This window comes from Mesorhizobium subarcticum, from assembly GCF_055456085.1.
In genome coordinates this window covers 2332501-2447843 of sequence record NZ_CM144237.1, presented here as the reverse complement: position 1 = coordinate 2447843, position 115343 = coordinate 2332501, and the positions used below count along the sequence as shown (strand labels likewise).

General features: G+C 62.9%; 100 protein-coding genes, 1 tRNA gene, 2 rRNA genes and 6 pseudogenes (2 of these 109 only partly in view). 57 read left to right on the top strand and 52 right to left on the bottom strand.

Annotation, left to right across the window (positions count from 1 at the left end):
* The 7 genes from ACZYHG_RS11945 to ACZYHG_RS11915 all read right to left on the bottom strand — a co-directional run.
* Positions 1-2002 carry the 5' portion of a transglycosylase domain-containing protein gene (locus ACZYHG_RS11945; RefSeq protein ID WP_464613950.1) on the bottom strand. 284 nt of this gene lie to the left of the window's left edge, so the window shows 2002 of its 2286 coding nt (coding positions 1-2002); the start codon lies at positions 2000-2002; its stop codon lies off the left edge, out of view.
* Between the two features lie 60 nt (positions 2003-2062).
* Entirely contained in the window at positions 2063-3067 is a 1005-nt protein-coding gene (locus ACZYHG_RS11940; protein ID WP_464613949.1) for a hypothetical protein, read from the bottom strand.
* A 233-nt stretch (positions 3068-3300) separates the two neighbouring features.
* Positions 3301-3447, bottom strand: coding sequence for a hypothetical protein (locus ACZYHG_RS11935; RefSeq protein ID WP_027031097.1), 147 nt, complete (start codon positions 3445-3447; stop codon positions 3301-3303).
* 82 nt (positions 3448-3529) lie between these two features.
* Positions 3530-3784 carry a GlsB/YeaQ/YmgE family stress response membrane protein gene (locus tag ACZYHG_RS11930; protein WP_027031098.1) on the bottom strand — a complete coding sequence of 85 codons (255 nt, stop codon included), beginning with the start codon at positions 3782-3784 and terminating at the stop codon, positions 3530-3532.
* A gap of 110 nt (positions 3785-3894) precedes the next feature.
* A complete protein-coding gene (locus ACZYHG_RS11925; protein WP_464613948.1) occupies positions 3895-4098 on the bottom strand; it encodes a hypothetical protein in 204 nt (67 codons plus the stop codon).
* A 92-nt stretch (positions 4099-4190) separates the two neighbouring features.
* On the bottom strand, positions 4191-4811 hold the full coding sequence (locus ACZYHG_RS11920) for a ribonuclease D (RefSeq protein ID WP_464613947.1): 621 nt from the start codon (positions 4809-4811) through the stop codon (positions 4191-4193).
* 78 nt (positions 4812-4889) lie between these two features.
* Entirely contained in the window at positions 4890-6275 is a 1386-nt protein-coding gene (locus tag ACZYHG_RS11915; protein ID WP_464613946.1) for a M20/M25/M40 family metallo-hydrolase, read from the bottom strand.
* Positions 6276-6798: 523 nt separating this feature from the next.
* Here ACZYHG_RS11915 and polA point away from each other — a divergent pair.
* Complete coding sequence (gene polA, locus ACZYHG_RS11910) at positions 6799-9750, top strand: DNA polymerase I (RefSeq protein WP_464613945.1); 2952 nt, start codon at positions 6799-6801, stop codon at positions 9748-9750.
* A 79-nt stretch (positions 9751-9829) separates the two neighbouring features.
* Here polA and ACZYHG_RS11905 read toward each other — a convergent pair whose 3' ends face one another.
* Positions 9830-10234, bottom strand: coding sequence for a Fur family transcriptional regulator (locus ACZYHG_RS11905; RefSeq protein WP_027031103.1), 405 nt, complete (start codon positions 10232-10234; stop codon positions 9830-9832).
* Between the two features lie 244 nt (positions 10235-10478).
* Between ACZYHG_RS11905 and ACZYHG_RS11900 the strand changes: the two genes are divergently transcribed.
* From ACZYHG_RS11900 to amrB, 5 genes are all read left to right on the top strand, one after another.
* Entirely contained in the window at positions 10479-12680 is a 2202-nt protein-coding gene (locus ACZYHG_RS11900) for a caspase family protein (RefSeq protein ID WP_464613944.1), read from the top strand.
* Between the two features lie 114 nt (positions 12681-12794).
* Positions 12795-13178, top strand: coding sequence for a hypothetical protein (locus ACZYHG_RS11895; protein WP_464613943.1), 384 nt, complete (start codon positions 12795-12797; stop codon positions 13176-13178).
* Positions 13175-13882 (top strand): DUF4760 domain-containing protein, encoded by a 708-nt coding sequence (locus ACZYHG_RS11890; RefSeq protein ID WP_464613942.1) that lies wholly within the window; start codon positions 13175-13177, stop codon positions 13880-13882. The genes ACZYHG_RS11895 and ACZYHG_RS11890 overlap by 4 nt, the downstream gene beginning before the upstream one ends.
* A gap of 56 nt (positions 13883-13938) precedes the next feature.
* Complete coding sequence (locus tag ACZYHG_RS11885; RefSeq protein WP_464613941.1) at positions 13939-16917, top strand: caspase family protein; 2979 nt, start codon at positions 13939-13941, stop codon at positions 16915-16917.
* Between the two features lie 155 nt (positions 16918-17072).
* Positions 17073-18788 carry an AmmeMemoRadiSam system protein B gene (amrB, locus tag ACZYHG_RS11880; RefSeq protein ID WP_464613940.1) on the top strand — a complete coding sequence of 572 codons (1716 nt, stop codon included), beginning with the start codon at positions 17073-17075 and terminating at the stop codon, positions 18786-18788.
* Here the strand turns inward: amrB and ACZYHG_RS11875 are convergent, their stop codons facing one another.
* Positions 18789-20561, bottom strand: a complete 1773-nt coding sequence (locus ACZYHG_RS11875) for an MORN repeat-containing protein (protein ID WP_464613939.1) — start codon at positions 20559-20561, stop codon at positions 18789-18791. It abuts the gene before it with no gap.
* Between the two features lie 334 nt (positions 20562-20895).
* Positions 20896-21984 carry a trypsin-like serine peptidase gene (locus tag ACZYHG_RS11870; protein ID WP_464613938.1) on the bottom strand — a complete coding sequence of 363 codons (1089 nt, stop codon included), beginning with the start codon at positions 21982-21984 and terminating at the stop codon, positions 20896-20898.
* A 397-nt stretch (positions 21985-22381) separates the two neighbouring features.
* Between ACZYHG_RS11870 and ACZYHG_RS11865 the strand changes: the two genes are divergently transcribed.
* The gene (locus ACZYHG_RS11865; RefSeq protein WP_464613937.1) at positions 22382-23479 is read left to right on the top strand and encodes a S1 family serine peptidase; all 1098 of its coding nucleotides are present in this window, start codon (positions 22382-22384) and stop codon (positions 23477-23479) included.
* 77 nt (positions 23480-23556) lie between these two features.
* Here the strand turns inward: ACZYHG_RS11865 and mgrA are convergent, their stop codons facing one another.
* From mgrA to ACZYHG_RS11830, 7 genes are all read right to left on the bottom strand, one after another.
* Positions 23557-24603, bottom strand: a complete 1047-nt coding sequence (mgrA, locus tag ACZYHG_RS11860) for an L-glyceraldehyde 3-phosphate reductase (RefSeq protein WP_464613936.1) — start codon at positions 24601-24603, stop codon at positions 23557-23559.
* 136 nt (positions 24604-24739) lie between these two features.
* On the bottom strand, positions 24740-25897 hold the full coding sequence (locus ACZYHG_RS11855) for a Gfo/Idh/MocA family protein (protein ID WP_464613935.1): 1158 nt from the start codon (positions 25895-25897) through the stop codon (positions 24740-24742).
* Positions 25898-25908: 11 nt separating this feature from the next.
* Positions 25909-26655 (bottom strand): sugar phosphate isomerase/epimerase family protein, encoded by a 747-nt coding sequence (locus ACZYHG_RS11850; protein WP_464613934.1) that lies wholly within the window; start codon positions 26653-26655, stop codon positions 25909-25911.
* Positions 26656-26728: 73 nt separating this feature from the next.
* A complete protein-coding gene (locus ACZYHG_RS11845; protein WP_464613933.1) occupies positions 26729-27829 on the bottom strand; it encodes an ABC transporter ATP-binding protein in 1101 nt (366 codons plus the stop codon).
* Positions 27829-28752 carry a carbohydrate ABC transporter permease gene (locus tag ACZYHG_RS11840; RefSeq protein WP_464613932.1) on the bottom strand — a complete coding sequence of 308 codons (924 nt, stop codon included), beginning with the start codon at positions 28750-28752 and terminating at the stop codon, positions 27829-27831. Before ACZYHG_RS11840 ends, ACZYHG_RS11845 begins: the two co-directional genes overlap by 1 nt.
* The gene (locus ACZYHG_RS11835; protein ID WP_464613931.1) at positions 28749-29645 is read right to left on the bottom strand and encodes a carbohydrate ABC transporter permease; all 897 of its coding nucleotides are present in this window, start codon (positions 29643-29645) and stop codon (positions 28749-28751) included. Before ACZYHG_RS11835 ends, ACZYHG_RS11840 begins: the two co-directional genes overlap by 4 nt.
* Positions 29646-29837: 192 nt before the next feature.
* Complete coding sequence (locus ACZYHG_RS11830; protein WP_464613930.1) at positions 29838-31094, bottom strand: ABC transporter substrate-binding protein; 1257 nt, start codon at positions 31092-31094, stop codon at positions 29838-29840.
* Between the two features lie 404 nt (positions 31095-31498).
* On the opposite strand from ACZYHG_RS11830, the gene ACZYHG_RS11825 reads away from it, so the two are divergent.
* Positions 31499-32542, top strand: a complete 1044-nt coding sequence (locus ACZYHG_RS11825; protein WP_464613929.1) for a LacI family transcriptional regulator — start codon at positions 31499-31501, stop codon at positions 32540-32542.
* Positions 32543-32709: 167 nt separating this feature from the next.
* Here ACZYHG_RS11825 and gndA read toward each other — a convergent pair whose 3' ends face one another.
* The 6 genes from gndA to ACZYHG_RS11795 all read right to left on the bottom strand — a co-directional run bounded on the left by gndA (position 32710) and on the right by ACZYHG_RS11795 (position 38662).
* Positions 32710-34137 carry an NADP-dependent phosphogluconate dehydrogenase gene (gndA, locus tag ACZYHG_RS11820; protein WP_464613928.1) on the bottom strand — a complete coding sequence of 476 codons (1428 nt, stop codon included), beginning with the start codon at positions 34135-34137 and terminating at the stop codon, positions 32710-32712.
* A 153-nt stretch (positions 34138-34290) separates the two neighbouring features.
* Entirely contained in the window at positions 34291-35928 is a 1638-nt protein-coding gene (locus ACZYHG_RS11815) for a copper resistance CopC/CopD family protein (RefSeq protein ID WP_464613927.1), read from the bottom strand.
* Positions 35929-35982: 54 nt separating this feature from the next.
* Positions 35983-36501, bottom strand: a complete 519-nt coding sequence (locus ACZYHG_RS11810) for a YcnI family copper-binding membrane protein (RefSeq protein WP_464613926.1) — start codon at positions 36499-36501, stop codon at positions 35983-35985.
* A gap of 40 nt (positions 36502-36541) precedes the next feature.
* Entirely contained in the window at positions 36542-37087 is a 546-nt protein-coding gene (locus ACZYHG_RS11805) for a copper chaperone PCu(A)C (RefSeq protein WP_464613925.1), read from the bottom strand.
* 99 nt (positions 37088-37186) lie between these two features.
* Complete coding sequence (locus ACZYHG_RS11800; RefSeq protein ID WP_464613924.1) at positions 37187-37543, bottom strand: DUF2946 family protein; 357 nt, start codon at positions 37541-37543, stop codon at positions 37187-37189.
* Between the two features lie 216 nt (positions 37544-37759).
* On the bottom strand, positions 37760-38662 hold the full coding sequence (locus tag ACZYHG_RS11795) for a GntR family transcriptional regulator (RefSeq protein WP_464613923.1): 903 nt from the start codon (positions 38660-38662) through the stop codon (positions 37760-37762).
* A gap of 62 nt (positions 38663-38724) precedes the next feature.
* Here ACZYHG_RS11795 and ACZYHG_RS11790 point away from each other — a divergent pair, with 62 nt between their 5' ends.
* From ACZYHG_RS11790 to ACZYHG_RS11760, 7 genes and pseudogenes are all read left to right on the top strand, one after another.
* Entirely contained in the window at positions 38725-38916 is a 192-nt protein-coding gene (locus ACZYHG_RS11790) for a hypothetical protein (RefSeq protein WP_464613922.1), read from the top strand.
* The gene (locus ACZYHG_RS11785; RefSeq protein ID WP_464613921.1) at positions 38913-40418 is read left to right on the top strand and encodes a UxaA family hydrolase; all 1506 of its coding nucleotides are present in this window, start codon (positions 38913-38915) and stop codon (positions 40416-40418) included. Before ACZYHG_RS11790 ends, ACZYHG_RS11785 begins: the two co-directional genes overlap by 4 nt.
* Positions 40419-40481: 63 nt before the next feature.
* Positions 40482-41480 carry an aldo/keto reductase gene (locus ACZYHG_RS11780; protein ID WP_464613920.1) on the top strand — a complete coding sequence of 333 codons (999 nt, stop codon included), beginning with the start codon at positions 40482-40484 and terminating at the stop codon, positions 41478-41480.
* A gap of 345 nt (positions 41481-41825) precedes the next feature.
* Complete coding sequence (locus ACZYHG_RS11775) at positions 41826-42821, top strand: substrate-binding domain-containing protein (RefSeq protein ID WP_464613919.1); 996 nt, start codon at positions 41826-41828, stop codon at positions 42819-42821.
* A 156-nt stretch (positions 42822-42977) separates the two neighbouring features.
* Positions 42978-44531, top strand: coding sequence for a sugar ABC transporter ATP-binding protein (locus tag ACZYHG_RS11770; protein ID WP_464613918.1), 1554 nt, complete (start codon positions 42978-42980; stop codon positions 44529-44531).
* Positions 44528-45496: an ABC transporter permease gene (locus ACZYHG_RS11765; protein ID WP_464613917.1), complete on the top strand. Its 969-nt coding sequence runs from the start codon at positions 44528-44530 to the stop codon at positions 45494-45496. Before ACZYHG_RS11770 ends, ACZYHG_RS11765 begins: the two co-directional genes overlap by 4 nt.
* A 68-nt stretch (positions 45497-45564) precedes the next feature.
* Positions 45565-46582: pseudogene (locus ACZYHG_RS11760) on the top strand (zinc-binding alcohol dehydrogenase family protein).
* A 14-nt stretch (positions 46583-46596) separates the two neighbouring features.
* Here ACZYHG_RS11760 and phnF read toward each other — a convergent pair.
* Positions 46597-47347, bottom strand: a pseudogene (phnF, locus tag ACZYHG_RS11755) (phosphonate metabolism transcriptional regulator PhnF).
* A 112-nt stretch (positions 47348-47459) separates the two neighbouring features.
* Between phnF and phnG the strand changes: the two are divergent.
* The 13 genes from phnG (at position 47460) to phnE (ACZYHG_RS11690) (ending at position 58443) form a co-directional block, all read left to right on the top strand.
* Positions 47460-47921: a phosphonate C-P lyase system protein PhnG gene (phnG, locus tag ACZYHG_RS11750; RefSeq protein WP_464613916.1), complete on the top strand. Its 462-nt coding sequence runs from the start codon at positions 47460-47462 to the stop codon at positions 47919-47921.
* Positions 47921-48532: a phosphonate C-P lyase system protein PhnH gene (phnH, locus tag ACZYHG_RS11745; protein WP_464613915.1), complete on the top strand. Its 612-nt coding sequence runs from the start codon at positions 47921-47923 to the stop codon at positions 48530-48532. Before phnG ends, phnH begins: the two co-directional genes overlap by 1 nt.
* 1 nt (position 48533) lies before the next feature.
* Complete coding sequence (locus tag ACZYHG_RS11740; RefSeq protein WP_464613914.1) at positions 48534-49646, top strand: carbon-phosphorus lyase complex subunit; 1113 nt, start codon at positions 48534-48536, stop codon at positions 49644-49646.
* The gene (fosX, locus tag ACZYHG_RS11735; protein WP_464613913.1) at positions 49643-50062 is read left to right on the top strand and encodes a FosX/FosE/FosI family fosfomycin resistance hydrolase; all 420 of its coding nucleotides are present in this window, start codon (positions 49643-49645) and stop codon (positions 50060-50062) included. Before ACZYHG_RS11740 ends, fosX begins: the two co-directional genes overlap by 4 nt.
* Positions 50059-50955, top strand: a complete 897-nt coding sequence (locus ACZYHG_RS11730; RefSeq protein ID WP_464613912.1) for an alpha-D-ribose 1-methylphosphonate 5-phosphate C-P-lyase PhnJ — start codon at positions 50059-50061, stop codon at positions 50953-50955. The genes fosX and ACZYHG_RS11730 overlap by 4 nt, the downstream gene beginning before the upstream one ends.
* The gene (gene phnK / locus ACZYHG_RS11725) at positions 50952-51728 is read left to right on the top strand and encodes a phosphonate C-P lyase system protein PhnK (protein WP_015315654.1); all 777 of its coding nucleotides are present in this window, start codon (positions 50952-50954) and stop codon (positions 51726-51728) included. Before ACZYHG_RS11730 ends, phnK begins: the two co-directional genes overlap by 4 nt.
* A gap of 211 nt (positions 51729-51939) precedes the next feature.
* On the top strand, positions 51940-52647 hold the full coding sequence (gene phnL / locus ACZYHG_RS11720) for a phosphonate C-P lyase system protein PhnL (RefSeq protein ID WP_464613911.1): 708 nt from the start codon (positions 51940-51942) through the stop codon (positions 52645-52647).
* A complete protein-coding gene (locus ACZYHG_RS11715) occupies positions 52644-53261 on the top strand; it encodes a DapH/DapD/GlmU-related protein (RefSeq protein WP_464613910.1) in 618 nt (205 codons plus the stop codon). Before phnL ends, ACZYHG_RS11715 begins: the two co-directional genes overlap by 4 nt.
* A gap of 86 nt (positions 53262-53347) precedes the next feature.
* Positions 53348-54058: a DUF1868 domain-containing protein gene (locus ACZYHG_RS11710; protein WP_464613909.1), complete on the top strand. Its 711-nt coding sequence runs from the start codon at positions 53348-53350 to the stop codon at positions 54056-54058.
* 132 nt (positions 54059-54190) lie between these two features.
* Positions 54191-55048, top strand: coding sequence for a phosphonate ABC transporter ATP-binding protein (gene phnC, locus ACZYHG_RS11705; RefSeq protein WP_464613908.1), 858 nt, complete (start codon positions 54191-54193; stop codon positions 55046-55048).
* An 89-nt stretch (positions 55049-55137) separates the two neighbouring features.
* Positions 55138-56046 carry a phosphonate ABC transporter substrate-binding protein gene (phnD, locus tag ACZYHG_RS11700; protein WP_464613907.1) on the top strand — a complete coding sequence of 303 codons (909 nt, stop codon included), beginning with the start codon at positions 55138-55140 and terminating at the stop codon, positions 56044-56046.
* A gap of 113 nt (positions 56047-56159) precedes the next feature.
* Positions 56160-57074 (top strand): phosphonate ABC transporter, permease protein PhnE, encoded by a 915-nt coding sequence (gene phnE / locus ACZYHG_RS11695; RefSeq protein ID WP_464614665.1) that lies wholly within the window; start codon positions 56160-56162, stop codon positions 57072-57074.
* 1 nt (position 57075) lies between these two features.
* Entirely contained in the window at positions 57076-58443 is a 1368-nt protein-coding gene (gene phnE / locus ACZYHG_RS11690; protein ID WP_464613906.1) for a phosphonate ABC transporter, permease protein PhnE, read from the top strand.
* A gap of 130 nt (positions 58444-58573) precedes the next feature.
* On the opposite strand, the gene ACZYHG_RS11685 is transcribed toward phnE (ACZYHG_RS11690), so the two are convergent.
* The 3 genes from ACZYHG_RS11685 to ACZYHG_RS11675 are packed head-to-tail and all read right to left on the bottom strand — an operon-like array spanning position 58574 to position 61761.
* Positions 58574-59425 (bottom strand): sugar phosphate isomerase/epimerase family protein, encoded by an 852-nt coding sequence (locus ACZYHG_RS11685; RefSeq protein ID WP_464613905.1) that lies wholly within the window; start codon positions 59423-59425, stop codon positions 58574-58576.
* 31 nt (positions 59426-59456) lie between these two features.
* Positions 59457-60650, bottom strand: coding sequence for a Gfo/Idh/MocA family protein (locus tag ACZYHG_RS11680; protein WP_464613904.1), 1194 nt, complete (start codon positions 60648-60650; stop codon positions 59457-59459).
* A gap of 55 nt (positions 60651-60705) precedes the next feature.
* A complete protein-coding gene (locus tag ACZYHG_RS11675; protein WP_464613903.1) occupies positions 60706-61761 on the bottom strand; it encodes a sugar phosphate isomerase/epimerase family protein in 1056 nt (351 codons plus the stop codon).
* Positions 61762-62162: 401 nt separating this feature from the next.
* Between ACZYHG_RS11675 and ACZYHG_RS11670 the strand changes: the two genes are divergently transcribed.
* The 5 genes from ACZYHG_RS11670 (at position 62163) to ACZYHG_RS11650 (ending at position 66411) form a co-directional block, all read left to right on the top strand.
* Positions 62163-63050, top strand: a complete 888-nt coding sequence (locus tag ACZYHG_RS11670) for a sugar phosphate isomerase/epimerase family protein (protein ID WP_027060286.1) — start codon at positions 62163-62165, stop codon at positions 63048-63050.
* Between the two features lie 60 nt (positions 63051-63110).
* Positions 63111-64280 (top strand): mandelate racemase/muconate lactonizing enzyme family protein, encoded by a 1170-nt coding sequence (locus ACZYHG_RS11665; protein WP_464613902.1) that lies wholly within the window; start codon positions 63111-63113, stop codon positions 64278-64280.
* 2 nt (positions 64281-64282) lie between these two features.
* On the top strand, positions 64283-65002 hold the full coding sequence (locus ACZYHG_RS11660) for a FadR/GntR family transcriptional regulator (protein ID WP_464613901.1): 720 nt from the start codon (positions 64283-64285) through the stop codon (positions 65000-65002).
* Between the two features lie 2 nt (positions 65003-65004).
* A complete protein-coding gene (locus tag ACZYHG_RS11655) occupies positions 65005-65991 on the top strand; it encodes a hydroxyacid dehydrogenase (protein WP_464613900.1) in 987 nt (328 codons plus the stop codon).
* Positions 65992-66087: 96 nt separating this feature from the next.
* Positions 66088-66411, top strand: coding sequence for a hypothetical protein (locus ACZYHG_RS11650; protein WP_464613899.1), 324 nt, complete (start codon positions 66088-66090; stop codon positions 66409-66411).
* Positions 66412-66436: 25 nt separating this feature from the next.
* Here the strand turns inward: ACZYHG_RS11650 and ACZYHG_RS11645 are convergent, their stop codons facing one another.
* The gene (locus ACZYHG_RS11645; protein ID WP_464613898.1) at positions 66437-67729 is read right to left on the bottom strand and encodes an amidase; all 1293 of its coding nucleotides are present in this window, start codon (positions 67727-67729) and stop codon (positions 66437-66439) included.
* A 116-nt stretch (positions 67730-67845) separates the two neighbouring features.
* Between ACZYHG_RS11645 and ACZYHG_RS11640 the strand changes: the two genes are divergently transcribed.
* A complete protein-coding gene (locus ACZYHG_RS11640; protein WP_464613897.1) occupies positions 67846-68193 on the top strand; it encodes a GFA family protein in 348 nt (115 codons plus the stop codon).
* A gap of 12 nt (positions 68194-68205) precedes the next feature.
* Here the strand turns inward: ACZYHG_RS11640 and ACZYHG_RS11635 are convergent, their stop codons facing one another.
* Positions 68206-69114 carry an SDR family oxidoreductase gene (locus ACZYHG_RS11635; protein ID WP_464613896.1) on the bottom strand — a complete coding sequence of 303 codons (909 nt, stop codon included), beginning with the start codon at positions 69112-69114 and terminating at the stop codon, positions 68206-68208.
* A 97-nt stretch (positions 69115-69211) separates the two neighbouring features.
* On the opposite strand from ACZYHG_RS11635, the gene ACZYHG_RS11630 reads away from it, so the two are divergent.
* Positions 69212-69790 carry a TetR/AcrR family transcriptional regulator gene (locus ACZYHG_RS11630; RefSeq protein ID WP_464613895.1) on the top strand — a complete coding sequence of 193 codons (579 nt, stop codon included), beginning with the start codon at positions 69212-69214 and terminating at the stop codon, positions 69788-69790.
* Between the two features lie 38 nt (positions 69791-69828).
* Here ACZYHG_RS11630 and ACZYHG_RS11625 read toward each other — a convergent pair whose 3' ends face one another.
* Positions 69829-71043, bottom strand: coding sequence for an MFS transporter (locus ACZYHG_RS11625; RefSeq protein WP_464613894.1), 1215 nt, complete (start codon positions 71041-71043; stop codon positions 69829-69831).
* 183 nt (positions 71044-71226) lie between these two features.
* Here ACZYHG_RS11625 and ACZYHG_RS11620 point away from each other — a divergent pair, with 183 nt between their 5' ends.
* Both ACZYHG_RS11620 and ACZYHG_RS11615 read left to right on the top strand, forming a co-directional pair.
* Positions 71227-72198, top strand: coding sequence for an AraC family transcriptional regulator (locus ACZYHG_RS11620; protein ID WP_464613893.1), 972 nt, complete (start codon positions 71227-71229; stop codon positions 72196-72198).
* Between the two features lie 121 nt (positions 72199-72319).
* A pseudogene (locus ACZYHG_RS11615) lies at positions 72320-72750 on the top strand (DUF4437 domain-containing protein).
* Positions 72751-72763: 13 nt separating this feature from the next.
* Here ACZYHG_RS11615 and ACZYHG_RS11610 read toward each other — a convergent pair.
* The 7 genes from ACZYHG_RS11610 to ACZYHG_RS11580 all read right to left on the bottom strand — a co-directional run bounded on the left by ACZYHG_RS11610 (position 72764) and on the right by ACZYHG_RS11580 (position 79464).
* On the bottom strand, positions 72764-73849 hold the full coding sequence (locus ACZYHG_RS11610; RefSeq protein WP_464613892.1) for an ABC transporter ATP-binding protein: 1086 nt from the start codon (positions 73847-73849) through the stop codon (positions 72764-72766).
* Positions 73849-74952, bottom strand: a complete 1104-nt coding sequence (locus ACZYHG_RS11605) for an ABC transporter ATP-binding protein (RefSeq protein ID WP_464613891.1) — start codon at positions 74950-74952, stop codon at positions 73849-73851. Before ACZYHG_RS11605 ends, ACZYHG_RS11610 begins: the two co-directional genes overlap by 1 nt.
* Entirely contained in the window at positions 74949-75173 is a 225-nt protein-coding gene (locus ACZYHG_RS11600; RefSeq protein WP_027043349.1) for a hypothetical protein, read from the bottom strand. Before ACZYHG_RS11600 ends, ACZYHG_RS11605 begins: the two co-directional genes overlap by 4 nt.
* Entirely contained in the window at positions 75170-76129 is a 960-nt protein-coding gene (locus ACZYHG_RS11595) for a carbohydrate ABC transporter permease (protein ID WP_464613890.1), read from the bottom strand. The genes ACZYHG_RS11600 and ACZYHG_RS11595 overlap by 4 nt, the downstream gene beginning before the upstream one ends.
* Before the next feature lies 1 nt (position 76130).
* Positions 76131-77036: a carbohydrate ABC transporter permease gene (locus ACZYHG_RS11590; protein ID WP_027031165.1), complete on the bottom strand. Its 906-nt coding sequence runs from the start codon at positions 77034-77036 to the stop codon at positions 76131-76133.
* A gap of 69 nt (positions 77037-77105) precedes the next feature.
* Complete coding sequence (locus tag ACZYHG_RS11585; RefSeq protein WP_464613889.1) at positions 77106-78422, bottom strand: ABC transporter substrate-binding protein; 1317 nt, start codon at positions 78420-78422, stop codon at positions 77106-77108.
* A 358-nt stretch (positions 78423-78780) separates the two neighbouring features.
* Positions 78781-79464, bottom strand: coding sequence for a TetR/AcrR family transcriptional regulator (locus ACZYHG_RS11580; RefSeq protein ID WP_464613888.1), 684 nt, complete (start codon positions 79462-79464; stop codon positions 78781-78783).
* A 51-nt stretch (positions 79465-79515) separates the two neighbouring features.
* Here ACZYHG_RS11580 and ACZYHG_RS11575 point away from each other — a divergent pair, with 51 nt between their 5' ends.
* Genes ACZYHG_RS11575 through ACZYHG_RS11565 form a run of 3 tightly spaced genes read left to right on the top strand, consistent with a single transcriptional unit; the run spans position 79516 to position 81998 of the window.
* A complete protein-coding gene (locus ACZYHG_RS11575; RefSeq protein WP_464613887.1) occupies positions 79516-80712 on the top strand; it encodes a Tm-1-like ATP-binding domain-containing protein in 1197 nt (398 codons plus the stop codon).
* Positions 80713-80722: 10 nt separating this feature from the next.
* Positions 80723-81574 carry a phosphoenolpyruvate hydrolase family protein gene (locus ACZYHG_RS11570; RefSeq protein ID WP_464613886.1) on the top strand — a complete coding sequence of 284 codons (852 nt, stop codon included), beginning with the start codon at positions 80723-80725 and terminating at the stop codon, positions 81572-81574.
* A gap of 4 nt (positions 81575-81578) precedes the next feature.
* On the top strand, positions 81579-81998 hold the full coding sequence (locus ACZYHG_RS11565; protein WP_464613885.1) for a cupin domain-containing protein: 420 nt from the start codon (positions 81579-81581) through the stop codon (positions 81996-81998).
* Positions 81999-82000: 2 nt separating this feature from the next.
* Here ACZYHG_RS11565 and ACZYHG_RS11560 read toward each other — a convergent pair whose 3' ends face one another.
* Together ACZYHG_RS11560 and ACZYHG_RS11555 are read right to left on the bottom strand one after the other, a co-directional pair.
* A complete protein-coding gene (locus tag ACZYHG_RS11560) occupies positions 82001-82678 on the bottom strand; it encodes a DUF4304 domain-containing protein (protein ID WP_464613884.1) in 678 nt (225 codons plus the stop codon).
* A gap of 35 nt (positions 82679-82713) precedes the next feature.
* Positions 82714-83901, bottom strand: a complete 1188-nt coding sequence (locus ACZYHG_RS11555) for a M24 family metallopeptidase (RefSeq protein WP_464613883.1) — start codon at positions 83899-83901, stop codon at positions 82714-82716.
* A gap of 365 nt (positions 83902-84266) precedes the next feature.
* Here ACZYHG_RS11555 and ACZYHG_RS11550 point away from each other — a divergent pair, with 365 nt between their 5' ends.
* From ACZYHG_RS11550 to ACZYHG_RS11530, 5 genes and pseudogenes are all read left to right on the top strand, one after another.
* A complete protein-coding gene (locus ACZYHG_RS11550; protein WP_464613882.1) occupies positions 84267-85877 on the top strand; it encodes an ABC transporter substrate-binding protein in 1611 nt (536 codons plus the stop codon).
* A gap of 258 nt (positions 85878-86135) precedes the next feature.
* Positions 86136-87118 (top strand): annotated as a pseudogene (locus tag ACZYHG_RS11545) (ABC transporter permease).
* On the top strand, positions 87115-87945 hold the full coding sequence (locus ACZYHG_RS11540) for an ABC transporter permease (protein WP_464613881.1): 831 nt from the start codon (positions 87115-87117) through the stop codon (positions 87943-87945). The pseudogene ACZYHG_RS11545 and the gene ACZYHG_RS11540 overlap by 4 nt, the downstream one beginning before the upstream one ends.
* The gene (locus tag ACZYHG_RS11535) at positions 87942-88808 is read left to right on the top strand and encodes an ABC transporter ATP-binding protein (protein WP_464613880.1); all 867 of its coding nucleotides are present in this window, start codon (positions 87942-87944) and stop codon (positions 88806-88808) included. The genes ACZYHG_RS11540 and ACZYHG_RS11535 overlap by 4 nt, the downstream gene beginning before the upstream one ends.
* Positions 88805-89581: an ABC transporter ATP-binding protein gene (locus ACZYHG_RS11530; RefSeq protein ID WP_464613879.1), complete on the top strand. Its 777-nt coding sequence runs from the start codon at positions 88805-88807 to the stop codon at positions 89579-89581. Before ACZYHG_RS11535 ends, ACZYHG_RS11530 begins: the two co-directional genes overlap by 4 nt.
* A 13-nt stretch (positions 89582-89594) precedes the next feature.
* On the opposite strand, the gene ACZYHG_RS11525 is transcribed toward ACZYHG_RS11530, so the two are convergent.
* From ACZYHG_RS11525 to ACZYHG_RS11510, 4 genes are all read right to left on the bottom strand, one after another.
* Entirely contained in the window at positions 89595-90350 is a 756-nt protein-coding gene (locus ACZYHG_RS11525; protein WP_027043364.1) for an ATP-binding cassette domain-containing protein, read from the bottom strand.
* Positions 90343-91404, bottom strand: a complete 1062-nt coding sequence (locus ACZYHG_RS11520; RefSeq protein WP_464613878.1) for an ABC transporter permease subunit — start codon at positions 91402-91404, stop codon at positions 90343-90345. The genes ACZYHG_RS11525 and ACZYHG_RS11520 overlap by 8 nt, the downstream gene beginning before the upstream one ends.
* Before the next feature lie 102 nt (positions 91405-91506).
* Positions 91507-92484, bottom strand: coding sequence for an ABC transporter substrate-binding protein (locus tag ACZYHG_RS11515; protein ID WP_027031179.1), 978 nt, complete (start codon positions 92482-92484; stop codon positions 91507-91509).
* Positions 92485-92927: 443 nt separating this feature from the next.
* Complete coding sequence (locus ACZYHG_RS11510) at positions 92928-93827, bottom strand: sugar-binding transcriptional regulator (protein WP_464613877.1); 900 nt, start codon at positions 93825-93827, stop codon at positions 92928-92930.
* A gap of 285 nt (positions 93828-94112) precedes the next feature.
* Between ACZYHG_RS11510 and ACZYHG_RS11505 the strand changes: the two genes are divergently transcribed.
* Positions 94113-95021 (top strand): tagatose-bisphosphate aldolase, encoded by a 909-nt coding sequence (locus tag ACZYHG_RS11505; protein WP_464613876.1) that lies wholly within the window; start codon positions 94113-94115, stop codon positions 95019-95021.
* Positions 95022-95107: 86 nt separating this feature from the next.
* On the top strand, positions 95108-96529 hold the full coding sequence (locus ACZYHG_RS11500) for an ROK family protein (protein ID WP_464613875.1): 1422 nt from the start codon (positions 95108-95110) through the stop codon (positions 96527-96529).
* Between the two features lie 6 nt (positions 96530-96535).
* Here ACZYHG_RS11500 and ACZYHG_RS11495 read toward each other — a convergent pair whose 3' ends face one another.
* The gene (locus ACZYHG_RS11495; protein WP_027043370.1) at positions 96536-97210 is read right to left on the bottom strand and encodes a GntR family transcriptional regulator; all 675 of its coding nucleotides are present in this window, start codon (positions 97208-97210) and stop codon (positions 96536-96538) included.
* A gap of 138 nt (positions 97211-97348) precedes the next feature.
* On the opposite strand from ACZYHG_RS11495, the pseudogene ACZYHG_RS11490 reads away from it, so the two are divergent.
* From ACZYHG_RS11490 to ACZYHG_RS11455, 8 genes and pseudogenes are all read left to right on the top strand, one after another.
* Positions 97349-97935 (top strand): annotated as a pseudogene (locus ACZYHG_RS11490) (amino acid synthesis family protein).
* Entirely contained in the window at positions 97928-99727 is a 1800-nt protein-coding gene (locus tag ACZYHG_RS11485; RefSeq protein ID WP_464613874.1) for an alpha/beta fold hydrolase, read from the top strand. The pseudogene ACZYHG_RS11490 and the gene ACZYHG_RS11485 overlap by 8 nt, the downstream one beginning before the upstream one ends.
* Positions 99724-100761, top strand: coding sequence for an LLM class flavin-dependent oxidoreductase (locus tag ACZYHG_RS11480; protein WP_464613873.1), 1038 nt, complete (start codon positions 99724-99726; stop codon positions 100759-100761). Before ACZYHG_RS11485 ends, ACZYHG_RS11480 begins: the two co-directional genes overlap by 4 nt.
* A gap of 10 nt (positions 100762-100771) precedes the next feature.
* Positions 100772-102241 (top strand): aldehyde dehydrogenase, encoded by a 1470-nt coding sequence (locus tag ACZYHG_RS11475; RefSeq protein ID WP_464613872.1) that lies wholly within the window; start codon positions 100772-100774, stop codon positions 102239-102241.
* Positions 102242-102301: 60 nt separating this feature from the next.
* A complete protein-coding gene (locus ACZYHG_RS11470; protein ID WP_464613871.1) occupies positions 102302-103306 on the top strand; it encodes an ABC transporter substrate-binding protein in 1005 nt (334 codons plus the stop codon).
* Between the two features lie 60 nt (positions 103307-103366).
* On the top strand, positions 103367-104227 hold the full coding sequence (locus ACZYHG_RS11465) for an ABC transporter permease (protein ID WP_464613870.1): 861 nt from the start codon (positions 103367-103369) through the stop codon (positions 104225-104227).
* 2 nt (positions 104228-104229) lie between these two features.
* The gene (locus tag ACZYHG_RS11460; protein WP_464613869.1) at positions 104230-105030 is read left to right on the top strand and encodes an ABC transporter permease; all 801 of its coding nucleotides are present in this window, start codon (positions 104230-104232) and stop codon (positions 105028-105030) included.
* A complete protein-coding gene (locus ACZYHG_RS11455) occupies positions 105027-106103 on the top strand; it encodes an ABC transporter ATP-binding protein (protein ID WP_464613868.1) in 1077 nt (358 codons plus the stop codon). The genes ACZYHG_RS11460 and ACZYHG_RS11455 overlap by 4 nt, the downstream gene beginning before the upstream one ends.
* A 56-nt stretch (positions 106104-106159) precedes the next feature.
* Here ACZYHG_RS11455 and ACZYHG_RS11450 read toward each other — a convergent pair whose 3' ends face one another.
* A complete protein-coding gene (locus tag ACZYHG_RS11450) occupies positions 106160-106942 on the bottom strand; it encodes a DeoR/GlpR family DNA-binding transcription regulator (protein WP_464613867.1) in 783 nt (260 codons plus the stop codon).
* A 171-nt stretch (positions 106943-107113) separates the two neighbouring features.
* On the opposite strand from ACZYHG_RS11450, the gene ACZYHG_RS11445 reads away from it, so the two are divergent.
* A complete protein-coding gene (locus tag ACZYHG_RS11445) occupies positions 107114-107917 on the top strand; it encodes a hypothetical protein (RefSeq protein ID WP_464613866.1) in 804 nt (267 codons plus the stop codon).
* On the opposite strand, the gene ACZYHG_RS11440 is transcribed toward ACZYHG_RS11445, so the two are convergent.
* Positions 107918-108529, bottom strand: a complete 612-nt coding sequence (locus tag ACZYHG_RS11440; protein WP_464613865.1) for an NAD(P)-dependent oxidoreductase — start codon at positions 108527-108529, stop codon at positions 107918-107920.
* A gap of 37 nt (positions 108530-108566) precedes the next feature.
* Entirely contained in the window at positions 108567-109205 is a 639-nt protein-coding gene (locus ACZYHG_RS11435; protein WP_464613864.1) for a DsbA family protein, read from the bottom strand.
* A gap of 138 nt (positions 109206-109343) precedes the next feature.
* Between ACZYHG_RS11435 and ACZYHG_RS11430 the strand changes: the two genes are divergently transcribed.
* On the top strand, positions 109344-110261 hold the full coding sequence (locus ACZYHG_RS11430) for a LysR family transcriptional regulator (RefSeq protein WP_464613863.1): 918 nt from the start codon (positions 109344-109346) through the stop codon (positions 110259-110261).
* 5 nt (positions 110262-110266) lie between these two features.
* Here the strand turns inward: ACZYHG_RS11430 and ACZYHG_RS11425 are convergent, their stop codons facing one another.
* The 5 genes and pseudogenes from ACZYHG_RS11425 to ACZYHG_RS11405 all read right to left on the bottom strand — a co-directional run.
* A complete protein-coding gene (locus ACZYHG_RS11425) occupies positions 110267-111916 on the bottom strand; it encodes a GMC family oxidoreductase (RefSeq protein ID WP_464613862.1) in 1650 nt (549 codons plus the stop codon).
* Positions 111880-112326, bottom strand: a pseudogene (locus ACZYHG_RS11420) (FGGY-family carbohydrate kinase); the annotation flags it as partial. The pseudogene ACZYHG_RS11420 and the gene ACZYHG_RS11425, both read right to left, overlap by 37 nt.
* A gap of 196 nt (positions 112327-112522) precedes the next feature.
* Positions 112523-112599: transfer RNA gene (locus ACZYHG_RS11415), tRNA-Met, on the bottom strand.
* 224 nt (positions 112600-112823) lie between these two features.
* Positions 112824-112938, bottom strand: a 5S ribosomal RNA gene (gene rrf, locus ACZYHG_RS11410).
* Positions 112939-113138: 200 nt separating this feature from the next.
* Positions 113139-115343, bottom strand: a 23S ribosomal RNA gene (locus ACZYHG_RS11405); it runs 617 nt beyond the window's last position.

The following is a 115343-nucleotide window of genomic DNA, read 5'->3' as shown; positions in this document are numbered from 1 at the left end:
CGGGCACGATCGTGTCGGCCGGCGTCGATTTCCAGGTGCCGGGCAGCGGCCGCACCGGTACGCCCTCATGTGCGGCGACCATGAATTCATGCCAGGCCTGCGCCGGCAGCGCGCCGCCGGTGACCTTCTTCATCGCGGTGCCGTCATCATTGCCGAACCAGACGCCCGTGGTGAGATTGGCGGTGTAGCCGACAAACCAGGCATCGCGCGAATTCTGGCTGGTGCCGGTCTTGCCGGCCGACGGCCAGGCGAAAGCCGCCTTCTTTGCCGAGCCGAACTCGACCGTGCCCATCATCATCGAGTTCATCATACCGACGATCTCGGGCTTGACCACGCGCGGCGCATTGCCGCCACCGCTGTCGTACAGCACCTTGCCGTCGGCTGATGTAATGCGGCGGATGAAATGGATATCCGGCTTGTAGCCGCCATTGGCGAAAGGCACATAGGCCGAGGTCAGCTCCAGCGGCGTCACTTCCGAAGTGCCGAGCGCGATCGAGGTGTTGGCCTGCAGGTCAGACTGGATGCCCATGCGGTGGGCTGCCTCGACCACGGCATTCGGCCCGACCTCCATGGTCAGCTGCGCGGCAACCGAGTTCAGGGATTTGGCCAGCGCCGTCGCCAGCGTGACCTTGCCAAAATACTTGCCGCCGTAATTGTCAGGCGTCCAGTTGCCGATCCTGATCGGCGCATCGTTGCGCGTGCTGTCGGGCGTGCGGCCTGCTTCGAGTGCCGCCATATAGACAAACGGCTTGAACGCCGAGCCGGGCTGCCGGCGCGCTTCCGAGGCGCGATCGAACTGGCTGGTCGAATAGTCGTAGCCGCCGACCATGGCGCGCACCGCGCCGGAATCGTCGATCGACACCAGCGCACCCTGGGTGACGTTGAGCTTCTTGCCGCTGTCGTCGATCAGCTTGCGGATCGACTGTTCGGCGAGCTTTTGCAAATTCAGGTCGACGGTAGAGTCGATGACGATGTCGCCGCGCACGTCCCCGATCAGGTCGGGCAGTTCTTCCATGATGGTGTCGGCGACATAATTTTCCGAGCCGGTCCAGTAGGACGGCGAGCGCGTTGCCGGCGCGCTGAGTGCGCTCTTGAGTTCCTTGTCGCTGATCTTGCCTTCGTCGCGCATGGCGGCGAGCACCAGTTGCGAACGGTCTTCGGCGGCTTTGGGATCGCGCGCCGGCGACAATTTCGATGGCGCCTTCAACAGGCCGGCAAGCAGGGCTGCTTCCGAGAGCGTGACATCGCGAGCGCTCTTGCCGAAATAGCGCCGCGAGGCCGCCTCGACACCATAGGCTCCGGAGCCGAAATAGACCCGGTTGAGGTACATTTCGAGGATCTGGTCCTTGGTGTGCTTGTGCTCCAGCCACAACGCCAGCAGCACTTCCTGCACCTTTCGTTCCAACGTACGGTCAGGCTTCAGGAACAGGTTTTTCGCCAATTGCTGGGTCAGCGTCGAGCCGCCTTGCGAGAAATGCCCGCCGAGCAGGTTGGTCACCATGGCACGCGACAGACCGATCGGGTCGACGCCGAAATGCGAATAGAACCGGCGGTCCTCGATGGCGATGACGGCTTCCGGAATATAGGGCGACATTTCGTGCAGGCCGACGGCCTCGCCGCCGCTCATGCCCCTGTTGGCGAGCAACTGGCCATCAACCGAGACGATCTTGATGTTGGGGGCGCGGTCAGGGATCGACCAGGTGGTAGCCGCCGGCATCTTGGCGCCGTAATAGATGACGACGCCCGCCACCGCGATGCCGCCCCAGATGGCGAGCACGAAACACCAGTAGAACAGCCGGCCAAGCACGCCGAACAGGCCGCGCCGGCTTCTGCCACGCCCGCCACGCGAGGATTTCGCCTTCGACGATTTGCGTTTTGCGGAGGCTTTGCGGTTGCTTGGCACGACGCGATCCTCCTCGCTGACCGAAAGACCCGTCGAGGAGCGCGCCTGCGGCGGTCCCTCGAAACTGGGTTCGATGCGGCTGTCTCTGCGGTTCGCCATGCGCTGCGCTTGCTATCCCCGGTGCCAATGGCGCTCCGGTTGCAGAGTAGATGCGGCGATTTAAGGGCGGGTTAAGTCGTATTGAGGCTGCGAGGTTGACCGGCCCGTGATCGACTGAAGCGAGAAGAAGCTGAGAATCTTCTCTTCGCAGGTAACCGCGACGATGCTGTTGGATCGATCGATGTCGAGACCTTTGGGCCCGCCTTCCTCAGGATTGGCCCTGCCGCGCAGGAAAGTCGCGTCGTCGAGCACGGCGATGGAACGCGGCGCGTGATATCCGTCCCAACCGGTTCCGCGATCATAGACATGCAGCATTGGACTGCCTGCGTCGGCAACCAGGATGTGCTGATCGTCGGCGGTGAAGCGCAGGCCGTGGGGATAATTGGCATGCTGCAGGACGCCGGCGGGTTCTGTGTCCGGGCCGAGCGATGCCGACATCCTGTAGATCTTCACATCCCTGGTACCGTGGCTGCTGACCGCGATCCACTCGCCGTCATGGCTGAGTGCAACGCCGTCCGGTATATCGAGGCCATGCTTCAGCAGCGGCTGATTTCTGACCGTACGGTAGCCCAGCCACCGGCTGGCAACATGCCGCGTAACCACATGGGTGTAGTTGTTGCAGACAAGCAGACTGACCCGCCCCCAAGAATCATGGCTGACCGTGACCGACCCGGGCGATCTCAGCTTGCAACGCCTTGCTCCCTTGATCCGGCGAAGAGGTACGATCTCGCGACTTTGGCCAGCCGGATCTTCCGGAGGCAGGCCAAATACCACAACCAGCCCATCTCGATTCGCGACCACAAAGGTCCGATCATCGATGAAGTCGATGCCATGAACCTCGCCCATGCTTTCCGAAGCCAGTTCCATGAAATTCGGGATGGTGATGCGCGCGCCATCGGGTCCCCGCTCGATCTCGATGCGCAGGATCAAACAGCGCCTGCGTCCGTATCCCGCGATCGCCAGCAGTCGATTGTCCGGCGAAAACCGCAAATCCTCGGTACGACCGACCGCCGCGAGCGCCGTCTGCACCGCGTCGCTGGCTTCGAAATCGATCTGACGCAACATCAGAGTTTCCGACCAAAGCCACGCGTTGTGAAATCAACTCGAAGGTGCAATCCGCCCCCAGCCCCGATTGATGCCCGTCTCACTCCTAGAACTTCGTGACAGACTAGGCCCGATCAACAGCTTGACGGTCAAGCACTGTATCGCCGACATGACAGTATATCTGCCTGGCAAGGTTTCAAAGACCCGCTGCTTCGCCGGATAGGGCTCCTGCGCCAGCATCGCGGTCATATGGCTCAATTCTGCTGGATCGAAATGCCCTTGTCGTCGATCTTTAGTTCGACGCCTTTCGGCTTCGTCTGCTCGCGGTAGACATAGGCGCCAAGCGCGATGACCACGACGACGAGCGCGCCAATGAGGAGATAGAGTGTGTTCTGCTTCATGGCGCGCTCCTTTGGAGCAATTCCAGGAAAAGTGTGAAGCGGTTTTTCCGTCCGGAATTGCGTTAGTTGAAAAGCTCGAGCCTCACGCTCGCTTCAGGACCTTGACCAGGACCAAAAGGATGATGGCGCCGATCGTGGCGTTGATAATGGCGGCGAGAATGCCGCCGCCGATGGCGAAGCCGAGCCGCGGAAACAGCCAGCCGGCGATGAAGGCGCCGATAATGCCGACGATGATGTTGCCGATCAGGCCGAAGCCGAAGCCGGAAACGATGAGGCCGGCAAGCCAGCCGGCGATGGCACCAATGATGATGAAGACGAGCAGGCTTTCGACACCCATGACGATATCCTCCGAGCAAGAGGGCGAGCGCGGAGCGGAAGGCTCCGAATCGGCCTCGATATCAACAACTTCAGGCTATTCGAAAGCGGCAGGCGTCGCCAGCGGTGCGCTTACTGGTCGTCATCGTCGGCCGAGGCTGGCCGCCAGCTGGTCGGTTCGACCTTTTTCTGGGTGTCGCTGTCGGTGTAGACCCACCACCCGCCATCGCGATATTGCGCGATGGATTGGCTGACGACGCCGTCACTGTCCTTCCACATGACAGAGACCTTGGAGCCATCGGTTGGCGCTGTCGATATTGGCTTGCGCTCGGCCATCCTATCCCCCATTGAGCCTTGAACTGCGCCGACAAAACGCGGCGGCCAGCATCTGGTTCCAGCCGGCCACCAGCCGGCAGGCTCTCGAGCCGTCAGCTGTGAGCGAAGATATCCTCTTCGTCCCAACCCATCAGATCGAGTTTGGCACGCGTCGGCAGGAAGCGGAAGCAGGCATCGGCCTCCTTGGTCCGCCCGTCGCGAGCCAGCCGCCCGGCGAGCACATCGCGCAGCCGGTGCAGATAGAGCACGTCGGACGCGGCATATTCGAGCTGTTCGGGCGACAGCGTCTCGGCGGCCCAGTCGGACGATTGCTGTGCTTTGGACAGGCCGACGCCGAGCAGCTCGAAGCAGATGTCCTTCAGCCCGTGCCGGTCGGTATAGGTGCGGGTCAGCCGCGAGGCGATCTTGGTGCAGAACACCGGTTCGGGCATCACCCCGAAGGCATTGTAGAGCACGGCGAGATCGAAGCGTCCGTAGTGGAACAGCTTGGTTATGGTGCGGTTCCTCAGCAGGCTGACCAGGTTTGGCGCCTTCTTCTGGCCCGCAGCGATCTGGATGACATCGGCACTGCCGTCGCCGGGCGATATCTGCACCACGCAGAGCCGGTCGCGATGCGGGTTCAGCCCTAGCGTCTCGGTGTCGATGGCCACCGCCCCGACATTGTAGTGCATGAGGTCAGGCAGATCATGCTTGTGGAAACGGATATCGGCCATTGTCTTCTCCGGTCGCGGCGTACCCCGTCCTCGCCGCGATCCGGTGAAAAATCAACAAGAAAACGACTTTTCCGCCACTCAGCGCGTCAGCGCCTCCAGAATGCGCGCCCAGGAGCGCTGACCCTTGTGGAAGGATGAGAGCTCGTATTTCTCGTTGGGCGAATGGATGCGGTCGTCGTCGAGGCCGAAGCCGACCAGCAGCGATTCCATGCCGAGATAGGTCTGGAAATCGCCGACCACGGGAATGGAGCCGCCACTGCCGGTCGTGACCGCCGGCTTCGGCCATTCGTCCGACAGCGCTATCTTGGCCTTGGCCAGGAACGGCGAGTCGTAGGAAAGCTGGATCGCCGGCGATCCGCCATGCGAATGGAATTCGACCGAACAGTCGGCCGGAATGCGCTCCTCGACGAATTTCTGGAATGCGTCTCGGATCTTCGACGGATCCTGCTTGTGGACGAGGCGGAAGGACACTTTCGCCGAAGCCTCCGCGGCGATCACCGTCTTGAAGCCCTTGCCGGTATAGCCGCCAATGATGCCGTTGAACTCGGCCGTCGGTCGCGCCCAGGTCAGTTCCAGCACCGAGCGCCCTTTTTCGCCCGACGGGATCGACAGGCCGACAGGCCCAAGGAAGGTCTCGGCCGTCTCACCAAGCGTCTCCCACGATTTCAGCACCTGCGACGGCGTTTCCTCAACGCCGTCATAGAAGCCGGGAATAGTGATATGGCCGTCCTTGTCGTGGATGTCCGCCAAAACCTTGGCCAGGATGCGGATTGGATTGGCGGCGGCGCCGCCATAGAGACCCGAATGCAGGTCGCGATCGGCGGCCTTCACCGTGATCTCCTCGCCGACCAGCCCACGCAGTGCCACGCAGATCGACGGCGTGTCGCGGTCCCACATGCCGGTATCGCAGACCAGCGCGAAGTCGGCCTTGAGCTCTTCGGCATTGGCCTCGAGGAACGGCTTCAGCGATGGCGAGCCGGACTCCTCCTCGCCCTCGAACAGGATGGTGATCCGGCACGGCAGATTGCCATGCACCTGCTTCCAGGCACGGCAAGCCTCGACAAAGGTCATCAACTGGCCCTTGTCGTCAGCCGAGCCGCGCCCCGTGATCACCTTGTGGTCAGGCCCGACCTCCTTGATGGCAGGCGCGAACGGATCGTTTTCCCACAATTCGATCGGGTCGACCGGCTGCACGTCATAGTGACCATAGAACAGCACATGCGGCGCGCCCGCCGGCCCGTCATGATGCGCAACCACCATCGGGTGGCCTGGCGTGTCGCGCACACTGGCATCGAAGCCGATCAGCTTGAGCTCCGCCACCAGCCATTCCGCCGCCTTGCGGCAGTCGGCGGCATAGGCGGGATCGGTGGAGATCGACTTGATCCTGAGCAGGCCGAACAGCCGTTCGAGGCTCAGGTCGAGATTCTTGTCGAGGCGGTCGAGGACGGGGGAAACTGCGGACATTTGCAAAGCCTTTCGATTCAGTGCCTGAACCGTAAAGGCAGAGCGGCGAAACGAAAAGCCCGGGATCATTGGACCACGGCGCGAGTCCGCTGCCGCTACTGCATGTCGCCCAAAAGTGGCCCCGGTTTTGGGAGAACGACATGCATAAAAACAATGACCTAAAGCGCATCGCCTGAATCCGATGAAACGCGATGCGCTTTAGGCAAAAAAAGACCGCCGTGGTGGAGGGGAAACCACGGCGGTCCTGTACTCGAAACGATGCGGCAGCCCGGAGAGGGGGGATAGGCTGCCGCAATTTTCCGGGATAGGCGGGGGACGGGCCTTGCTCCGGACTCGGCGAAAACTGCCGATGACGTGTATTTGTGTCTTTGAACGTGGCGTTTCAAGGGCACGAAAATTACACTTTTGTAACGTGGGCGTGATCAGCGAGATCGGCTTCGTTCTGTCAGGGTGTTGCCGGAACCGGTGGGTCCAGTTGCCTTTGGCATGGACCGAGCCGCCGTGCCGCGCTATCCCTGCCGGCATGAAAAAAGGCGATCATCTCTTCCTTGTCGACGGTTCCGGCTACATCTTCCGGGCCTACCACGCCCTGCCGCCGCTGACCCGCAAGTCCGACGGCCTGCCGGTCGGTGCCGTGTCCGGTTTCTGCAACATGCTGTGGAAGTTGATGCAGGACGCCCGCAACACCGATGTAGGCATTGTGCCGACCCATTTCGCGGTCATCTTCGACTATTCCTCGAAAACGTTCCGCAATGATCTCTATCCAGAATACAAGGCCAACCGCTCGGCACCACCCGAGGACCTGATCCCGCAATTCGGCCTGATCCGCCAGGCGACCCGGGCCTTCAACCTGCCCTGCATCGAGATCGAAGGCTACGAGGCCGACGACCTGATCGCCACTTATGCCAGGCTGGCCTGCGAGGCAGGCGGCGACACCACCATCATCTCCTCCGACAAGGATCTGATGCAGTTGGTCGGCGACACGGTCGGCATGTACGACCCGATGAAGGATCGCCAGATCGGCATTCCCGAGGTCATCGAGAAATGGGGCGTACCGCCGGAAAAGATGGTCGACCTGCAGGCGCTGACCGGCGACTCGGTTGACAACGTGCCCGGCGTGCCCGGCATCGGCCCGAAGACGGCGGCGCAACTGCTGGAGCAGTTCGGCGACCTTGACGGGCTGCTGGCCCGCGCCACCGAGATCAAGCAGGACAAGCGGCGCGAATCGATCATCGCCAACACCGACAAGGCGCTGATCTCGCGCCAGCTGGTGACCTTGAAGAACGACGTGCCGGTGACCGATGGGCTGGACGATTTCGTCCTGCACGCGCCAGACGGGCCGAAGCTGATCGGCTTCTTGAAAACAATGGAATTCACCTCGCTGACCCGCCGTGTGGCCGAAGCGACCAGCACCGAGGCCGGCGACGTCCAGGCCGTCGCCGTGACCGTCGAACGCGCCGACAACGCGCATGGCCCCGATGTGGGCGCCGGAGCGCCAGCTGTGGCCCGCAGCAGTGCCGAACCGGGCCAGGCCGACGGAGCGGCAACGACGGACACCGCGAAGCAAGGTGACACCCCTTCCCTGCTCTCGGCCTTGCGGCTGGAGCGTGCGGCAACCAGCAAGATCGACACGTCAGCCTATCAATGCATTCGTGATATCGCGACGCTGAAAGCTTGGGTGGCTGAAGCGCGGGGGGCCGGTATCACCGCCTTCGACGTCAGGGCGACGTCTGCCGACCCGATGCAGGCCGAACTGATCGGCATGGCAATAGCCACGGCGCCCGGCCGTGCCGGCTACATTCCGATTGCCCACAAGAGCGGCAATGGTGACCTGCTCGGCGGCGGTACGCTCGAGAACCAGATTCCGCTTCGCGAGGCGCTGGCGGTGCTGAAACCGCTCTTAGAGGACAAATCGGTCCTCAAGATCGCGCAGAACCTGAAATATGATCTCGTCATCATGAGTCGCTACGGCATCGATGTCGCGCCGTTCGACGACACTATGCTGATCTCCTACGTGCTCGATGCCGGCACCCCGCATGGTCACGGCATGGACGCGCTGGCCGAGAAATGGCTGGGGCACACGCCCCTCCAGCTCAAGAACGTGACCGGCTCCGGCAAGAGCTCGGTCGGTTTCGACCAGGTTGATATCGACAAGGCGACCGCGCACGCCGCCGAGGACGCCGATGTGACGCTGCGGCTCTGGCTGGTGCTGAAGCCACGGCTGGCCGCCAAGGGCCTGGTTTCGGTATATGAGCGGCTGGAGCGGCCGCTGGTGCCTGTGCTGGCGCGCATGGAACAGCGCGGCATCTCGGTCGATCGCCAGATCCTGTCGCGGCTGTCGGGCGAACTGGCGCAGGGCGCCGCACGACTGGAAGAGGAAATCTACCAGCTCATCGGCGAGCGCATCAACATCGGCTCGCCCAAGCAGCTCGGCGACATCCTGTTTGGCCGCATGGGCCTGCCCGGCGGTTCAAAAACCAAGACCGGCCAATGGTCGACCTCGGCGCAGCTTCTGGAAGACCTTGCCGCCGAGGGCCACGAACTGCCGCGCAAGATCGTCGACTGGCGCCAGTTGACCAAGCTGAAATCGACCTACACCGATGCCTTGCCCGGCTTCATTCATCCCGACACCGAACGCGTCCACACCTCCTATGCGCTGGCGGCGACAACGACGGGGCGGCTGTCCTCCTCCGACCCGAACCTGCAGAACATCCCGGTACGCACCGCCGAAGGCCGCAAGATCAGGACCGCCTTCATTACCGACAAGAGCCACCGGCTGGTCTCGGCTGATTACAGCCAGATCGAACTGCGTGTGCTCGCCCATGTCGCCGAAATCCCGCAGCTGCGGCAGGCCTTCGCCGATGGCGCCGACATCCACGCCATCACCGCTTCGGAAATGTTCAACGTGCCCGTGGAGGGCATGCCTTCGGAGGTCCGCCGCCGCGCCAAGGCGATCAATTTCGGCATCATCTACGGCATCTCCGCCTTCGGCCTCGCCAACCAGCTGTCGATCCCGCGCGAGGAGGCGAGCAACTACATCAAGAAGTACTTCGAGCGCTTCCCCGGCATTCGCGATTACATCGAGGAGACCAAGGCCTATGCGCGCGAGCACGGTTTCGTCGAAACCATTTTCGGGCGCCGCATCCACTATCCCGATATAAGATCGTCCAATCCCTCGCTGCGCGCCTTCAACGAGCGCGCCTCGATCAACGCCCGCCTGCAAGGCACCGCCGCCGACATCATCCGCCGCGCCATGATCCGCATGGAGGAAGCGCTGGACAAAGCGAAGCTGTCGGCCCGCATGCTCTTGCAGGTGCATGACGAACTGATCTTCGAAACGGTCGAGGCGGAGGTCGAGGCGACCATCCCGGTCGTGCGCCATGTCATGGAAAACGCGGCAATGCCAGCCGTATCGATGTCGGTGCCGCTGCATGTCGATGCGCGAGCGGCGAACAATTGGGACGAGGCGCATTGAGGCACCGCCGCTTCGTCATCCTAGGCGAAGCAAGGACCAAGCGACGCGGCGCGGACCCTAGGATGACGAAGAAAAGAGCTTAGGCCGCTTCGGCCCGGCATTTGGCGCACACACCCCGAAACTCGATCACCGCCTTCTTGGCGGCGAAGCCGGTCGAGCGCACCCATTCGTCGAGCTGGTGGCCGACATCATGGTCGGACATTTCGGTCACTTGCCCGCATGTGTCGCAGATGGCGAAGGCCGTCATCGAATGGCTGTGGTCATGCGGTTCGGCGCAGGCGACGAAGGAGTTGATGCTTTCCAGCCTGTGGACGAAGCCGGACTTCACGAGCGTGTCGAGGGCGCGATAGACCTGCAGCGGCGCGCGGAAGCCGCGCTCACGCAACTGGTCAAGCAAGGTGTAGGCGCTGAGCGGCCCGCTGGCGGCCTCGAGTTTCTCGAGCACGCACACCTGGTTTTTCGTCAGCACATCCCTTGCAGCCATGTTATGTTCCAACTTGTCCTGGGCCATCCGCAGGCGATTTGCGCGTGCAAACGGCCTGATACCGTTCAGATAGCGACGAATCGTCCTCTTTGCCACTCCTCTGTTGTGGCGCCAGACCAATCCATGTCGTGACGGCACAATAGCGATTGTGGGTTGATCACCGGCGCAACATTCAAAATACTGACAAAATTCATCGACAAGGGTGCCATCTCTTGGGAAATTCGATCGGGCTTGGGGAAGCAACATGATCAAATTGACACGTCGGACGCTGCTCGTCGGTACGTCCGCGCTGATGGCCGCCGGTACGATTTCGTTCCGCGCGCTGGCCGCGTCGCGCACTTACCATGCACTTTTGGTCGGCTGCACCGAATATCCGAACCTGCCACAGAGGAACTGGCTGGTCGGCCCGAAGAACGATGCCGGCCTGGTCCACGAGTATCTGCTGAAGAATGTGCCGGACCCGGTGCGGTTCGCGCCCGAGAACGTCACGCTGCTCGCCAAGGATGTGCCCGGCGCGAAGGGTTTGCCGACCCATGCCGCGATCAAGGCAGCACTGGCGGACCTCGCCGCCAAGGTTCAGCGCGACGATTTCGTCTATCTGCATTTGTCCGGCCACGGCGCACAGCAGCCAGAAATGATCAAGGGCGACGAGACCGACGGGCTCGACGAGATTTTCCTGCCTGTCGACATCGACAAATGGATCAACCGCGACGCCGGCGTTCCGAACGCGCTGGTCGACAATGAGATCGGCGACGCGCTCGACGCGATCCGCAACAAGGGCGCCTTCGTCTGGGCTGTCTTCGACTGCTGCCATTCCGGCACCGCGACGCGCGCCGTCGAAGTCGATGACGAGCTCGAGCGCAAGGTCGAATTCGCCGATCTGGTCGGCGGCGATGAGGCCGCCAGGGCGGCAGCCATCAAGACCTATGAAGACACGGTCGCAAGCGCATCGCGTGACCTCGACGACAACGCTCCGCGCAAGCCCGCCTTCAACCTGACGCCGACCGGCGGCGAACCGATCACCAAGGGCAAGCTGGTCGCCTTCTATGCCGCCCAGACGGTGGAGACCACGCCGGAAATGCCGTTGCCCAAGGGCACGACGGATGCGCCGCGCTTTGGCCTGTTCACCTTCACCATCCTGTCGAAGCTCGCCGAAAATCCCAACGTCACCTATCGCCAGCTTGGCCAGGCCGTGCTGCAGCAATATTCGGCCGACAGCCGCACCCGGCCGACGCCGCTGTTCGAGGGCGAACTCGACGCGCGCGTCTTCGGCACCGACAAGACCGACGCGGTCATGCAGTGGCCCATCGTCATCAAGGATGGCGAGGCGACGATCGGCGCTGGCCTGCTGCATCGCCTCACCCCCGGCAGCAAGCTCGCAATCCTGCCCTCGGCGCTGTCGTCGCTGTCGGATGCGGTCGGCTATCTCGAAGTGGAGTCGGCCAAGAACCTGGAGAGTCGCATCAAGCCGGTCGAGTTCGACAGGAAGCCGGCGCTGGAGATCGCCGCCATCCCCGCCAACGCCTATGCGCGAGTGGCGGAGATCGCCGTCGACTACAAGCTCACTGTCGCACGGCCGGCAGCGATCAAGGGACTGGAGAAGGAAACGGCTCTCGCCAATTCGGTTCTCGACGAACTGGCCACTGCCAAGGAGACCGGCTTCAACATCGAGCTGGTCGACCCCGGCAAGAGCGCCGAGCTGCGCTTTGCGGTGATGCGCGAGAACGCCATTGCCGGCGCAGCCAAGGACGCCACCGACAAGCCGGCGCTGTGGTTCCTGCCCGCATCGGGCGACGTGACCCTGAAGGACGGCAGCAAGCCGCCTCTGGTCATCATCCATCCCGATGACCGCCAGAAGCTGGTCGACGCAACGACCAGAAATCTGCGCACCATCTTCCGGGCGACCGGCCTGTCGCGACTTGCGGCGGCCTCCGATTACAAACCCGAGGACGTCGACGTCCAGTTCCAGATCAAACGCCGCGACAAGGATGGGCTCGAACCGTTGCAGGCTTCGGTGGTCCCTCGCGCCTCGCCGGGCGACGAAGTGCATGTGCTGGCCAAGAATAGCTCTGACCAGCTGGTCGACATCAACGTGCTCTATGTCGGCAGCGACTATTCGATCACCCATATCGTTGCCGAGCGCCTGGCCCCCCAGGCAACGCTCGAGGAAGGGCTGCTCGCCTTCACTGACACCAGCTTCGGCATGGAACGGATGATCGCGGTGCTGACGGAAGCCCCGCCGGAGAGCGAGAAGGAAGATCTGAGCTTCCTGGCGCAGGATGGCGTCGCCTCCAAGACACGTGGCGTGGGGGCTCCGAGCTTCTCCGACATGCTCACCGATATCGGCATGGCGCCGGCGACCCGCTCGGTGATGCGGCTTGCCGACAAGAGCGGCCCGAAGGGCGCGGTGATGATCTTCCCGGTGGAGACCGTGCCGCGCGCCTGAGCTCCGGCGCCGAAAGCCTCGGCGCGGACCCTCTTGCGCGGTTCGCGCGATATGAGAACATTCCCGGCCGCGGCATTGGCGCATGACGACCGGATGAAGTGGATAGGATCGACCTTGAAGAATAAAGCCTTTTCCTGGCGCGCAGCGATTGCCGGCCTTGCCGGGGGCCTGCTTTTGGCCGCCAATGCTTCAGCCCAGGACACCTGTGGACTCTGCGTCAAACAGGTCGTCATCAATTCCGAGCTGGCGACCTGCTTTCTCGACCAGTACGACCAGATCGCCGCCAAGAGCAACAGCGGTGCGGTGGTCGTCGATCTGTCGAACTGCGCCTCGCGCGGCATAGTCGAGGCGTTGCCGTCACCCAACAAGACAGCAGTGGAGCCGGACGTGCAATTCATGGTTTCGCGACCACAGCTTGTATGCCTGAAGAAGCAGCTGGAGGCTCCGGGCATCGTGCTTGACCCCTCCGCCACCATCGAACTGGACAGCTGCAAATGAAGAAGCCGGGGGGCACGACAGGACAGACAGCGCAAACAGCGCCAGCAAAGGCAGCCGAAAAGAAAACGGCACTACCGGAAACCACCGAAGGTTTTCCGTGGCCAAGCAGCCACGAGATCAAGAAGGAAAGCAATCCTTTCACGGATCGCGACTGGCGCATGCTGATATATGCATGGTCGGGCATGGCGGTGCGTTTCGCCATCATCTTCACCTTGATGTTCTCGGTCTACCAGTTCCTCGCCAATCAGGAACAGAAGCGCGTCGAACAGACGATGTCTTTAGTCGAGCTTTGGGAAAACAAGGACTACCAGCAGGCGCAGCGGGCGCTCAAAGATCGCCTGACGGCGCTCAACGCCAAATACGACAATCTGCTCAGCGCCAACCCCTCGCCGACCGAGGAACAGGTGTTCCGGACGCGCATCGGCATCGAGGCAATGACAGCCACGGGCGGTGACATGCCGCTCGCCGACTTCAACGAGAATTTCGACCGCATAGTCTACTTCCTCAATCGCCTGTCCTTCTGCGTCGACGGCGATCTGTGCTCGCGCAAGGTGACCGACGCCTATTTCCGCGACTATGCCACCTCGTTCTGGAGTTATTTTGCCGGCTATGTCGACAAGCAGCGCAAGGCGGGTTCGCCCACTTTTGCGACGGCAATCGAGGCCTATGTGCGCAGTGGATCGCCGACGACCGAAGCCAAATAACGATGGGAAAAGCGGGGATCAGCGTCCGCCTCATGCGTGCCTGCCGCTGGCTGGCCATGACAGGGGGCCTGATCACGGCCTCGGTCGCGAATGCCGAGGATGCTCGGGATTTCCATCTGGATCTCGACACCGGAGGCCATACCGCCCGGATTGCAGACCTCGCCTTCACACCCGACGGCGAGGATCTCGTTTCGGCATCCGATGACAAGACCATCCGCATCTGGGACTGGCAGAGCGGCGTGACGCTGCGCACCATTCGCGGCTATCTCGGCAATGGCAATGATGGCAAGATCTTCACGGTCGCGGTCTCGCCGGACGGCAAGACGATCGCCGCCGGCGGCTATTTCGGCGCCAGCCTCGGTGACAAGCCGCCCTATGGAGACATCAGGCTGTTCGACTTCGCCACCGGCAAGATGAAAGCCGTGCTCAAGGCCGCCGACTACGCGACCTATGACCTCGTTTTTTCACCCGATGGAAAGGCGCTTGCCGCCGGCGGTGCCGATGGCGTCGTCTATCTCTGGAAACGGGACGACAAGACCACGTCAGGCTGGACGCTGGACAAGAAGCTCGACGCCGATTCCTGGCACATCGACAAGCTGGCCTTCGCCGCCGCGGGAACCCGGCTGGCGGCGACCACCACCGACAATGGCATCCGCCTCTGGGACGTCGCCAAGGGCGAAGAGATCGCCTTGCCTGCTGAAGCCGAGCCGTTGCGCGACATCAGTGTCATGGCGCTGGCCATCTCTCAGGATGGCACCCTGTTTGGCACCGGCAGCAAGGACGGCCAGGTCCAGCTCTGGCGCGCGGCCGACGGCACGCTGGTGCGCGCCATGCCGAAGCAGGATTTCCTCATCGGTTCGCTGACTTTTGCCAAGGGATCAAGGCTGGTCGCATCCTGCGGCTATCGCTGCGCCGACAAGCATCGTTCCATCGTCTGGAATACTGACACAGGCGAGAAGCTGCTCGACTATGCCGGTCACGACGGCACGGTCTATGCCAGCGCCGCCAATGCCGACGGCTCGCTGGTCGCGACCGCCGGTGGCACCCGCAATGCCATCCAGGTCTGGGACCCGGCGACGGGTGAACGCAAGGCCCTGCTGCAGGGAGTGGGCGAGCCGGTGACATCAGTCGGCATCGATGCGGCCAGCGGCATCATCGCCTGGGGCAATGCCAACCCCTGCCCCGAGCGCGTGGCTTGCCCCGAGCAGCTTGGTGCGTTGGACAAGAGGTTGGAACTGCCGACCACGGAGCGGTTCTTCGTGGATCCGCAGCCGCTGACGGAGCCGGGCTCGTTTGCCCGCGCCGCGCTGACCGACGGCCAGTGGTCGCTGCACGCCACCCAAGGCGGCAAGGATGCCCTGGATAACGCGGTGCTGGAGATCGCCAATGGCGGCAAGCTGGTGCGCTCGATCGAGAACGATGCCACCAACGGCTTTGTCCATTCCGCCTTCACGCTGATCGACAACGGGCTTGGCCTGATCACTGGCGGCAATGACGGCACGCTGCTGGAATACAAGGCGGCCACCGCCAGGGTTTCCGGCGAATTCACCGGCCATACCGGCGAAATCAACGCCATGGTTGCCTCGGAGAAATCAGGCCTTCTTGTCACCGGCAGCGCCGACCAGACAGTGAGGCTGTGGAACCTGAAGACCCACGAGCTGATCGTGTCGATGTTCTTTGCCGGCTCGCAGTGGATCGCCTGGATGCCGCAGGGCTACTACTATTCCTCCGACGAGGGCGACAAGCTGATCGGCTGGCAGGTCAATCAGGGCCGCGACCATGAGGGCCGTTTCATCCGTGCCGGCCAATTGAAAAAGTATCTCTGGAGCCCGGAAATGGTGCGCCGCGCCATCATCCTGCGCAGCGCCAAACAGGCGGTCAAGGAGATGCGACCGGGCGTCGACAACGAGTTGCAGAAGCTGTTGCAGCGCAAGCCGCCGGAATTCGGCATTCGCCTCGCCGAAGACCAGAGCAAGGTCCGCGACGGCTACGTCGCCGTCGAGATAACAGGCGCCAGGGAGGCTGGAACCGATGTTTCCGGCTTCTCGATCCTGTCGAACAGCCGCAATGTCGGCGACATTGCCACGCGCTCAGTGGATGGCGACAAGACCATCGTCGAGGTGCCTGTCGAAGACGGCCAAAACACCATCCGCGTCACCGGCACCAATGAATATGGCTACCTCACCGAGCGCAGTGTGGAGGCGCTGGCGAGGAAGACAGAGAAGGCCGAAGCCAAGGGCAAGCTCTATGTCGCGGTCATCGGCGTCGACAAATATCCGTTCCTGACCAACGCCTGTTCAGGCCACGCCTGCGATTTGCGCTATCCCGTCGACGACGCCACCGAATTCCTCAAGGTGATCGCGCAGAAATCGGCGCCCTTGTTCTCCTCGATGGAGACGCTGGTTCTCGTCAATCGTGAGGCGCTCGACGAAAGCCCGGACAAGGCCCAGCAGACCTACACGGTCGCCAGCGCCGATAACATCATGGAGCCGGATTCGCACACGATCGACGATCAGCTGGCCGATTTCCTCGACAAGCCTGGCGAGCACGACACCACAATCATCTTCGTTGCCGGCCACGGCATCAACATCGACGAGGATTACTATTTCATCCCGACCGATGGCCGCAAACAGGATGCCGATCGCTGGAAGCGATCCTCGCTTGTCGATTGGGGCGATATCCAGAAATCGGTCGAGCGGGCCAAGGGCATGCGCTTCATGCTGCTCGACACCTGCCATGCCGCCAACGCCTTCAACCCGCGCCTCGAAAAGGACGCGCAGGACGCGCGCATCGTCGTCTTCTCCGCAACCGCCGCCAACAACACCGCCGCTGAACTGCCGGAACTCGGCCACGGCGTCTTCACCTATTCGGTCCTCGAAGGCCTGCGCGGCAAGGCGAGGACATCAGATGGCGGCGTTACGCTGTTCGGCCTCGCCGATTTCATTTCCCGCGAAGTGGTGCGGCTGACGTCGTCGAAGCAGAAGCCGTTCTACTATGTCGGGGGCGTGGAGAATATTGTGTTGGCTGAGCCGTGAAGGGGCGGGGTCTGCGCCCAGGCACCCCCCTCTGTCCTGCCGGACATCTCCCCCTCAAGGGGGGAGATTGGCAGTTTCGGCCTCGTGGCCCTTTTTGCCGCGTTGAAAATTTGCGAAAGCAGGAGTCGCAGCCAATCTCCCCCCTTGAGGGGGAGATGTCCGGCAGGACAGAGAGGGGGGCCTGGGCGCAGATCATCCTGATTTTTACACTCATGCTTCTCAGCTTCCTCCCTCTCCCCGCCTTCGCCGCCCCTGTCGTCTGCCCACCCGGCGCCGAAAACTTCCCACCCTTCTACGACGACGCCACACTCTTCAAGAACGCCATCGCCAACGTCGCCAACGTCCAGCCATCCAACCAGCGGCTGACCGGCATCACGGTGCCGCATCATCTCCTGGCCGCCAACCTCGTGGCACTCGGCTTCAGGGCCGCGTCCGGCTTCCGCTACAAGCGCATCGTCATCCTGTCGCCGGATCATTTCCACAAGACGCACAAGCTCTACGCCACCACGGTGCGTGGCTTCGACACCGTGCTTGGGCCGGTCGCAGCCGACACCGATGCGGTGCGCCTTCTGGAGAAGAATGGCGACATGGTCGAGGACTCCTGCCTGTTCGACAAGGAGCATGGCGTGCGTGCCATGCTGCCGTTCCTGCACCATTATTTCCCCCAGGCGAAAATTGTGCCGATAGCGATGTCGGTGAAGGCGAAGCGCGGCGACTGGGACAGGCTGGCGGACGCGCTTAAGGTAATCGTCGACCAGGACACGCTGATCGTCGAATCCACCGACTTTTCGCACTATCTGCCGCAGCATGATTCCCGGCGTTTCGACCAGCAGACCCTGAACATGCTGGCCGCCGGCTCGCTTGACGGTATTGCAGCGCTGCGCCAGCCCGATCATGCCGATTCCGTCGGCGCGCTCTACATCCAGACCAGACTGCAGCGCGAATTGTTCGGCGCCCAGCCGCTGGTTGTCGCCAACGAGAACTCGCAGGAGCACACATCAGACTATGTCGAACGCACTACCAGCTACGTGGTGGCGCTGTTCGGCGCTTTCGGCCCCGGCTTCAACAATCCGGGGCGGCCAAAGGACAGGATCTACTATCTCGCCGGCGACGTGAATTTCGGCCGCGCCATGAAGAAGATCCTGGTCCGTGACGGCATTGCCGACAGGATCGTCGACAGCATCCTGTCGCTGACCGGATCGCGGCCGCTGATCGTCAATCTCGAAGGCGTCATCCTGCCCAACGTGCCGGAAGCGATCGACGACATGACGTTGGCGATGCCCGAGGACCTCGCTGCCAGCATGCTGAAGCGGCTGCACGTCGCCGGCGTCAGCCTCGCCAACAATCACGCTTACGACCTCGGTCCGTCAGGCTATGCCGAGACGCTGCGCGCGCTGGATGCGGCCGGCATCCCGCATTTCGGCCAGGGCGAAACGCTGGCGCTTGCCGACCTCGACCTTGTCGGCCTGACCGATATCGACACCAACGGATCGAAGAACACCGACCTGTTGACCCCCGCCCTGCTCGACCACCTGCTGCATGAAAACGCGCAGCGGCCGGTTGTCGCATTCGTCCATTGGGGCCGCGAGTACAAGACCGAACCCTCGGCGCGCGAAGAGATGCTTGCCGATGAGATGCGGCTGCGTGGCGTCTCGGCTATTGTCGGCGGCCATCCGCATGTGTCGAGCGAGGCGATCGTGCAGCTTGCCGGCGGCGATGTGGCGGAGGTCTATTCGCTCGGCAATTTCCTGTTCGACCAGAGCGCGGAGCGCTCTTCAGGATCGATGCTGGAACTGCGCGTTTTCCCCCAGGGCACGATCTTCACCAGGCTCATTCCGCTGCCCAACTATTTCGAGATGGGCAGGAAATAACTACCCGCAGCCAGCCATCTGGCGCGGCAGATAGCAGGCAGCTGGTTCGGTCTTGGTTTCGAACAGCGATTGCTTCGGCCGGAAGTAGAAGAAGGTCACGGGCTTGCTCTCGCGCACGCTGCCGTCGGCGAAGTGTGCAGCGATGCTGAAACTGTGGATCGACGACATCGACGACCACATCTTCAGCCGTGCCGTATAGGCGCTGACGTTCTTGTTGCCGCGCACCGGCATGGGAAAAGTGTAGTCGTGCTTGCCGATCGGGAACTCGATGTTCTGGTAGCGCATCGCTTCCGGGCTGCCGCCACCGCCATCGCCGCATTCGGCCATCGATTCGGGAACCTCGAAGACGGCCATGGTCATCTGGGCGCGAAACGGCTCGCTCTGCTGGTAGACATGGCCCTGATCGTCAGCCCATGAATAGTCGAACTTGCCGATCGCGTTCAGCGTCATCGCCTGGTTGAAGTTGCCGAGATAATCGCCGACCTCTCCGAAATTGATCTTGTTGGTGAGCTGGCTGCGGCAGACATTGAGACTGTCGACCGAGGGACAGGGAAAGCGCCCCGTCTCCAGGCTCGCCGTATCGACGCCGGCTTCGTCGAGCACGCTCTTGATCGACACATCGACGCCCTCGCCGAAATCGCCGATATCCTTGGTGAACATGCGGCTTGCCTGGCCCGTTGGCTTGCCGTCCTCGTCAACCGTGGTGAACTGGATCGACATCTTCATGTCCTTGGCGTCGCCCCAGCCATTGTTGATGATCGTGAAATCCGGCCGGAAGCCGATGCAACCGAAATGCTCGGAGATGGACAGCATCGGCTTGCGGTAGGCATCGCTGGCGGCAACCTTCATTTCCAGGCTGTCGAGCTTGACCTTGGACTCGTCCGTCGTCTTCAGGTCGACCTCGGCAAAGGCCGGGGTGTTCTCCCAGTCCTGGCCTTCATAGACATTGGTGGTGTTGACCTGCCCGGTGCCGTTCCAGGCATCGTTGTAGAGGTTGTCCTCGGGATAGATCGCAACGTCCTCGTCGCGCACCAGGTGCTGGTATTTCAAGTCAGTCTGCTGCGTCATCCGCTGGTCCACGATAACGCCGATCTCGACCTTGTCCGCGTCGCCGCCGCCGGCCTGCGCCTTGAGCAGGCCGCCGACCCTGGCATCGGCCAACACGTCCGGGCGCGAGCCGCCGACTTCCTCGCCCATCACCCATTGCGATTGATAGACCGTGCCGCCTGCAAGCCGGGTTTGGCCCTTGCCGTTCTTCAGCCCATCGACAAAAGAGCCGGCAAAGATCTCACCGGTTTTCGACAGCAACCTGCCTTCGCCATTCGGGATGCCGGCGACGAACTGGCCTTCATAGCGGTTGCCGTCGGCATCGATATGGATGCCCTTGCCGTTGAACTCTCCGGCCAGCCACTTGCCGTCGAACACCTCGCCCGAGCGTAGCTCGAGCCGGCCTTGCCCGTCGGGGCGGCCGTTCCTGACATTGCCAAAGTAGCTGGAGTAGACGGTCTTCGGGTCATAGCTCGCCGAGCCGCGTACCCGCCATACCAGCCTGCCCTTGCCGTTGATGGTACCGTCCTCGGCGATGGTCTTGTCGGGCGACTGGCCCGCCGCCGGCTCCCAGACGAAATCCAGGTTCCTCTCCGGATGAAAATCCCAGACCCGCACGGTTCTGCGCAGCACGGAGCGTGTGTCCGCCTGGTAGAGAATCTGCACGCGCTCGGCCCAGGCGCCGGCGGGCGGCGTGGACGGGTCAGCGAAAGCTGGCGAAAGCATCAACGCACCTAGCATCGATACCGCCGCGATCCCCAGAATTGCCCTTGCCCGCGCCATCCCAAAAACCCCTTTGGATGCCTCAACCCCTTGGCAAGTCGAGCCTAGAGCAATTCCAGGAAAAGTGTGAGCGGTTTTCCCAGGGACGAGCGCGTAGCGCTTTCCCTTGAGAATTGCGTCAAAACAAGGAGATAGAGCATTCGCCGTTTCCGTGAAACAGCGAATGCTTGAGCGGCGAGCCGGCCTCGTGCAAGGGAAGCCGCGCGGGAAACGTAGGCATGAAAAAGGCGGCGGGATTGACCCGCCGCCTTTGCATTCTCTGCCAACCCCAGCCTGCTTATTTATAGAGGCTGTTGATCCACTGGATGTTGGCAGCGTTCAGGCGCACAGCGGTATTCGCTTCGGGGCTTTCCGCCACGTTGACACCGGTAATGATGCGCTGCTTGGAGTTGTTGTCGTAGGCGTAGACCGCGCTGCCGCTCGACCCCGGGAACGTATCGCAGTCATACTGGAAATATTCCGGGGCGATGTTTTCGGCTTTCACTTCGCAGCTTGCCTTCCACATCGTGCCCATCGGCTTGTCGCCGGGATAGCCGACGAGGTTGGCGGTGAAGTCGCCAAGATCGTCATAGTTGGCATAGCCCAGCCAGCCAAGGTTGGTGCCGACATCCTGCTTCAGCGTGATGATGCCGAGATCCCACGGGATCACGGAGCCATAATAACCCTGGTAGTTGTCGATGAAGCCCTGCAGCACATAGGCGCTTTCATACTCGAAAGCCCCGAACGGCGCGTCGTCCTTGGTGCTGCCATTGAGGCCTGGCACAAACAGATAGTCCGACAACCAGTCCTTGTCCTCATGGCTGTAGAGGCAGTGTGCAGCGGTGAGCACAGTGCGCGGGCCGATCAGCGTTGCCGAGCAGCTACCATAGCCGGTCTTCGACTTGGCTTCGAGATAGCCGATTGCCGAGAACGGATAGGTCTTGGTGTTCTTGACCTGCTCGCGATCATCGGTGCCGAAAACCTGACGGCCGGCTTCGCCTTCGCCAAGCCCCGGATCCTCGGTCTTGCGCGGGCCGCCTTCAGTTCCATTGGCCGGCGCGTTCAGTTCCTTGATGATGATCTCGCGCAGAGCTTCGCTCGGCTCGATCTTGATCACCTTGCCATCGGCGGACCGTCCGACGATGCCATAGGATTTTACAGCCGTCTTCTCGTCGGTGAGCGGCGCGGCGCGGCTGTCTTCGTCAGTCAGCTTCGGTGTCGTGATCGGTTTTGCCCGCCCGGCCTTGAAGTCGCCTGAAGATACGTCCCGCATGCTTTCGCCATTGCCGCCATTGGCGGAGCCAGGATCGGCGGCGAAAGCCGGAACAACCCACATTGCGGTGGAAAGCAATGCGGACGCTATGATGGTGTTAGTCAGTTTTGTCATGGTGAGACTCTCCCAAAAGTCAGCAAGGACTGGATCCAAATACAGAAATATTGTCGAGATCGTGGTGATGCGAAAAAATCAGTTTGCTTACCGGCATTCCTTCGACCGTTGATCTGGGCGCTGATTTTCAAGGCCCCCGCCAAAAAAGTTCCGCAACGGTATACTGCCTAAAATAATCCAACATTGGCAATGACAAATCGCTTCCACGTAGCCCGTGGGGGGCTATAGGATTTTGTGCGGGTTCTGCTCGCGGGCACGGTTAGCAAAAGTGGGATTCGGTTTTGTGACCGGTCGCGCGTCGTTTCGGTACGGCACGCGTCTGGGTCGCTGGACCGGCAACTCCTCCTTGCCAATGCCTGGAGTCGATCCGCGCGGGAGAATTCTCAGGAGGTTTCAGGTGCACATCACAAGTCGGTTCGGGCCAATGGTTGCCGCTTCGCTGCTTGGCGTCGCCGCTGTCATCACATCGATCAATACGAGCCAGGCGGATGAAAGCACCGTCAGGCCGGAAGCGGCGATCTCGCCGATGCAGCGGGTCAATGATGCTCGGGCAAAGGCAGCGGCGGAGAACCCCGACGGTGCCGACCGTGTCTATGGCGGCAACCAGGCCGAAAAGGGCGCCTATCCGTTCCAGGTCGCTTTGCTTACCACCAGCAGGCTGGATCAGAACCCGGCCTCGCAGGCCAACGCGCAGTTTTGCGGCGGCAGCCTGATCGCGCCGAACTGGGTGCTGACTGCGGCGCACTGCCTTAACGACAAGGGCAAGCCGATCTCACCGGATGCTGTCACCGTGTTGACCGGCGCCACTGAACTCAGCGAAGGCAAGCGCCACAAGGTGTTGCAGGTGATCGTCAACGAGGGCTACAGCGAGCAGACGCTCGACAATGACCTCGGCCTGCTCAGGCTCGAAGACTCGGCCGATGCGCCGACCATCAAGCTTACCCATGAGGCGACCCCCGACACCGGCAAGACCACCGTCACGGGCTGGGGCAAGATGCAGGACGGAACGTTCCCAACCACGCTGATGGTTGCCGACCTCGACCTGGAGCCAAACAAGGCCTGCAACACCGGCATCAAGGCCATCTATGCGCACGATTTGAAGGCAGCGCTCGGCGATTTGTCCCACCGCATGCGCTACTCCGAAAAGGGCATCGATGCCGCTGCCAACGCAATCGCGGCCGACATGAACGACCCGCTGACCAACAACATGATCTGCGCCGGCACCACCAGCGGCGCGCGCGATGCCTGCAATGGCGACAGCGGCGGCCCGCTGTTCATGACCGGAGCCAACGGCCCGGTCCAGGTCGGCATCGTCAGCTGGGGCGAAGGCCCGGCGGACGGCACCGCGGCCTGCGGCCACAAGGACGCCTACGGCATCTACACGCGGCTGGCCAACTACACTGGCTGGGTGGAGGCGAAGATGAAGACCCCTGCGCCAGCGCCGGAAAAGCCCAAGGTCGGACTCGGCACGGCCCAGAAGCCAAAGACGCCCTGAGGCTGAACGATTGGTTTGCCATGAAAACGGCGGGAGAGAATCCCGCCGTTTTTGTTTGCCGGCTTGTCCGCGAAATTTTACTTCCTCGGCGGGCCTTTGCGCTCGGCCGAAGCCGCCCACAGATTGATATCGGACTCGCGCGCGTAAGTATCGATTTCCGCCAATTCGGCATCACTGAAATCAAGAACCTTCAGCGCGCCGACGCAATCCTCGACCTGCTCCGGCCGGCTGGCGCCGATCAGCGCCGAAGTCACTCGCCCCTTGCGCAGCACCCAGGCCAGCGCCATCTGCGCCAGCGTCTGGCCGCGCTTGCCGGCGATCGCGTTCAGCGCCTGGATGTTGGCCACGGTGTTGTCATTGATGAAGGCCGGGCGCAGCGACTTGCCTTGCGAGGCACGGCTGCCTTCGGGGATGCCGCCGAGATATTTGTCGGTCAGCATGCCTTGCGCCAGCGGCGAGAACACGATCGAGCCGACGCCCAACCCTTCCAGCGTGTCGAGCAGGCCATCTTCCTCGACCCAGCGGTTCAGCATCGAATAGCTCGGCTGATGGATGATGCAGGGCGTCCCGAGCTGCTTCAATATGTCGGCCGCCTCGCGGGTGCGCTGCGAATTGTAGGACGAGATGCCGGCATAGAGCGCCTTGCCCGAGCGCACCGCATGGTCGAGCGCGCCCATGGTTTCTTCGAGCGGCGTGTCGGGGTCGAAGCGGTGTGAATAGAAGATGTCGAGATAGTCGAGGCCCATCCGCTTCAGGCTCTGATCGAGGCTGGCCAGCACGTATTTGCGGCTGCCCCATTCGCCGTAGGGGCCGGCCCACATCTCATAGCCGGCCTTGCTCGAGATGATCAGCTCGTCACGATAGGCGGCGAAATCAGTGCGCAGGATTTCGCCGAAAGCCGTCTCGGCCGAACCGGGCGGCGGACCGTAATTGTTGGCGAGGTCGAAATGCGTGATGCCGAGATCGAAAGCCTTGCGCACGATCGCCTGCTTGGTCTTGTGCGGCGTGTCATTGCCGAAATTGTGCCACAGCCCGAGCGAGATCGCCGGCAATTTGAGGCCGGACCGCCCACAACGGTTGTAGATCATTCTTTCATAGCGATTTTCGGCGGCGACATAGGGCATGGGAAAAATCCTCGAAATCTGAACAGACCGCCAGCTCCATTGCAACAGCGGAAAGCCGGCCAGCGCCCTACCCTTTACCCTCTCCCCGCGAGAACGGGGAGAGGGACAAATCAAAATTATCGATAATCCTGGCGACCTACTTTTTCTTGGCCAGCAGCTCCTTGGCAGCCTTGAGGCCAAGCGCCGCAGGGCGCTCGCAAGTGGTCTGCATGGCAACGAACTTACCGGTCTCGCCAGAACGCAGGATGCCGGTCATGACATCGACGGCATGCAGCGCCAGTTCCATCGAACAGCGGTGCGGCCGCCCCTCGACAATCGCCAGCGCCATATCGGCAAGGCCTGAGGTGCGGTAATTGGCCATCATGCCCTGACCGTGCATTTCGTTCGGCACCCCAAGCGGATGTTTCCATTTCGGCAGCTTCTTGACCGGCTTGCCCTCTTCGGTGACGCGCACCTCGCCGCCGAAGAAATTGGGATCCGGCACGAACACCGTGCCGGCCTCGCCATAGAGTTCCATCGGCGCATGGCCGTGAGCCCAGACATCCCAGCTGGTGTTCAGCGTCACCACGGCCCCATTCTCGAATTCCAGAACGGCATGAATGGTGGTCGGCGTGTTGACCGGAATCTTTTCACCCGCGCGCGGCTTCGATGAAATCGTCCGCTCCTTGGCCGGCGTTGTCGTAAAGGCCGCCACCTGCTTCACGGGTCCGATCAGCTGGATCAGGTTGGTGATGTAGTACGGCCCGATGTCGAGCACCGGCCCGGCGCCCGGCTGGAAGAAGAAATCCGGATTGGGGTGCCAGTGTTCCATGCCGTGACCCATGACATGGCAGGTACCGCTGGTGATCTTGCCGAGCTTTCCCTCATCGATCAGTTCACGCACCAGTTGGTGCGCGCCGCCGAGGAAGGTGTCGGGTGCCGAGCCGATGCGCAGCCCCTTCTTCTCCGCTCGTGCCTTGAGGTCCTGGCCCTCCTTGAGCGAGAGCACGAACGGCTTTTCCGAATAGACGTGCTTGCCCGCGTCGAGCACCTGCTTCGACACCTCGTAGTGCACCGCCGGTATCGTCAGGTTGACGATGATGTCGATGTCGGCGGCCTTGAGCAGGTCCTCGACGGTCTCGGCACGCAGCTTGAATTCCTTCGCCCGTGCTTTCGCCGCGTCCATGTTGATGTCGGCGCAGGCTCGCATCTCGATACCGCGAAACAGCGGCGCCAGCGAAAAATATGCCTTCGAGATGTTGCCGCAGCCGATGACGCCAATACCCAGTTTCCCAGTACCCAGCTTCTTTGCCATGGTGATCGTTCCTAGTAGCTCTTGACTGATGCGATCGAGCGGCGGGCGAAGCGCTCGATGTCGTTGGGATTGTCCTGTTCCATGACAAAGTATTTTGTCGCGCTCTTGGCCCGCAACAGCTTGATCAATCCGGCCCAGTCGATGGTGCCGTGGCCGACATCCGACCAGCCATCCTCGTCCAGTCCTTCACCTGGCTTGGCGATGTCCTTGACATGCACCGCGACGATGCGCTTGCCATGCTTTTCAATCCAGGGCAGCGGGTCGGCGCCGCCGCGCACCACCCAGGCGAGGTCCATCTCCCAGCCGATGCCGGGGGCGGAAGACAGGATGTGATCCTGCGGCACCGAACCGTCGGCGAGCGCCTTGAACTCGAAATCGTGGTTGTGCCAGGCAAAGCCGTAGCCGGCCTTTGCGGCCACCTCACCGACCTTGGCCAGACGCTCGCCGAAGCCACGCCAGCCGGCCGCGTCGGACGGCCTTTGCTCCGCCAACAGATAGGGGCAAATCAAGAGCTTGATATCGAGCGCTTCGGCGATCCTGCGAACGCCGTCGAAATCCTTCTCCAGCGCATCGATGGAGAAATGCCCGGTCGGCATGGCAAGGCCGTTCTTGTCGAGTTCGGCGCGGAAGGCCTTGGGGTCATCATAGACGCCGCCAAAGCCTTCGACTTGCGTATAGCCGAGCTTGCCGAGTGTCGCGAGCACGCCCGTCCAGGGCAGGAAATTGCGGGCACTGTAAAGTTGGAATGACCAGTTCATCGTCTCTGTCCGTTCTGCTTTGGGGTGGACTTCTTGGGGGATGGATCTCTTGGGGGATGAATCTCTGGGGAAGTTAAAGGCGGCTGCCGGTTTGGGCATCGAAGAGCGAGGCCCGCATCGGGTCGAAGCCGATGCTCACCGCGTCCGCATTCCTGGGCGTGCGCTCGGACGTCACCCGGACGGTGAAATTCTGCTTGCCGAGCTTCAGCCAGACCAGCGTATCGGAGCCCATCGGCTCGACGACTTCGACAGTTGCATCAGCCGTAAAAGGCAAGCCGGTGCCGCTGTTGAAGGCGACGTGCTCGGGGCGGATGCCGAACACGGCCGGCCCCGGTACCGGTTCCTTCTCGAAGGCGTATGTGCCAAGCGGGATGCGCACATCCTCGACAGTGAAGTGCCAGTCGCCCTTGTCCTTCTCCAGCCTGCCGTCGATGAAATTCATCGCCGGCGAGCCAAGGAAGCCGGCGACGAAGCGGTTGACCGGGCGGTTGTAGATGGTCTGCGGCGCGTCGAGCTGCTGGATGACGCCGCCCTTCATCACCGCGATGCGATCGGCGAGCGTCATGGCCTCGATCTGGTCGTGGGTGACGTAGATCATGGTGTTCTGCAGCTTGCGGTGCAGCAGCTTGATCTCGACGCGCAGTTCCGAGCGCAATTTGGCGTCGAGATTGGACAGCGGCTCGTCGAACAGGAAAACGTCGACATCGCGCACCAGGGCACGCCCGATCGCCACGCGCTGCCGCTGGCCTCCGGAAAGGGCGGCCGGCTTGCGCTGCAGCAGCGGTTCGATCTGCAATATCTCCGAAGCGCGCGCGATCCGTTTGGCGATTTCGTCCTTGGGCAACCCGGCGACACGCAAGCCGAAGGACAGGTTTTTCTCAACCGTCATCTGCGGATAGAGCGCGTAGGACTGGAACACCATGCCGATGCCGCGGTCCTTCGGCTCTTCCCAGGTGACGTTCTTGCCTTTGATGAAGATGCGGCCCTCGGAGATATCGAGCAGGCCGGCGACACAGTTGAGCAAGGTCGACTTGCCGCAGCCGGAGGGACCTAAAAGCACGATGAATTCGCCTTCGGCGACATCGAGATTGAGCGTCTTCAGCACCGACACCGCACCGAAGTTCAGCGACAGATCCTGGATCGATACGCTGGTACCATTCTCAGCCATATCCATCAGCCTTTCACCGCGCCGGCGGCGATGCCGCGCACGAACCATCGTCCAGAGACGAAGTAGATGATCAGAGGCACCGCCGCCGTCAGAATGGTAGCCGCCATGTTGACATTGTACTCCCTGACACCAGTCGTGGTGTTGACGATGTTATTGAGCTGCACCGTCATCGGCCAGTTGGACCGCCCCGCAAAGACGATGCCGAACAGGAAGTCGTTCCAGATGCCGGTGACTTGCAGGATGATCGCGACGACGGTGATCGGCACCGACATCGGCAGCATGATGGAGAAAAAGATGCGCCAGAAGCCCGCACCATCGACACGCGCCGCCTTGAACAGCTCGACCGGAAGTGCCGCGTAGAAATTGCGAAACAGCAGCGTCAGGATCGGCATGCCAAAGATCGTGTGCACGATGATGATGCCCGGAAGCGTCGCAAACAGCCCGACCGAGCTCAGCCCGATGATCAGGGGATAGATCACGACCTGGTACGGCACGAAGGCGCCGAACACGAGCAAGCCGAAGAGCAGGTTGGCGCCCTTGTAGGGCCAGAAGGTCAGCGCGTAACCATTGATCGAGGCGCAAATGATCGAGATGATCACGCTCGGCACCGTGATCTTCACCGAATTGTAGAATCCCGGGCTGAGGCCGTTGCAGTCGCGACCGGTACAGGCATGGAGCCAGGCGTCAACCCAGGGCTGAAAGGTCGGCTCGACCGGAAAGTTGAAAAGATGTCCCAGCCTGATCTCCGGCATCCCTTTCAGCGACGTCACGATCATGATGTAGACCGGGATCAAGAAGAAGAGAGCCGCAACGATCAGGAACGCGTAGATGCCGATACGGCCGGCCGATGTCCCGCGCGGTTTCGGCCCGAAGGGCACAACGCCGGCCTGATCCGACGGGTCCCGGACAGTGATCTGGGCGGCGGTCATGTGGCTGCCTCCTGTCGACGCTTTCGCCGCCACAGCACAAGTCCGCTGAACGCCAGCACGACCAGCACCGGCAGAAGCATCATGGTTGCCGCGGCCATGCCCTGGCCGACATTCTGGCGCACCGTGATGAGCTGGATGACGTAGACGGCCGGCATGGAGGTGGCGATGCCGGGACCACCGCCCGTCATGGCGATGACCAGGTCATAGACGCGCACCACGCCGACACATTGGAGAACGAAGGCGGTGGCGAAGGCACCCTTCATCATTGGCGCCACGATGGAAACATGGGTACGCCACGTCGGGATACCGTCGACCCTCGCCGCTTTCCAGATCTCTTCGTCAACGCCGCGCAGGCCCGCAAGCAGGATCGCCATCGTCACGCCCGAGCCTTGCCAGATGCCAGCCACGACCAGCGCGTAGATCGCGGTGTTGGCGTCAACCAGGGGCGCGAAGCTGAAGCTCGACCAGCCCAGATTGCGCATTGCCGCCTGCAGGCCGAGATTGGGGTCGAGCACCCATTGCCACACAAGGCCGGTGACGATCAGCGACATGGCGAAGGGATAGAGGAAGATCGAACGGAACAGGTCTTCCTGGCGGATGCGCTGGTCCATGAAAACGGCAAGCAGATAGCCGAACACCATGTTGCAGGCGATGGACATCAGGCCGAAGAACCAGATGTTGTTGACCGAGACGAGCCAGCGATTGTCGGCCCAAAGCCGCCTGTACTGCGCGAGGCCGACGAAATCATAGCTAGGGAAGAGCTTGGAACTGGTGAAGGACCAGAGCACCGAGAAGCCGATACCGATCACGAAGACACCGACAGCGACGAGGATCATCGGTATCGTGCCGATGACGGCGGGCAGGTGAAATCTGTGTCTCCAGCTCCTCTGCATCGTCCGTCTTTCTCCACTTCTACCGATACGCCGGGATCGTCTGGCGACGCGAAAGTCAGCCTCCGCCAGATACACAACCGCTGCGGCTTCCGATCCTGCGATTGTCAGCCCGCCGGCAAAGCTTTCTGCTTGGCGAGCTGAGGTGGACCGAGGCGCCGCTGCATGAGCGGCGCCTCGGGTGCTGATCGGCTCCTAGTCGGAGTTTCCGATGATGGTGGCGAACTTCGCGGTGGCGTCGTCAGCCGTCATGGAGTCATCGGCGAAGAATTGCGCAACGAGCTCGTTGAGCTGCTGGTTGGTGTTCTCGGTAATGAACCGGTTCGTCGCGGTGACGATGTTGGCCGGGTCTTCCACCGCCTTCAGCGACTTCTGCATGCACGGGTCGGCCGTCGACATGTCGACATCGCCGCGCACGGGCATGGAACCCTTGGCGTTGTTGAAAGCGACCTGGACCTCAGGGCTGATCAGCAGGGCTGCGAGACGCTTCTGCGCTGCCTCGATATCCGGATTGTTCTGCTTGAAGAAGACGATGATGTCGCCGTCGGTGCTGACCACCGGCTTGGCCTCGTTGAGGCCGATCATGCAGCCGAAATCCTTGACACCGGTCATGCCGGCGGCCGCGAATTCGCCACGCGCCCAGTCGCCCATCACCTGCAGTCCGGCCTTGCCGGTGATCACCAGATTGGTGGTGTCGTTCCAGTTGCGGTTGGCGTAGCCATTGTCGGTGAACTGCTTCAGGGTCCGCAACTGCGTGAAAACGCCTTTCATCTCGGGGCCGCCGGCAATTTCAGCGCTCTTCTTGGTATACATCTCGTCGCGCTTGGCGACACCGAGAGCCTCGGTGACCATGTCCTGGAACAGCAACTGGATCTGCCAGCCATTGCCGTCGCCGCCGATGGCGAAGGGAATGAGGCCGGCCTCCTTGATCTTCGGCGCGGCCGCGATGAAATCGGCCAGGTTCTTCGGCTCCGGCACCCCGGCTTTCGCGAACACCGGCTTGGAATACCAGGCCCAGTAATTCGAATGAATGTTGACCGGAACGCACCACCAGTGGCCGTCAACGAGGCAGGCGCTGCCGATCGCCTTCGGGCGGATGACCTGATCCCATTTGCCGGCGGTAGCAATATCCGTGAGGTCGAGCAGTTTGCCGCCCGAAATCAGCTCCTCATACTGCCGTCCGGGATTGAACTGAGCCGCGGCGGGAGGATCACCGCCGAGCACACGCTGCATGACGGTCGAGCGCGCGGTTTCGCCAAGGGCAATCGCGCTGTCCACCCACTTGTCGCCATGGCCATCATTGTCGAGGGCCTTGGCGAACTGCGAGACCGCCGCCGACTCGCCCTTCGACGTCCACCAGTGAATCACTTCCAGGTCCGCGGCAATGGCCGGGCCGGCAAACTGCAGCGCGACCGTCGCAGTCAGCGCAGCGGCCAAAACTCTGTATCGCATTTCGGTTCCTCCCAGAATCTGAAACGTTACAGATTTTCGATACGGCAATTGAACGGAAGGCGCAACCCTGGGCATGCGAGCCGCTCGATATTTTTTCGAGACGCGAAAAAAAAGCGTCGGCAGGGACGCCGTTGTGCGTCGCAATATGAGCTATCGCAGCGCAAAACAGGCAAACTGCTCGTAGAAGCCGGCAAAAGGGTGGTGCCTGCGACGTTTCGCCTTGGATTCTCAAGGGAATTCACGATCTCGTGTCTGCTGCTTTATTCACCGATCGATCCATGAGATGGCAATCTGTAACGTTTCAGGTTATTGACGCCTCGCCGGGCCTGAAATCATGCCACGCCGCAGATCGCGGCGATTGCCGACCCGGCCTGCGGCTGCTATGCGCCTGACGGGCGGGACGAATGGACAGACGGCGTAAGGACGAGAACGACGAGACGTCGGCGCAAAGGCAGCCGACATTGAAGACGCTCGCCTTCATGACCGGGCTCGGCGTCACCACCGTATCGCGCGCCCTGAAGGATGCTCCCGAGATCGGCGCCGAGACCAGGCGTCGCGTCCAGCTCGTCGCCAAGCAGATCGGCTACCGGCCCAACCGCGCCGGTGTGCGCCTGCGCACTGGCAAGACCAATGTCATCTCGCTGGTCTTGAACACCGAGCATGAGCTGATGAGCTTCGTCTCGGACATCATCTACGGCGTCACCTCGGTGATCGCCGACACGCCCTACCATCTGATCGTCACGCCCTATTCGCGCTCGCAGGATCCCATGGACCCCGTGCGCTATCTGGTGGAAACGGGTTCGGCCGACGGCATCATCATCTCGCGCACACAGCCCGACGACGCCCGCGCCCGTTACCTGTTGGAACGCGGCATTCCCTTTGCCACACATGGCCGCACCGATATGGGGCTGGTGCATCCCTATCATGACTTCGACAACTACGCCTTCGCCAACGAGGCCGTGCGCTATCTAGCCGGCATGGGCCGGCGGCGGCTTGCCTTGCTGGCGCCGCCCGTCGGACTGACCTATCACGGTCACACGGTGAACGGCTTTGCCGATGCGCTCAGCGAGGTTGGTGTCAGTGAGGTGCCGTTCAACACCGTCACCATCGACCAGTCGATCGAGCAGATCAGGACGCGCACCGCGCAGCTGATGCGGCGCAACGACCGCCCGGACGGCATCGTCAGCAGCGCCGCCGCTTCGACGCTCGCCATCGTCGCCGGCATCGAGGATGCCGGGCTGGAGCTTGGCCGCGACGTCGACGTGGTGTCGAAACAGTCGTCGGAATTTCTGCATCTGTTCCGGCGCGAACTGTTCGTCGTCAATGAGAGCTTCCGCCTCGCCGGTTCCGAACTCGCCCGCGCGGTGCTCGGCTGGATCGGCGGCGCCGAGCCCGGCTCGCTGCAGTCGCTGAGCAAACCAGGCGAGGTTCAGGCTTATCGGCGATAGCTGACACGACTTGAGAATCGGGTCAGGCCGAGTCGAAAATGGTGGCTTCCGAGAACTGGAGCGGAGCGTACTTTTCGTACGTGAGCTCAGTTCTGCTGCGACGCAGTAGAACTGGGAAGCGCAGGAAGCCGCCATTTGCAGGCCGGTCTCACCTGACTCCATCTAGTCTAGCCAGCCGCTCCGCTGCCCCAGGGCCCGTGGAACGCACCCTGCTCGCCGATGCGTTCGAAGCCATGCGCGCCGAAGAAGTCGCGCTGTGCCTGGATCAGGTTCGAGGTGCCGCGGCCCTGGCGATAGCTGTCGAAATAGGCAAGTGCGGAAGACAGCGCCGGCACCGGCGCGCCGGCTTCCGATGCCTTGGCCACGACGCGCCGCAGCGACGGATGCGCCTCCTGCATCATGGTGATGAAGGCAGGCGCCATCAAAAGGTTGGTGGCAGCGCCGCCGGAACCGAAGGCTTCCGCCATCGTGTCGAGCATCTGCGAACGGATGATGCAGCCGGCCCGCCAGATCTTGGCAATGGTCGGCATCGGCAGGTTCCAGTTGAACTCCTTCGAGGCGGCGCTCATCACCGCGAAACCTTGGGCATAGGCGGCGATCTTGCCGGCGAGCAGCGCCAGCTCCAGGTCTTTCAGAAGTGCCGCCTTGTCACCGGAGATCTTGGTTACGCCAATATTGCCATAGGCTTTTTCGGCCGCTTGGCGCTCGTCCTTGATCGAGGACAGCACGCGTGCAGCAACCGCAGCCTCGATCGCTGTCGCCGGAATGCCCAGCTGCTGAGCCTCGATGACAGACCATTTGCCGGTGCCCTTCTGGCCGGCGCGGTCGAGGATGATATCGACCACGGGCTTGCCGGTCTTCGGATCGTCGGCGGCGAGAACCTTGGCGGTGATCTCGATCAGATACGAATCGAGCCGGCCCTTGTTCCAATCTTCAAAGACCTTGCCGATGTCCTTCGGCCCCATGCCCAGGCCATCGCGCAGGATGCCGTAGATCTCGGCGATCATCTGCATGTCGGCATATTCGATGCCATTGTGGATGGTTTTCACGAAATGGCCGGCGCCGTCGGTGCCGAGCCAAGCGGCGCAAGGCTCGTCCTTGAATTTGGCGGAGATGGCGGTCAGCACCTTCTCGACCCGCTTCCAGCTATCTTCCGTGCCGCCGACCATGATCGACGGCCCGTGACGCGCGCCCTCCTCGCCGCCGGATACGCCCATGCCAATGAAGGTGAGGTTCGAATCGGACAGCTCGGAGAAACGACGCATCGTGTCGCGGAAATTGGCATTGCCGGCATCGATGATGATGTCATTGGCCGACAACACGCCACGCAAGGCTTCGATCTGCTCATCGACCGGCTTGCCGGCCAGCACCATGATGATGACCGGACGCGGCGGTTTGATCGCGGCGGCGAGTTCTTCCAGGCTGTAGCAAGGCACCACCATGTCTTTCAGCGCGCCGGCATTCTCGACGAAAGCATCGGTACGCGCCTTTGTGCGGTTGAAGACGGCGATGCGATGCCCGTGCTCAGCAATGTTCAGCGCCAGGTTGGAACCCATCGTGCCAAGGCCGATCAGGCCGATTTCGGCTTTTTCCATCGTTTCTTCCCTGCTTTCGGATCTTGTTGATTGGAGCCCGCGATTTGGCGGGGATGATTGACGGGCCTTTCGCGCCGCGTCAACCGCCTCGCCGAATTGTGTTGCCGCAAGTCGCAAATGCAGCCGGTTCGACAGCGGTATCACATCCCCGGGTTACGGCCTGATGTCGACAGGCGCTTCGATCTTCACCATCTCGAAGTCCGAAACCAGAATGTCGATGCGCACCGTCCAGCGGCCGGGCACCGGGATGACGAGATTGTCGACACGCCAGCTGCCGTCGCCGGGCTTGGTCGCCGCGCGCTTCAGCGGCTCGATGCCGGAATCGGGCTTCGACAGCACCAGCGTCACTTCCTTGGCGTCGAGCGGTCCGAAATCGCCGGTCATGATGATCATCGAGGCGGCGACGGGCCCGGCATGGCCGGGCGTGATGCTGAGATCGGCCATCGCCTGCAAAGCGTGGATATGGACCGAGACCGGTTGCGCCGCAGCGATCGCCAAAGCCCGAGGCGGCGGCGTGAAGCGCCAGCCGGCGGCAATACCGAAAATCGCCAGCACGATCAGCATTTCGACGCCGATCGAGCGGGTGAGCCTGCGTTGCACCTCAGTCGATCCCGCCTCCGCCGAGGCGGTGAGTTTCCAGCGGTTGACCGCGGCCAGAGTGAACAGGAAGACCAGCAGCGCGAGCTTGACCAGCAGCAGCCGGCCATAGGCGGTGCCGACCAGCGCCGAGGGCGTCTGCACCTGGATGACAGCCAGCACGATGCCGGCCGTGGCAAGCACGGCCACGACAGGCAGGATAGCTGAGGAGAAGCGGCGCAGGAAAGCGACGGCGTCGGCCGTTTGGCGCTTCAGCGCGAGACCGAGCGGCACCAGTGCGCCGGTCCAGAAGGCGATACCGACGCCATGCACGAACACCATGGGCCGCGTCAGCCATTGCGGCTCGGCCGCGCTGGCATGGCCGCTGGCGGCAAGCGCGACGCCGATACCGGCCAGGCCAGCAAGCGCCAATGGCCTGGCAGCTATGCGTGGCCCGGCCAGCGACAGCAGGCCGAGCCCCAGCGCGATCAGGGCGGCCAACACTGTCCAACCGAAGCTGGTGCCGAGCCCGGTCCGCCAGATCACCGGCTGCACCAGATGGGAGAGCGGCGCCCCGAGCGCATCGAGGCCCTGAAAACCCAGCGACAACGGAGCCGTGACCAGCCCGCACAGGATCGCCGCCGTGACAAATCGTTGACCGGCGCGTCCCTCGCCGCCCAGCCAGGCAAGGGCGAAGGCGCCGCCAGCGCCGAGGAAAAGGCCCGTGTAGAGAAAGACCTTGCCGATCCAGATCGCCGACCGCAGCGGCCAGTCGACGGCCTCGGACACGGCGGGCGGTTCGCTTGGCGCGCCGATCGAAAACAGCAGCGAACCGCCGACCGGATGGCCATCGGCGGAAATGACGCGCCAGCTGAGCACATGCGTGCCGGATTTGAGCGCTTGCGGATTGTCGATCTCAACCGTCTGGTCGCTGAGGCGGAAGGATGTCAGCGCGACCGGCGTACCGTCGGGCTTCACCAGCGTCAGCACCAGCGGCGAAACCGGCTCGCTGAAGGTCAGCAAGAACTGCGCCGGCGCTTGCGCCAGCACCGCACCGTCAGCCGGATCGGTCTTGATCAGCGCGGCATGGGCAAAGGCCTGATTTGCCGAGGCCATGACGATGAGCGCCATGATCAAGGCCAGCAGCCCACAGGCAATGCGGCCGAGGGGCTTGCCGGTCGTGGCGACCATATACAGGGAAGATAGTGCGCTCATGTCATGCCTTGGGACGCGGCGCGCTCTAGCGAGCAGAGCGCGCCGCGAGAAAAATTACTTCTTCGGCAACAGCTTGATGCCGGGCGCCGGGTTCTCCAGCGCGTCCTCATCCTGGCCTGCCGCCGGGATCTCGATCCAGCGATCGGCAGCGCCATCGCATTCCTGCACCACCGGGAAATAGAGTTTTTGGCCGGCCGGCAGGTCCGCCGTCAGCGTCGCGCGGAAGACGAACTCGTCGTAGAATTCATCCGGCAGATTACCGCCGCTCCAGTCGACTTCCTTGACGCCGTCGGTCACCGCCTGACCGTAGAGCTGGTAGGACTTGTCGTATTTGCCCTTCTTGGTCTGCAGCGTCCAGCCGGGCTTGGGCATCGGCTTCACCGCGATCACCCCTTCCGGAATCTGCACGCGCACGGCGGTCGTCGCCTTGCCGTCGCAACCATGTGGCACACGCAGCACTGCCTTGTAGGTCGAGCCGACCGCCGCTTCCTGGGTCTCGAGCGTGATGTGCGCGAAGGCGGCATTCGTCCCCAGCACGAGAAACGCGCCGGCTGCCAAAAGATACTTGTTCATGATGGGTCCCTCAGATTTCAAAATTTGCGGATCGGCGCGATCAATTGTCGTGGTCCATGTCCATGCCGCCCATCTCGCCCATGCCTTCGACGGCGAACTCGATATTGACCGTGCCGGCCTTCTCGAAGGTCAGCGTGGCGGCAAATTTTTCGCCTTGCTTGGGTTGCCGCTTCAGACCAACGAACATCAAATGATAGCCGCCGGGTGCCAGCGCCACCTTGCCGCCGGCGGGGATCTCCAGGCCGCCGGAAACCGGCCGCATGGTCATGACGCCGTCCTTGACGCCCATCTCATGCAGCTCGGCCTTTTCAGAGATATCGGAGGAAATCGACAGCAGCCGGTCGGCCGTGCTGCCCTTGTTGACGATGGTGAAATAACCGCCGGCCACCTTGGCGCCGGCCGGCGTGGCGCGCGACCAGGGATGCTCGATTTCGAGATCACCGACCTTGAACTTATGCGCCAGGACAGACTGGGCGCCGACGAACATGATCGCAAAAGCCAGCGCGACAGCGCCGAGACGCTGCTGGACGTGGGACAGAATGCGGCTGAACAGAGTTCCCGCCGCTACAGGGGAAAAATGGGACATGGTTGCTCCATGAAGTGATGATCGCGCCGTTGCCGGTCGCGAGCTATTTGATCTTTGATGGATGCGCCCGCGAAAGGTTCCACGGGGCGGCAAGCAGGCTCAGGCCGCCAGCGGCGGCGCTCGCGGGTTCGACGGCGAGCGTTCGCGCGCAAAGTCGAGATGAATGCTCGCCGGAAAGACGAAGGCGACGGCTTCAAAGGAAAGGCCGCCCAGGGCCAGCCCGACATCGGGCGGCGGCGCAAAGGCCGATGAGAACATGCTGCAGCCAAGCGTGCAGCAGGCCGGCAGATGGGACGGGTGCTGGTCACCGCCGGGAAGCTGGGTGGCGCCGTCGCGGGTACAGATGACGTTGCCGAAAGCGTCGAGTTGCGCGGCATTCGGCCCGATGCCGGAGGCGAACCCGCCGAGCGTCGACTGGAGCAACAGCAGATAGGCCGCGACAAGCGCGGCCGGCATGCTCCAGCGTCTCCCCCGGCGGTTCAAGCCATCTGCCTCTTCAAGCAATCCTGGGAAAGATATCTATCACGGCGGCGACAAGTCGAAAATCGCCAATTCTAGGCTGCGGCAACGCGGCGCGACCAATGCATCTCGCCCAAAAGTGCGCAGCGGTTTTGGGACAACGATATGCATAAAACAGAAATTTGAGCCGCGTCGCGGCTCTCGCGACGCTGCTCAGGATTTTTGCGGTGAGCGGCCTTCCGGGATCGAGGTCAGCAATGTCTGGCGCGCCGACTTCAGGTGCTTGCGGCAAGCGGTGTCGACCTTGCCGAGGTCGCGCGATTTGAGCGCCTCGATATAGGCAAGATGCTCGCCGATCGCGACTTCGTTGCGTTCGCGCTCCTGTGCCTTGTTCCATTGGTAGTGGTAGTGGAAGATCATGGCGATGACGTCATAGAAATCGACGATGAAGCGGTTGAGCGAGGCGCGATGGATGAGCCTGTGAAAGCGCTCGTCCAGCTCCGAGAATTCGTTGAAGCGCGTGGCAATGTCGCGCTGCAGAACACGATGCTGCTCTTCCAGCCGGCCGAGATCGGCCCAGACCGGGCTGTCCGACGGCAGCGCGGCGAAAGCAGCCGCCGAGCGCAGTTCGAACATCTCGCGGATTTCGGTCAGTTCGAGCGCGAAGGCCCGCGTGAAACCCTTCAGCACCCAGTGGCTGTTGCGGCGCTTCTCGATCAGGCCGAAGCGCGAGAAGCGGATCAGGAACTCGCGCACGCTGGTGGTGCCGACGCCGATCTCGCGCGCCAGTTCAAGCTCATTGATCTGCATGCCGGCCTCGGCGCCGCCGGCGAGCAGCCTGCGCATGAACGACCGCTCGATGATCTCGGCCAGTGTATCGGTCTCTTCCTCGGGGAAGAAATCGTCGGGACGCGGATCGCGCAGCACCGTCTTGGCGCGCTTGTTCCAGGCGATCAGCCCGGTCTCTTCCATGCGCGAAAGGATGCTGCGCACGGTCGTGCGGCTGACGCCGAGCAACGTGCCCAGTTCCGGTTCCGACGGCAGGCTGCGCGTCTCGTCGAGCAGCCTGAGGCACCTGTTATAGGCGTCCTTGTAGACGTTGTTGCTCTTCGACATCCCCTGAACCCATTCATGCCGGCGCTTGCGGCGGCCGGCTTGAAGCGCAATATGACGTTCCCATGACCCTGAAAAGCGAGAATCGCTTCCTCAGAAGTCCTGCTCGTTTTTTGCAGCACCATCACCGCGCACGTGGAACTGCCGCGAAAAAACAATTGACGCAAAACTGTTTTTTCACGATAAAAGACATTAACTCTTATCAAGCGCGTGTCAATCCGCGCGCATCCCAGGATCACCCAGGAAACCGCCCGTGAACGTCTCCAACACCATCCTTCTGTCCCCCGCCGACAACGTCGCCGTTGCCAATGGCCGCATCGAGATCGGCACTGTGTTGCCGGGCGGTGCCACCGCCACCGCGCTGATCGAACCCGGCCACAAAGTAGCGATCAAGCCGATCGCCGCCGGTGAAGCCGTGGTCAAATACGCCCAGGCGATCGGCCGCGCCACGCAGGACATCGCGCCCGGCGAGCATGTCCATTCGCACAATCTGGTGTTCGAGGCCGGCCGCCTGCCGGTGGTGCCGCCGAGCGAGGCCGAGCACGCGACCGAGGCTGACCGCGCCCGCACCTTCATGGGTTACCGCCGCGCCGACGGCCGCGCCGGGACGCGTAACTTCATCGGCATCCTTGCCAGCGTCAATTGCTCGGCCACCGTCTGCCATTCCATCGCCGACACAGCCAACCGGACCTTGCTGCCGAAATATCCCGGCATCGACGGCTTCGTGCCGATCGTTCACGGCCAGGGCTGCGGCATGAGCGCCACCGGCGACGGCATGATGGTGCTGCACCGCACGCTGGCCGGCTATGCCCGCCACCCGAATTTCGGCGGCGTGCTGATGGTCGGCCTCGGCTGTGAGGTCAACCAGCTTACCCTTTACGGCCAAAAGGGTGTCGCCGCCGGCAAACGGCATTTCAACATCCAGGACGCCGGTGGGTCGCGCAAATCGGTGGAAAAGGCGATGTTGGTGCTGGCCGAGATCGCCGAGGAAGTCGGCCAGTTGAAGCGCGAACCGATCCCGGTCAGCGAAATTGTCGTCGGCCTGCAATGCGGCGGTTCTGATGGCATGTCCGGCATTACGGCCAATCCGGCGTTGGGTGCCGCTGTCGACATCCTGGCCGGCGTCGGCGGCATCGGCATTCTCTCCGAGACAACGGAAATCTACGGCGCCGAACATCTGCTCGCCTATCGTGCGGCGACGCCGGAAATCGCCAAGAAGCTCGATGGTTATGTGAAGTGGTGGGAAGATCATGTCGCCAAGCATGGCGCCTCGATCGACAACAACCCCTCGCCCGGGAACAAGCGCGGCGGCCTTACCACCATCCTGGAAAAGTCGCTGGGCGCGGTCGCCAAGGGTGGCCAGACGCCGCTCAACGGCGTGTTCGGCTATGCCGAGAAGGTCACCGGCAATGGACTGGTGTTCATGGACACGCCCGGCTACGACCCGGTCTCGGCCACCGGCCAGGTCGCGGGCGGCGCCAACGTTATCGTCTTCACCACCGGCCGCGGTTCCTGCTTCGGCTGCCGGCCGACGCCGTCGATCAAGGTCGCCACCAACTCGACCATGTATCACCAGATGGAAGAGGACATGGACGTCAATTGCGGCGTCATCGCCTCGGGCGAAAAGACCATCGCCGGCATGGGCCGTGAGATCTTCGAGCTGATCGTCGAGACGGCTTCGGGCCGCAAGACCAAGAGCGAGGATTTTGGTTACGGCGACAACGAGTTCGTGCCGTGGCATCTCGGCGCGACGCTCTAGATTTGACTTATATCTCGTAGACTTGGCCGAGCCGGATGTCGGCCGGCAACGGGGAGGTTGCGCATGGAAAAACGCCGCATCGGCCAGACGGCGCTCGAGGTCACCGAGATCAGCTTCGGTGGTGCCGCGCTCGGCGGCCTATACCGCGCCTGTTCACGCGAACAGGCGATGGAGACGCTGCAAGGCGCGTGGGAAGCTGGCCTGCGCTATTTCGATACCGCGCCCTTCTATGGTTTTGGCCTGTCGGAGCGGCGCTTCGGCGATTTCCTGCGCTACAAGCCGCGCGATTCCTATGTGCTGTCGACCAAGGTCGGCCGCCTGTTGCGACCGGTGCCTGAAGACCAGGTGCCCGATCACTCCTATGTCGATCCGCTGCCGTTCGCGCTCGACTACGACTATTCCTATGACGGCATCATGCGCTCGGTCGATTTCAGCTATGCGCGGCTTGGCCTCAACAAGATCGATATCCTGTATGTCCACGACATCGGCGCCTACACGCACGGCGTCGAGAAGACCAAACTGCACTTTCGCCAGCTGATGGATGGCGGCCTCAAGGCGCTCGAGGAGCTGAAGCGGGCCGGCACGATTTCCGCCTATGGGCTCGGCGTCAATGAAGTCCAGATTTGCCTCGATGTGATGCGCCGCGCGCCGCTCGACTGCATCCTGCTCGCCAGCCGCTATTCCTTGCTCGACCGCAGCGCAGAAGCCGAACTGCTGCCGCTGTGCCTGAAACAAAAGACGTCACTGGTCATCGGTGGCGTCTTCAACTCCGGCATATTGGCGACCGGACCGGTGCAAGGCGCGCATTTCGACTACCAGCCCGCCTGCCCCGATGTCCTCGATCGTGTCGACGCCATGGAAAAGATCGCCGGCGAAGGCGGCTACCCGCTGGCCGCCGCCGCCTTCCAGTTTCCCCTGCGCGAGCCGACGGTCGCCACTGTGCTGACCGGTACCGCCAAACCGGCAAACCTGACACGCAATCTCGAACTGCTCGACGTCGATGTGCCGGAGACGGAATATGCCAAATACCGTCCCTACACCGTGCGGCAGGAGCTGGCATGAAGCTGGCACCCGTCCGCCGGTGTGCGAAATATCTGGGCCACCGACTTCACAACTTTGCGATCGCAAGAAAGAATGAACATTCCATATTGACTGACGTATGGAATTAATATTCCATATCTCCTAGAACGGAACGGGAGCATATGGCTTCGGCAAGGGAGGAGCGCGCGGGAGGGTGCACCCCGAAAGACCTTGCATGGACTGGTGTGAAACACCGCTTGCATCGCCCGGATCGATGCACTATCAAAACATGGCAACTGTTTTTTATTGATAAAGTTCCGTTTGGGCCGCGCCTATCCGAACGGAGCTTTCCGTAACGTTCACCGGGCGACTTAGGGAGGATCCTAGATGAAATTCGTGACCAGCCTACTCAACCGCCGCGCCGTCATGGCGCTGGCAGCAGCTTCGATGCTTACCGGCGTCATGCATTCGGCGCCGGTTTCGGCGGCGGACGTGACCATTCCGATCATCGTCAAGGACACCACGTCCTTCTACTGGCAGATCGTTCTGGCCGGCGCCCGCAAGGCCGGCAAGGATCTCGGCGTCAATGTGCCGGAACTCGGCGCGCAAGCTGAAACCGACGTCAATGGCCAGATCTCCATCCTTGAAAACGCCGTTGCCGGCAACCCGGCCGCCATCGTCATTTCGCCGACGGAATTCAAGGCACTCGGCAAGCCGATCGATGAAGCGGCCGCCAAGGTCAAGGTCATCGGCATCGACTCCGGCGCCGACTCCAAGGCCTTCACTTCGTTCCTGACCACTGACAACGTCCAGGGCGGCCGCGTTGCCGCTGACGGTCTCGCCGCAGCCATCGGCGCAGCCAATGGCGGCAAGGTCGAAGGCAAGGTAGCCCTGATCACGGCGCTTCCCGGTGCCGGCTCGCTCGAACAGCGCGCCCAGGGCTTCAAGGAAGAGCTCAAGGCCAAATATCCTGGCCTGGAGCTGGTGGCCGACAAATATGCCGACGGCCAGGCCACGACCGGCCTCAACATCGCGACCGACCTGATCACCGCCAATCCCGACCTCAAGGGCATCTTCGCCTCCAATCTGATCATGGCGCAGGGCGTCGGTCAGGCCGTGGCCGAGAACAACCTTGCAGGCAAGCTGGCCCTGATCGGCTTCGACAGCGACGAGAAGCTGATCAAGTTCCTCAATGACGGCGTCATCTCCGGCCTCGTCGTCCAGGATCCGTACCGGATGGGCTATGACGGCATCAAGACCGCGCTCGCCGCCTCGAAGGGCGAGAAGGTCGAAGCCAATGTCGACACCGGCGCCAATCTGGTGACCAAGGCCAACATGAAGGATCCCAAGATCGACGCGCTGCTCAACCCGAAGCTCAAGTAGGCATCGGTATGAAAACTGTTTCCGGGGCCTCGCGCCCCGGAAACATCAGCTTCTGGCACAAACGGCTTGGCAATCCGCTGCCTTGGGCTAGGCTGCAAATGAGGTGTGTTACGGCCTCGCCGCCTGCCAACCGTGAGACCATCTGGGAGGATTGTCATGATTTCGACAGCGCAGGACCTGCATCCCGCCCCCGCGCTGCAACCAGGGCGGACGATCCTTGAATTGCGGGGACTGGAGAAGCGCTATCCCGGCACGCACGCGCTGAAGCCCGTCGACCTCGCTTTCAAATCAGGCGAAATCCACGCCATCGTCGGCGAGAATGGGGCCGGCAAATCAACCCTCATCAAGCTCCTGACCGGCGTCATGCCGCGCACCTCCGGAGAAGTCATCTGGGAAAGCCAGCCGGCAGCGCTCGCGACACCGCATGAAGCGATGGCGCTCGGCATCAACGCGGTCCACCAGGAGGTCGTGCTCTGCCGCCATCTGACGGTCGCTGCCAACATGTTCCTTGGCGAGGAGAATTCCCGCTTCGGCATCCTGCAACAACGTGCCATGGTCAGGGAAGCCCAGAAGATCATCGACGATCTCGGCTTCGACCTGCCGGCGCATGTCACGCTTGGCGACCTCACCATCGGCCAGCAGCAATTGATCGCCGCCGCACGTGCGACCGTACGCGGCACCAAGTTCCTGATCTTCGACGAGCCGACTGCCTACCTGACCCGAAAGGAAGCCGATCAACTGTTCACGCTGATCCGCCGGCTTAAGGGCGAAGGCGTGACGATCATCTACATCAGCCACCGCATGGAGGAAGTGTTCGAGCTTGCCGACCGTGTCTCGGTGCTGCGCGACGGCACGCTGGTCGGCACCAGGAACATCGCCGAGACCAATGACGCCGAGCTGGTCAAGATGATGATCAACCGCTCGATCGAGCAGATCTACCACAAGGAACACTTCACGCCGGGTGCGCCGATCCTCGAAGCCAGGAACCTTTCCGGCAACGGCTTCGAAAACGTGTCGATGACAGTCCGCGCCGGCGAGATCGTCGGCCTCTACGGTCTGATCGGCGCCGGGCGCAGCGAGTTCGTCACCACACTGTATGGCCGCCACCGCAAATCGACCGGCCAGATTCTGTGGGAAGGCAATGAAGTCCAGATCAACTCCGAGCATGACGCGATCAAGCTCGGCATGGCGCTGGCGCCGGAAAGCCGCCGCGACCAGGGCCTGTGTCTCAATCTGCCCGTCGGCTTCAATCTCAACTTGCCGATCTACAAACGCATCTCGAACAATATGCTGATCTCGGGCACGCAAGAAAAGACGCAAGCCGACCGCCAGATCGCCGACCTGCGGATCAAGACACCGACGCGCAATGCCCTGGCCTCCAGCCTGTCCGGCGGCAACCAGCAGAAGATCGTCATCGGCAAGTGGCTGGCCCACGGCGCCAAGCTGTTCATCTTCGATGAACCGACGGTCGGCGTCGACGTCGGCACCAAGGCCGAAATCTACCGCCTGTTCAGCGCGCTCCTGTCCAAGGGCGCCGGCATCATCCTGATCTCGTCCTACCTGCCGGAGGTCTACGAGCTCGCCGACACGCTGCACGTGTTCCGGCGCGGCAAGCTGGTGGCCACCCATGGGTTCCACGCCGCCGATCACGAGGAAATTCTCACGCAGGCGCTCGCCGAGAAACAAGAAAAACTGGGAGGACAGACATGAGCACCGAAGCGATTGCTGCCGAAAAGCCGAAGCGCAACTACAACGCCCTGTTCGGATTGACGCTTCTGGCCCTGCTGGTGCTGCTGTGGGTCATCCTGTCGCTGTCCACATCGAGCTTTGCCTCCGCCAACAACATCTCGAACCTGCTGCGCCAGGGTTCGATGATCGCGATCCTCGCGGTCGGACAGACCTTCGTCATCATTACCGGCGGCATCGACCTTTCCGTCGGCGCCGTGGTCGGTTTCGCCACCGTCATCGCAGCAATGCTGATCAACGCCGGCGTGCCGGTCTTCCTTGCCGTCCTGCTCACCTTGCTGGTCGGTGTCGCCATCGGCCTGTTCCATGGCTTTGGCATCGTCAAGATGGGCTTGCCGCCCTTCATCATAACGCTGGCGACACTGACCTCGCTGCGCGGCATCGGCCTTTTGATCACCAATGGCAATTCGATCTCGATCAACAACGACGCCTTCCAGGAATTCTCGCGCAATTCCTTCCTTGGCATTCCCAACCTGTTCTGGATGGTCATCCTGGTCGGCATCCCCGCCTATGTCTTCCTCCACCACAGCCGCTGGGGCCGCTACCTGTTCTCGGTCGGCTCCAATGCCGAAGCCTCGCGCCTGTCCGGCGTCAACGTCCAGCGCACCATCTTCATGGCCTACACGCTGTCGGGTCTCTGCGCGGCGTTCGTCGGCGTGCTGCTCGCTTCGCGCATCGGCATAGGCAATCCGACTCAGGCCGAGGGCTGGGAACTGCAGGCGATCGCCTCATCCGTCATCGGCGGCACCTCCCTGTTCGGCGCGGTCGGCTCGGTGCATGGGCCGCTGCTCGGCGCATTCATTCTCGCCACCATCAACAACGGCGCCAACCTGCTCAACGTCAACGCCTTCTGGCAGCGCATCATCACCGGCGCGTTGATCATCATCATCGTCTACTTCGATGGACTGCGTCGCCGCGGCAGCAAGTAATTCACAACTGGCATCGCCGCTGGCATGGCCGACGGGCCGGCGGCGCCGTGAACCGACTGGATTGAAGCATGAAAGCTGTCGTCTGCCGCTCCCCCGGCGATCTCATCCTTGAAGACCGTCCCGCGCCCGGCGCGCCACCCCCCGGCTGGGCGCTGGTGGCAGTCAGCCATGTCGGCATCTGTGGCACCGACTACCACATCTTCGAGGGCAAGCACCCGTTCCTCGCCTATCCCCGCATCATGGGCCACGAAGTGTCGGGAACGATCGTCGAGGCCGGTGAAGGCGTCGACCTTGCCGTCGGTGAACCGGTCGTCATCAATCCCTATCTGTCCTGCGGCAAGTGCATCGCCTGCCGGCACGGCAAGCCGAACTGCTGCGTCAGGATCGAGGTGCTCGGCGTGCATCGCGACGGCGCCATGTGCGAGAAGATCCTGGTGCCGGAGCAAAATCTCTATCCGGCCAATGGCCTGTCGCTGACCGACGCCGCCGCCGTCGAATTCCTGGCCATCGGCGCGCATGCCGTGCGGCGTGCTAGGGCTGATGCCGGTGCCCGCACGCTGGTCATCGGCGCCGGCCCGATCGGGCTCGGCACCGCCATCTTCGCCCGCATCGCCGGGCTCGACGTGACGCTGCTCGACATGAGCAGCGAACGGCTTGCCTTCGCGGCGGCCGAACTCGGCTTCCAGAACTCTCGACGGCTCACGCGGAGCGGTACCCGATCTGATCAGGGAAGCGACATCAGGCGAAGGCTTCGACGTGGTCTTCGACGCCACCGGCAACACCCAGTCGGTGCAGTCGGCCTTCGCCCATGTCGCGCATGGCGGGACATTGGTGCTGGTCAGTGTCGTCAAGGACGACATCGTCTTTTCCGACCCGGAATTCCACAAGCGTGAAATGACGCTAATCGGCAGCCGCAATGCGCTACGTGCCGACTTCGACCATGTCGCTGCCTCGATCCGCAACGGCGCCGTACCGCTGGCCAAGCTCGTCACCCACCGCACCTCGCTTGCCGATACGCCGCGCGATCTCGCCCGCTGGGCACATGAGAAGTCCGGCCTGATCAAGGCTGTGATCGAGATCGGATAAACTGCGACGGACGCTCAGAGAGCCGACAGTTTGAGCTCGAACTCGTTCCGCCGGGAAGCGTGACTCGGAAAACTGGACCGGCTGGCCGTCAGGCGTGACGTTGACGGAGATCGTCACCAGCACGATGGCGCCCGGCTGCAGGGCGAGGTCGGCGAGATCGGCCGCATCGGCGTGGCGCGCCGACAGCACGGTGGACTGCCTGAGATAATCGTCTATGCCGAAACGGGCCAACGACGCGGTAATCGAGCCGGTCTCAGCCATCGCCTTGTCGATGCCGGCAAAGCGGCTGGCATCGAACCAGCCGGCGGCGCGTGACACAGGCCGTCCGTCGGCTTCACCGCGCGTCTCCAACCTTATCACCTCGGCGCCCCTGGCAAGGCCAAGCCCCTCGGCGACACGCTGGCTGGCCGGCTCGACCGATGAGGAGAGCAGCACGATATGCCGTTCCGATGTCTGCCCTTGCAGGCCGGTCGAAAAGCGCGTGCGCGCACCGATCGGATAGGACAGCCGCTTGCGCGACAAGACGAAGGTGCCGCGCCCCTGCTCGGCCCGCAGCACACCTTCCTGCACGAGGGCCGATATGGCGCTGCGCACCGTGTGGCGGTTGACGCCATAGCGTTCGGCGAGCGACACCTCCGGCGGCAGCGCGGCATTCTCGGCGAAGTCGCCCACCGCAATTCCGTGCAGGATCTTGTCGGCAATCTGCCGCCACAGCGACACGCCGCTGCGCCGCTCGATGCTGTCAGCTGCCATCTGCCCAATCATGACTCGCCCCCAGCCCTGTCATCCACCCGTCATGGACACGCGTTAGGTAATATGTATAATTTGTATAGTTGTCTATATCAATAGACAAATTTAGCCAGGAGGAATGTTGCTGATGCGAGGACAGGAGGCCCGCGACCAGGCCGAGCGCAAGGCCGCCATGGCGACACTGGCGCAATCGAGCGGCGACGATATCGTCCGGCTCTGGAACGAGGCCGACCTGCCTTCGCAAGCCGAACTGCTGCGCGGTCCCGAGACCGGCCTGGTGACGCTGCGCGGCCGCATCGGCGGCGGCGGCGCGCCCTTCAATGTCGGCGAGGCGACTGTCACCCGCGCCACCGTCCGCCTTCCCTCCGGACAGGTCGGCCATTGCTACGCGCTTGGCCGCGACAAGCAGAAGGCGAAGCTGGCGGCGATCGCCGACGCGCTGTGGCAGGACCCTGCCCGCCGCGCCGAGGTCGAGGCCAGGCTGATCGCGCCTTTGCGGTCGGCGCTCACCACTGCCCATGAAAAACGCCGCGCCGAGACGGCGGCTACGAAGGTGGATTTCTTCACCATGGTTCGCGGAGAAGACTGATGGATATCGCAGCGCAATCGATCGAGGGTGGCTTCGTCGATCCGGTCTTCAACGCCCAGACCGTTTTCCGCGCGATCATGGATGCGATGGCGCGGCCGGGCAGCGTGCGGCCTTTGCCGGCCTTGGCTCGCCCGCCGGCGCCGCTCTCGGCGACCGCTGGCGCCGTAGCCCTGGCGCTCTGCGACAATGACACGCCGCTCTGGCTCGACCCGGCCCTGAACGCCTCCGCCTCGATCGGCTCCTGGCTTGGTTTCCACACCGGCGCGCCGCTGGCCAACACGCCGGCCGACGCGCATTTCTCACTTGTCGCCAACCCGGCCGAGATGATGGCGCTCGACGGCTTTTCGCAGGGAACGCAGGATTATCCCGACCGCTCGACCACACTGATCCTGCAGGTCAGCGACCTCACTTCAGGCGCTCCGCTGCTGCTCGAAGGTCCTGGCATCGAAACCAGCGCCACGATCGCGCCGGCGCAGATGCCGCGTCACTTCGTCGAGCAGTGGAAGCAGAACACCAAGCGTTTTCCGCGCGGCGTCGACATCATCCTCGCCACCGCTGAAGGCATAGCCTGCCTGCCGCGCACGACGCGCATCAAGACGATGGAGGCCTAGCATGTATGTCGCGGTAAAAGGCGGCGAGGCCGCAATTGCCAACGCCCACAGCCTGCTCGCCGATCGCCGGCGCGGCGACCGTTCGGTGCCCGCACTTCGTCTCGACCAGATCGTCGAGCAATTGGCACTCGGCGTCGACCGGGTGATGAGCGAAGGCTCGCTCTATGACCGGGAACTGGCAGCACTCGCCATCGTCCAGGCGCGCGGCGACATGATCGAGGCGATCTTCCTGGTGCGTGCCTACCGCACCACGCTGCCGCGCTTCGGTTACTCCAAGGCCATCGACACCAGCATCATGCGGGTCGAACGGCGCGTCTCTGCAACCTACAAGGACCTGCCCGGCGGCCAGTTGCTTGGCCCGACCTTCGACTACACGCACCGGCTGCTCGATCCCGAGCTTGCCGCCGGCGCCGATGTCGCCGAGCCGTTGCAACGTGACACCGAAGCGCAGGCCATGCCGCGCGTCTCGGCGATCCTCGCCCGCGAAGGCCTGATCGAACCGGATGGCGACATGCCGCAGGACCATGTCCCCGGCGACATCACCCGTGAGCCGCTGGAATTCCCGATGGCCCGCGACATCCGCCTGCAGGCGCTGTCACGCGGCGATGAGGGTTTCCTGCTGGAACTTGGCTATTCCACCCAGCGCGGCTATGCCCGCAACCATCCCTTTGTCGGCGAAATCCGCATCGGCGAGGTCGAGCTGGAGTTGGACGTTCCCGAACTGCCCTTCGCCGCACCGCTCGGCACGGTGCGCGTCACCGAATGCCAGATGGTCAACCAGTTCAAGGGTTCGGCCAAGGTGCCGCCGCAATTCACGCGGGGCTACGGCCTCGTCTTCGGCCAGAGCGAGCGCAAGGCGATGGCCATGGCGCTTTGTGACCGGGCACTACGCGCCACGGAACTCGGCGAGGATGTCGTTGCCGCCGCCCAGGACGAGGAGTTCGTCATCTCGCACTCCGACAACGTCCAGGCGACCGGTTTCGTCGAGCATCTGAAGCTGCCGCACTATGTCGACTTCCAGGCCGAGCTCGACCTCGTCCGTCGCATGCGCGCCGAATACGAAGCCCGCGAGAACCCGGCAAAGGTCGAAGAGAAGCGGCAGGCCGCGGAATGATCGAGGGCCTGTCCCACATGACCTTCATCGTCAGGGATCTCGAGCGGATGACCGCGATCCTTGAAGGCGTTTTCGATGCACGCGAAGTCTATGCCAGCGACACCAAGCAGTTCTCGCTGTCGCGCGAGAAATTCTTCCTGGTCGGCGACATCTGGGTCGCCATCATGGAGGGCGAGAAGCTGCCCGAGCGCAGCTACAACCACATCGCCTTCAAGATCGATGACGCCGATTTCGACCGCTATGCCGAGCGCGTCGGCAAGCTAGGTCTCGACATGCGCCCACCACGTCCGCGCGTCGAGGGTGAAGGCCGCTCGATCTATTTCTACGACGACGACAACCACATGTTCGAACTGCACACCGGGACGCTCAATGAGCGGCTGACGCGTTATGCCAAAGGATTTGAGGTCGCATCATGACCGACATCGCCACCTACAACTTCGCCTATCTCGACGAACAGACCAAAAGGATGATCCGCCGCGCGATCCTCAAGGGCATCGCCATCCCGGGCTATCAGGTGCCGTTCGCCTCGCGCGAAATGCCTATGCCTTACGGCTGGGGCACCGGCGGCGTCCAGGTGACGGCATCGATCATCGGCCCTGATGATGTGCTGAAGGTCATCGACCAGGGCGCCGACGACACCACCAATGCGGTGTCGATCCGCGCCTTCTTCAAGAAGGTCGCCAATGTCGCTGTCACCACCGATACCGCCACCGCCACCATCATCCAGACCCGCCACCGCATCCCCGAGCATCCGCTGACGGCGGGCCAGGTTCTGGTCTACCAGGTGCCGATCCCCGAGCCGCTGCGCTTCCTCGAACCGCGCGAGACCGAAACGCGCAAAATGCATGCGCTGGAGGAATATGGCCTCATGCATGTGAAACTCTACGAGGACATCGCCAAGCACGGCCGCATCGCCACCACCTACGCCTATCCGGTCAAGGTCGAGGGCCGCTATGTGATGGACCCCTCGCCGACGCCGAAATTCGACAATCCCAAGATGCATCGCTCACCGGCCCTGCAACTGTTCGGCGCCGGCCGCGAAAAGCGCATCTATGCGGTGCCGCCCTTCACCGAAGTCGTCAGCCTCGACTTCGAGGACCATCCGTTCGAGGTGCAGACCTTCGACCAGCCCTGCGCGCTGTGCGCGGCCGAGAATGTCTATCTCGACGAGGTCATCCTCGACGACCATGGCGGCCACATGTTCGTCTGCTCGGACACCGACCACTGCGAGAAGCGGCGCGCCGAAGGCCATCGCGGCCATCTTGCCCCGGAAACCCCTGCTGCAGGAAACTTGGAGCCGGCACAATGACCGACGAACCGCTGCTGCGCGTCTCGGCGCTTTCCAAATTCTACGGCTCGCGTGTCGGTTGCGACAACGTCTCGTTCGACCTGTGGCCGGGCGAAGTCCTGGCTGTCGTCGGCGAATCCGGCTCCGGCAAGACGACATTGCTCAACTGCCTGTCGACGCGACTGCTGCCTTCCTCCGGCACCGCCAGCTACCGCATGCGCGACGGCCAGTTCCGCGAACTCTATCGCATGAGCGAGGCAGAGCGCCGCTTCCTGATGCGCACCGATTGGGGCTTTGTCCACCAGAACCCGGCCGACGGCCTGCGCATGACGGTCTCGGCCGGCGCCAATGTCGGTGAACGGCTGATGGCGGTCGGCGACCGCCACTATGGCAAGATCCGCGCCACAGCCGTCGACTGGCTGTCGCGCGTCGAGATCGAGGAAGACCGCATCGACGACGAGCCCCGCGCCTTTTCCGGCGGCATGCGCCAGCGCCTTCAGATCGCTCGCAATCTGGTCACCGGCCCGCGGCTGGTGTTCATGGATGAACCGACAGGCGGCCTCGACGTCTCGGTGCAGGCACGCCTGCTTGACCTCCTGCGCGGCCTTGTCACCGATCTCGGTCTCGCGGCGATCGTCGTCACCCACGACCTCGCGGTGGCGCGGCTTCTGTCCCAGCGCATGATGGTGATGAAGGACGGCCGCGTCGTCGAAAGCGGCCTCACCGACCGCGTGCTCGACGATCCCCGCGCGCCTTACACGCAATTGCTCGTTTCCTCGATCTTGCAGGTGTGAAGATGATTGCTCCGGCGCACCCCCCTCTGGCCTGCCGGCCATCTCCCCCTCAAGGGGGGAGATTGGCTACCGCCGCAGGTTTCGCCACTCTCCAACGTTGCAGAACTGGAGCAACAAAAAAGCTGCCGATCTCCCCCCTTGAGGGGGAGATGCCTGGCAAGGCAGAGGGGGGCGCTGGCCCGCAAACGAATGACGATTGGAGAACCTTCTGATGCCAACCCCCCTCGTTGTTTCCGACGTCGCCAAGAGCTTCACCATGCATCTGCGCGACGGCATCAAACTGCCTGTCGTCGCCGGTGTCTCATTCTCGATCAAGGCTGGCGAATGCACCGTGCTCGGCGGCCCGTCCGGTGCCGGCAAGAGCTCGATTCTGAAAATGCTCTACGGCAACTATGCCGTCGACGAAGGCCAGATCATCGTCAAGCATGAGGACGGGCTGATCGATCTCGCCCATGCCAGCCCGCGCACCGTGCTCGCCGTTCGCCGGCAAACGATCGGTTATGTCAGCCAGTTCCTGCGCACCGTGCCGCGCGTCTCGGCGCTTGATGTCGTCGCCGAACCAATGGTCGAGCGCGGCGAGGAGCGCGAAATTGCACGCGGCAAGGCGCGCGCCTTGCTGGCGCAACTCAACCTGCCGGAAAAGCTCTGGGTGCTGCCGCCGGCGACCTTCTCCGGCGGTGAGCAGCAGCGCGTCAACATCGCGCGCGGCTTCATCACCGAGCATCCGATCCTGCTGCTCGATGAGCCGACCGCCTCGCTCGATGCCACCAACCGCGACGTGGTGATCGAACTCATCGCTGCCAAGAAGGCGGCCGGCGTCGCCCTCCTCGGCATCTTCCACGACCACGATGTCCGCGAGGCGGTTGCCGACCGGATCATCGACGTCACCGCCTTCGCTCCGGGAAAACTCGCCGCATGACCAGGAAATTGTCGGAGACGCCGCTGGTCCACCCGACGGCGGAGGTGCACAATTCGACACTTGGCCGCTGGACCGAGATCGCCGACCGCAGCCGGGTTTCGGAAAGCGAACTCGGCGACTATTCCTACATGATGCAGGATTGCGCCGTCTGGTGTGCTACGATCGGCAAGTTCGCCAACATCGCGGCAAGCGTGCGCCTCAATGCCACCAACCACCCGACCTGGCGGCCGACGCTGCACCACTTCACCTACCGCGCCTCGGACTATTGGGATGACGCCGAACACGAGAGCGAATTCTTCGCTGAGCGCCGCGCCAAACGCGTCACCATCGGCCACGACACCTGGCTGGGCCATGGCTCGACCGTCCTGCCCGGCGTCACCGTCGGCGATGGCGCGGCGGTCGGCGCCGGAGCTGTCGTATCCAAGGATGTTGCCCCCTACACTATCGTGGCGGGCGTGCCGGCAAAACCGATCCGCGAACGCTTCGACCGCCGAACCGCCGAACGCTACCAGGCGCTCGCCTGGTGGGACTGGGACCATGCCAGGCTGCGCGCGTCCCTAGAGGATTTCCGCGAGCTTTCAGCGGAGGCTTTTCTGGAAAAATACGAGGGCTAATCCCTCACATCATCGTCAGCCGGGAGCCTGTTCACATCCTTGACACATGACTCGGACAGGACGCCATCTCCCCCAAGGAGATCGCCATGCCCGACACCGTCAGACCCTCGCTCGCCGGATTCTTTGCCGGCTCCAACCCGACCCCGCCGGCACATCTCGGCACGCGCTACGACATTTCAGGCAATTTCCTGACCGAACCCGGCAACACTGTCGTCAGCCATCTGGTCAGCGGTTCGCCGTCCGAGGCTGTCGTGCTCGCGGTGCGCGAGAAGATGCTGGCGATGCCCGACGCCGACCGGCTCGCCTTCACGCCCGTCTCCAGCCTGCACATGACGCTGTTCCAGGGCATCATCGAACATCGCCGCCGCTTGCCCTACTGGCCGCAGGAGGTACCGCTCGACACCAGCATCGATGCCATGACCCGCCTTTATCTGGAGCGCTTGAAAGGCTTCGAGGGCTTCGGTCCTTTCAACATCAAGGTGGTCGAAATTGTGCCGACCGGTCTCACCGTGGCCGGCGCGACCGACGAGGACGTGCGCATCATGCGCCAATGGCGCGATGCGCTGGCGGTGCCGTTCGGCTACCGGCATCCCGATCACGACGCCTATGTCTTCCACATCACCTTCGCCTATCAAATCCAGCGTCTTGCCGACGACAGGGCGGCCGCATGGCAGGCGCTGTTTGATGATGGCCTGGCACTGTTCGAAGGGCAGGCTCCGGCGATCGAGATCAAGGCTCCAGCTTTCTGCGCCTTCCGCGACATGAAGCATTTCGAGGAATTGCTGGTGCTTGGCTGATTGCCGGCAACTGGCATCTGACGCTGCGTCTGTGGAGCGTAACAAAACTGACATGCTGGCGACATGGCAGGTTCATGTGGCTGCGTTAGGCGAGAGCCTGACGATTAACATGGTCCCGACTGGAACCTGCCCATGTCAGCAGCCTCTGCCACGCTCGAAATCCGCGGTGTCAGCCGACGATTTGGCAAGAACACCGCCGTCAGCGATATCAACATCTCGATCCCGCAGGGTCAGATGGTCGGCATCATTGGCCGTTCGGGCGCCGGCAAATCGACCCTTCTTCGCATGATCAACCGTCTCATCGATCCCAGCCAGGGGTCGATTTTTTTTGACGGCGCCGATGTCTCCAAGCTGCAGGGCTCGCCGCTGCGGCGCTGGCAGCGCGACTGCGCCATGATCTTCCAGCAGTTCAACCTGGTGCCGCGCCTCGACGTGCTGACCAATGTGCTGCTCGGCAAGCTGAACCACCGTTCGACCGTCTCGAACCTGCTCGGCATGTTTTCGCGCGCTGAGTGCGCCGAGGCTGTTGCCGCCCTCGAGCGCCTCGACATCGCCCGGACAGCCCTTCAGCCGGCCGGCACGCTTTCAGGCGGCCAGCAGCAGCGTGTCGCCATCGCCCGCGCCATGATGCAGCAGCCCAAGGTGATCCTCGCCGATGAGCCGATCGCTTCGCTTGACCCGCTCAACGCCAAGGTGGTGATGGATTCGCTGCAGGACATCAATCTGCGCGAAGGCATCACCGTCGTCACCAATCTCCACACGCTGGATACCGCCCGCACCTATTGCAACCGCATCATCGGCATGGCCGCCGGCAAGGTCGTCTTCGACGGCCCGCCCGAAGAGCTCAACCGTGAGGCCGTGCGTCTGGTCTATGGCGCCGACAGCAATGGCGGCGAGATATCGGAGGCCATCACCTCCACCAGCGTTGCCTTCAAGCAAAAGATTGCAGCATCCGCCGGACCGCTCGAACCCGCATTTCCGGGTTATTGAGCCGCACTGGATCGTCCGCCCGCGTCAAGGGCACCTGTCAAGATCAGAACGCTGCCGGCGCGGGGCCGGAACCTACAGGAGAGATATCAATGTTCAGGAAGATGGTTTTCGGCGCCGTTTCGGTGCTCGCCATGGCCACCAGCGCCGCTCACGCAGCCGATATGAAGGAATTCCGCGTCGGCATTCTCGGTGGTGAAAACGAGACCGACCGGCTGCGCAACTACCAGTGCCTGGCCGACCATTTGAAGACCGAGTTCGGCTTCGAGAAGGTCTCGCTGTTCCCGGCCGCCGACTATGACGGCGTCATCCAGGGCCTGCTTGGCGGCACGCTCGACTTCGCCGAACTCGGCGCTGCCGGCTATGCCGCCGTCGTTCTCAAGGACCCGAAGGCCGTCACTCCGATCCTCACCACCCAGCAGACCGACGGCGCCACCGGCTATTATTCGATCGGCCTGGCGCTGAAGTCCTCCGGCATCACCGACATCAAGTCGGCCAAGGGTAAGAAGCTCGGCTACGCCGATCCGGATTCAACCTCGGGCTACCTGATCCCGCTGACCCAGATTCCGAAGACCACCGGTGCCTCGAACGAAACCTTCTTCGCGTCGACCCAGTTCAACGGCGGCCACGAGAACAACGTTCTGGCCGTGCGCGATGGCAAGGTTGACGTCGCGGTGGACGATTCCTCAGGTATCGGCGACTTCAAGAACGGCTACACCTCCGGCACCTTCCACAAGGAAGTCGCCAAGGGCGCCGTCGACCCCAACGACTTCGTCGAAGTCTGGCGCTCGGGCCTGATCCCGAACGGCCCGCTGGTCGTGCGCACCGCGCTCGGCGACGACATGACCGCCAAGCTCGCCGCCTTCTTCACCGACCTGCCCAAGCGGGACAAGGCCTGCTTCGAAGGCGTCGAAGGTGGCGACTTTACCGGCTATGTCCCGGTGAAGCCGGACTTCTACAACGTCATCGTCGAAGCCCGTAAGGCAGCCATCGGCGGCTAACGGCGAAATCGAAAAGGGCGGTGTTGGAAAACACCGCCCTTTTTGCATCCCCGATCATGACCCTTTCCGTGACAGCCCCTTCCACGGCAGCCCCCTCTGGCGCCACCCACCAGATGGCCGATGCCTGGCGACGCCAGACGTCGCTGCGCCGGTTCTATACGGCGCTTGGCGTCGCCCTGCTGCTTGCCGCGATGTTCGCGAGCATGTGGTTCGCCGACGAAGCCAATGCCGGCCACTTCTTCGACCGTCTGCCGCACATACTGGATTTCCTGAGCTGGCTGATCCCCAAGGACTGGAACGATGTCTGGCGGGCTCTGTTCGACGTCGCCTCGCCGCACGACACCGGCACGCAGGAGTTCAACTTCCCGCTTGGCCGCATCTATGTCTGGGGCGGTTTCTACATCCCCGAATATTTCGAGCTGATGCTGACCACGGTGAACGTCGCGCTGGTCTCGACCTTCATCGGTTTCATTTTCGCCGTGCCGTTTTCCTTCATCGCCGCGCGCAACCTGACGCCGCACCCGGTGCTGCGGCTTGTCGTCAAGCGCTTTATGGAGCTGCTGCGCGCCTTCCCCGAGATCGTCATCGCCGGCCTGTTCGCCGCGATCGTCTCGATCGGCCCGGTCGCCGCCATCATCGCCATCGGCCTGCATTCGATCGGCGCACTGGGCAAGCTGTTCTACGAGATCAATGAGAACATCGACATGCGGGCCGAGGAAGGCCTGCGGGCGGTTGGCGCCAACTGGTTCGAGCGGGTTCGCTTTGCCGGCCTGCCGCAGGTGCTGCCCAATTTCATGTCCTACACGCTGCTGCGGATCGAAATCAACGTCCGCATCTCGACCATCATGGGCGCGGTCGGCGGCGGCGGCATCGGCGAGGAGCTGAAGCTCTCCATCTCGCGCGGCTTCGGCGCCAAGACGCTGGCCATGGTGCTGCTGCTGTTCACCACCATCTTCATCGTCGACCAGTTCTCCGCCTGGCTGCGCCGCAAGCTCGTCGGCGAGCAAGCCTTCGTGATGGGAGCCTGATATGGCTGCTATGACCGCAGACGAAATCAGCGCGATCGAGGAACGCTTTCCGCAAGTGTTCCGGCGCCCCGCCTACAAGCGCTTCGGCCCGCTGTTTCTGCTTCTCGGCACCGTGCTCTACCTCGTTTACGCCATGTGGTTCTTCACTCTGCCGCAAGTACTGCGGGACTCGCACTGGGAGCGCCTGCCGCTCTTCCTGTCGCAGTGGATCAGCTACGATTTGCAACCGGAATTCCGTCTCGACCAGCCCGAGATCACGCCGAAATATCCGCGCTTCTCGGCGCTGGGCGACAACCCCAACCCCGACTGGGTGATCAAGAGCCCGGACGGAACCTTCACCGTACTGATCGACGGCCCGGCAAAGTCCGTAACCTTCGACAAGACGCAGGCGACGATTGTGGCCAACGGCCGGACCGTGCCGGTAGCGCTAACCAGCGGCAAGCCGGTGGTCACAGGCCCGGTGCCGGACTGGATCACCGCGCACGATGACGAGGTGGTGGCCAAGATGGGCTTTGCCGGCGAAGTCCGCGTCACCGTCGACCGCGTCAAGGTGCGCAAGCGTTTCCTCGGCTGGGCCAATTTCGTCTTCGACACGCGCTCGCCCTTCTTCGGCAAATCGGCGGGAGAAGTGATCTCGCTGATCATCTCCGGGCCCGAACTGAAGCCAGGCACCTCGAACCTCGCGCTCGCCGGCGACAACATCTGGAACAACGCCCAGTGGCAACATGGCGACGTCTGGACGAAACTGCTGCAGACCATCGTCATGGCGTTCCTGGGCACGCTGCTCGGCGGTATCGTCGCCTTCCCGCTCGCCTTCTTCGCCGCCCGCAACATCACGCCGAGCGGCATACTCAGCCAGGTGCTCAAGCGCTTCTTCGACTTCATGCGCTCGGTCGACATGCTGATCTGGGCACTGTTCTTCACCCGCGCCTTCGGGCCGGGGCCGCTCGCGGGCAGTGCCGCGATCTTCTTCACCGAAATCGGCACGCTCGGCAAAACCTATTCCGAGGCCCTGGAGAACATCGACGACAAGCCGCGCGAGGGCGTCGTCTCGACCGGAGCCAACGGCCTTCTGGTGCAACGCTATGGCGTGATCCCGGAGGTGATTCCGGTGTTCATCAGCCAGACGCTCTACCAATGGGAATCCAACACCCGCGGCGCCACCATCATCGGTGCCGTCGGCGCCGGCGGCATCGGCCTGAAACTGTGGGAAGCAATGCGCACCAATTCCAACTGGGCCAACGTCTTCTACATGGTGCTGTTGACCCTGCTGGTGGTCTTCATCTTCGACAACATGTCGAATTTCCTGCGCCGCAGGCTCAGCCGCACGATCCACGATTACAACAGGATCCAGGCTGAGCAGGGGTAGCTATCTCAGCATCTCAGGGCATGTTGAGATTCGGGTCAGGCCGAGTCGAAAATGCTGGGTTACGAGAACCGGCCTTCGCCGGCCATAGCCTTCATCGAGCGGGCCGGCCTCACCCGAATATCGACATGCCCTAAGCGGCCTTCTTCCACCCATTCCTGATATGCTTATACCCATCCCGATACACCTCTTCCGGCGTTTCGGAAAAATCGCGCCACACCTTGGTCGCCGCAGCCAGATCCTTCAGCGATCGGCCAAACGCCTCGATCGTCAGCCAGTCGTCGTAGCCACTCTTGCGGATCGCCGCGAACGTCTCCTTCCACGGAATGTTGCCGCGCCCCGGCACGCCGCGATCGTTCTCGGATATGTGGATGTGCACGACATTGCCGCGATGCTTCGTGTAGGCGCCGATCGGGTCGGCTTCCTCGATGTTGGCGTGGAAGGTGTCATACATCGCCTTGATGTGCGGCCGGTCGATGGCATCGATATGCTCCGACAGGTCGGCCATCGTGTTGAGAAGGTAGCATTCGAAGCGGTTGAGCGCCTCGAGCCCAATGGTGACGCCCCGCTTTCCGGCATGGTCGCCAATGGCGCGCTGCGAGGCGACCGAGCGCTTCTTCTCGACGGCTGTCGGGCCGTTGCCGGAGAAAGCACCGAGCGTCGAATGCAGCGGGCCGCTCAGCGTGTTCGCGCCGAGTGCCGCACTGCAATCAACAGCCCATTTCATGTAGTCGACACCGGCCTTGCGGGTCGCCGCGTCGGCCGAGATCAGGTTCATCGAGGGATCGCCCATCGCCGAAACGGCGGTGCGCTCCAGTCCGATGCGGTCGAGCAGGTCGCCGAGCTTTTTGTAGTCGTCCGGCGTGCCGGCAAAGACCGGTATCTCGACGCCATCGAAGCCCGTCGCCTTGATGTCCCGCAGTAGCGCCTCGTGCTTCTTCGAGACGCTGGTCGTCCATAAGAACATGCACATGCCGATTTTCATCGACGCCCTCCCCCATTTGACGGCGCGCTGGCTATTCCGCCAGCTTCGTCCACGCTCCATTCTTCTTCGAAGACTTCACACAGGCCTCGATGAAGGCCATGCCCTCGACACCGTCCTGGATGGTCGGGAAGACGACATCCTTTGCCGGCTTGCCACCTTTCTTGCGCGCTGCACGGATGGCGCGCGCGGCTTCCTGATAGATGTTGGCAAAACCTTCGAGATAGCCCTCGGGATGGCCCGACGGCACACGGCTGACACGGCCCGCCACCGGCAACGACCCGGCGCCGTTTCGGGTGAGCAACTGCTTCGGCTGGCCGAACGGCGTGTACCAGAGATAGTTCGGGTCAGCCTGCACCCATTCCAGCCCGCCTTTGGACCCATAGATGCGCAGCTTCAGTCCGTTCTCATGGCCGGGCGCCACCTGGCTCGCCCAGATCATGCCCTTGGCCGGATGCGTCTTGCCGGCTGGCTTGAAGCGCAGCATGACGTTGACATTGTCGTCGAGTTGACGCCCCGGCACGAAAGCATCGAGATCGGCCGACAGCGAATCGAGTTCGAGCCCGGAGACGAAGCGCGCCAGATTGTAGGCATGCGTGCCGATATCGCCCAGCGCGCCGCCCGCGCCCGCCTGCTTGGGATCGGAGCGCCACGCCGCCTGCTTCTGGCCGGTGGCGGCGAGATCCTCGGTCAGCCAGTCCTGCGGATATTCGGACTGCACGATGCGGATGTCGCCAAGTTGCCCCTTGGCCACCATCTCGCGCGCCTGGCGGATCATCGGATAGGCGGTGTAGTTGTGCGTCAGCACGAACACCTTGCCGGTCTTCTCGACGATCGCCGCGAGTTCCTTGGCCTCGGCCAGTGTCGTTGCCAGCGGCTTGTCGCAGATCACATGGATGCCGGCCTCGAGGAAGGCTTTGGCTGCCGGTACGTGCACATTGTTCGGCGTGACGATGGCCACCGCCTCGATGCCGTCGGGGCGTTTCGCCTCGGCCATGGCCATCTCGGCATAGGACGCATAGCTGCGATCCGGATCGAGCCCGAGTTCGGCGGCCGAAGCCTTGGCGCGCTCGGGATTGGCCGACAGCGCACCGGCCACCAGCACGAAATCATTGTCCATGCGCGCCGCTATGCGATGCACCGCACCGATGAAGGCGCCCTGCCCGCCGCCGACCATGCCATAGCGGATCGGGCCGCCTCCCGTTTCCGACTTCGATGCGCCGACCATGTTTTCTCCCTCGTGTCTTGGATGCTCCTCCCTATCAGGGAAGGGATAAGTCCTGTCAGATACCCATCATCGCGCGCAGCAGCTTCTTGTCCGTGGTGCCGCTGGCAAAATCGTCGAATGCCCTTTCCGTCACGCGGATGATGTGGTGCTGGATGAAAGGCGCACCCTCTGCCGCGCCGTCTTCAGGATGTTTCAGGCAGCACTCCCATTCCAGCACCGCCCAGGAATCATAATTGTACTGCGTCAGCTTGGAGAAGATGCCGCCGAAATCCACCTGCCCGTCGCCCAGCGAGCGGAAACGGCCGGCGCGGTTGGTCCAGCTCTGATAGCCGGAATAGACGCCTTGCCGGCCTGTCGGGTTGAACTCGGCGTCCTTGACGTGGAAGGCCTTGATGCGCTCGTGATAGATGTCGATGAATTCGAGATAATCGAGCTGCTGCAAAAGGAAATGCGACGGGTCATAGTTGATGTTGCAACGCTTGTGGCCACCAACTGCATCAAGGAACATCTCGAAGGTCGCGCCGTCGAACACGTCCTCAGAGGGATGAATTTCGTAGCCGACATCGACGCCATTGTCCTCATAGACATCGAGGATCGGCTTCCAGCGTTTGCCGAGTTCGCCAAAGGCCTCCTCGATCAGTCCGGCGGGCCGCTGCGGGAAGGGATAGAGGTAAGGGAAAGCCAGCGAGCCGGTGAACGACACCGTTGCATTCAGCCCGAGATTGCGCGATGCCTTGGCACCGAACTTCATCTGTTCGACAGCCCATTTCTGCCGCGCCTTTGGGTTGTTGTGCACCGAGGCCGGCGCGAAGCCATCCATCTGCGCGTCATAGGCCGGATGCACTGCCACCAACTGCCCCTGCAGATGCGTCGACAATTCGGTGATCTCGACGCCGGCATCGGCACAGATGCCCTTCACCTCGTCGCAATAGGTCTTGGAAGACGCCGCCTTCTTGAGGTCGAACAGCCGCGCGTCCCAGGTCGGGATCTGCACACCCTTGTAGCCGAGACCGGCGGCCCATTTGGTGATCGAGGCCAGCGAATTGAACGGCGCTGCATCACCCGCGAACTGCGCCAGAAACAGTCCAGGGCCCTTCATTGTCGTCGGCATCGGCATCCTCCCTCATTGTGTCGCGACCAAGCATAGCGCCGATTGGAAGCAGGGCCAGCCATTTTGGTCTTTTCGCACCAGGCGCTTTGCAGGCACTGCCATTCTGGTATTACCAAATAAGGGAATTTGGTCAAGCCTCACAATGCATCGCCAAAGACCTCGGTGCATTCGGCATATCGGCATATATAGCAATATAATCAATGGAATAATTCGCACGAAAAGTTCCGTCACCGCACTTCTTGCCGTCCCCTGGAATTTGCTGTAGACCTCGCTTCAGGCCCAATTGGTCGAACCAGTTTGCAGAAAAAGGCTGGGGATGCCTTGGGGAGGAACCCTTGCGTCGCCTTTTAGCGATGCATGTCGCAGGCAAACCATACGGACGAATTTGGGAAGGACAGACCATGCATCTTTCGACGCACAACTGGATGCGCGCGGAACCGTTGGAGGTGACGCTGAAGCGCATCAAGAAATTCGGCTATGAGTCGATCGAGATTTCCGGCGAGCCCGAGCAGTACAAGACCAAGGAGACACGGGCGCTGTTGAAGGAGCATGGCATCCGTTGCTGGGGCGCGGTGACCTTGATGCTGGGCGAACGCAACCTTGCCGCCAGGAACCAGGGCCAGCGCGAGCGCTCCGTGCAGTACGTCAAGGACGTGCTGACCATGGTCAGCGAGCTCGATGGCGAGATCATCACGCTCGTTCCCGCGACCGTCGGCAAGGTGGTGCCGGATGGCACCGAGGAAGAGGAATGGAAGTGGGTCGTCGACGCGACCCGCGAGTGTTTCACCCACGCCAAGAAGGTCGGCGTCAAGATTGCGGTCGAGCCGCTGAACCGCTTCGAGACCTATCTGTTCAACCGCGGCGCCCAGGCGCTGGCGCTGGCCGACGCGGTCAGCCCCGAATGCGGCGTCTGCCTTGACGCCTACCACATCCACATGGAGGAATTTAACGTTCATGACGCGATCCGCCAGGTCGGCAAGCGCCTGTTCGACTTCCATGTCGCCGACAACAACCGCTTCGCCGCCGGCCTTGGCCAGATTGATTGGCCAAGGATCGTCGCGACCTTGCGGGAGGTCGGTTACGACGGCGCGCTGACCAACGAGTTCGTCGCCCCGGTCGACCGCACGCCGGCGGCACCCTATCCCGAAATGGTCGAGCGCCACCCGGTCGATATCTCGCCCGAGCAGCTGAAGTTCATCCAGGACCACGGCTCCAGCGTGCTGACCGAGAAATTCTACACCGACCAGATGCGCATCACCGCCGAAACGCTGTTGCCGCTGATCAAGTAGTCGACTGCTTCCGGGAAATTTGCCCTTCCGCCTTGGCCGGCGGCAGGGTTGGGGAAAAACATGCGCATCAAGACCGTCCAAGCCTGGTGGGTTCGCATCCCGATTGAAGCCGCGAAGCAACATCGCAGCGACTTCGGCCAGGTGACGACCTTCGACGCCGCCATCCTGCGCATCGAGACCGATGACGGGCTGGTTGGCTGGGGCGAAGGCAAGAACGCCGCCGGCAGCGCCGGCAGCTACGGCGCCCTCGTCCATATGCTGAACCACGAGGTCGGGCCGCAACTGATCGGCCGCGACCCGGCCGACATCGGCATCATCTGGGAGATGCTTTACAATGGCGTGCGCCATGACAGCGCGGCGCGCGCCGGCCATGCCATGCCGCAGCTGGCGCGGCGCGGCATGAGCATCGCCGCTATCAGCGCCGTCGACATCGCGCTCTGGGATATTTTGGGGAAATCGCTCGGCGTGCCGGTCTGGCGGCTGCTTGGCGGTCGCAAGCTCGACCGCATGCCGGCCTATGCCTCGGGCGGCTGGGCCTCGGCTGATGCCATCGGCGAACAACTGAAATCCTACATCGCCAAAGGCGGCTTCAAGGCGCTGAAGATGCGGGTCGGCGCCATGGATAGCGCCGCGCACATTTCGGCCGCCCGCGTGCGCGCCGCGCGCCAGGCGCTCGGTCCTGATGTCGAATTGATGGTCGATGCCCACGGCACCTATACGGTGGCGGAGGCCAAGCGCTTCATCCATCTCGTCAACGACCTCGATCTCGCCTGGTTCGAGGAGCCTGTGATCGCCGATGACAAGCCGGGGATGGCCGAGGTGCGCGCCTCGGGTGCGGTTCCGATCGCCACCGGCGAGAGCGAGGCGACACGTTATGCCTTCCGCGACCTCGCCGTGCTCAAGGCCGCCGACATCTTCCAGCCCGATCCCGCCTTTTGCGGCGGCATCAGCGAGGCGATGAAGATCGGCACCATCGCCAGCGCCTTCAATTTGCGCTTTGCGCCGCATCTGTGGGCCGGCGCGCCCTGCTTCTTCGCCGGCTTGCATGTCTGCGCGGCCTCGCCGTCGAGTTTCACCGTCGAATATTCGCTCGGCGCCAACCCGATGATCCACGATCTGATCGAAGAGACTGTCGAAGCAAAGGACGGTATGATAGCGATCCCGGAAAGGCCGGGTCTGGGAATCACCATCTCGGAGCGGTTCCTGGAGGCGCACGCGCAACGCAGTTGACGATGAAAGAAAAGAACCTTCTCGCGGAACTCGCCGCCTATCTCTTCTCCCATTCGGACAAGGATACGGGCCGAACGCCGTCGGAACGGGAACTGGCGGAGCATTTCGGCGTCAGCCGCGGCCAGATTCGCGAAGCGCTCGCCATCCTCGAAGCCATGCGCATCGTCGAGCGGCGGGCCAAGTCCGGCATCTACATCGACACCAAGCAGGCGAGCGTCGAGGCGCTGGCGCTGTTTGCCCGCGCCGGCCTGCCGCTCGATCCCTTGCAGATTTACGAGACGGTCGAGTTGCGCAAGATCCATGAGATCAAGGCGGCCGAGCTTGCCTGCTCGCGCGCCACCGAGGAGAATTTCGAGCGGCTGCGCGAGATCCTCAAGGCATCCGAGGAGCGCATCGCCGCCGGCGAAGGCCTGGCCAAGGAAGACCGCGAGTTTCATCTGGAGATCGTGCGCGCCACCAAGAACAGCGTCTTCCACAACATCTGCAGCGTCTACTATCTGATGGGCGAACAGCGTCTGCCGATCTACTTCAACGATCCCGAACGCAGCGTGCGTTCGCATGCCGAGCACGTGCAGATCTACGAGGCGCTGCTGCGCCGCGACGGCAATCTCGCCCAGGCGCTGATGAGCGCCCATCTGCAAGGCGCGGAGAGCTACTGGAAGGGCCTGATCGAGGGCGGCAAGGCGGATGCGCCCACAAGCCCGGCACTCGAAAAGGCCTGACCGTGGACCAGCCAAAGATCCTGTCGACCCACCCGTTGCACCCGCGCGCCTCGGCCAAGTTGGCAGGCGTCGGCCAGCTTGTCATTGCCTCGGCGCTCGATGCCGCCACACTGACCAGGGAGGCCAAGGACGCCGACATCGTCATCGTGCGCGCGCACCTGACGCCACAGCTTTTCGAGGGCGCCTGGAAGCTGAGGGCGGCTATCCGCCACGGCGCCGGGCTCGACATGATCCCGATGGAGGCGGCGACCGCTGCCGGCGTGCTGGTGGCCAACGTACCGGCGGTCAATGCGCGCTCTGTCGCCGAACACGTGATGTTCACCGCACTTGCGCTGCTGCGGCAATTCCGCAAGGTCGACCGCGACCTCAGGGCCAAAGGCTGGCTCGCCGGACGCGAGCACGCCAATACCAACAGCGAGCTTGCCGGCAAGACCATCGGCATTGTCGGCCTCGGCGCCGTTGGCCAGGCCGTCGGCCATATCGCCGCGCACGGCTTCGACCTGAAAGTGGTGGCTACGACGCGCAGCATGCAGCCGGCGCCGGACAAGGTCGGCTTCCTCTCCATCGACGCGCTGGTCGAACAGAGCGACATCATCGTGCTCTGCTGTCCGCTGACCGAGGAAACGCGCGGCCTGATCAGTCGCGAACGCATCGCCCGCATGAAGCCCAATGCGCTCTTGATCAACGTGTCGCGCGGGCCGGTCGTCGATGACGACGCGCTGATCGAAGCCTTGCAGAAACGTCGCATCGGCGGTGCCGCGCTCGACGTGTTTTCGACGCAGCCACTGCCGGCCAATCATCCCTATTTCGGCTTCGACAACGTCATCATCACCCCGCATATGGCCGGCATTACCGAAGAATCGATGATGCGCATGGGCGTCGGCGCGGTGGGGGAAGTCTTGCTGGTGCTGGCGGGCAAGCTGCCGGTCAATCTGCGCAATCCCGAAGTGGTCGATCACTACCGGCGGCGGTTTCCGCTCGACATCTAGCGCATCGCGGTTTCGCCCCAATTCTCCGCGACGCTGAGAACCATGTTCACTTTTCGCCTCGCATTCCTTGGTCTTGCCGCATGTTCGATCGCGGCCTTGCCCTCGCTCGCGGCGGCGCAAAGCAGCGATTACGTCTATTGCAGCAATGGGATCGTCTGCGTCATGGCCCCCTGCCCATCGGGCAATGCGCTCGATCTGGCCACAGGCAAGATCATCAAGGGTGTGATGCTGAACACCACCGAATTGCTGCCGCTGAGCAGATCCCCACCTGACCTCCCCGACAAGCTCCATGCGGGAAAGCTTGTCGTCCGAGGATCTATCCAGCATCGTGGTGAGCCAAGCGATCCGCCGATGCTGGTCGTTACCAACATCGAACGCGCATCCAAGACAGGCGAACGCAAGCGCTGCGCGGCGCACTGATTGCCTATCCGAGGCACACTGCCCTTCAGAACAGCCGCTCGACTTCAGCAGCAATCCGCAGCAGGCGCTGGTCATGGCCGTTGCGCGCCACCAGCATCAGTCCGGCCGGCAGCGCCGTATCAGGCATCGGCAGCGAGATCGCGCAGAGGTCGAACTGGTTGGCGACCTGCGTGTTGCGCAGCAGCAGGCCTTCTATACGGTCGCGCAATTCGGCGTCCTCGGCCAGGGAAACGATGGTCGGGGCCGTCACCGGCGTGGTTGGCAGAGCCAGCACATCGACCGATGCCAGCCGCTCATCCATGGCGGCGACGAGCGCGCGGCGGCGGCGCAAGGCCCTGATGTAGACCGGCGTCGGCAGCATGGCCGCGCGCGACAAAGGCCCGCTGACATGCGGATCGACCGGCACCGGTGCGCCTGTTGCCAGCCAGTCGGCATGCACTTCGGCTCCTTCCATGGCAGCGATCGAGCCGCGCTTGGTGGCCGCGCGCATATCGGCAATGAAGTCATCGATCGATATGTCCACCAACCGCGCCCCTGTCCGCTCTATCTTGGCAAGGCTGCTATCGAAGGCCGCGCTGATCTCGCTTTCAGTGTCTTCGAAAAGACGGCCACGCGGAATACCGACACGAAGCCCGGCAAGCGGGAGCGGCAGATGCAGCGGCGGTAGTTCCTCGCCGGCCATTGCGGCGTCGGCAACCGCACACGCAGCAACGCTTAGAGCCAGCGGCCCGATGGAATCCAGTGTCGCGGACAATGGATACGCGCCGGTCAACGGCACACGCCGCGCCGTCGGCTTGAAGCCGACAACACCATTCAACGATGCCGGGATGCGGATGGAACCGCCGGTATCGGAGCCGATCGAAATGTCGCTCGTCCCCTCGCCGACGGAAACGCCGGCACCCGATGAGGAGCCACCGGAAATGCGACTGCTGTCGAGGGCATTGCCCGGCGTGCCGTAATGCACGTTGTCGCCGATCGCGGTGAAGGCGAATTCGGTCATGTTGGTCTTGCCGATGATGACAGCTCCAGCCTGGCGCAGCCGGCTGACGATGGCCGCGTCGCGCGCAGCGGGCGTGGCAGTCCTGAGCATCAGTGAGCCAGCCGTGGTCACCTCGCCGGCGACATCGAACAGATCCTTGATCGAGACAATGGTGCCGTCGAGCGGTCCGAGCGTCACGCCAGCCTTTTTGCGCGCATCGCTGGCGTCGGCCGCGGCTCGCGCTGCCTCGGCATAGAGCTTCGTGAAGACCTTCTCGTCTCCAGCCCGATTGGCAAGACGTGACAGGATGATTTCGAGACGATCGCGGATGGATTGCATGTCGATGTCGGACTCCGCCAGGATGCAACGTCTTTAAGGCAAGCAGCCGATTTGGCCTGCGGAAGGGATAACCCGGCCAGCGTGCCTTTGCACCTGCCAGCGATAGGAAGATACTGATGCTGTACAGAGGCAGCTGTCATTGCGGCAAGGTCGCCTTCGAATTCAAGGCGGAACTCACCGGCGCCATCCGGTGCAATTGTTCGATCTGCTCGCGCAAGGGCGCCCTCTTATGTGCCATTCCGCATGGGAGCCTGACGGTCCTGGCCTGGGGCGATGATCTCGGCAGTTACGCATTCGGCAACCACGCGATGGCGCACCGCTTCTGCCTCACTTGCGGCATCCACCCTTTCGCCGAGGATGTCCGCGAAGGCGGTGAACGCAACGCCTACGTCAATCTCAACTGCGTCGCCGATCTCGACCCGTCCACCCTGTCGGTCTTCGATTTCGACGGCCGCTCGGCCTGAAGCAATTTTGGCTTACCGGTAACCCGTTGCGTCAGCAGGCTTGCCGGCATCCTGGACTTCCGGCACGTAGCGCCAGGCATCGGGCCGCGAACCGTCGAGGTCGGTGAAACCGTAGACCTGCGCCAACCCGCCGCTGGATAGCGACTGTCCGTTCCAGCGCGCGCGGTTCGGATCCGCCGCCAAGGCGGTAACGGCGCGCCCAACGAAGCGCGGCGTCTCCGAAATGACGAAATGCGGCACAGTGGCGGTTGCATCGCGCCAGTTGTCCTCGCGGACCCCAAAGGCCTCCAGCATCATTTCCGAGCGCATCCAGCCGGGCGTCAACGAGACTGACGTGGCGCCATGTTTCGCAAGGTCCTTGGCGTGCGCCCAGGCCATGCGGTTCACCGCCACCTTGGCCAGGTCGTAGAAGGGCGACAGCCGGTAGTGGTCAGCATTGTATTCGGCCGTGCCGTCGGTGACTTCGACCAGCAGCCCGCCCGCCCGCTCGATCATGAGGGGCAGCGCATGATGGGCAGTGATCAGATGCGTATCGATGGCCAGCCGCAGCATGCGCAAGCCGTTTTCCAGATTGTGCTCCCAGACAGGCTTGTCCCATTCGAACAGTTTTTCGCCGCCCCAGATGTTGTTGACGAGTATGTCGAGCTGACCCTGTTCAGTGCGGATGCGTTCGACCAGACTTCGTACATCGTCGGCAACCAGATGATCGACCTGTACGGCGATGCCCTTGCCTCCGTTCGCGGAGACCAGTTCCGCCGTTTCCTCAATGGTTTCGGGTCGGGCATATTCTGATTTTTGGCTGCGTGTCGTGCGCCCGGTGACATAGACGGTGGCGCCGGCAGCTCCTAGCTCAACAGCGATACCGCGCCCCGCACCACGCGTGGCGCCGGCGACCAATGCGACTTTTCCTTGCAACGTCATTGAACTCTCCCGAAAACGGTACGATCGATCAAACTGAGCTGGCTTCCGCCGCTCCTCACATATATAAATGATCATTCGGTTATATTGAGATGTCAAGATGACAAGACCAAAAACCCAGTCGGACGAGCAGGTGCTGGAGGCAGCGCTTCGGCTGATCCATGGGCATGGTCCGGAGGCGCTCACTTTCGATCGACTGGCAAAGGCTTGCGGCCTTTCCGGCGCAACCCTGGTGCAGCGTTTTGGAAACAAGGCGCAGTTGAAACAACGCACCCTTCTGCATGCCTGGGATGGTCTCGACGACAAGACCAGGGCACTGGGCGCCACCATCGCCAGGACGCCGGCCGGCGCGGTCGAGTTGCTGGTGGCGCTATCGAAAGGCTATGGCGGCATCGAATCCTATGCCGAAGGCCTGCTTGTCCTGCGCGAGGATCTGCGTGATCCCCTGCTCCGGGCGCGGGGTGCGGCCTGGAAGGCATCCCTGTCCAGAATCCTTGCGGATTGCTTTGCGCAGATGCCCGCACCGCCCCAGGATGTCGGCCTGCTGATGGCATCGCATTGGCAGGGATCGCTGCTGTGGTGGAGTTTCGACCCGACGATCGACGTGGCCGCCTATGTCGAGGACAGTCTCAACCGTTTCGTCGCCGCCATCACAAGGACAGCGGCCCGAAAACCGTGATGGTTCTCGGGCCGCTGCCGGGGATGGCTATTGAGAGGCTATTCGGCCTGCTTCGGGCCGCGCAGGAACACCACGATGGCCGCCAGCAGAGTCGCGACGCCGCAATAGGCGAAGGCACTGGCGACGCCGGCATGGTCGACCAGCAGGCCACCGAAGACGGCGCCCAGCGCGATCGCCACCTGGAAGGTCGCCACCATCAAGCCGCCGGCGCTTTCGGCCTGGTCGGGCGCTGCCCGCACCAGCCAGCTCTGCAGCCCGACTGGTACCGCGCCGAAGGCAAAGCCCCAGGCGGCAACGGCAAGAGCCGCGACCGTCGGCGAGGCGCCGAAGATCAGCATCGAGGCGGCCGCCAGGGCAATCAGCAAGGGCGCCAGGGCGATCGCGGTCTTGAGGTTGCGCTCGGCCAGGATGCCGCCGGCTATATTGCCGAAGAAACCGCCAATGCCATAGGCCAGCAGCACGAGTGAGATCGTCTCGATGTGGAGCACCGGCACCTTTTCGAGGAAGGGGCGCACATAGGTGAAGCCGGCAAAGTGCCCGGACGCGACCAGCAGCACGACCAGCAGAGCCACCCGGATCGACGGCCGTTCCAGCACCTCTAGCAAGGTGCGGAAGCTCGCGACACCCACAGGCGGCAGCTTCGGAATGGTCGCCAATTGCACCAGCAGCGCCAGCGCACCGACGATGGTGGCGATCATGAACGCCGTGCGCCATCCCCAGATGTCGCCGACATAGGCGCCGACAGGAGCAGCAGTGACGGTGGCCAGCGAAACGCCGGTCAGGATGATCGACATGGCGCGCGGCATCAGCCGCATCGGCACCAGCCGCAGCGCCATGGCTGCCGACATCGCCCAGAAACCGCCGAGGGCTACGCCGAGCACAACCCGGGCCAGCAGAAGCACGGTGAGCGACGAGGCGAAGGTGGCCAGAAGGTTGGACAGGATCAGGAACCCTGTCAGCATCCACATCACGAACCTGCGGTCCATGCGCCTGGTGATGATCGCCATGGTCGGCGCGGCGATCGCCGCAACGATGGCGGTCGCTGTCACCGCTTGCCCGGCCACGCCTTCGCTGACCCCGAGATCGCGCGCCATCGGCGTCAGCAGGCTGGCGGGCAGGAATTCGGCGGTCACGAGGCCGAAAACGCCAAGCGCCAGCGAGACAACGGCACCCCAGGCCGGTTCGGCTCTCTCGTCGGATTCTGCGGGGTTCGGAAGTGTGGCGTCGATCACGCCTGTAGAAGGGTCGGCCATGGTCAGTCTCCGGTCTGTTCGCAGCGCCACATAGGGAATGACCGACCGGGGCTTCCACCCGTTACATGCCTTGCCGTCACGGCTTGGCAGTATGGTCGGTTCCAGCCTGTTTGCACCGCAACATTTGGCTGCACTGCAACATAGGGAGTGACGGCCTGGAGTTTCCATGTTAAAAACACCAAGATGAACTACAATTCGTCCAAAGCTGCTTTGCCCGCGTCCGGCGACCCGCTGAGCGACATGCTGCGCGGCTTGCGACTCGACGGTGTCGACTATGGCCGCTGCGTGCTTGGCGAGCCCTGGGCCGTTTCCTTTCCCGCGCAGAAAGCGGCTCGTTTCCATTTCATCGGGCAGCAAAGCTGCTGGCTGTTCTCGCCGTCGAAGGAGTGGATCGAACTGTCGGTTGGCGACGCGCTGCTGATCCCGCGCGGCGACGAGCATATTCTGGCCAGCGCGCCAGGCGTGCCGCCCGTTCCGATCGGCCGCTACTCAATCGAACCGGTATGCGACAACATCTACGACGTCTCAAACGGCTGCGATGGCTGCAAGACGTTGTTGTTCTGCGGCAGCATGCATTTCAACCTCGACGGCTCGCACCCCCTGCTCGACATGATGCCCAGTCTGATGCAGGCGCACAAGTTGATGACCAACGCGCCGGGCATCCAGCATTTGCTCGATGCCATGGCCGGCGAAGTGACGATGGATCGGGTCGGTTCCGGCGGTATTCTGGCGCGCCTTGCCGACGTGCTCGCCGCCACCATCATCCGCTCCTGGGTGGAAAATGGCTGCGGCGATGCCTCCGGCTGGATTGCCGCCGTCCGCAATCCCGATGTCGGCAAGGTGCTCGCCGCTATTCACCTGCAGCCCGACCGCGACTGGACGGTCGAGGCGCTGGCCAGGATGATGGGCGCTTCGCGCTCCGCCTTCGCCCAGCGCTTTGCCACTGTCGTCGGCGAAACGCCGGCCAAATACGTGCTGCGCGTGCGCATGCACCAGGCGCGGCAATGGCTTACCCGCGACGGTTTGAGGGTGTCGGTGACGGCGGCGAAACTAGGTTACGACTCGGAAGCCTCCTTCAGCCGCGCCTTCAAGCGGGTGATGGGCGTGGCGCCGAGCCATCTGCGCAACACCGGCGACGGCGACATCCACGGCTGAGATTCGGATTCGGTACGTCCCGTCAGTCCCTCTGCTGGCTGGAGAAATTGCCAAATCTTTTGGACGGCATGTCATTGCACGCCGGCAGAACCGCCATAGTCTGGCAGGCGGAGGAACCGCCATGCCCAATCGTTCTGCATTTCTAGTACTCGCCACTCTGTGCGTCTTTCCCGCTCGCGCCTTTGCTCTCGAAGACAGCTACTTGCCCGCCGACAAGATCCCTTACGTCGCCGAAGCGCCGGACCAGCCGCAACGGCTGGGTTCGCTATGGGGCGAGCGGGCGAAGGGACCGGCCGGCACGCTGCTGAAGGTCCCCGGCAATTGGCGCGCGCCTGTCCATGCCCACACCGCCGATTACCGCGCCATCGTCATCAAGGGGCTGTGGAGCACTGGCAGATGGAAGGCGGCGAAGCGACCAAGGTGGTGCTGCCTGTGGGTTCCTACTGGACGCAAAAGGCCAACGAGATGCATGACGATGCCTGCCTCTCGGACACCGAATGCGTGATCCTTTTGATCAATGACACGCCTTACGAAACCTACCTGCCGAAATAAGGCAAGGTGCGGCTTATGACGCGTGCCGCAAGCTGACACCACTGCCCTTGTCGAACAGCACAACCTTGTCCGGGTTCCAGGCAAAGCGCACCGGCTGCTCGATGGCGACATCGGTCTTGGCCGGCACCGTGGCGCGCAGCGTCGTGTCGCCGACACGCAGCGTCAGGATCTTCTCGACGCCATGGTTCTCGACATCGTGGACGCGCGCCTCGACCGGCGCGCCGCTCTCGAGATAGACATCCTCGGGACGGATGCCGAAGACGAGCGGGCGACCGTCGGTCGCCGCACTCGTCTTGGCTCCCCCTGAGAAAGGCAATTCGAAATTCAACGGCGCCATCACCGCGCGGCCGTCCACCAATCTGCCGTCGATGAGGTTCATCGGCGGCGAGCCGACGAAGCTCGCCACATAGGTGTCGCGCGGGTTGTTGTAGATTTCGTGCGGCGTGCCGGTCTGGACGATGCGGCCGTGGTTCAAGACGCCGACCTTGTCGCCCATCGACATCGCCTCGATCTGGTCGTGGGTGACGAACAGGAAGGTGGCGCCGAGCTGGATCTGCAGGTTCTTCAGCTCCGTACGCAGCGCTTCGCGCAGCTTCGCGTCGAGCGCCGACAGCGGCTCGTCCATCAGGAACACACGCGGCTTGCGCACGATGGCGCGGCCGATTGAGACGCGCTGCATCTCGCCGCCCGACAGCCGGTCGGTCTTGCGATCGAGCAGATGTTCGATCCGCAGCGTGCGGGCTGCGCGATCGACGCGATCCTTGATCTCGGCATCGGGCAACCGGCGGATCTTCGGCTTTAGCGGAAACTCGAGGTTTTCGCGCACCGTATAGCGCGGATAGAGCGAATATTGCTGCAGCACCAACGCCACGTCGCGTTCGGCCGCGCCCCAGTCGGCGACATCGACGCCGTCGATGAAGACCTGCCCTTCACTTGGCTTCTCCAGCCCGGCGATCAGCCGCAGCGTCGTCGTCTTGCCAGCCCCTGTCTCGCCGAGCAGCACGAAGAATTCGCCATCGCCGATATCGAGATCGAGCCCGGTCAGAGCCGTGTGGTTGCCGAAGGTCTTCGAAATGTTCTTGAGCTGGATATGCGCCATTACAGTCTCACATCAAGCGATTTGCCGCTTGCCTTGTCGAAGAAATGCGCCTGCGTCGGATCGATCCGGGCAAAGACTTTCTCACCCGGCCCGGCGACGAAGCCGCTCTTGGTGCGAGCGCGCAGCATCTTGGAGCCGACCTTCAGGTCGACGATGTCGAAGGAGCCAAGCGGTTCGACGATCTGCGTCTCGACCGCCATGAAGCCCTCCGCTGCGTCACGCCGGATGAGCACGCCTTCCGGCCGGATGCCGAGCGCAAGTTCGCCACCGGCATGGCCGTTGAGCTCCGACAGCAGCGTGCGTGGAAACTCGAAACCAGCAGGCGCTCCACCGACCGTTACCGAGGCCGAGGATGCAGTCTCGGCCACCGCCGCGTCGGCGACATTCATCACCGGGCTGCCGACGAATTGCGCGACGAACAGATTGGCCGGGCGCGAATAGACCTCGTCGGGTGAGCCGACCTGCTGCAGCACACCCTCATGCATGATGACGATGCGGTCGGCGAGACTCATCGCCTCGATCTGGTCGTGCGTGACATAGATGGTGGTCGAGCCCTGCTTGATGTGCAGCCGTTTGATCTCGGCCCGCATCTCCTCGCGCAGCTTGGCGTCGAGTGCGCCGATCGGCTCGTCCATCAGCATCGCCTTCGGCCGTCGCACCAGCGCCCGACCGATGGCGACACGCTGCATGTCGCCGCCCGACAACGCCGATGGCTTCTTGGCCAGCAGATCGGTTATCTGCAGCGTCTTGGCGACCGAGCGCACTTCCTGGTCGATCTCCGCCTTGCTCTTGCGCGTGGCGCGCAAGGGAAAGGCGATGTTCTCGTAGACGCTCATATGCGGATAAAGCGAGAACGACTGGAACACCATGGCGATGTCGCGATCGGCGGCCTTCAAATGCTGGACCGGCTTGCCGTCGATGAGGATGTCGCCCTCGTCGATCGTCTCCAGTCCGGCGACCGCGCGCAGGGTCGTCGTCTTGCCGCAGCCCGACTGGCCGAGCAGGACGATGAACTCGTTGTCTGCAATCTTGAGGTTGAGGTCCTTGATGACCTGGACGGCGCCGAAGAACTTCTGGACGCCGCGAAGCTCGATCTGGGTCAATGCTGTGCTCCCGGATTTCGCGCGGCATGACCGGTGCCGGCCTCCTCTTCAGGCGCGATCTTCGAGGTGATGTTGAAGCCGATCAGCCCGATCAGGATGATGGTCAGGCCGTATGTGTGCAGCAACATGTTCCAGGGCTGGCAGAGCGCCACGATGCCGAGCACCATGAGCACTTGGCTACCGGGTTCCAGATATTTCTGGTTGATGGCGCGAAAGCTCATTTGCGGATCGCTCCGAAGGACATGCCGCGCAACAGATGATTGCGGAGCAGGAAGGTGAAGATCGCGACCGGCAGCAGGAACAGGAAGGTTCCAGCGGCGATGACAGTCCAGTCCGGCAGGCCGGAGCCGACCTGGCTCGGGATGAAGGGCGGCGCGGTCTGCGCACGGCGATTGGTCATGATCAGCGCGAAGGCATATTCGTTCCACGCCGTGATGAAGCAGAACACAGCGGTGGCGGCAATGCCGGTGGCGGCCTCCGGCAGCACGATCTTGAAGAAGGCCTCCATGCGCGTGTAGCCGTCGACGAGAGCGGCTTCCTCATACTCTTTCGGGATTTCGTCCATGAAGCCCTTCATCAGCCACACCGAGAAGGACAGGTTGAAGGCGGTGTAGAGGATGATCAGGCCGATGTGGGAATCGTCGAGTCCGACCGCGCGGTACATCAGGAACATCGGGATCGCCACCACCACCGGCGGCAGCATGCGCGTCGACAGGATGAAGAAGAGCAGATCCGCCTCCCCCTTCACCTTGAAACGCGAGAAGCCATAGGCGGTGAACGTGCCCATGCCGACCGCTAGCACCGTCGAAGTGATGGCGATGATCAGCGAGTTCAGGAAGCGGCTCGGATAGCCCGACCACTGCACCTGGTCCTTGCCGTCGCGCACGATCTTTTCGCCGCCATCGAAGACGACGCGTTCCCACCATGGGGCCGCCGCGTACTCTTCCGGCGACGGCGGGCTGCGCATTTGCGAGCGCTTGGTGAACAGCTTCACGAAGGGCGAAATCTCGGGCTGGAAGACGACCGTCGGCGGGATGGTCGTGGCCAGATTGCGCGGCTTGAACGCCGTCGAGGCAATCCAGTAGATCGGCGCCAGGAAGATGATGGTCACCACCAGAACGGCGACGATGGCGACGCGGTTGAAGCCGATTTCGGAAGAAGTGCGGACTGCGGCCATCTCAGCGCTCCTTCACCTTGTTGAGATATTTGACGTAGATGTTGGTGATCGCCAGGACCATGATCAGCACGATGTAGGCCAGCGCGCAGGAGCGCCCGGTCTGCCATTCCTGGAACGCCATCTTGTAGAGCCGGATCGAGATCAACTCAGCCGTCGGCTGGCTGGTCAGGATGTAGGCAAGGTCGAAGGTCTTGAACGCTTCCATCGTGCGGAAGATGACCGCGATCATCAGGATCGGCGCCACCAGCGGCAGCGTGATGCGGAAGAAGGTGTAGAACGGCCCGGCACGATCGATCGCGGCGGCTTCGTAGAGGTGCTTCGGCACCGCCGACAGCCCGGCCAGCGACAGCAGCATGACAAAGGGCGACCACATCCAGATATCGGTCAGCGCAACCGCGTAGAGCGCCATCTTTGGGTCGGCCAGCCACTCGAAATTGCCGAGTCCGAGCGCATAGTTGATGACGCCCCATGATGGGTCATAGAGCAACTTCCAGAACAGCCCTACAACAGCCATCGACAACATCATCGGCAGCAGCAGGAGCGTGGTGATAAGGCCCTTGAGCGGGATATCCCTGTTGAGCAGCATCGCGACGCCGAAGCCGACAAGCAGCTGGCCGGCGACAGAGATGATGACGTATTTCGCGGTGATGGCGAAGTTCGACCAGACATAGGGGTCGTTGAGCAGGTCGCGATAGTTCTGCAGCCCGACGAAATTCGCCGGCGCGTTGGTCGACGCGCGGAAGTCGGTGAAGGAATAGCCAAGCGAATAGATCAGCGGAAAGATGTTGAAGACGATCAGGAACAGGACCGTCGGGATAATGAAGAGGTTGCGGATCGAAATGTCGCTCAGGCCGCGCGCGACCGCCCGCGAGGACCTGTCCAGCGTTGTGATCATCGTGGTCGCCAAGACCCCTGCTCCCGTTTGCAGAAAAAGAAACGGAGGAGGCACCAACGCCCCCTCCGTGATGCATGATTGTTATTGAACGCGGCCGTACTTCTTGAACGTCGCGTTCCAGTCGGTAGCCAGAGCGTCCAGCGTTTCCTTGGCGGTGCCTTCGCCGCCGATCATGTAGGGATAGACGCGCTGGTTGAGCTGCTGCAGCAGTTCGGCGTATTCCGGCACGGCCCAGAAGTCCTTCACCTTGAACATGGTCTCATAGAAGGCCTTGTTGTAGGGCGTGGCACTCTGGAACTCCGGCGACTTGAGCACCGCCGCGCTGCAGGTGTAGCCGCCAAGGGCCGCCCACTTCTTCTGGGTCTCGTCCTTGATGAACCACTCAAGGAACTTCGTCGCCTCTTCCTGCTTCTTCGAGTAAGAGATGATGGAAATTCCCTGACCGCCGAGAGCGGCGAACTGGTCGCCGTTCGGTCCCGGCGGGTTGGCGAAGAAGCCGGTGTTCTTGGCGTTCGGGTTCGACGCCTCGTTGATCAGTGAAGGGAAGAACGCGAAGAAGTTCATGCTCATCGCGGCCAGGTTTTCAGTGATCGCCTGGTTGTCCTCGACGAAGAACGACTTGGCCCAGCCCGGAGGCGTGAACTTGTAGAGTTCCTTGTAGGCGTCGAGCGCGGCCACCGCCTTTTCGGAATTGATGTGGCCATCGACCTTGTAGGTCGCGTAGTCACCCAGATCGCCGCCATAGGAGAACAGCGCGTTCTCGAAGCCCATCGCCATCGCATCATAGGAATTGTCGGTATAGATGGCGATGCCGTATTTCTTCTGATCCGGCCGGTAGAAGAACTCGGCGATGTCTCGCAGCGCCTTGAAATCCTTCGGCACGTCGAGGTCGTAGCCATACTTGGCCTTGAAGGCTTCCTTTTCCTTGGGATCCTCGAACCAGTCCTTGCGATAGGACCAGCCGACAGCGTCACCCTCGAGCGGGATGGCCCAGTATTTGCCGCTGTTGCCAGGATACTCGGAGTAATATTTCACCGTCGCCGGCGCCATGACGTTGCCGAGGTCGTGCTTCTTGAAGAAGTCGGTGAGGTCGACATAGTGGCCGCCGGTCGAGCCGGCGCCGAGCCATTGCGAGTCGCCGACGACCAGATCATAGGCGTCGCCATGGGCGTTGAACTCGGTGAAGGCCTTGGTCTGGAAGTCGGACCACGGCGTGGTTTCCACTGTGATCTTGACGCCGGTTTCCTTCTCGTACTCGTTGCCGAGTTCCTGCAGGTAATTGGCCGGATCCCACTCCGCCCAGAAGATGGTGAGCGACTTTTCCTGCGCGTAGACAGACGTGCCGCAGGCAAGCGTTAAGCCGATACCAGCAAGCACGCTGGTCACTAACTTGCGCATAATGATTTCCTCCCTTGTGCGCATTCTACCTTGTCATGCGAGCCGGCGACGAAGCCGGCCCTGGTAGTTCCTCCCGTGATCGCACCTTTCCGGTTCCGGGCCTCCTCGCCCTGCCGGAAAATGGATCGCAACCCTCACTTTCGACCCACTTTTCTTTCCTAATCTGGTATTACCAATTTTGCGTCGGCGTCAAGTCCTTTCTTGGCAGCCGAACCTGCTCGCCTCCGCCGAATTCAAGCTTTATCTGCCTGTTTTCCAATGATTTTCCTACTCAGTGATACGCACAGGCGTTGCGCAGCACCCCACGCCGAGGCTAATATCGGCAGTCGGCATGCAAATCTGGTCGAACCAGATAGGCCTACTCGACAACCACCCTTGAATCGACGCCGTCTCCTTCATCGATCGATTCCGCGATCGCCGCGCGCACCAGGGCGCCTGCCGCCCATTGCGCGACAGACCTGGTTCTGCGGCTGTCCAGCCCCCAGATATCCTTGAGCACGACCAGCACCTCGACACCGAAAATCAGCGACAGCGCCTGCGCCAGCCGCTTGAAGTCGCGCGGCGGCAGCCGGCCCTTGAGCGGCGCGATCGCCTGCTGCAGCAAGTCGACGCGATGACCGCGCGTGAAGGCTGGCTCGCCATCCAGCGTGCCGGCCTGGCGCCTCGCCCACTGATCGAGCGACAGTTTAAGCGCTGCCTTGAAGGTCGCCTCGAACGCCTCGATGCGCGGCATCGCCGTGTCGAACAGTTCGGCGACCCGGCGCTCGGCATCGCCGGAGGTCGATTGCCAGGTCAGGATCGGACCGAGCCCCTCGTCGACAACGGCATGCACCAGCGCCGCCTGGCTCGGGAAATAGCGATAGGCTGTGGCGCGGGAAACCTCGGCCGCCTCGGCAACTTCACTGACCGACGGCGTCACGCCCGCCTGCATCAGCCTTGTCGCCGTCTCCAGCATCAACCGTTTCGTGCGCGCCCGAGGTCCACGCTCGGCCCTCTCACCGGTGTCGTCGTTCGCGGCGGCTTGTTGACGTGAGATATCCATATCAATATGATACGCGCGTCTCAAAAATTTGCAATGACTTGGGAACTGCCCATGAAGCGCATCTATGTCGTGGGCACTGCCGACACCAAGGGCGAGGAACTCGCCTTCCTGGCCGATGCCGTTGCCGCCACGGGCGCAGCCGTCTCTCGGATCGATGTCGGGACACGCGATGCAACCGTTCCTGTCGACATCAGCGCTGAGGAAATTGCCAGCCATCACCCGGACGGCAGCACAGCCGTTCTAGGCGGCGATGACCGTGGTGCCGCGGTTGCCGCCATGGGCGTCGCCTTCACCCGCTTCGTCCAGTCGCGCAACGACATATCAGGCGTGATCGGCATTGGCGGCGGCGGAGGCACATCGATCATCACATCGGGCATGCGCGCGCTGCCGCTCGGCCTGCCGAAAATCATGGTCTCGACGCTCGCCTCCGGCGACACCGCTCCCTATGTCGATGTCTCCGACATCATCATGATGCCATCGGTGACAGACATGGCCGGCTTGAACCGGCTTTCGCGCGTTGTCCTGCACAACGCCGCCCAGGCGATAGCGGGCATGGCAGCAAGCCCGGCGCCGCTGCCCGACGGCAAGCCATCGATCGGCCTCACCATGTTCGGTGTCACCACGCCTTGCGTGACGGCCATCGCCGACCAGTTACGCAATATCTATGACTGCATGGTCTTCCACGCCACCGGCACCGGCGGCCGCAGTATGGAAAAGCTGGCCGACAGCGGCCTGCTGTCAGGTGTCATCGACATCACCACGACCGAGGTCTGCGACCTTCTGTTCGGCGGCGTGCTGCCGGCCACGCAGGATCGCTTCGGCGCAATCGCGCGCACCGGCCTGCCCTATGTCGGCTCGGTCGGTGCGCTCGACATGGTCAATTTCTGGGCGCCCTCGAGCGTCCCGGAACGCTATCGCGGCCGGCTGTTCTACGAGCACAATCCCAACGTCACGCTGATGCGCACCATCGCCGACGAATGCCGCCAGATCGGCGAATGGATTGGTGCCAGGCTCGCCCTCTGTGAAGGACCAGTGCATTTCCTGATCCCGGAAAAGGGCGTCTCGGCGCTCGACATCGAGGGCGGCGCGTTCTTCGATCCGCAGGCCGACGCCGTCCTGTTCGAAGCCATCGAGCGCACGATCAAGCCCAATACCACGCGCCGCGTAACGCGCCTGCCGCTGCACATCAACGATCCCGAATTCGCACAGGCGGCAACCGCCGCCTTCCTCGACATCGCCAGACACTGAGAGACCCGACATGCCAGCCATACCGCGCAAGGACATATTGAGGAAATTCCGGGGGATGATCGACAAGGGTGTGCCGATCGTCGGCGGTGGTGCCGGCACCGGCCTGTCGGCTAAGGCTGAGGAAGCCGGCGGCATCGACCTGATCATCATCTACAATTCCGGCCGCTACCGCATGGCCGGACGCGGTTCGGCCGCCGGCCTGCTCGCCTATGGCAATGCCAACGAGATCGTCAAGGAAATGGCCTACGAGGTGTTGCCGGTGGTCAGACACACGCCCGTGCTGGCCGGCGTCAACGGCACCGATCCCTTCGTCATCATGCCGCTGCTCCTCGCCGAGCTGAAGACGATGGGCTTTTCCGGTGTGCAGAATTTCCCGACCATCGGCCTGTTCGACGGCAATATGCGCCGAAGCTTCGAGGAGACCGGCATGGGCTTTGGGCTCGAAGTCGACATGATTGCCGAGGCGCACAAGCTTGACCTTCTGACCACGCCTTACGTCTTCAATCCCGACGAAGCCCGCGCCATGACCAAAGCCGGCGCCGACATCGTCGTCGCCCATATGGGCGTGACGACGGGCGGCTCCATCGGCGCCACATCGGCCAAGTCGCTCGATGACTGCGTGGTCGAGATCGACGCCATCGCCAATGCCGCCCGTTCGGTGCGCAAGGACGTCATATTGCTTTGCCATGGCGGGCCGATCTCGATGCCGGACGACGCCCGCTACATCCTCGACCGCTGCAAGGGCCTGCACGGCTTCTATGGCGCAAGCTCGATGGAACGGCTGCCGGCTGAAGCCGCGATCGCCAGGCAGACGGCCGATTTCAAGGCCGTCACGCTACATGAAAAGAAAAAGAAGGGATGAGGACATGACCGACAGGAGAAAGGTGTTTGTCTATCCGAAGGACGTCAGCGCCTTCGGCTTCGACTGGGGAAAACTGTCGCTGACGGTAGCCCCGGAAGTGAACGGTGCTGAGCGCTTTTCCGGCGGCGTCGTCGACCTGCCCTCGGGCAAGGGCCACACACGCCACAACCATCCCGGCGCGGAAGAAATCATCTTCGTCATCTCCGGCCATGGCGAGCAGATGGTCGAGGACGAGAACGGCGATCCGGTGGTGGCGAAGGTCGGCCCCGGCTGCACCATCTATGTGCCGGAAAGCCGGTTCCACTCGACGCTGAATACGGGCGACGGGCCGATGCAGCTGTTTGTCGTCTATTCGCCCGCCGGACCGGAACTGGTGTTGCGCGAACTGCCGGATTTCAGGCTGATTCCAGCGGGGCAGGACTAACGTCAGAGGCTGAGCCCAATCTTCATCGCACGAGCGACCCTTGCCAGGTTGCTGACATCGCTTCCCGAAGCGAGCCTATCCGGCAGAGTGGGGACATCGCGCTCAGATCGGAAGACATCCGGTGTAGGTAGGCGCGCGACCCAATAGGACATGCAGTTTTCCGCTGCCTCTGGACCAAGCTGCCAGAATACAAATCGAACAGCATTTTGTGGGAACATGAAACCTGGGATTTCAGAATGCGCGAGCTGCTCAGCCAGTTTGCGTGGGGCACCAAAACGCTCAAAGAACGGCAGGATGGTCGTCTGAACGTTGGCAACGATGTTCGCGATTTCAGCCTGACGAGTAGGCAGGTTTGCGACGTTCCATGTCTGCCAGTGATGCGGGGTCCGCAAATTGCCGAGCAGTCCTCCGGCTACCCAATCGCTGCCATTGGCCGGCCAGGCGTTGCGTTCATCCCATTCCCTTATCGCCTTGTTGTAGACCGACGCGTGCACGACGAGTTCGACGTACTCGCCGCCGGCATTCAGATAGTTTGACTGAAAGGAAATTTTGAATGTCCAGTCGCCGACTCGGCGACTTGCATAAGGACCGCTTTTTGCAAAGCGAAATCCAAGTTCAAGCCGGGAAGAGATCTCGCAACATGCGTCGAGAAAGACTTTCCTTGGTGGTTCCTGATCCATCTTAGTGAATGCTCAGGCGGTCAAACCAGCATCTATTACGCCCCACCCCTGTTCCACCCCCTGCCCCGGTCACCGAACATCACGTAGCCGTCCTCAGTCACAGCCAGCGTGTCCTCCAGCTTGATGAACCCCCGCGTCGGGTGGAGCATGGTCGTCTCCACCGAAAGCACCATGTTCTTTTCCAGCGGCTTGGCCGCATAGGTGCCTTCATAGGTCACCGGATGGTTGGTCATCAGGAACGGCGCCTCATGCGTGATCAATCCCATGCCGTGGGCGAAGAAATCCGTGTAAGGCGCAACCTTCGAAGCCTTAAGCACGCCCTCAGCATGCGAAATCATGTCACCGCCCAGCGTGCCCGCCTTCACCTTTGAGAATGCCGCTTGCTGCACTGTCTCGACCTCGGCCAAAAGATCTTCCAGCTCGGCATCGGGCTCGCCCAGGATGCCCATGCGGCAGAGGTCACCGATATAACCGTGATAATTGCCGCCGGAATCGATCGACATCACCTCGCCCTTCTTCCAAGCTTGCGGCGAGGCGGCGCGGTTGTGGCTGGAGCCCAGCGTCAGCAGGCAATATTCGAAATGCGCGCCGCGATTGGTCTCCTCGCGCCTGATCTTTTCGATCATCTCGGCCTTGGTCGTGCCTTCGCGCGCCCAGGCAATGGTGGCCAGCATGGAATCGGTGATCAGCTCGGAGGCCGTGCGCAGCTTCTCCAGTTCGGCGTCGGTCTTGATCGCCCGCATGCTCTCCAGCATCGTTGTCGCATCGATCAGCTTGGCATCCGGCAGAGCCTTGCGGATCAGCGTGTAGGCATCCGACGGCAGGAAGCCTGGCTCGATGCCGATGCGCGCGCCCACCCTGCCGATCTTCTGCAGATGTTCGATGGCAAGGTTCGCGGCATCCAGCGTGCCCCAGCAAGCGGCGTGCAGCGTTGGTGTCCAGAACGGATGGTTCTGGTGCTCGCCGCCTTCCATGCGGTTGCCAATATAGGCCGCGTGGTCAGGCCCGCCCTTTTCGTACACGACGATCGGCAGGTAACGGCTGTGGCCGATCGCATCCATGGCGGCGAAGAAGATGAATTTATAGCCACCCAGCAGATATTGCGTGTTGTGCTTGGAGGTCGCCAGCAGCACATCGATGCCGGCCTCCTCCATCAACCGGTCGACCCTTGCCTGATCGAACGGAATAGTGCTGACGGCACTCTTGCCCGGTGCAATGTTCATCTCTCTCTCCCTGAATTGCCTGGGATCGCCGGCTGTTGCGCCGCGATCCCTTGGCTGTCGATCAAATCTGCACCATTTTGCGCACTCTGGTCTAGCCAGAAATCCGCAATGAGCGGGGCCCAGCGGTCACCAAGTCGTCATTCGTCACCCGTGCACCAGATCTGGTCCTACCAGATAGACCGAATGGGTCGATTACTCTAAACTGGTCCAGCGGACGAAAATTTCAAAGCCACGCAAGGATGCGCCAATTCCGTCTCTGGCGAAACCCTCGGCAAGGCTCATAATCGCCGCCGCAAGGATGCCGGTACCGGCATCCGAGGGGTGTTGTCGCGCCGATCGGGTCGCGGAGAGGACGGAGTTCGATCATGTCAGGTTTCACGATTTCCAGACGCAAGATGCTTGCCGGTTCGGCGATGCTGCTGGCCTCCACCGCCATGCCTATATCAGGCTGGGCGCAGACGCCGAAGAAGGGCGGCCGGCTGGTGCTTGCCGCCGATTCCGAACCGCGCAACCTCAACCCGGCGATCGTCGCGTCCAACGGCGTCTTCTTCATTTCCAGCAAGATCGTCGAAACGCTTGCCGAAGCCTCGTTCGACGGCAAGGACGGGCTCGCGCCACGCCTGGCGCTCTCCTGGGAGGGGGCCGCCGATGGGCTCTCGGTGACCTTCAAGCTGCGCGATGGCGTCAAATGGCATGACGGCAAGCCGTTCACCTCGGCCGACGTCGCCTTCTCGGCGCTGCAGATCTGGAAGCCGCTGCAAAACCTCGGCCGCACCGTGTTCAAGGATCTGGCTGCCGTCGAGACCCCGGACGATCTCACCGCCATCTTCAAATTCGCCAAGCCAACGCCGTTCCAGCTGATCCGCAACGCGCTGCCGGCGCTGTCGAGCGTCGTGCCGAAGCACATATACGAGGTCGGCAAGATCGAAGACAACCCGGCCAACAACGCCCCCATCGGCACCGGCCCGTTCAAGTTCGGAGAGTACAAGGCCGGCCAGTATTATCGCCTGACGAAGAACACCAATTACTGGGGCAAGGACGAGCCGTACCTCGACGAGATCATCTACCAGGTGCTGCCCGACCGCACGTCCGCCGCCAGTGCCCTGGAAGCGGAAGAAATCCAGCTCGCGGCTTTCTCCGCCGTGCCGCTGGCCGACCTCGACCGCATCTCCAAGGTGCCGGGCCTCAAGGTGATCAGCAAAGGTTATGAAGGGCTGACCTATCAGCTCGTCGTCGAGATCAACCATCGCCGCAAGGAACTGGCCGATTTGAAAGTGCGCCAGGCGATCGCGCATGCCATCGACAAGGATTTCGTCGTCAAGACGGTGTTCCTCGGCTATGCCGCCACCGCCACCGGCCCGGTGCCTAAGAACGATCCGCAATTCTACACCGCCGACGTGCCGACCTATGCCTTCGACGTCGCCAAGGCCAACGCGCTGCTCGACGAGGCCGGCTACAGACGAGGCCCGGACGGCAAGCGCTTTACACTGAAACTTTTGCCGGCGCCCTATTTCAACGAGACCAAGCAGTTCGGCGACTATTTGCGCCAGGCGCTTGCGGCAATAGGCATCGACGCAGAGCTGGTCAACAACGACTCGGCCGCGCACATCAAGGCCGTCTACACCGACCACGCCTTCGACCTCGCCGTCGGCCCGCCGGTTTTCCGCGGCGACCCGGCGATCTCGACCACCATCCTGGTGCAGAGCGGCATTCCCGACGGCGTGCCGTTCTCCAACCAGGGCGGCTACAAGAACGACGCGCTCGACGCGCTGATCACCAAGGCGTCCGAGACACTCGACACATCAGCCCGCACCGACCTCTACAAGGAGTTCCAGAAGGAGGTCGCCGCCGACCTGCCGCTGATCAACGTCGCCGAATGGAGCTTCATCAGCGTCGCGCGCGACACGGTGGGCAACATCGCCAACAATCCGCGCTGGGCGGTGTCGAACTGGGCGGACACGTATCTGGAATCGTGACACATTTGCGCGGATGCAAGTTCGCGAAATGGTCGTAGACGCTGAGTTCTACGAGGCCCCCCTCTGTCCTGCCGGACATCTCCCCCTCAAGTGGGGAGATTGGCTGGCCGCAACGTTGGCTCATCCGCTTTCCGCGAAGATTGGCGAAATCGCTGATAACTTCCGATCTCCCCCCTTGAGGGGGAGATGTCCGGCAGGACAGAGGGGGGCACTCACGCGCGACGTTTCCTTTAGTCGTCGCGCTTCCCCGAGGCCCGCATGACCCGCGCCCTCACCCTCCTTCGCCGCCGCCTCGTCGGCAGCGTCTTCGTGCTGTTGATCGTCGTCATCGGCACGTTCCTCTTGCTCGAAGCCGCCCCCGGCGACGCCGTCGATGCCTATATCGTCTCGACCGGCGGTGACGCCGGCATGATCGAGCTGCTGCGCCATCGCTGGGGCCTCGACCAGTCCGAGTTGACGCGGCTCGCGAACTATCTCTGGGCGCTGCTGCATCTCGATCTCGGCCAGTCGGTGACCTTCTCCAGGCCGATCCGCGACGTGATCCTCGAACGCCTCCCCAACACGCTGCTTCTGATGGTCAGCGCCACGGCGCTGTCCTTTGGGCTCGGCTCCGTGCTCGGCGTCTATGCCGGCGCACGGCCAGGCAGCTTCCGCGACCGTTTCCTGTCGATCGGCTCGCTGGCGCTCTATGCCGTGCCGGGTTTCTGGCTCGGCCTGGTGCTGATCGTCGTCTTTGCCGTTGACCTGCGCTGGCTGCCGATCGGCGGCATCGAGACCTTGGCCTCGGACAAGACCGGCCTTGCCCGCGCCGCCGACATCGCCATCCATCTCGTGCTGCCGGTGGCCGCGCTCGGCTTCATCTATCTGGCACTCTATTTGCGCATGATGCGCGCCGGTATGGCCGAGGCCTGGCGCCAGGATTTTGTGCTGGCCGCTCGTGCCAGGGGATTGTCGCGCCACCGCATCGTGCTTGCCCATGTCGCCCGTAACGCGCTGCTGCCGCTGATCACCATGCTCGGCCTACAATCGGCGCAGATGCTCGGCGGCAGCGTCGTCATCGAGAGCGTCTTTCCGTACCCGGCCTTGGCCGGCTGGCCCAGGAAGCGGTGGCTTCTCGCGACACGCCGCTGCTGCTCGGCATCATCCTGGTCAGTGCAGTCCTTGTCATCGTCATCAACCTGCTCGTCGACATCGCCTATGCCTTCCTCGACCCGCGCGTTGGCGCCAGCGAGGGCGCATGAGCCTGCTTCGCCGTTTCCTGCGCACGCCCGAGGCGATTGCCGGCGTCATCCTGCTAGGCGCACTGATTGCCATGGCGCTGTCGGCCTCGCTGCTGTTTCCCGGCGACCCGCAAGCCATTGCCGGCCCGGCGCTGCTGCCGCCCTTCCAGGACTGGTCGCTGCCGCTCGGCACCGACCGGCTCGGCCGCGACGTGCTGGCGGAGCTTTTCCATGGCGCTCGCACCTCGCTGGCAGTTGGATTGGCGGCGGCGGCGGCCGCACTCGCCATCGGCTCGGTGATCGGCACGCTGGCCGGCTTTGCCGGCGGCCTCGCCGACGAGGTGCTGATGCGCATCACCGATGCCTTCCAGACCGTGCCGAGCTTCCTGCTGGCACTGGCCTTCGTCAGCGTCGTCGGGCCATCGCTTGGCGTTGTCGTTGCGGCAATAGCGCTCGGCACCTGGACCGGACCGGCACGTATCGCCCGCGCGGAAGTCCTCTCCATTCGCGAACGCGACTATGTCGCCAGCGCCCGAGCCATCGGCATGCATCCGCTCGAGATAGCCTTTCGCGAGATACTGCCCAACGCCTTGCCGCCGGTGCTGGCAATGTCATCGGTGATCGTCGCCGCGGCGATCCTCACCGAGGCGGCCTTGTCGTTTCTAGGCCTCGGCGACCCCAACAGAGTCACTTGGGGTGGGATGATCGCAGAAGGTCGCGCGGTGCTGCGCACCGCACCCTTCCTATCGATCGTCCCGGGCATAGCGCTGGTGCTGACGGTGCTGGGCGTCTATCTCGCCGGCGAAGGCATTGTCGAGACGACAGCGGTCAAGAGAGGCCTGTCGTGAGCGCGCTGGCGTCAATCCGCGACCTGACGGTGACCTACCGCCGCGACGGCAGTGAGGTGGCGGCGCTGAAGGGGATCAGCCTCGATGTTGTTGCTGGCGAGCGCCTAGCTATCATTGGTGAGAGTGGGTCGGGCAAGAGCACGCTGGCTTTGGCGATTGCGGGGTTGCTGCCAGCGAGCGCCAAGATTGCGGGAAGTATCGATTGGTTCTTGCGGCAGCCACCAGCGTTAGGCGCCAAGGCACCCCTCATAGAGCGCAGACCGCAAAAGTCTTCCTCGGAAGCGTGCCGCACACCCGTCGGCGGCCACGACATCGGCTTCATCTTCCAGGACCCGTCCTCTAGCCTCGACCCCGTAATGCCAATCGGCAAACAAATCGCCGAAGTCGCGCGCGCGCATCTCGGCCTTACATGGCGACAGGCATACGCCAAGGCCAAACCCCTGCTCGAGCGCGTCCGCCTGCCCGATCCAGACTCGGCCCTACGCGCCTTCCCGCATCAGCTCTCCGGCGGTCAGAAGCAGCGCGTGGCAATCGCCGCCGCGATTGCGGCCGGTCCGAAATTGCTGATCGCCGACGAGGCGACCAGTGCACTCGACACCATCGTGCAGGCCGAGATCGTTGCTCTGATCCGGCGGCTGGTGGCCGAGGATGGCATGACGCTGCTGTTCATCAGCCACGACATTGCGCTGGCCGCCGAACTCGCTGAGCGCATCGCCGTCTTCCGCCACGGCCAACTGGTCGAGCTTGGCACGACCGCGCAGATCGTTGGAGCCCCAACTCAAGCCTACACACGCGCGCTTCTCGACGCCCATATCGGCCTCGACGCCGAACCGCTGCTGAACCGAGCCGGGCTCCGCGTATGAGTTTGCTCACGGTGTCCAACCTGACCAAGCGCTACCGTCGCGGCGGCAAGATCGTCAACGCTGTCGACGACGTCTCATTCACCATCGGACCCGGTGAGACGCTGGCACTGGCCGGCCCCTCCGGCAGCGGCAAGTCGACGATTGCGCGGCTGGTGCTGCGCCTGATCGAGCCAGATGCCGGCGGCATTGAATTCGAGGGCGATGACTTCCTGGCCTTGAATGGCGCCGCTTTGCGTGCGCGCCGCGCCCGCCTGCAAATGGTGTTCCAGGATCCGCTGGCCGCCTTCAACGCGCGCGCCACGGTGGCGCGCGTGCTCGACGATCCCTTGCGCATCCATGGCATCGCCTCTCGCCCCGAGCGACCACGTCGCATCGCCGCGTTGCTGGAACGCGTCGGGCTGTCGGCCGATCTCGCGCCGCGTGCCATCCACGAAATCTCCGGCGGCCAGCGGCAGCGCGTGGCCATTGCGCGGGCCATCGCCACGAAACCCTCGCTCATCGTGCTTGACGAGGCGGTGTCGGCTCTCGACGTCTCGGTGCGCGGACAGATGCTCGAGCTTTTGCTCGATCTGCAACGCGAGGAACGGATCGCCTATCTCTTCATTTCACATGATCTCGGCGTCGTCCGCGCCGTCGCCCACCGCGTCATTCTTCTCGATGCCGGACGGATTGCCGAGAGCGGCGACGCCCGTGACGTCATTGACGCGCCGCAATCGGCCATCGGCAAGGCGCTGGTGGCGGCAGCACCACGATTGAACAGGACCATCACCTGAATATTGGCACAGCTTAGCCGCCGACCATCAGCTTGACGACTTCGTCATGGTTGGTCTCCGAAATCTTGCGCTCGCCGGCCTGGACGCCGCGCCGCAACACGACGATGCGGTCCGACACCGCAAAAATGTCCTGCAGATTGTGCGAGATGAAGATCACGCCGCGCCCCTGCGCCTTGAGCTGGTGGATCAGCGAGATCACCTTGCGCTGCTCCGGCACACCAAGCGCGGCGGTCGGCTCGTCCATGATCAGGATCTGCGCATCCCAATAGACGGCGCGTCCGATGGCGACGGCCTGGCGCTGGCCGCCGGAGAAATTGCTGACCGGGGCCTCGAGCCGGCTGACATGGAAGTCCAGCCGTCCCATCGTCGCCTTGGCGGCCTCAGCCATCGCCTTGCGGTCGAGCACCGGCAGGAAGCCGAACGCCTTGCGCATCGGTTCGCGGCCAAGGAAGATGTTGGCGCCGATCGACAGATTGTCGGCGAGCGCGAGATCCTGGTAGATCGTCTCGATGCCCTTTTCGCGAGCCTCCTGCGGCGTCGCGAACGTCACTGGTTGGCCCCGAAGCAAGATTTCCCCGCCCGTCGGCTGGAACACGCCCGATATCGCCTTGATCAGCGTCGTCTTGCCGGCGCCATTGTCGCCGGCCAGCGCCACCACCTCGCCCGGCCGCACGGCCATGGAGAAGTCGTTGAGCGCACGCACGGCGCCGAAGTGTTTCGACAGATTGCGGACTTCCAGCAGGGGCGTGGTCTGGTTGCTGCTATTCATCCTGACGGGCTCCACTGAACCGGCGTTGCGCCTGGTCGATAAGGACTGAGATGATGATGACGACGCCCACGGCGATGAACTGCCAGAACGGCTCGACATTGACGAAGACCAGCCCGTACTGGATGACCGCGATCACCAGCGCGCCGGCGACGGTGCCGAAGATAGTGCCGGAGCCGCCGAACAGGCTGGCGCCGCCGATCACGACCGCCGCGACGCTGTCGAGCAGCAAGGGCTCGCCGGCTTGCGCCGCACCCGCGGTGAAGCGCGCGGCATAGAGCGCGCCGCCAAGCCCGGCGCACATTGCCGACAGCACGTAGAGCCGCAGTATGTGGCCCCTGATGTCGATGCCGGCGCGCCGTGCCGCCTGCACATTGGCGCCGATGGCATAATTGTGCTGGCCGAAACGAGTCTGGCTGAGCAGGTAGTGCATCACGATGACGAAGACAGCAGTGATCAGCACCAGATAGGGCACGCCATAGACCTTGCCGTTGCCGAGCAGCGCGAACCAGGAATTCTGCACCGGCACGGTCGTGCCGCCGGCAAGCAGGAAGGCGGCGCCGCGCGCGACACCAAACATGCCGAGCGTGCCGATGAAGGGCGGCACCTTGAGCCGCGAGATCAGCAGGCCGTTGATGACGCCGGGCACGCCGGCAACGATCACCGAGGCGAGGATGCCAACCAGCATCGCCAGCGGCAAGGGAATGGCAGCGCCGGCCATGTTGGTGGCGTGCGCGGCGATGACGGCGGCCAGCCCCATGATGAAGCCGAGCGAGAGATCGATGCCGCCGGAGATGATAACGAAGGTTTGGCCGGTCGCCAGCAGCAGCGGCGCCACGGCGAATATGGCGATGGACTGCAGGTTGAACGGATTGAGCACGAAGGTGGCGCCGAAGGCGAGCCTAGACCAGACCTCGAAACAGATGATCAGGCCGGCGAGGAACAGCCAGGCGCGCCCTTCGGCGATGCGTGCGATCAGGCTCCTGGCCGGATCGCCGTGATCAGCCTGAGGGGCGACATGCTTCTCGGCCGGCTGGGCTGGTGATGTCGAGGTCATGGATACTCCGCGGCGCGGCTGCCATCAAAAAGGTCCCGCCTCAGGCGATGACCCAGTGCAGGCTCCCCCCGGCGAACCGGGAGGAGCCAAGCTGGTCTGGACTTACTCGGAGTAGAGATACTTCGAGATGTTCGGGTCCGCGATGTTGGACTTGTTCATGATCGTGAAGCCGGTGCCGATGGTGACAGGGATCGAATGGCCGGTCAGATGGGCGTAGGCCGAAACGACGCCGTAATAGCCGATCTCGGCGGGATGCTGGGCGATCGCCACGTCGACCAGGCCGGTGTTGATGTTGTCGACAATGCTGGTCGGCGCGTCGAAGGCGACCACCTTGACGGTGCCGGTCTGTCCGGCCTGCTTGACGCCGTTGGCGGCGCCCAATGCCGAGAACAGATTGGCGCCGAACACGCCGACCAGGTCGGGATTGCGGGCGAACACCGCCTGCAGCTGCGAGGCCGCCTTGTTGGCGTCGTCGTCATTGAACTGGGTCTCCAGCACGGTGATGCCCGTATGCTTGGCCATCTCCTTCTTGAAACCCTCTTCGCGCTGGTCGGTGGTCGAAATGCCGGGCTTGACGTTCGACACATAGACCTTGCCCTTGTCGCCAATGGCGGTGGCCAGCGCACGAGCGGCAATTTCGCCGCCGAGCACATTGTCCGAGGCGATGTAGGCCAGCGGGAAGTCGGCATCGCCGGCACCCGTCTGGTAGACGCCGCTGCCGATGAAAGTGTCGACAGTGATGACCGGAATGCCGGCGTCATTGGCCTTGCGCAGCGGCTCGACCAGCTGAACCTTGTCGGTCGGCGCGATCAGGATCGCATCAGGCTTCTTGGCGATGACCGCATCGAGCACCGGCACCTGGGTGACCGGGTTGAAGTCCGGCGCGCCCTGGAAAACCAGGGTCACGCCAAGCGCGTCGGCTGCTGCCTGGGCGCCCTTGCGCATGGTGATGTAGAAACCGTCGGTGGTAAGGCCCGGAATGAGCGCAATGGTGTATTTCTTGTCCTGCGCCTGTGCGGGTGCGATCAGCACGGTCGCGCTGAGGGCGAGCGCCGCGAGCGCGGCAACAATCTTCTTCATGACATCCTCCTCATTATTGGCAGATCTGCCGTTGCAAGTGACATTGGAATGGCCGTCATCGGTTCACATGCCGACGGCCGGGAACGCCTGTTTGCCTTTCGCGGGCAGCTCCTCCCAAGCGCCCTCCAGTCGATATGTCAGCCGGTCAGCCGACCGGCACACCTGGCCTCAGCCCCGTTCCTCTGCCTCCGCGAGGTCCGGCAAACTGGGCCCACGCCACGCTCTATCGGCGGGCGCTCCAACTTGTAACACTTTGCAGAAATAAATTGCAACTCGGTTTTTCCGAGTTGACAGCACCGGGTTTTTCACACCGTACAACATGCGACTGCTCCGCAGAGCCCCGGTCAACTATTGCCCGTGGCCTTCGGCGACACAACTGGTTTAGTGGCTACGCCTTGGGCTCACCCGAGCATCGATCGCGGCAGCGTCCGATTGTGCTATCGTTACGCAAGTGCCGCGAGGATGGCCTGCGCCGTCTTCGTATCCGTCACCAGCGTGTTGATCAGCCCGGCGCGAACGGCGCCGATGATTGCCGTCGCCTTCTCGGGCGACGCGGCAAGGCCGATCACCAGCGGCACGGCGCGCAGCTGCGCCGGCGACATGGCGATCATCCGGCTCTCCCCTTCCCAGGCGATCAGCGTGCCTTCGGCGTCGAAATAATGGCGCAGCACATCGCCGGCAGCATGAACCAGCGCCTGCTCGCTCGGCGTGGCGGCACTTGCCTCGGGCGCATTGATGGCATGTGGCAGGCCGATGCCGACAATCGCGACATCGGTCCTCTCCCACAAGGCAACAGCGTCACGGATGACGGTGTCGCGCAGGAAGACCTCACGCAATTCGGTGGACGGCAAATAGGGCGCATGGATGAAATGCGGCGTGCCGCCGAACTCCTCGGCGGCAAGCCGCACGAATTCGTTGACCTGAAAATGCGCCGCATGCTGCTGCATGCCGCCGGTGGCCGCAACGGTCAGCACGCCCGGCATGCGCGGCAAGCCGGCGCGGATGACTTCGCGCACGGCGCGCCCCCAGCCGATGGCAACGACAGAGCCCGCCACCAGTTGCGCCTGCCTCAGCAGCCCGCCAAGCGGTGCCGCGAGCGCCGCCAGCGTGCCTGCCGCCGGCGTCTCGACCACCGCGGCGTCCCGCAATTTCAACCCGTCGACCAGCTGCCTGGTGATGTCTTCCGGCGTCGCCAGGTCGAGAACCTCGATCCGCACGATGCCTTCCGCCCGGGCCCGCTGCAGCAGGCGCGAAATCGTCGCGGTGGAGACACCGAGCTGCCGGGCTATGTCGACCTGCGACATCTCCTCCAGATAATGCAGCTTGGCGACCGTGTGCAGCATCGTCCGCGATGCGGTCGCATCCTGGATAGAGGGAACAGACAGCTTGCAATTCCTTTCAGCAACGTGTTACACACGCAAACGCCGACGGGAGTTATCGCGCAAATCCAGCCAACTCGCAACGTGCGACCGCTCCAGGCCGCGGGGTCGGCGAGACACTGTTCGCGAGGGTGGATGGCGCGGCACCGCGGCAAAAAATCCCTGCCGGCAAGGCGGGCAGAACTGAACATCGTTGTTTTCACGGGATCCGCGCCCTCGGCGAGAGAGCGCCAACATCGGATTGAGACCATGACCAAGATGACCACCGCGGAACTGCGCGGCTACCAGCAGATATGCGGCAAGGACGGGGCCATGGTGGCCATTGCCTGCGACCAGCGCGGCGGCATGCGGACCCTGCTGGCGTCGGATCCCGCCGAACAGGCCAAGATCACCAACGACATGCTCGGCGACACCAAGGCTGATATCACGCGCTACCTCGCCAGCGCGGCGTCCTGCGTGCTGCTCGACCCGCTCTGCGCTGTGCCACGCATTGTCGACGAGGGCGTATTGAACCGCGATACGGCGCTGCTCATCGGCCTCGACGCCTCCGGTTTCGACCTCTCACCCGAGGGCTACCGCCTTTCACGCCTTGTTCCCGACATCGACGCGCGCCGCGTCCGCGCGCTGGGCGGCACCGGCGGCAAAATCATGGTGTATCTGAGAGCCGACAAACCTGAGGCCAACGACCACAACATCGCCATACTGCGCCAGTGCATCGCCGATTTCGGGCAGGAGGACCTGTTGCTGGTCGTCGAATTCCTGACCTATCAGCTCGACGGGGAAAGCCAGGAGGATTATGCGGCCAAGACACCATGGCTTGTCGAAGAAGGGACCAGGATTTCGCTGGAATGCGGCGCCAAGGTGCTGAAGCTTCCTTATCCCGGAACACCGCAAGCCTGCGCCAACATCACCAAGATGGCCGGCGACGTGCCGTGGGCCGTGCTGTCGGCCGGCGTCAACCACGCCACCTTCCTTGGCCAGGTCGAGATCGCCATGCAGAATGGCGCCTCGGGCGTCATTGCCGGCCGTTCGCTGTGGAAGGATTGCATCTCGCTCGACCGTGACATCCAGCGCGAAAGGCTTAAGACCATCGCGGTGCCGCGATTGCGTGAGATCCAGGCCGTGATCGGGCACTATCGGCAGAAAGCCGCTGCCTGATAGTCGAATTTGGATCAGAGCTATTCCAGCAAAAGTGTGAAGCGGTTTTTGCGTCCGGAATTGCGCGAAAACAAATGCAGGACGTCATGCCTCTCAGCATAGGAATCGATATTGGCGGCACAAATCTGCGTGCCGCCCGCATCTCCGAGACAGGTGAAATCCTCAAGCGCGTTTCCGAGAAAAGCGCGCCCGACCCGGAACTGGTGCTCGGCCGCATCGCCGACATGGTGCGCCTTCTCGACACACCTGAAGTGAAGGCCATCGGCGTCGGCGTCCCCGGCCGCGTCGATGCGCGGCGCGGCGCGGTCCTGTCGGGCGGCTATGTCAACCTCGCCTCGGTTGCCCTTGCACAGCGCCTGGAGGACATGACGGGCAAGCCCATCATCATCGACAATGACTGCAACATGGCGCTGGCCGCCGAGATGGCGCTCGGCGCCGGGCGCGGCCACCACAACATCGTGATGTTCACCATCGGCACCGGCATTGGCGGCGCTGTCGCTCAGGATGGGCGGATCACGCGCGGCTCGGCAACGGCGGGTCAGCTCGGCCACATCACTGTCGACGTCAACGGCGAAATCTGTGCCTGCGGCCGCCGCGGCTGCGTCGAAACCACCAGCTCGGGCACGGCGCTCGGCCGCCACATTGCACGCGCCGGGATCGGCGCCGACATTTCCGTCGATCAGCTCTTTGCCCGCGATGCGGCCGGCGATGCCACCGCGCACGGCATACTGGACGCCTGGGCAAGGCCCCTGCGGGCCGCCATCGACACGGCCGTTGCCGTGCTCGATCCCGATCTGGTGCTGCTTGGCGGCGGCCTTGGCCGGGCGGCACATGCAGCACTCGGCCGCGCGCCGGCACTGGCACCCTGGTACCAATGCCACGTCGAACCCGCACAGCTCGGCGACGATGCCGGCGTGATCGGCGCTGGCCTGCAGGCATTGGCAGAGCCATCAGCCCAGTCCCACCGCGCCCGGCGCGCCGTGCTCGTCAACGGCATCCCCGCCAGCGGCAAGAGCACGGTGTCGCGCGGCATCGCCGACCGCATGGGCTGGCCGTTGCTGACACTCGACACGATAAAGAACCCGTTCCTCGAAGTGCTCGGCGGCGGCGACCGCCTGTTCAACCGCACGCTCGGCCGCGCCAGCTACCAGGCAATCTGGTCGGTTGTCGGCGAAGCGCCAGCCGGCACCACCGTGGTCGTCGATGCCTGGTTCGGCTTCCAGCCGCGTGAGGTTCTGGAGGATCATCTGCGAAAAGCCGGTGTCGAGCAAACCTTTGAAATCTGGTGCCATGCACCCGGCGAAGTGCTTGCCGAGCGTTATGGCGCCCGGCTTGACCAGCGTCCCGCCGGCCATCCCGGGGCGGCCTATATTCCGGAACTGATCGAACTCGCCAAGCGCGCCCAGCCGCTGCGGCGCGGACCGCTCTTCGACGTCGACACGACAAAGCCGATCGACTTCGACGCCATCACTGACTGGCTGCGAGCGGTCATGACCGGCGGCGCATAAGCGGCTTCATGCCGGGGGCCGCAGCGCCGTGCGGGCGATCTGCCAGGCGGATTCGACATGGCGCCGCGCCGCGGCTTCCGCCTCTTCCGGCTTGCGTGCTCGGATCGCATCCATGATCTCGTTCATCTCGGCGATCGCCGCTTCGCGCCGGTTGGTCGAGACGATGGTCATCGAACGAAGCTGATTGATGCGGACATTCAGCCCGCTGACGATTTCCCAGGCGACACGCTTGTCGGCGGCCTCGAACAGCGCCTCGTAGAATTTCGTCGTCGCCCGCATCACTGCCGGCGGCGTCCCCGACGCCCATGCCTCGAACAGGTCCGCCAGCGCGCGTTCGAGCGTTGCCAGTTGCTCGCCGGTGGCCGACAGGGCGCAGGCGCGTGCCGCAATGCCTTCCAGCAGTGCCCTCAACTCATAGATCTCGTCGGTGCGGCCGAGATCCGGCCTGGCCACCGCCGGCCCATGCCCAGGGATCATCTGCACGAGCCCCTCGGCCTCCAGCTGCCGCAGAACCTCGCGCACGACGGAACGGCTGACGCCAAGCTGGTCGCAAAGCGGCCGCTCGACCAGCCTTTCGCCAGGCTGGAAGTGGAAATCCATGATCGCGTCGCGCATGCGCTCCAGCGCCAGCGTCCGTAAGGTCTTTGCGCTGCGGTCGATGCGAAGCGTGTCGTCTGGCATGTGTTGTGTGGCCTCCTACGTCGCCACAAAACAGATTCCATGCCCGGTTGACAAGGTACTTGGCGCTCCATAGCATGGTATACCATAAGATGATATGGGGATCGGATGGTCCCGTGAAGTCGCCGACCCGAGGATTTCATGCTGCCTGCCATTCGCAAGATCGTGACCTATACCGAGAACACGCTGATCGAAGGCGGCAAGGCTGCCCCCGACCGCTGCGCCTGATCGGGGTCGCCGCAGTGCTGACCAATCCCTGGGCCGGCCGCGGCTTCACCGACGACCTTTCGCCCGAAATCCGCGCCTGCGCGCCGGTGCTGGGAGAGATCCTGACCCGCGAGATCATTGCCGCCGCCGGTTCCGGCGAGGCGATCGAGGGCTATGGCAAGGCGGCCATTTGCGGCACGTCAGGCGAGATCGAGCATGCCTCGGCGCTGATCCACACGCTGCATTTCGGCAATCATTATCGCCGCGCCGTCGGCGCCAAGACCTATCTTGCCTTCACCAATCTTCGCGGCGGGCCGAACACGCCGATCATGATCCCGCTGATGGACAAGAATGACGAGGGACGGCGCTCGCATTACCTGACCGTGCATTTCCAGATCGGCGATGCGCCGGCGCCGGACGAGCTGGTGGTCGCGCTTGGCGCGTCGATCGGCGGTCGCCCGCATCACCGCATCGGCGACCGCTATCAGGACATCAAGGAGCTTGGGGACGTGCATGGCTGACGCTTCCGCATGGGCTCAACAGGGCACGGCTCCCGACGGCACCGGCTTCATCCGCGCCGGATCGGGCACGCCGGTGCTGTTCATCCATGGCGTCGGCATGAACGCCGCGATCTGGCAGCCGCAGATCGAGCGCATGGCCGATGGCTTTGACGTGATCGCCATAGACATGCTCGGCCACGGCCAGTCGCCACTGCCGCCGCAGCACCCGGAACTGGCCGACTACGCCGACCAGGCCATGCGCCTGCTCGATCATCTCGGCCTCGATAAGATATCCGTCGTCGGCCATTCGATGGGTGCGCTCGTTGCCCAGGAGTTGGCCCTGCGCGCGCCGGAGCGCGTCCGCCGCATCGTTTCCCTGAATGCGGTGTTCCGCCGCCCACCGGAATTGGCCGAAGCCGTTCGCCAGCGAGCGGTGGCGCTCAACGGCCGCAGCGATACGGCCGGCACGGGACAGACCATTGCCCGCTGGTTCGGGGATCCGGTGCCGGCTGAGTTGGAGGCGGCAGCGCAGAGGACGGCATCCGCACTGAGCGCAGTCCACCCGGAAGGCTATGCCCGCACCTATCGCCTGTTCGCTCGTGCCGACCGCGATCATGCCGACCGCCTGCCGATGCTGGCGGTGCCGGCCCTGTTCATGACCGGCTCCGAGGACAGGAACTCTTCGCCAGCAATGTCGGCCACGATGGCACGCCTGGCGCCTGATGGCCGCTGCACGGTGCTGCCGGGCGAGAAGCACATGATGGCGGTCGCGGCACCGGACCTCACCACGCGCCACATCGTTGACTTCCTCGCAGAAGACGAAGCGGCCGAACAAGACGGCATTTCGACGACGAATACCGGATTCGACAGCGGCGAGTTCCGCCGCGCGTTGGGCTCCTTCCTCACCGGCGTCACCATCGTCACCACGATCGGACCCGAAGGCGAGCCGCGCGGCTTCACCGCCAACTCCTTCACCTCGGTGTCGCTCGATCCGCCACTGGTGCTGGTCTGTATCGCCCACAAGGCATCAGGCCATCCCGTCTTCGCGACCTCGAAGAGCTTCGCCATCAACGTCCTCAATGAAGGTCAAAAGGCAGCCTCCGGCATCTTCGCCTCGAAAGCGGCCGACAAGTTCGCCTCGGCCGCCTGGCGGCCGGGACGCACCGGCAGCCCCGTGCTGGACGGCTCCGTCGCGTCCTTCGACTGCGACATGGAGCGGCTGGTCGAGGCCGGCGATCATTCGATCCTCATCGGCCGCGTCCGCGATTTCGAGCACAATTCCTCGCAGCCGCTCGGCTATTGCCGCGGCGCCTATGTCACACCCGGCCTCAGCCAGGACGCGCTGGCCGCCACCCAGCCCGGCACCGATGTCGGCGCCATCCTCGAAAATAGTGGCCGGATCCTGTTCCTGGAGACGGCGGACGGTTTTGAACTGCCGCGCGGCCGGGGGTTGGGCTCGGCCGGGGATGGCAAAAGTCTCCGAGGGCTGCTTGCTGCGAAGGCCATCGAGGCTCAGCTCGGCTTCCTGTTTGCCGTTTGGGACGACGCCGGAGCTGTTTCGCGCACACATGTCTACTATCGCGGCACGTTCGACGTGCCCGCTTCCAGCGATCGCGGCGTCCGGCTGATCGAGATCGACGCGATCGAAGGATTGAAGATCGCCGATCCGGCGATCCGCTCGATGCTCACGCGCTACATCAGGGAATGCTCGGTGGATGCCTTCGGCGTCTATGTCGGCAACGATGTCGAAGGCGAGGTTCGGCCGCTCGCCAGGGCCAGCGCTTCCGCCGTCAATACAGGTGACCACGGATGAAATTCTCACTCTTCGTGCACATGGAACGGTCAGACTTGGCCAAGCCGCATTCCGAGCTTGTGACCGAGCTCGAGGAACTGGTCCTGATAGCCGAACAGGCAGGCTTCGAAGCCGCCTGGATCGGCGAACATCACGGCATGGAATTCACCATCTCGCCCAATCCCTTCATCAACATCGCCTATCTCGCCGCCAAGACCAGCCGTATCCGCCTCGGCACCGGAACCGTGATTGCGCCCTTCTGGCATCCGATCAAGCTTGCCGGCGAGGCGGCGATGGCCGACGTCATCAGTGGCGGCCGGCTCGACATCGGCATCGCGCGCGGCGCCTACAGCTATGAATATCAGCGCATCTTTCCAGGCCTCGACGCCTGGGGCGCCGGCCAGCGCATGCGCGAGATCATACCGGCGATCCGCGGCCTCTGGGACGGCGACTTCGAACTCTCCGGCGAGTTCTGGCAATTCCCCGCCACCACCTCCTCGCCCAAGCCACTACAGAAACCCTACCCGCCGATCTGGGTGGCGGCCCGCGACCCGAATTCACATAATTTCGCCGTCGCCAATGGATGCAAGGTGCAGGTAACGCCGCTGGCTTCCGGCGATGACGAGGTGACGAGCCTGATGCAGCGCTTCAACGCTGCCTGCGCCGCGCATCCAGAGATCGAACGACCGGAAATCATGCTTTTGATGCACACCTTCGTCGCCGAGGACGCGGCCGACGCCGATCGCCTGACGCAGGACCTGTCGACTTTCTATTGCCAGTTCGGCGCCTGGTTCCAGAACAAGAAACCAGTGCATCAAGGCATATTGGAGCCGCTGACGCCGGACGAGATCGCGGCCATGCCGCAATACGCGCCCGACAAGATCAGGCAGAACCTGGTGATCGGCGGGGCCGACGAGGTCATCGCCCGGCTGAAATCCTATGAAGCGCTCGGCTACGACCAGTATTCGATCTGGATCGACAGCGGGCTTTCGCACGAGCGCAAAAAAAAATCACTGCAACTGTTCATCGACCGGGTGATGCCGGCCTTCCTTTGATCGCGAGCCCATGACCGACGCTGTTTTCAGGAACTTCATCGACGGCCGCTTCGACGAACCGTCCGCTACTTTCGACAGTGTCGACCCGTCGACCGGGGCAGCCTGGGCGAAAATGCCGGCGGCGAACGAAGCTGATGTCGACCGCGCCGTCGAGGCGGCGCACCGCGCGCTGCACTCAAGCCCGTGGCGAACGATGACGGCGACGGCGCGTGGCAAGCTGCTGGTCAAGCTGGGCGACCTCGTCGCCGCCAATGCCGGGCGCCTTGCAGAACTCGAGACACGCGACACCGGCAAGATCATCCGCGAGACCCGCGCCCAGATCGCCTATGTCGGCGACTACTACCGCTATTATGGCGGGCTCGCCGACAAGCATGAAGGCGCGCATGTGCCGATCGACAAGCCGGATCTCGACGTCACCATTCGCCGCGAGCCGATCGGCGTCGTAGCCGCAGTGGTGCCGTGGAATTCGCAGCTCTTCCTCTCGGCCGTCAAGCTCGGCCCGGCGCTTGCTGCCGGCTGCACCATCGTGCTCAAGGCCTCCGAGGACGGACCGTCGCCGCTGCTCGCCTTTGCCGAACTGGTTCATGAGGCCGGCTTTCCCCCCGGCGTCGTCAACATCCTCACTGGCTTTGGCCATGATTGCGGCCGGCGCCTGACCAGCCATTCGTTGGTTTCGCGCGTCGCCTTCACCGGCGGCCCATCGACGGCGCGCGCCATCGTCAGGAACACGGCGGAGAACCTTGCCCACACCACTCTGGAACTCGGCGGCAAAAGCCCGGTCGTCGTCTTTGCCGACGCCGACCTCGACAGCGCTGCCAATGCGGTCGTCGCCGGTATTTTCGCCGCGACCGGCCAGAGCTGCGTCGCCGGCTCGCGGCTGCTGGTCGAGCGTTCGGTCAAGGATGAATTCCTCACCCGGCTGAAGCGCAAGGCCGAGGCGATCCGCATCGGCGATCCGCAGGATCCGGCGACCGAAATGGGTCCGCTCGCCACGCTGCGTCAGCGCGACTGGATCGAGAAGGTTGTCGCGGAAAGCATCGCCAGGGGCGGCATGCTGATCACCGGCGGAACACGGCCAGCCGGCAGCGGCTTCTACTACGCACCGACCATCATCGATGCCGGCGGCAGCGACCTGCCCTGCGTGCGCGAGGAATTGTTCGGGCCGGTGCTCAGCGTGCTTGCCTTCGACACCGAGGCGCAAGCGCTGGCGCTCGCCAACGACACGCCCTTCGGCCTCGCTTCCGGCATCTTCACCAGCAATCTCGCTAGGGCGCACCGCATGGCGCGCGACATCCATGCCGGCGTCGTCTGGGTCAACACCTATCGCGTCGTATCGCCGCTCGTTCCCTTCGGCGGCTACGGCCTGTCGGGCTTCGGCCGCGAAGGCGGGCTCGACGCCATCAGAGACTACACACGCTCGAAATCCGTCTGGATCAACACCTCGGACGAGCCGATCCCCGATCCCTTCGTCATGCGCTGAGAACCGCGGGACGCAGGTGCACTGAGAAAAACAAGAACAGAACCAACAGAGGAGAATGACATGAAACTGATTTTGACCGGCCTGCTGGCCGGACTGCTCGCGGCGACCGCCGCCAAGGCCGACGAGATGGCGTTCACCAGTTGGGGCGGCACCACGCAGGAGGCGCAGACCAAATCCTGGGCGGCACCCTTCGAGGCCAGCTCCGGCATCAAGGTGCTGCAGGACGGACCGACCGACTACGGCAAGCTCAAGGCCATGGTCGACGCCGGCAATGTCACCTGGGATGTCGTCGACGTGGAAATGGATTTCGCCATCAAGGCCGCCAAGGACGGGCTGCTGGAGCCGATCGACTATGCCGTCGTGCCCAAGGCCGATCTCGACCCGCGCTTCAGCAATGAGCACGCCGTTGGCAGCTTCTATTATTCCTTCGTGCTCGCCTGGAACAAGGGCACAGTCACGGGCGAACCGACCGGCTGGGCCGACATGTTCGACACCAAGAAGTTTCCCGGCAAGCGGACCTTCTACAAATGGTCGGCGCCGGGCGTCATCGAAATCGCTTTGCTGGCCGACGGCGTGCCGGCGGACAAGCTTTATCCGCTTGATCTCGACCGTGCCTTCAAGAAGCTCGACACCATCAAGTCCGATATCGTCTGGTGGGGCGGCGGTGCCGAGTCGCAGCAGCTGATTGCTTCCGGCGAAGCCGCCTTCGGCCAGTTGTGGAACGGGCGCGTCTTCGCCCTCCAGCAGGATGGCACCGATGTCGGTGTCGCCTGGAATCAGAACCTCACCGCAGCCGACGTGCTCGTCGTGCCGAAGGGCGCCAAGAACAAGGACAGCGCGATGAAGTTCCTCGCCACCGCCACCAGCCCGACCGGCCAGGCAAAATTCGCCGAGGCAAGCGGCTATGCGCCCATCAACACCAAGGCCAAGGCGGAGATGCCCGCCGATGCCGTCAAGGCCCTGCCTGATGCCCATGTCGAGGGCCAGATCAACCTCGACATGAACTACTGGGCCGAGCATCGCGACGAGATCGCCACGCGCTGGTATGCCTGGCAGACCAAGTAACACCGTTGCCGGGTTGACGGGGCGCGGCTTGCGCGCCCCGTTTCGAGACAGGACCGCTCGATGCAGGGAAATTATCCTAGACGCGGCTCGGTTGCCGGCCTGCCGGCCGGCAGCGGCAGCGCCTTGCCGGCCCTCCTGCTGGTCGGCCTGTTCTTCATCGTGCCGGTGGTCGCTTTGCTGCTGCGCAGCGTCACCGATCCCGAACCCGGCCTGCAGAACTACGCCGCGCTGTTCGGCAGCGGCACCTATGTGCGGGTATTCCTCAACACCTTCCTGGTCGCATCGGTCGTCACCGCCGTCACCATCCTGGTGGCTTTCCCCGTTGCCTGGATGCTGGCGATCATGCCGCCGGCCCTGGGCTCGATCATCTTCGGCATCATCATCTTGTCGATGTGGACGAACCTTCTCACCCGCACCTATGCGTGGATGGTGCTGCTGCAGCGCACCGGCGTCATCAACAGGGCACTGATGGGCCTGGGCGTCATCCACGAGCCGCTGCCGCTCATCAACAATCTGGCCGGCGTCACCATCGGCATGGTCTACATCATGCTGCCGTTCATGATCCTGCCGCTGGTCGGCACGCTGCGCGCGATCGACCCGATGACGCTGCGCGCCGCAGCCCTTTGTGGCGCAAGCCCGTTCGAGGCCTTCCGCCGCATCCTCGTGCCGCTGGCGCTTCCCGGCATCGCCGCAGGAGGGCTGATGGTCTTCGTCATGTCGCTCGGCTACTTCGTCACGCCTGCCCTGCTCGGCGGTACATCCAACATGATGTTGGCCGAAATGATCGCCCAGACGGTGCAGTCGCTGCTCAACTGGGGGCTCGGAAGTGCGGCCGCCTTCGTCCTGCTCGTCGTCACCATGGCGCTCTACGCGATCCAGCTCCGCCTGGTCGGGGCCAAGCGCCCCGGCGGAGGGATCTGAGGATGCTGCTCGACTACGACAGGCTCGGGTGGCTGCGCGTGGCGCTTGTCGGCTTCACGGCGGCAGTCGCGGCTTTCCTATTGCTGCCGGTGGTCTTCATCGTGCTCCTGTCATTCGGCTCGTCGCGCTGGCTGGCCTTCCCGCCGCCCGGCTGGACACTGAAATGGTACCAGCAATTGCTGGCCGACCCGAGTTGGATCGATGCCGCGCTGACCAGTGCCCGGATTGCCGCAATGGCCGCCATCCTCGCCGTCATCATCGGCCTGTTCGCCTCCTTCAGCCTGGTCAGGGGCGAATTTCGCGGGCGCCAGATCCTGCGCGGGCTACTGTTGACGCCGATGGTGCTGCCAGTCGTCGTTTTCGCCATCGCCATCTACGCCTTCTTCCTGCGCATCGGCCTTGCCGGCACCACGGTCGGCTTCGTCATCGCCCACACCATCCTGGCACTGCCTTTCGCCATCATTCCGATCACCGCGGCACTCGAGGGTTTTGACAAATCCATCGAGGACGCGGCCATAATCTGCGGCGCCAGCCCGCTGCAGGCACGGTTGAGGATCACCTTGCCGTCGATCAGGATCGGCATCTTCTCGGCGGCGATCTTCTCTTTCCTGGCCTCATGGGACGAGGTCGTGGTGGCGATCTTCATGGCAAGCCCGACCTTGCAGACCTTGCCGGTCAAGATCTGGGGCAGCCTGCGCGCCGACCTCAGCCCGGTCGTCGCCGCCGCCTCCAGCCTGCTTGTCGGCCTGACCTTGTGCCTGATGATCGTGACCGCACTCCTTCGCAGGAAATTGTCCAGATGACCCGACCGTTCCTGTCCATACGCGCGGTGAGAAAGACGTTCGGCGCCTTCGTCGCCGTCCATGACGTCACCATCGATGTGCCCAAGGGGGAGTTCCTGACGTTCCTCGGCCCGTCGGGCTCCGGCAAGTCGACGACGCTCTACGCCATCGCCGGTTTCCAGGATCCGAGCTCGGGCGATGTGCTCCTGGAGGACAGGTCGCTGCTTTCGGTGCCGTCGCACAAGCGCAACATCGGCATGGTCTTCCAGCGCTACACGCTGTTTCCGCATCTGAGCGTCGCCGAGAATGTCGCCTTTCCGCTGCGCGTGCGCCGCCGGCCCGACGGCGAGATCAGGCGCAAGGTCGCCGACATGCTGGCGCTGGTGCGCCTCGAAAACTTCGCCGACCGCCATCCCGGCGCGCTGTCTGGAGGCCAGCAGCAACGCGTGGCGCTTGCCCGCGCGCTCGCCTACGACCCGCCGATCCTGTTGATGGACGAACCACTGTCGGCGCTCGACAAGAAACTGCGCCAGGAGATCCAGGCCGAGATCCGCCGCATCCATCGCGAGACCGGCGTCACCATCCTCTATGTCACGCACGACCAGGAAGAGGCGCTGCATCTTTCGGATCGCATCGCTCTGTTCAGGGAAGGCCGCATCGAACAGATCGGCACTGGCGAGGATCTTTACCTCAGGCCGGCGAACGAGTTCGTCGCCGGCTTCATCGGCAACTCGAATTTCCTGCCGGCCGAGCATCTGCAAACCACGGGTGGCGCATCGACGATCCGCCTAGCCGACGGCTCGATCGTGACCGGCGTCAAGACGACAACGTCGTTCGGCCAAGGCCAGAAGGTCCGGATGATGGTGCGCCCGGAAGCCTTCCGCCTGACGCCCGGGCCAACAAGTGCGGCACTCGCCGTCGAGATCGTCGATACCGCCTTCTTCGGCGATCGCCGGCGGGTCGTGGCGCGCACGGCCGGCGGCGACGAAATCGATGTCAGGCCAACCTCGGATGCAGAGGAAGCAGATGGCACCGCCTCATCAGGTCAGCGCATCTTTTTCGATCCCGCTTCGGCGTTCCTGTTCCCGGCCTGATGGCCGCTATCTTCCTGCTGGCGTCGGATTTCGACTGATCCTCCCGCAGCGGTCGCTCAGCCGGCGTTGAAGACACGAAGTTCCGTTCCGGCCGCTTCAACGGCGGCGCGCAGCGCCGGTTGGGGTTCGCGATCGGTGACGATGTCGGAGAGATCAGCCAGTGCGCAGACGCGTTCGAGGCTGTTGCGGCCGAACTTGTCGTTGGTCACCACAAGCGCTGTCGACAGCGCGCGCGCAATCATCGCCCGCTTGACCGCCGCCGCCCCCGAGATCATGTCGCTGGGCCCATCCGCGGACAGGCTCGAGGCGCCGATGATAGCGATGTCGGCATTGTAGCGCCTGACGAATTCCACCGTATCCTCTCCGACCACGCTGGCTTCGCGGCTGTCATAGGTGCCGGGGCACAGGATGACCCGGAAGGTCGGATTGGCGCCGGTCACCGAGGCCACGCCGATGGAGTTGGTGATGATGGTCAGCTCGCGCTTCAACTGCGAGAGACTGCGCGCCACCTCGTAGGTGGTCGAGCCGCCATCGATCATCACGATCTGGCCTTTCTCGACCAGTCCAGCCGCACCACGTCCGATCCGGGCACGCTCCTCGATCATGGTCTGGCTGCGCTCGGCAATGACCGGTTCGGACGTCACCAGCGAGATCGTCGCGCCACCATAGGTTCGGTTGAGCAGTCCTGCATCGCCAAGTTCAATGAGATCGCGGCGGATCGTTTCGCCGGCGACACCCAGGCGCAAGGCGAGCCTGGAGATACGGATCGAGGCCGAGCGGCGCACTTCCGACAGGATGAGCGCATGCCGCTCCTTCTTCGATAGCCGGCTGTGCTCCATGATCGATTCTCCGCGAAATCGACACTATTAACCATGCCGATGCAGATGGGGAAGGAGTCTCGCAAGGCCTGGCTGACCTGCCTCGATTCGAACGGTATGCCGGCTGACAAGCACAAGCGCTGCTGATCTGATGACGTTCTGACGAATCGGCGGAAGACGACGGAGACCGCAATGCATGTCGTGACATTGTTGAAGGCTGATATGTTCGACGTCGAGATCGACGGCAAGCCCGCCTCGATCGCGCAGGCCTTGCCGGACTGGAACCCGCATGACCGTTTCGGCCTGGTGATCGACGATGCGCTTGGCGGCATCGGCGCCACCCATCTGCTGCAGATCGCCATCACCGCGTTCTACGACATCAAGCCGAGCCGCCGCACTGAGCTCACGGTCTATCCGGAAATCTATGCGTTCCATATCGGCAGGGGCTATGGCGCGCATGCGCCCTATGATTTCTGGCCGGCCCGGCGCGAAATCATCACCTCGCTCGATCATCGCGAGGTGCTCGACGCCATCAATGATCGCGGCATCACAAGGCTGGCCGTTCCCGATCGCGCGCCGCGCGAGGTGGTGCACCGCCCGAAGGAAGTCGATGCCGCGCTTGACCGTATCGCCTCGGCCTTCGTCTACAGCCCCTCGGGCCGGGTTTCGGATCCCGACCTGGTCATTTCAGGCAACGACAAGCGAACAGAATTCAACCCCAACAGCGCACTGCGGCCCCGCTACACCGACAGCCGGCCGGCCTCGGTTTCGACCGCGGCCAAGCCGGTCAAGGAACTCGATTCGTCCTACCAGGACTGGCTGCGCAAGCGTCAGCACGATTTGACCGCCGAGGAACGCGCCTTCGTCGAACGCCGCCGCCAGGAGCTGAGGCAGGACGGCCTCGTCACCGAAACCTATCGGCGCATCAGTGTCCGCGAAGCGCTGATGCGGCTGGCATCGGCCGGCCTCGATCGAGACACGGCCGCTGCCTCCTGATCAATAGCCGACAGTGAAGCGCTGCCTGACATGGGCAGGCTTCTCGATCTCGTCGACCATGACGATGGCATAGTCCTCGAAGGAAATGCTGCTGCCCTTGACCGAAGCGAGAAGCGTGTCCTTGCCGAGGCGGTATTTGCCGGTGCGCTCGCCCGGAATGAACATGGCCGACGGCGACAGGAAGGTCCAGTCGAGGTCGCCGACGGTCTTCAATGTGTCGAGGAAGTCGGCACCCTTCTGCGCCTCGGCCTTGTAGATCGCTGGGAATTCGGGGGTGTCGACCAGACGCTTGCCGGGCGCGACTTCAAGACTGCCCGCGCCACCGACAACGAGATAGCGCTTCACACCGGAAGCGCGCACGGCAGCGATCAGCGTGTCGGTGTCGCTGTCCAGGAAATGCACCGAACTGATCACCACGTCATGGCCGCGGATCAGATCGGTGAGGCCTTGCCTGTCGAAGACATCGCCCTTCCTGGCGGTGACGCCAGGCAGCGCCGCGATCTTTTCCGGGCTGCGCGCGATACCGGTGACCGTGTGGCCACGGTCGGAGAGTTCCTTGAGCAGCCGCGAACCGACTGCGCCCGATGCACCGATGAGAGCAACTTTTGCCATGTCTTTTCCAGTCCTTGTTGGAGGTCAGTTGGGGAGTTCACGCCGCCGCGATATGGGCGACAAGATTGTCGAAGCTGCCGAACAATGCGTTCGAACCGATGAGCCGGGGCGTTTCGTTGCGAATGACCGCGAGCGAAGGCACACCGTTGGCATGCAGGCGCTGAAACAGCGCGCGACCTCGGCCAACCAGCTCACGGTGAGCGGTCAGCAATGTCTCGTTCGGCTGCTTCAACATTGCGGCGGCGTCCGCCATGCCAGCGTCGACGAGCACGGCAACGACACCTTCGATAGTCACGATATCGCGGCCATCGACATAGCGCGCCCGCTGGATCGCCTTCAGTGCGGTCAGCCGGCGGCCGGTGTCTTCCAGGCCAGCGGCGCTGATGCCGAGGGTCGCGGCATGCGAGTCCAGCAAGGTGCCACGGATGCCGAGGACATTGCGCTGATAGGCCTGCGTGAACTTCTGTCCGGTCAGACGTTCGATTCGCTGGTCATTCGCCCAGGCGTGGGCGGCAAAGCCTTCATCCATCGGCCGCGCACCGGCACCGGAGAACAGGCCGGTCGGCAGCAGCTCAACGCGCACGCCGCTGGCCGACAGCCTATCCAGCATCGGGGTGGCGCCGTAGCACCAACCGCAGAGCGGATCGAAAAGATAGGTCACTTCTGCTTTGCTCATCGTCATCGCCATTCCTGGTGGGGGCTGTCACAGCCCGGCCCCGCCAATCATCTAGGACATATGTGGCAGGCAGCGGTCTTGCGATAAATACGCGCCAATAATACAAACTGTCTGATTGAATCAGACAAAGGCAGCGCATTGGCCGACCTTCTGAACCTCAACCGGCTCGTCTACTTCACCACGGTGATGGAGACCGGTTCGTTCACATCTGCCGCGGACCGGCTTGGCGTCGCCAAGGCCGTCGTCAGCCATCAGGTCGGCAGGCTTGAAGAGGAACTGGGCGCGACGCTGCTGCAGCGCACGACGCGGCGTGTCACGCCGACCGAGGAGGGCCGCCTCTTCTATGACCGTGCGATGATCATTTTGCGCGAGGCGGAAGCGGCCTATGGGGAAATCTCTCACGCGGCCGTCGAACCCACCGGAATGCTGCGGCTGACCGCACCGCTCGACTACGGCACCAAGATGGTGGCGCCGGTCATGGCGACATATTTGAAGGCCTATCCACAGATGCGCGTCGAAGCGATCTTCGATGACGCGGTGAGCAATCTGGTCGACGAGCAGATCGATCTTGGCATCCGTGTCGGCTGGCTTGCCGATTCCTCCAACCAGGCGCGGCGCCTGGGCACGATAGAGCAGGTCGTGGTGGCGAGCCCGGCCTTCGCAGCGACCTTGCCGCCCGACGTGACGCCGCGCCAGGCGAGATCGCTGGCCTGGGTTGGCAACGCCCAGCTGCGTGGTATCGGCCAATGGCTGTTTTCCAGAAATGGCGAAAAGGTGCTGACCGAACTCAACCCGGTCATCATGTGCGACAAGAGCCCGGCTTCCCTGGCCTGCGTGCTCGCCGGCATCGGGCTTGGCATCTTCCCCGACTACAGCGTCAGCGACGATATCACCGAGGAGAGGCTGGTGCCGGTGTTTGCCGACTGGACCTTGCCAACCGGCGGCATCCACGCGGTCTTTCCACCGGCCCGGTTCCGGCCCGCCAAGGTGCGCGCCTTTGTCGACCTGCTGGCGGCTGCCGAGAAGAGACGATCACGCGGCGCCGCCATGGCGTGACGCCGTCAGCGGGCCTCCTGCAGAATCATGTCGGCCGCCTTCTCCGCGATCATCACCACCGGAGAGTTGGTGTTGCCCGACACGATTGTCGGCATGATCGAGGCGTCGACCACACGCAACCCGGCAAGCCCGTGAACCCTAAGACGATCGTCGACCACCGCCATCGAGTCCGAACCCATCTTGCAGGTGCCGACCGGGTGGAAGATCGTCGTGCCGATATCGCCTGCCTTGCGGATGAGGTCTTCGTCGCTGTCATATTGCGCACCGGGTAGCATCTCTTCCGGTGCAAAGCGTGCTATCGCCCTTGCCTTCATCAAGCCGCGGACATGGCGCAGTGACGCGACGGCGACGCTGCGGTCTCCCTCGGTGGAGAGATAGTTCGGCTGGATCTTCGCTGCCTCGCGCGCATCGGACGATCCCATATGCACAGTGCCCCGGCTCTCCGGGCGCAGATTGCAGACCGATACCGTCACCGCCGGGAAGCGATGCAGCGGCTCGCCCAAGCGATCCGTGCTCAGCGGCTGCACATGGTATTCGAGATCAGGTGTTGCGAGACGCGGATCGCTCCTGGCGAAGATGCCGAGCTGACTCGGCGCCATCGACAGCGGCCCGCTGCGCCTGAGCGCGTATTCCAGCCCCATCGACGCGCGGCTGATCAGATTGTGGTAGCGCTGGTTGAGCGTGGTGGCATTGGCGACCTTGAAGACGGTGCGGATCTGCAGATGGTCCTGCAGACCTTCGCCGACCCCCGGCAAGGCATGACGGACATCCACGCCAATTCCCGAGAGCAGGTCTGGCCGGCCAACGCCCGAGAGTTCAAGGATCTTCGGCGAGTTGATGGCACCGGCGGCAAGAATGGTCTGGCCGGCGGACACGCGATGCAGGCCACCGTCTTTTCGGAAGACGAGGCCGGTGACGCGTAGGCCTTCGAACTCAAGCCGCTCCGTCTCGGCGTCGATCACGACGCGCAGATTCTTGCGCGCGGCAATGCCACGCAGGAACGCTTTCGACGTGTTCCAGCGCACGCCGTTGCGCTGGTTGACCTCGAAATAGCCCGAGCCCTCATTGGTGCCGGTGTTGAAGTCGTCGGTGCGCGGAATGCCGAGTTCCTCGGCGGCGTCTCGGAAGGCGTCGAGGATCGGCCATGACAGGCGTTGCCGTTCGACCCGCCACTCGCCGCCGCTGCCATGCATGGCGCCCTTGCCGCCGTGATGGTCTTCCGATTTGAGGAAGTAAGGCAGTACATCGTCCCAGGCCCAGCCAGCGTTCCCGGCCTGGCGCCAGCCATCATAGTCGGCGGCCTGGCCGCGCATGTAGATCATGCCGTTGATCGATGAACAGCCACCGAGCACCTTGCCGCGCGGATAGTTGAGGCTACGTCCGTTGAGGCCGGCCTCCGGCTGGGTCTTCATCATCCAGTCGGTGCGCGGATTGCCCATGCAGAAGAGGTAGCCGATCGGGATATCGACCCAGTGGTAGCGGTCGCTGCCGCCGGCTTCGAGCAGCAGCACCCGGTTGCGCGGATCGGCCGAGAGCCGGTTGGCGAGCACGCAGCCGGCGGAGCCGGCACCGACGATGACGTAGTCGTAGTCGCCAAACGGGGACGGTGATGCTTCGCTCACGTGCGGGCCTGTTGTCCGGCGATGCGCTCCCATAGCGGCACCATCGCGCTGTTGATCTCGCCTTAGAGCAGATACCGCCGGGCGTATGCCTCGGCAACCGCCTCGTTGGGCGCGAAGTGTCGGGCGGCGGCCGTCATGGCGGCGGCGCCAGCACTATAGCCCGCGAAGAGGCCAACGCTGGTGCCCGCCGCGATTGCTGCTCCCAGGGCTCCGGTCTCGCGACTGCGCGCCACGGTGACGGGCACGCCGAGCACATCGGCGAAGATTTGCGGCCAGACCGAACTGCGTGAGCCGCCGCCGGACAGCACCACATGATCGAAATCGGCGTCGGCTTTGAGCAGCGTCTCGACATGGCGCTTGTGCTCGAAGGCGACGCCCTCGAACAGCGCCCGCAACAGATGCGCCCGCGTATGCCAGCCGGCGATGCCGTAGAAGCCGGCGCGCGTCGCCGACGTATTGCGACCGTTCTTCTCAAAAGCCCGATCCTAAGGATCAGACAAGCATGCTGCATCGCGAAAAGCGTCGCAATGGTGGCTATTTGATCATCGGTCAGTGATGGCTTACGTTAGCGCAGGGCCAGTCTGCCCGCCATCCGGGCACAAAAAAGGCCCGCTTGAGGGCGGGCCATTTTTAAGAGTTTGGTTGCGGGGACAGGATTTGAACCTGTGACCTTCAGGTTATGAGCCTGACGAGCTACCGGGCTGCTCCACCCCGCGCCACCTCTCAGCAAGCGCTTGCTTGCTAAACTAGGCAAGCGCTTGCTTGCTAAACTAGGCAAGCGTTTGCTTGCCGAACTAGGCAAGCGTTTGCTTGCTTAATGCTGCGATCGCCGTGGGCGATTGCGATATTTCTGCCCCCCAAATGAAAGGGCCGCTTTCGCGGCCCGTGATCCCTTGGCGGGCCTGTTCGTGAAGAGAAGATTTTAACGTGCATTTAGCAGACCTGGCAGCGACCTACTCTCCCGCGTCTTGAGACGAAGTACCATCAGCGCTGGAGCGTTTCACGGCCGAGTTCGGAATGGGATCGGGTGCAGCCGCTCCGCCATAACCACCAGGTCGGCAAAACGCACGTTATTCGAGAAGCTGTTTTCTGTGCCAAGGCGACGTTTGCGTTTTGCTAACGGGCAAGGCCCGCAAGCGCGACTGCGCGTCGCCGGTTTTCCGGCGCCCTCGCGGAGCATAGGCCCGTAAGGGCCGCTCATGCGTGAGCGCTGGTAAGACCATCTGACTTTGTCAGATGAGCATAAGGAATGAGAACGATCAAGCCGATCGAACTATTAGTACCGGTAAGCTTCAAGCGTTGCCGCTCTTCCACACCCGGCCTATCAACGTGGTCGTCTTCCACGGTTCTCAGGGAATACTCGTTTTAAGGTGGGTTTCCCGCTTAGATGCCTTCAGCGGTTATCCCGTCCGGATATAGCTACCCTGCTATGCGGCTGGCGCCACAACAGGTCCACCAGAGATCCGTCCATCCCGGTCCTCTCGTACTAGGGACAGATCCTTTCAATATTCCTACACCCACGGCAGATAGGGACCGAACTGTCTCACGACGTTCTGAACCCAACTCACGTACCGCTTTAAATGGCGAACAGCCATACCCTTGGGACCTGCTCCAGCCCCAGGATGCGATGAGTCGACATCGAGGTGCCAAACAACCCCGTCGATATGGACTCTTGGGGGTCATCAGCCTGTTATCCCCGGCGTACCTTTTATCCGTTGAGCGATGGCCCTTCCACGCGGGACCACCGGATCACTATGACCGACTTTCGTCTCTGCTCGACTTGTCAGTCTCGCAGTCAGGCAGGCTTATGCCATTGCACTCAGCGAACGATTTCCGACCGTTCTGAGCCCACCATCGCGCGCCTCCGTTACTCTTTAGGAGGCGACCGCCCCAGTCAAACTACCCACCATACATTGTCCCGGACCCGGATAACGGGCCGCGGTTAGACATCCATAGTAATAAGGGTGGTATTTCAAGGGTGGCTCCACCTGAGCTGGCGCCCAGGTTTCAAAGCCTACCACCTATCCTACACATGCCACTACGAATGCCAATGTAAAGCTATAGTAAAGGTGCACGGGGTCTTTCCGTCTAACCGCAGGAACCCCGCATCTTCACGGGGAATTCAATTTCACTGAGTCTATGCTGGAGACAGCGGGGAAGTCGTTACGCCATTCGTGCAGGTCGGAACTTACCCGACAAGGAATTTCGCTACCTTAGGACCGTTATAGTTACGGCCGCCGTTTACTGGGGCTTCGATTCAGAGCTTGCACCCCTCCTCTTAACCTTCCAGCACCGGGCAGGCGTCAGACCCTATACGTCGTCTTGCGACTTCGCAGAGCCCTGTGTTTTTGATAAACAGTCGCTACCCCCTGGTCTGTGCCACCCTCCTCTACTTGCGTAGAAAAGGGTCACGCTTCTTCCGAAGTTACGCGTGCAATTTGCCGAGTTCCTTCAGCATAGTTCTCTCAAGCGCCTTGGTATACTCTACCAGACCACCAGTGTCGGTTTCGGGTACGGTTTATAAGGAGGAGCTATTTCCTGGAACCACGCAGCAGCCCGTTCAATCCGATAAGATTGGACTACCTCAATGATCCGTCACTACCTCCAAGCCCACGAATATTAACGTGGTTCCCATCGACTACGCGTTTCCGCCTCGTCTTAGGGGCCGGCTAACCCTGCTCAGATTAGCTTTAAGCAGGAACCCTTGGTCTTTCGGCGGGGGAGTCTCTCACTCCCCTTACGTTACTCATGTCAGCATTCGCACTTCTGATACCTCCACCACCCCTCACGGGTATGGCTTCATCAGCTTACAGAACGCTCCGCTACCGCTTGGCCCTTGCGGACCAAACCCTAAGCTTCGGTGTATGGCTTTAGCCCCGTTACATTTTCGGCGCAAAGACCCTTATTTAGACCAGTGAGCTGTTACGCTTTCTTTAAATGATGGCTGCTTCTAAGCCAACATCCTGGTTGTTTTGGGATCCTCACATCCTTTCCCACTTAGCCATAACTTGGGGACCTTAGCTGTAGGTCAGGGTTGTTTCCCTTTTCACGACGGACGTTAGCACCCGCCGTGTGTCTGCCGACTAGTACTCCCAGGTATTCGGAGTTTGGTTAGGTTTGGTAATCCGGTGAGGACCCCTAGCCCATCCAGTGCTCTACCCCCTGGGGTATTCGGTCGACGCTCTACCTAAATAGATTTCGCGGAGAACCAGCTATTTCCGAGTTTGATTGGCCTTTCACCCCTAGCCACAAGTCATCCCGAACTATTGCAACAGTTATGGGTTCGGTCCTCCAGTAAGTGTTACCTTACCTTCAACCTGCTCATGGCTAGATCACTCGGTTTCGGGTCTAATGCGACGAACTGAACGCCCTGTTCAGACTCGCTTTCGCTGCGCCTACACCTATCGGTTTAAGCTTGCTCGTCACACTAAGTCGCTGACCCATTATACAAAAGGTACGT

Coding starts and splice junctions, on each gene's coding strand:
- ACZYHG_RS11620 (WP_464613893.1), top strand. CDS start 71,227: ATGAACTACAATTCGTCCAAAGCTGCTTTGCCCGCGTCCGGCGACCCG.
- fosX (WP_464613913.1), top strand. CDS start 49,643: ATGATCGAGGGCCTGTCCCACATGACCTTCATCGTCAGGGATCTCGAG.
- ACZYHG_RS11680 (WP_464613904.1), bottom strand. CDS start 60,650: ATGGTCGGCGCATCGAAGTCGGAAACGGGAGGCGGCCCGATCCGCTAT.
- ACZYHG_RS11920 (WP_464613947.1), bottom strand. CDS start 4,811: ATGGCCGATATCCGTTTCCACAAGCATGATCTGCCTGACCTCATGCAC.
- ACZYHG_RS11900 (WP_464613944.1), top strand. CDS start 10,479: ATGATCAAATTGACACGTCGGACGCTGCTCGTCGGTACGTCCGCGCTG.
- ACZYHG_RS11940 (WP_464613949.1), bottom strand. CDS start 3,067: ATGTTGCGTCAGATCGATTTCGAAGCCAGCGACGCGGTGCAGACGGCG.
- phnE (WP_464613906.1), top strand. CDS start 57,076: ATGGCTGCTATGACCGCAGACGAAATCAGCGCGATCGAGGAACGCTTT.
- ACZYHG_RS11830 (WP_464613930.1), bottom strand. CDS start 31,094: ATGCGATACAGAGTTTTGGCCGCTGCGCTGACTGCGACGGTCGCGCTG.
- ACZYHG_RS11475 (WP_464613872.1), top strand. CDS start 100,772: ATGACCGACGCTGTTTTCAGGAACTTCATCGACGGCCGCTTCGACGAA.
- ACZYHG_RS11870 (WP_464613938.1), bottom strand. CDS start 21,984: ATGACAAAACTGACTAACACCATCATAGCGTCCGCATTGCTTTCCACC.
- ACZYHG_RS11875 (WP_464613939.1), bottom strand. CDS start 20,561: ATGCTTTCGCCAGCTTTCGCTGACCCGTCCACGCCGCCCGCCGGCGCC.
- ACZYHG_RS11565 (WP_464613885.1), top strand. CDS start 81,579: ATGACCGACAGGAGAAAGGTGTTTGTCTATCCGAAGGACGTCAGCGCC.
- ACZYHG_RS11675 (WP_464613903.1), bottom strand. CDS start 61,761: ATGCCGACGACAATGAAGGGCCCTGGACTGTTTCTGGCGCAGTTCGCG.
- phnC (WP_464613908.1), top strand. CDS start 54,191: ATGTCAGCAGCCTCTGCCACGCTCGAAATCCGCGGTGTCAGCCGACGA.
- ACZYHG_RS11445 (WP_464613866.1), top strand. CDS start 107,114: ATGCATGTCGTGACATTGTTGAAGGCTGATATGTTCGACGTCGAGATC.
- ACZYHG_RS11585 (WP_464613889.1), bottom strand. CDS start 78,422: ATGCGCAAGTTAGTGACCAGCGTGCTTGCTGGTATCGGCTTAACGCTT.
- ACZYHG_RS11435 (WP_464613864.1), bottom strand. CDS start 109,205: ATGAGCAAAGCAGAAGTGACCTATCTTTTCGATCCGCTCTGCGGTTGG.
- ACZYHG_RS11715 (WP_464613910.1), top strand. CDS start 52,644: ATGACCAGGAAATTGTCGGAGACGCCGCTGGTCCACCCGACGGCGGAG.
- phnL (WP_464613911.1), top strand. CDS start 51,940: ATGCCAACCCCCCTCGTTGTTTCCGACGTCGCCAAGAGCTTCACCATG.
- ACZYHG_RS11885 (WP_464613941.1), top strand. CDS start 13,939: ATGACAGGGGGCCTGATCACGGCCTCGGTCGCGAATGCCGAGGATGCT.
- ACZYHG_RS11525 (WP_027043364.1), bottom strand. CDS start 90,350: ATGAATAGCAGCAACCAGACCACGCCCCTGCTGGAAGTCCGCAATCTG.
- ACZYHG_RS11810 (WP_464613926.1), bottom strand. CDS start 36,501: ATGAACAAGTATCTTTTGGCAGCCGGCGCGTTTCTCGTGCTGGGGACG.
- ACZYHG_RS11470 (WP_464613871.1), top strand. CDS start 102,302: ATGAAACTGATTTTGACCGGCCTGCTGGCCGGACTGCTCGCGGCGACC.
- ACZYHG_RS11665 (WP_464613902.1), top strand. CDS start 63,111: ATGCGCATCAAGACCGTCCAAGCCTGGTGGGTTCGCATCCCGATTGAA.
- phnE (WP_464614665.1), top strand. CDS start 56,160: ATGGCCGATGCCTGGCGACGCCAGACGTCGCTGCGCCGGTTCTATACG.
- ACZYHG_RS11775 (WP_464613919.1), top strand. CDS start 41,826: ATGAAATTCGTGACCAGCCTACTCAACCGCCGCGCCGTCATGGCGCTG.
- ACZYHG_RS11560 (WP_464613884.1), bottom strand. CDS start 82,678: ATGGATCAGGAACCACCAAGGAAAGTCTTTCTCGACGCATGTTGCGAG.
- ACZYHG_RS11710 (WP_464613909.1), top strand. CDS start 53,348: ATGCCCGACACCGTCAGACCCTCGCTCGCCGGATTCTTTGCCGGCTCC.
- ACZYHG_RS11580 (WP_464613888.1), bottom strand. CDS start 79,464: ATGGATATCTCACGTCAACAAGCCGCCGCGAACGACGACACCGGTGAG.
- ACZYHG_RS11625 (WP_464613894.1), bottom strand. CDS start 71,043: ATGGCCGACCCTTCTACAGGCGTGATCGACGCCACACTTCCGAACCCC.
- ACZYHG_RS11570 (WP_464613886.1), top strand. CDS start 80,723: ATGCCAGCCATACCGCGCAAGGACATATTGAGGAAATTCCGGGGGATG.
- ACZYHG_RS11640 (WP_464613897.1), top strand. CDS start 67,846: ATGCTGTACAGAGGCAGCTGTCATTGCGGCAAGGTCGCCTTCGAATTC.
- ACZYHG_RS11855 (WP_464613935.1), bottom strand. CDS start 25,897: ATGGCAAAGAAGCTGGGTACTGGGAAACTGGGTATTGGCGTCATCGGC.
- ACZYHG_RS11825 (WP_464613929.1), top strand. CDS start 31,499: ATGGACAGACGGCGTAAGGACGAGAACGACGAGACGTCGGCGCAAAGG.
- phnG (WP_464613916.1), top strand. CDS start 47,460: ATGCGAGGACAGGAGGCCCGCGACCAGGCCGAGCGCAAGGCCGCCATG.
- ACZYHG_RS11915 (WP_464613946.1), bottom strand. CDS start 6,275: ATGTCCGCAGTTTCCCCCGTCCTCGACCGCCTCGACAAGAATCTCGAC.
- ACZYHG_RS11500 (WP_464613875.1), top strand. CDS start 95,108: ATGCCTCTCAGCATAGGAATCGATATTGGCGGCACAAATCTGCGTGCC.
- ACZYHG_RS11540 (WP_464613881.1), top strand. CDS start 87,115: ATGAGCCTGCTTCGCCGTTTCCTGCGCACGCCCGAGGCGATTGCCGGC.
- ACZYHG_RS11610 (WP_464613892.1), bottom strand. CDS start 73,849: ATGGCGCATATCCAGCTCAAGAACATTTCGAAGACCTTCGGCAACCAC.
- ACZYHG_RS11440 (WP_464613865.1), bottom strand. CDS start 108,529: ATGGCAAAAGTTGCTCTCATCGGTGCATCGGGCGCAGTCGGTTCGCGG.
- ACZYHG_RS11840 (WP_464613932.1), bottom strand. CDS start 28,752: ATGACCGCCGCCCAGATCACTGTCCGGGACCCGTCGGATCAGGCCGGC.
- ACZYHG_RS11520 (WP_464613878.1), bottom strand. CDS start 91,404: ATGACCTCGACATCACCAGCCCAGCCGGCCGAGAAGCATGTCGCCCCT.
- ACZYHG_RS11465 (WP_464613870.1), top strand. CDS start 103,367: ATGCAGGGAAATTATCCTAGACGCGGCTCGGTTGCCGGCCTGCCGGCC.
- polA (WP_464613945.1), top strand. CDS start 6,799: ATGAAAAAAGGCGATCATCTCTTCCTTGTCGACGGTTCCGGCTACATC.
- ACZYHG_RS11780 (WP_464613920.1), top strand. CDS start 40,482: ATGGAAAAACGCCGCATCGGCCAGACGGCGCTCGAGGTCACCGAGATC.
- ACZYHG_RS11740 (WP_464613914.1), top strand. CDS start 48,534: ATGTATGTCGCGGTAAAAGGCGGCGAGGCCGCAATTGCCAACGCCCAC.
- ACZYHG_RS11515 (WP_027031179.1), bottom strand. CDS start 92,484: ATGAAGAAGATTGTTGCCGCGCTCGCGGCGCTCGCCCTCAGCGCGACC.
- ACZYHG_RS11595 (WP_464613890.1), bottom strand. CDS start 76,129: ATGGCCGCAGTCCGCACTTCTTCCGAAATCGGCTTCAACCGCGTCGCC.
- ACZYHG_RS11460 (WP_464613869.1), top strand. CDS start 104,230: ATGCTGCTCGACTACGACAGGCTCGGGTGGCTGCGCGTGGCGCTTGTC.
- ACZYHG_RS11630 (WP_464613895.1), top strand. CDS start 69,212: ATGACAAGACCAAAAACCCAGTCGGACGAGCAGGTGCTGGAGGCAGCG.
- ACZYHG_RS11795 (WP_464613923.1), bottom strand. CDS start 38,662: ATGTCGAAGAGCAACAACGTCTACAAGGACGCCTATAACAGGTGCCTC.
- ACZYHG_RS11455 (WP_464613868.1), top strand. CDS start 105,027: ATGACCCGACCGTTCCTGTCCATACGCGCGGTGAGAAAGACGTTCGGC.
- ACZYHG_RS11670 (WP_027060286.1), top strand. CDS start 62,163: ATGCATCTTTCGACGCACAACTGGATGCGCGCGGAACCGTTGGAGGTG.
- ACZYHG_RS11835 (WP_464613931.1), bottom strand. CDS start 29,645: ATGCAGAGGAGCTGGAGACACAGATTTCACCTGCCCGCCGTCATCGGC.
- ACZYHG_RS11685 (WP_464613905.1), bottom strand. CDS start 59,425: ATGAAAATCGGCATGTGCATGTTCTTATGGACGACCAGCGTCTCGAAG.
- ACZYHG_RS11425 (WP_464613862.1), bottom strand. CDS start 111,916: ATGGGAGCGCATCGCCGGACAACAGGCCCGCACGTGAGCGAAGCATCA.
- ACZYHG_RS11480 (WP_464613873.1), top strand. CDS start 99,724: ATGAAATTCTCACTCTTCGTGCACATGGAACGGTCAGACTTGGCCAAG.
- ACZYHG_RS11925 (WP_464613948.1), bottom strand. CDS start 4,098: ATGGCCGAGCGCAAGCCAATATCGACAGCGCCAACCGATGGCTCCAAG.
- ACZYHG_RS11890 (WP_464613942.1), top strand. CDS start 13,175: ATGAAGAAGCCGGGGGGCACGACAGGACAGACAGCGCAAACAGCGCCA.
- ACZYHG_RS11575 (WP_464613887.1), top strand. CDS start 79,516: ATGAAGCGCATCTATGTCGTGGGCACTGCCGACACCAAGGGCGAGGAA.
- ACZYHG_RS11550 (WP_464613882.1), top strand. CDS start 84,267: ATGTCAGGTTTCACGATTTCCAGACGCAAGATGCTTGCCGGTTCGGCG.
- ACZYHG_RS11555 (WP_464613883.1), bottom strand. CDS start 83,901: ATGAACATTGCACCGGGCAAGAGTGCCGTCAGCACTATTCCGTTCGAT.
- ACZYHG_RS11800 (WP_464613924.1), bottom strand. CDS start 37,543: ATGCCGGCCGCGCTTGTCGCGGCCTATCTGCTGTTGCTCCAGTCGACG.
- ACZYHG_RS11770 (WP_464613918.1), top strand. CDS start 42,978: ATGATTTCGACAGCGCAGGACCTGCATCCCGCCCCCGCGCTGCAACCA.
- mgrA (WP_464613936.1), bottom strand. CDS start 24,603: ATGCCCTATGTCGCCGCCGAAAATCGCTATGAAAGAATGATCTACAAC.
- gndA (WP_464613928.1), bottom strand. CDS start 34,137: ATGGAAAAAGCCGAAATCGGCCTGATCGGCCTTGGCACGATGGGTTCC.
- ACZYHG_RS11730 (WP_464613912.1), top strand. CDS start 50,059: ATGACCGACATCGCCACCTACAACTTCGCCTATCTCGACGAACAGACC.
- ACZYHG_RS11600 (WP_027043349.1), bottom strand. CDS start 75,173: ATGAGCTTTCGCGCCATCAACCAGAAATATCTGGAACCCGGTAGCCAA.
- ACZYHG_RS11905 (WP_027031103.1), bottom strand. CDS start 10,234: ATGGCTGCAAGGGATGTGCTGACGAAAAACCAGGTGTGCGTGCTCGAG.
- phnH (WP_464613915.1), top strand. CDS start 47,921: ATGGATATCGCAGCGCAATCGATCGAGGGTGGCTTCGTCGATCCGGTC.
- ACZYHG_RS11765 (WP_464613917.1), top strand. CDS start 44,528: ATGAGCACCGAAGCGATTGCTGCCGAAAAGCCGAAGCGCAACTACAAC.
- ACZYHG_RS11635 (WP_464613896.1), bottom strand. CDS start 69,114: ATGACGTTGCAAGGAAAAGTCGCATTGGTCGCCGGCGCCACGCGTGGT.
- phnK (WP_015315654.1), top strand. CDS start 50,952: ATGACCGACGAACCGCTGCTGCGCGTCTCGGCGCTTTCCAAATTCTAC.
- ACZYHG_RS11805 (WP_464613925.1), bottom strand. CDS start 37,087: ATGTCCCATTTTTCCCCTGTAGCGGCGGGAACTCTGTTCAGCCGCATT.
- ACZYHG_RS11530 (WP_464613879.1), top strand. CDS start 88,805: ATGAGTTTGCTCACGGTGTCCAACCTGACCAAGCGCTACCGTCGCGGC.
- ACZYHG_RS11850 (WP_464613934.1), bottom strand. CDS start 26,655: ATGAACTGGTCATTCCAACTTTACAGTGCCCGCAATTTCCTGCCCTGG.
- ACZYHG_RS11660 (WP_464613901.1), top strand. CDS start 64,283: ATGAAAGAAAAGAACCTTCTCGCGGAACTCGCCGCCTATCTCTTCTCC.
- ACZYHG_RS11935 (WP_027031097.1), bottom strand. CDS start 3,447: ATGAAGCAGAACACACTCTATCTCCTCATTGGCGCGCTCGTCGTCGTG.
- amrB (WP_464613940.1), top strand. CDS start 17,073: ATGTCCGGCAGGACAGAGAGGGGGGCCTGGGCGCAGATCATCCTGATT.
- ACZYHG_RS11930 (WP_027031098.1), bottom strand. CDS start 3,784: ATGGGTGTCGAAAGCCTGCTCGTCTTCATCATCATTGGTGCCATCGCC.
- phnD (WP_464613907.1), top strand. CDS start 55,138: ATGTTCAGGAAGATGGTTTTCGGCGCCGTTTCGGTGCTCGCCATGGCC.
- ACZYHG_RS11510 (WP_464613877.1), bottom strand. CDS start 93,827: ATGCTGCACACGGTCGCCAAGCTGCATTATCTGGAGGAGATGTCGCAG.
- ACZYHG_RS11485 (WP_464613874.1), top strand. CDS start 97,928: ATGGCTGACGCTTCCGCATGGGCTCAACAGGGCACGGCTCCCGACGGC.
- ACZYHG_RS11495 (WP_027043370.1), bottom strand. CDS start 97,210: ATGCCAGACGACACGCTTCGCATCGACCGCAGCGCAAAGACCTTACGG.
- ACZYHG_RS11645 (WP_464613898.1), bottom strand. CDS start 67,729: ATGCAATCCATCCGCGATCGTCTCGAAATCATCCTGTCACGTCTTGCC.
- ACZYHG_RS11450 (WP_464613867.1), bottom strand. CDS start 106,942: ATGGAGCACAGCCGGCTATCGAAGAAGGAGCGGCATGCGCTCATCCTG.
- ACZYHG_RS11815 (WP_464613927.1), bottom strand. CDS start 35,928: ATGAGCGCACTATCTTCCCTGTATATGGTCGCCACGACCGGCAAGCCC.
- ACZYHG_RS11790 (WP_464613922.1), top strand. CDS start 38,725: ATGACCCTGAAAAGCGAGAATCGCTTCCTCAGAAGTCCTGCTCGTTTT.
- ACZYHG_RS11505 (WP_464613876.1), top strand. CDS start 94,113: ATGACCAAGATGACCACCGCGGAACTGCGCGGCTACCAGCAGATATGC.
- ACZYHG_RS11845 (WP_464613933.1), bottom strand. CDS start 27,829: ATGGATATGGCTGAGAATGGTACCAGCGTATCGATCCAGGATCTGTCG.